The 111,653-nt window shown below is 63.1% G+C and carries 111 protein-coding genes, 5 tRNA genes, 3 rRNA genes and 1 pseudogene (1 of these 120 cut by a window edge); 59 read left to right on the top strand and 61 right to left on the bottom strand.

Going from position 1 to position 111,653, the window contains the following annotated elements:
• The 6 genes from proC to der form a co-directional block, all read right to left on the bottom strand.
• On the bottom strand, positions 1–614 hold the 5' portion of the coding sequence (gene proC / locus MY494_RS10400) for a pyrroline-5-carboxylate reductase (protein ID WP_256463409.1). The gene continues 196 nt to the left of window position 1, outside the view; only the first 614 of its 810 coding nucleotides appear in the window; the start codon lies at positions 612–614; the stop codon falls past the left edge of the window.
• On the bottom strand, positions 611–1,171 hold the full coding sequence (locus MY494_RS10395; protein ID WP_247910180.1) for a cell division protein SepF: 561 nt from the start codon (positions 1,169–1,171) through the stop codon (positions 611–613). The genes proC and MY494_RS10395 overlap by 4 nt, the downstream gene beginning before the upstream one ends.
• A 94-nt stretch (positions 1,172–1,265) precedes the next feature.
• Complete coding sequence (locus MY494_RS10390; RefSeq protein WP_247910179.1) at positions 1,266–1,913, bottom strand: YggS family pyridoxal phosphate-dependent enzyme; 648 nt, start codon at positions 1,911–1,913, stop codon at positions 1,266–1,268.
• A 3-nt stretch (positions 1,914–1,916) separates the two neighbouring features.
• Positions 1,917–2,183 (bottom strand): PipX family protein, encoded by a 267-nt coding sequence (locus MY494_RS10385; RefSeq protein WP_247910178.1) that lies wholly within the window; start codon positions 2,181–2,183, stop codon positions 1,917–1,919.
• A gap of 24 nt (positions 2,184–2,207) precedes the next feature.
• Entirely contained in the window at positions 2,208–3,116 is a 909-nt protein-coding gene (locus MY494_RS10380; RefSeq protein ID WP_247910177.1) for an energy-coupling factor transporter transmembrane protein EcfT, read from the bottom strand.
• 24 nt (positions 3,117–3,140) lie between these two features.
• Positions 3,141–4,505 (bottom strand): ribosome biogenesis GTPase Der, encoded by a 1,365-nt coding sequence (gene der / locus MY494_RS10375; protein WP_247910176.1) that lies wholly within the window; start codon positions 4,503–4,505, stop codon positions 3,141–3,143.
• A gap of 140 nt (positions 4,506–4,645) precedes the next feature.
• Here der and MY494_RS10370 point away from each other — a divergent pair, with 140 nt between their 5' ends.
• Positions 4,646–5,029 (top strand): L,D-transpeptidase, encoded by a 384-nt coding sequence (locus MY494_RS10370; protein WP_247910175.1) that lies wholly within the window; start codon positions 4,646–4,648, stop codon positions 5,027–5,029.
• A gap of 114 nt (positions 5,030–5,143) precedes the next feature.
• Here the strand turns inward: MY494_RS10370 and MY494_RS10365 are convergent, their stop codons facing one another.
• Complete coding sequence (locus MY494_RS10365) at positions 5,144–5,599, bottom strand: DUF1823 family protein (RefSeq protein WP_247910174.1); 456 nt, start codon at positions 5,597–5,599, stop codon at positions 5,144–5,146.
• Positions 5,600–5,627: 28 nt separating this feature from the next.
• Here MY494_RS10365 and dusB point away from each other — a divergent pair, with 28 nt between their 5' ends.
• Complete coding sequence (dusB, locus tag MY494_RS10360; protein WP_247910173.1) at positions 5,628–6,635, top strand: tRNA dihydrouridine synthase DusB; 1,008 nt, start codon at positions 5,628–5,630, stop codon at positions 6,633–6,635.
• On the opposite strand, the gene MY494_RS10355 is transcribed toward dusB, so the two are convergent.
• Positions 6,632–7,273 (bottom strand): DUF4079 domain-containing protein, encoded by a 642-nt coding sequence (locus MY494_RS10355; RefSeq protein WP_247910172.1) that lies wholly within the window; start codon positions 7,271–7,273, stop codon positions 6,632–6,634. The genes dusB and MY494_RS10355 overlap by 4 nt on opposite strands.
• A 13-nt stretch (positions 7,274–7,286) precedes the next feature.
• Positions 7,287–8,057: a precorrin-2 C(20)-methyltransferase gene (locus tag MY494_RS10350; protein ID WP_247910171.1), complete on the bottom strand. Its 771-nt coding sequence runs from the start codon at positions 8,055–8,057 to the stop codon at positions 7,287–7,289.
• Positions 8,058–8,113: 56 nt separating this feature from the next.
• Between MY494_RS10350 and MY494_RS10345 the strand changes: the two genes are divergently transcribed.
• Positions 8,114–8,662: an acireductone dioxygenase gene (locus MY494_RS10345; protein ID WP_247910170.1), complete on the top strand. Its 549-nt coding sequence runs from the start codon at positions 8,114–8,116 to the stop codon at positions 8,660–8,662.
• Here MY494_RS10345 and MY494_RS10340 read toward each other — a convergent pair.
• The gene (locus MY494_RS10340; RefSeq protein WP_247910169.1) at positions 8,659–9,291 is read right to left on the bottom strand and encodes a tRNA-(ms[2]io[6]A)-hydroxylase; all 633 of its coding nucleotides are present in this window, start codon (positions 9,289–9,291) and stop codon (positions 8,659–8,661) included. The two genes, MY494_RS10345 and MY494_RS10340, sit on opposite strands and share 4 nt — an antisense overlap.
• Positions 9,288–9,728, bottom strand: a complete 441-nt coding sequence (gene aroQ / locus MY494_RS10335) for a type II 3-dehydroquinate dehydratase (protein WP_247910168.1) — start codon at positions 9,726–9,728, stop codon at positions 9,288–9,290. Before aroQ ends, MY494_RS10340 begins: the two co-directional genes overlap by 4 nt.
• A 92-nt stretch (positions 9,729–9,820) precedes the next feature.
• Here aroQ and MY494_RS10330 point away from each other — a divergent pair.
• From MY494_RS10330 to MY494_RS10310, 5 genes are all read left to right on the top strand, one after another.
• Positions 9,821–9,902 (top strand) — tRNA-Tyr (locus MY494_RS10330).
• A 10-nt stretch (positions 9,903–9,912) separates the two neighbouring features.
• A tRNA-Thr gene (locus tag MY494_RS10325) sits at positions 9,913–9,984 on the top strand.
• 350 nt (positions 9,985–10,334) lie between these two features.
• The gene (locus MY494_RS10320; RefSeq protein ID WP_247910167.1) at positions 10,335–10,583 is read left to right on the top strand and encodes a hypothetical protein; all 249 of its coding nucleotides are present in this window, start codon (positions 10,335–10,337) and stop codon (positions 10,581–10,583) included.
• 85 nt (positions 10,584–10,668) lie between these two features.
• Entirely contained in the window at positions 10,669–12,018 is a 1,350-nt protein-coding gene (locus tag MY494_RS10315; protein WP_247912023.1) for an aldehyde dehydrogenase family protein, read from the top strand.
• 85 nt (positions 12,019–12,103) lie between these two features.
• Entirely contained in the window at positions 12,104–13,246 is a 1,143-nt protein-coding gene (locus tag MY494_RS10310; RefSeq protein WP_247910166.1) for a LysM peptidoglycan-binding domain-containing protein, read from the top strand.
• On the opposite strand, the gene MY494_RS10305 is transcribed toward MY494_RS10310, so the two are convergent.
• Positions 13,247–14,731: an ATP-dependent DNA helicase RecQ gene (locus MY494_RS10305; protein WP_247910165.1), complete on the bottom strand. Its 1,485-nt coding sequence runs from the start codon at positions 14,729–14,731 to the stop codon at positions 13,247–13,249.
• Between the two features lie 10 nt (positions 14,732–14,741).
• Positions 14,742–15,785 (bottom strand): hypothetical protein, encoded by a 1,044-nt coding sequence (locus tag MY494_RS10300; RefSeq protein WP_247910164.1) that lies wholly within the window; start codon positions 15,783–15,785, stop codon positions 14,742–14,744.
• Positions 15,786–15,895: 110 nt separating this feature from the next.
• Between MY494_RS10300 and MY494_RS10295 the strand changes: the two genes are divergently transcribed.
• The 5 genes from MY494_RS10295 to MY494_RS10275 all read left to right on the top strand — a co-directional run bounded on the left by MY494_RS10295 (position 15,896) and on the right by MY494_RS10275 (position 18,866).
• Complete coding sequence (locus tag MY494_RS10295; protein WP_010315087.1) at positions 15,896–16,105, top strand: photosystem I reaction center subunit IV; 210 nt, start codon at positions 15,896–15,898, stop codon at positions 16,103–16,105.
• A 110-nt stretch (positions 16,106–16,215) separates the two neighbouring features.
• Entirely contained in the window at positions 16,216–17,073 is an 858-nt protein-coding gene (locus tag MY494_RS10290) for a DNA-formamidopyrimidine glycosylase (protein WP_247910163.1), read from the top strand.
• A 13-nt stretch (positions 17,074–17,086) separates the two neighbouring features.
• The gene (mtnB, locus tag MY494_RS10285; protein ID WP_247912022.1) at positions 17,087–17,734 is read left to right on the top strand and encodes a methylthioribulose 1-phosphate dehydratase; all 648 of its coding nucleotides are present in this window, start codon (positions 17,087–17,089) and stop codon (positions 17,732–17,734) included.
• A gap of 3 nt (positions 17,735–17,737) precedes the next feature.
• Positions 17,738–18,481, top strand: coding sequence for an acireductone synthase (mtnC, locus tag MY494_RS10280; RefSeq protein WP_247910162.1), 744 nt, complete (start codon positions 17,738–17,740; stop codon positions 18,479–18,481).
• Entirely contained in the window at positions 18,471–18,866 is a 396-nt protein-coding gene (locus MY494_RS10275) for a nuclear transport factor 2 family protein (RefSeq protein ID WP_247910161.1), read from the top strand. Before mtnC ends, MY494_RS10275 begins: the two co-directional genes overlap by 11 nt.
• A gap of 233 nt (positions 18,867–19,099) precedes the next feature.
• Here MY494_RS10275 and rrf read toward each other — a convergent pair.
• From rrf to MY494_RS10225, 10 genes are all read right to left on the bottom strand, one after another.
• A 5S ribosomal RNA gene (gene rrf, locus MY494_RS10270) occupies positions 19,100–19,216 on the bottom strand.
• A gap of 146 nt (positions 19,217–19,362) precedes the next feature.
• Positions 19,363–22,238 (bottom strand): 23S ribosomal RNA (locus MY494_RS10265).
• A 421-nt stretch (positions 22,239–22,659) separates the two neighbouring features.
• A tRNA-Ala gene (locus MY494_RS10260) sits at positions 22,660–22,732 on the bottom strand.
• 25 nt (positions 22,733–22,757) lie between these two features.
• Positions 22,758–22,831, bottom strand: a tRNA-Ile gene (locus MY494_RS10255).
• Between the two features lie 174 nt (positions 22,832–23,005).
• Positions 23,006–24,490: ribosomal RNA gene (locus tag MY494_RS10250) — 16S ribosomal RNA — on the bottom strand.
• Together the 16S, 23S and 5S rRNA genes with 2 tRNA genes alongside form the textbook arrangement of a ribosomal RNA operon.
• 611 nt (positions 24,491–25,101) lie before the next feature.
• Positions 25,102–25,905 carry an inositol monophosphatase family protein gene (locus MY494_RS10245; RefSeq protein ID WP_247910160.1) on the bottom strand — a complete coding sequence of 268 codons (804 nt, stop codon included), beginning with the start codon at positions 25,903–25,905 and terminating at the stop codon, positions 25,102–25,104.
• 2 nt (positions 25,906–25,907) lie between these two features.
• Positions 25,908–27,248 (bottom strand): BCD family MFS transporter, encoded by a 1,341-nt coding sequence (locus tag MY494_RS10240; RefSeq protein WP_371820596.1) that lies wholly within the window; start codon positions 27,246–27,248, stop codon positions 25,908–25,910.
• An 81-nt stretch (positions 27,249–27,329) separates the two neighbouring features.
• Positions 27,330–29,030 carry a TolC family protein gene (locus MY494_RS10235; RefSeq protein WP_247910159.1) on the bottom strand — a complete coding sequence of 567 codons (1,701 nt, stop codon included), beginning with the start codon at positions 29,028–29,030 and terminating at the stop codon, positions 27,330–27,332.
• A 31-nt stretch (positions 29,031–29,061) separates the two neighbouring features.
• On the bottom strand, positions 29,062–30,453 hold the full coding sequence (locus MY494_RS10230; protein ID WP_247910158.1) for a TIGR03279 family radical SAM protein: 1,392 nt from the start codon (positions 30,451–30,453) through the stop codon (positions 29,062–29,064).
• Between the two features lie 44 nt (positions 30,454–30,497).
• Positions 30,498–31,361, bottom strand: coding sequence for an undecaprenyl-diphosphate phosphatase (locus MY494_RS10225; protein ID WP_247910157.1), 864 nt, complete (start codon positions 31,359–31,361; stop codon positions 30,498–30,500).
• Positions 31,362–31,490: 129 nt separating this feature from the next.
• On the opposite strand from MY494_RS10225, the gene MY494_RS10220 reads away from it, so the two are divergent.
• From MY494_RS10220 to nadB, 3 genes are all read left to right on the top strand, one after another.
• Positions 31,491–32,183 (top strand): DUF3120 domain-containing protein, encoded by a 693-nt coding sequence (locus MY494_RS10220; protein ID WP_247910156.1) that lies wholly within the window; start codon positions 31,491–31,493, stop codon positions 32,181–32,183.
• Between the two features lie 116 nt (positions 32,184–32,299).
• Positions 32,300–32,677 (top strand): photosystem II complex extrinsic protein PsbU, encoded by a 378-nt coding sequence (gene psbU, locus MY494_RS10215; protein WP_247910155.1) that lies wholly within the window; start codon positions 32,300–32,302, stop codon positions 32,675–32,677.
• 106 nt (positions 32,678–32,783) lie between these two features.
• On the top strand, positions 32,784–34,421 hold the full coding sequence (gene nadB / locus MY494_RS10210) for an L-aspartate oxidase (RefSeq protein WP_247910154.1): 1,638 nt from the start codon (positions 32,784–32,786) through the stop codon (positions 34,419–34,421).
• Positions 34,422–34,424: 3 nt separating this feature from the next.
• Here nadB and MY494_RS10205 read toward each other — a convergent pair whose 3' ends face one another.
• The gene (locus MY494_RS10205) at positions 34,425–35,366 is read right to left on the bottom strand and encodes a vitamin K epoxide reductase family protein (RefSeq protein WP_247910153.1); all 942 of its coding nucleotides are present in this window, start codon (positions 35,364–35,366) and stop codon (positions 34,425–34,427) included.
• Between the two features lie 97 nt (positions 35,367–35,463).
• Between MY494_RS10205 and rimO the strand changes: the two genes are divergently transcribed.
• Both rimO and MY494_RS10195 read left to right on the top strand, forming a co-directional pair.
• Positions 35,464–36,861 carry a 30S ribosomal protein S12 methylthiotransferase RimO gene (rimO, locus tag MY494_RS10200; RefSeq protein ID WP_247910152.1) on the top strand — a complete coding sequence of 466 codons (1,398 nt, stop codon included), beginning with the start codon at positions 35,464–35,466 and terminating at the stop codon, positions 36,859–36,861.
• Positions 36,858–38,096, top strand: coding sequence for an MFS transporter (locus tag MY494_RS10195; RefSeq protein WP_247910151.1), 1,239 nt, complete (start codon positions 36,858–36,860; stop codon positions 38,094–38,096). Before rimO ends, MY494_RS10195 begins: the two co-directional genes overlap by 4 nt.
• Before the next feature lie 4 nt (positions 38,097–38,100).
• Here MY494_RS10195 and MY494_RS10190 read toward each other — a convergent pair whose 3' ends face one another.
• On the bottom strand, positions 38,101–38,193 hold the full coding sequence (locus MY494_RS10190) for a cytochrome b6-f complex subunit 6 (protein ID WP_247910150.1): 93 nt from the start codon (positions 38,191–38,193) through the stop codon (positions 38,101–38,103).
• Between the two features lie 142 nt (positions 38,194–38,335).
• Between MY494_RS10190 and MY494_RS10185 the strand changes: the two genes are divergently transcribed.
• The gene (locus tag MY494_RS10185) at positions 38,336–39,931 is read left to right on the top strand and encodes a B12-binding domain-containing radical SAM protein (protein ID WP_247910149.1); all 1,596 of its coding nucleotides are present in this window, start codon (positions 38,336–38,338) and stop codon (positions 39,929–39,931) included.
• On the opposite strand, the gene MY494_RS10180 is transcribed toward MY494_RS10185, so the two are convergent.
• Together MY494_RS10180 and MY494_RS10175 are read right to left on the bottom strand one after the other, a co-directional pair.
• Positions 39,928–40,314, bottom strand: coding sequence for a DUF4346 domain-containing protein (locus tag MY494_RS10180; protein ID WP_247910148.1), 387 nt, complete (start codon positions 40,312–40,314; stop codon positions 39,928–39,930). The two genes, MY494_RS10185 and MY494_RS10180, sit on opposite strands and share 4 nt — an antisense overlap.
• Before the next feature lie 9 nt (positions 40,315–40,323).
• Positions 40,324–41,508 carry a GNAT family N-acetyltransferase gene (locus tag MY494_RS10175; protein ID WP_247910147.1) on the bottom strand — a complete coding sequence of 395 codons (1,185 nt, stop codon included), beginning with the start codon at positions 41,506–41,508 and terminating at the stop codon, positions 40,324–40,326.
• 114 nt (positions 41,509–41,622) lie between these two features.
• On the opposite strand from MY494_RS10175, the gene MY494_RS10170 reads away from it, so the two are divergent.
• The gene (locus MY494_RS10170) at positions 41,623–41,952 is read left to right on the top strand and encodes a hypothetical protein (RefSeq protein WP_247910145.1); all 330 of its coding nucleotides are present in this window, start codon (positions 41,623–41,625) and stop codon (positions 41,950–41,952) included.
• On the opposite strand, the gene MY494_RS10165 is transcribed toward MY494_RS10170, so the two are convergent.
• On the bottom strand, positions 41,937–42,569 hold the full coding sequence (locus MY494_RS10165; RefSeq protein ID WP_247910144.1) for a RibD family protein: 633 nt from the start codon (positions 42,567–42,569) through the stop codon (positions 41,937–41,939). The two genes, MY494_RS10170 and MY494_RS10165, sit on opposite strands and share 16 nt — an antisense overlap.
• Complete coding sequence (locus MY494_RS10160; RefSeq protein WP_371820594.1) at positions 42,556–43,512, bottom strand: 6-carboxytetrahydropterin synthase; 957 nt, start codon at positions 43,510–43,512, stop codon at positions 42,556–42,558. Before MY494_RS10160 ends, MY494_RS10165 begins: the two co-directional genes overlap by 14 nt.
• 58 nt (positions 43,513–43,570) lie before the next feature.
• Here MY494_RS10160 and MY494_RS10155 point away from each other — a divergent pair, with 58 nt between their 5' ends.
• The gene (locus tag MY494_RS10155; RefSeq protein ID WP_247910143.1) at positions 43,571–44,194 is read left to right on the top strand and encodes a shikimate kinase; all 624 of its coding nucleotides are present in this window, start codon (positions 43,571–43,573) and stop codon (positions 44,192–44,194) included.
• On the opposite strand, the gene MY494_RS10150 is transcribed toward MY494_RS10155, so the two are convergent.
• Positions 44,187–44,456: a chlororespiratory reduction protein 7 gene (locus MY494_RS10150; protein ID WP_247910142.1), complete on the bottom strand. Its 270-nt coding sequence runs from the start codon at positions 44,454–44,456 to the stop codon at positions 44,187–44,189. The two genes, MY494_RS10155 and MY494_RS10150, sit on opposite strands and share 8 nt — an antisense overlap.
• 49 nt (positions 44,457–44,505) lie before the next feature.
• Here MY494_RS10150 and MY494_RS10145 point away from each other — a divergent pair, with 49 nt between their 5' ends.
• Entirely contained in the window at positions 44,506–45,174 is a 669-nt protein-coding gene (locus tag MY494_RS10145) for a DUF6816 family protein (RefSeq protein ID WP_247910140.1), read from the top strand.
• On the opposite strand, the gene MY494_RS10140 is transcribed toward MY494_RS10145, so the two are convergent.
• On the bottom strand, positions 45,171–45,881 hold the full coding sequence (locus MY494_RS10140; RefSeq protein WP_247910139.1) for a glutathione S-transferase family protein: 711 nt from the start codon (positions 45,879–45,881) through the stop codon (positions 45,171–45,173). The genes MY494_RS10145 and MY494_RS10140 overlap by 4 nt on opposite strands.
• A 79-nt stretch (positions 45,882–45,960) precedes the next feature.
• On the opposite strand from MY494_RS10140, the gene MY494_RS10135 reads away from it, so the two are divergent.
• From MY494_RS10135 to MY494_RS10115, 5 genes are read left to right on the top strand one after another with little or no spacing between them, the layout of a single operon-like run.
• Positions 45,961–46,167 (top strand): DUF751 family protein, encoded by a 207-nt coding sequence (locus MY494_RS10135; protein ID WP_247910138.1) that lies wholly within the window; start codon positions 45,961–45,963, stop codon positions 46,165–46,167.
• Positions 46,168–46,169: 2 nt separating this feature from the next.
• On the top strand, positions 46,170–46,580 hold the full coding sequence (gene rbfA / locus MY494_RS10130; protein ID WP_247910136.1) for a 30S ribosome-binding factor RbfA: 411 nt from the start codon (positions 46,170–46,172) through the stop codon (positions 46,578–46,580).
• Positions 46,567–48,159 (top strand): glycoside hydrolase family 3 N-terminal domain-containing protein, encoded by a 1,593-nt coding sequence (locus tag MY494_RS10125; RefSeq protein WP_247910135.1) that lies wholly within the window; start codon positions 46,567–46,569, stop codon positions 48,157–48,159. The genes rbfA and MY494_RS10125 overlap by 14 nt, the downstream gene beginning before the upstream one ends.
• Before the next feature lie 53 nt (positions 48,160–48,212).
• Complete coding sequence (locus tag MY494_RS10120; RefSeq protein WP_247910133.1) at positions 48,213–49,406, top strand: glycosyltransferase family 2 protein; 1,194 nt, start codon at positions 48,213–48,215, stop codon at positions 49,404–49,406.
• A 3-nt stretch (positions 49,407–49,409) separates the two neighbouring features.
• The gene (locus MY494_RS10115) at positions 49,410–50,195 is read left to right on the top strand and encodes a uroporphyrinogen-III synthase (RefSeq protein ID WP_247910131.1); all 786 of its coding nucleotides are present in this window, start codon (positions 49,410–49,412) and stop codon (positions 50,193–50,195) included.
• Here the strand turns inward: MY494_RS10115 and MY494_RS10110 are convergent.
• The 3 genes from MY494_RS10110 to zds form a co-directional block, all read right to left on the bottom strand.
• Positions 50,185–50,589 (bottom strand): hypothetical protein, encoded by a 405-nt coding sequence (locus MY494_RS10110; RefSeq protein WP_247910130.1) that lies wholly within the window; start codon positions 50,587–50,589, stop codon positions 50,185–50,187. The genes MY494_RS10115 and MY494_RS10110 overlap by 11 nt on opposite strands.
• 76 nt (positions 50,590–50,665) lie before the next feature.
• A complete protein-coding gene (locus tag MY494_RS10105) occupies positions 50,666–51,121 on the bottom strand; it encodes an SRPBCC family protein (RefSeq protein WP_247910128.1) in 456 nt (151 codons plus the stop codon).
• 5 nt (positions 51,122–51,126) lie between these two features.
• A complete protein-coding gene (gene zds, locus MY494_RS10100) occupies positions 51,127–52,602 on the bottom strand; it encodes a 9,9'-di-cis-zeta-carotene desaturase (RefSeq protein WP_247910127.1) in 1,476 nt (491 codons plus the stop codon).
• A 96-nt stretch (positions 52,603–52,698) separates the two neighbouring features.
• Between zds and MY494_RS10095 the strand changes: the two genes are divergently transcribed.
• The 4 genes from MY494_RS10095 to MY494_RS10080 are packed head-to-tail and all read left to right on the top strand — an operon-like array spanning position 52,699 to position 55,056.
• Positions 52,699–53,094 (top strand): iron-sulfur cluster assembly accessory protein, encoded by a 396-nt coding sequence (locus MY494_RS10095; RefSeq protein WP_247910126.1) that lies wholly within the window; start codon positions 52,699–52,701, stop codon positions 53,092–53,094.
• Positions 53,095–53,142: 48 nt separating this feature from the next.
• A complete protein-coding gene (locus MY494_RS10090) occupies positions 53,143–53,565 on the top strand; it encodes a hypothetical protein (protein WP_247910125.1) in 423 nt (140 codons plus the stop codon).
• Positions 53,565–54,788: a lipid-A-disaccharide synthase-related protein gene (locus tag MY494_RS10085; protein WP_247910124.1), complete on the top strand. Its 1,224-nt coding sequence runs from the start codon at positions 53,565–53,567 to the stop codon at positions 54,786–54,788. The genes MY494_RS10090 and MY494_RS10085 overlap by 1 nt, the downstream gene beginning before the upstream one ends.
• Positions 54,781–55,056 (top strand): hypothetical protein, encoded by a 276-nt coding sequence (locus MY494_RS10080; protein WP_247910123.1) that lies wholly within the window; start codon positions 54,781–54,783, stop codon positions 55,054–55,056. The genes MY494_RS10085 and MY494_RS10080 overlap by 8 nt, the downstream gene beginning before the upstream one ends.
• Here MY494_RS10080 and MY494_RS10075 read toward each other — a convergent pair.
• Entirely contained in the window at positions 55,025–55,954 is a 930-nt protein-coding gene (locus tag MY494_RS10075) for a TIGR01777 family oxidoreductase (protein WP_247910121.1), read from the bottom strand. The two genes, MY494_RS10080 and MY494_RS10075, sit on opposite strands and share 32 nt — an antisense overlap.
• A gap of 90 nt (positions 55,955–56,044) precedes the next feature.
• Here MY494_RS10075 and ndhO point away from each other — a divergent pair, with 90 nt between their 5' ends.
• The gene (ndhO, locus tag MY494_RS10070) at positions 56,045–56,290 is read left to right on the top strand and encodes an NAD(P)H-quinone oxidoreductase subunit O (RefSeq protein ID WP_247910119.1); all 246 of its coding nucleotides are present in this window, start codon (positions 56,045–56,047) and stop codon (positions 56,288–56,290) included.
• Here the strand turns inward: ndhO and MY494_RS10065 are convergent.
• The 4 genes from MY494_RS10065 to MY494_RS10050 all read right to left on the bottom strand — a co-directional run bounded on the left by MY494_RS10065 (position 56,287) and on the right by MY494_RS10050 (position 62,548).
• Complete coding sequence (locus tag MY494_RS10065) at positions 56,287–56,973, bottom strand: J domain-containing protein (protein ID WP_247910118.1); 687 nt, start codon at positions 56,971–56,973, stop codon at positions 56,287–56,289. The two genes, ndhO and MY494_RS10065, sit on opposite strands and share 4 nt — an antisense overlap.
• A gap of 94 nt (positions 56,974–57,067) precedes the next feature.
• Entirely contained in the window at positions 57,068–58,720 is a 1,653-nt protein-coding gene (locus MY494_RS10060; protein ID WP_247910117.1) for an iron uptake porin, read from the bottom strand.
• A 242-nt stretch (positions 58,721–58,962) separates the two neighbouring features.
• On the bottom strand, positions 58,963–60,714 hold the full coding sequence (locus tag MY494_RS10055) for an iron uptake porin (RefSeq protein ID WP_247910116.1): 1,752 nt from the start codon (positions 60,712–60,714) through the stop codon (positions 58,963–58,965).
• Between the two features lie 244 nt (positions 60,715–60,958).
• On the bottom strand, positions 60,959–62,548 hold the full coding sequence (locus MY494_RS10050) for an iron uptake porin (protein WP_247910115.1): 1,590 nt from the start codon (positions 62,546–62,548) through the stop codon (positions 60,959–60,961).
• A 186-nt stretch (positions 62,549–62,734) separates the two neighbouring features.
• Between MY494_RS10050 and MY494_RS10045 the strand changes: the two genes are divergently transcribed.
• The 4 genes from MY494_RS10045 to MY494_RS10030 are packed head-to-tail and all read left to right on the top strand — an operon-like array spanning position 62,735 to position 68,935.
• On the top strand, positions 62,735–64,246 hold the full coding sequence (locus tag MY494_RS10045) for a glycosyltransferase family 39 protein (RefSeq protein ID WP_247910113.1): 1,512 nt from the start codon (positions 62,735–62,737) through the stop codon (positions 64,244–64,246).
• Entirely contained in the window at positions 64,213–66,600 is a 2,388-nt protein-coding gene (locus MY494_RS10040; RefSeq protein ID WP_247910112.1) for a glycosyltransferase family 39 protein, read from the top strand. The genes MY494_RS10045 and MY494_RS10040 overlap by 34 nt, the downstream gene beginning before the upstream one ends.
• Entirely contained in the window at positions 66,597–67,991 is a 1,395-nt protein-coding gene (locus MY494_RS10035; RefSeq protein ID WP_247910111.1) for a glycosyltransferase, read from the top strand. Before MY494_RS10040 ends, MY494_RS10035 begins: the two co-directional genes overlap by 4 nt.
• A complete protein-coding gene (locus MY494_RS10030) occupies positions 67,991–68,935 on the top strand; it encodes a lysylphosphatidylglycerol synthase transmembrane domain-containing protein (RefSeq protein ID WP_247910110.1) in 945 nt (314 codons plus the stop codon). The genes MY494_RS10035 and MY494_RS10030 overlap by 1 nt, the downstream gene beginning before the upstream one ends.
• On the opposite strand, the gene MY494_RS10025 is transcribed toward MY494_RS10030, so the two are convergent.
• Positions 68,913–70,148, bottom strand: coding sequence for a hypothetical protein (locus MY494_RS10025; RefSeq protein ID WP_247910109.1), 1,236 nt, complete (start codon positions 70,146–70,148; stop codon positions 68,913–68,915). The genes MY494_RS10030 and MY494_RS10025 overlap by 23 nt on opposite strands.
• A gap of 367 nt (positions 70,149–70,515) precedes the next feature.
• Here MY494_RS10025 and MY494_RS10020 point away from each other — a divergent pair, with 367 nt between their 5' ends.
• Entirely contained in the window at positions 70,516–72,126 is a 1,611-nt protein-coding gene (locus MY494_RS10020; RefSeq protein WP_247910108.1) for a multicopper oxidase family protein, read from the top strand.
• A gap of 71 nt (positions 72,127–72,197) precedes the next feature.
• Here the strand turns inward: MY494_RS10020 and psbD are convergent, their stop codons facing one another.
• Entirely contained in the window at positions 72,198–73,253 is a 1,056-nt protein-coding gene (gene psbD / locus MY494_RS10015; RefSeq protein ID WP_185186856.1) for a photosystem II D2 protein (photosystem q(a) protein), read from the bottom strand.
• A gap of 208 nt (positions 73,254–73,461) precedes the next feature.
• On the opposite strand from psbD, the gene MY494_RS10010 reads away from it, so the two are divergent.
• From MY494_RS10010 to MY494_RS09995, 4 genes are all read left to right on the top strand, one after another.
• Positions 73,462–73,689 (top strand): hypothetical protein, encoded by a 228-nt coding sequence (locus tag MY494_RS10010; protein WP_247910107.1) that lies wholly within the window; start codon positions 73,462–73,464, stop codon positions 73,687–73,689.
• Positions 73,682–74,377, top strand: coding sequence for an ABC transporter ATP-binding protein (locus MY494_RS10005; RefSeq protein WP_247910106.1), 696 nt, complete (start codon positions 73,682–73,684; stop codon positions 74,375–74,377). Before MY494_RS10010 ends, MY494_RS10005 begins: the two co-directional genes overlap by 8 nt.
• 33 nt (positions 74,378–74,410) lie before the next feature.
• Positions 74,411–74,482, top strand: a tRNA-Asn gene (locus MY494_RS10000).
• Positions 74,483–74,787: 305 nt separating this feature from the next.
• On the top strand, positions 74,788–75,558 hold the full coding sequence (locus tag MY494_RS09995) for a response regulator transcription factor (RefSeq protein WP_247910105.1): 771 nt from the start codon (positions 74,788–74,790) through the stop codon (positions 75,556–75,558).
• On the opposite strand, the gene MY494_RS09990 is transcribed toward MY494_RS09995, so the two are convergent.
• From MY494_RS09990 to MY494_RS09980, 3 genes are read right to left on the bottom strand one after another with little or no spacing between them, the layout of a single operon-like run.
• Positions 75,555–76,535, bottom strand: coding sequence for a DNA polymerase III subunit delta' (locus tag MY494_RS09990; protein ID WP_247910104.1), 981 nt, complete (start codon positions 76,533–76,535; stop codon positions 75,555–75,557). The two genes, MY494_RS09995 and MY494_RS09990, sit on opposite strands and share 4 nt — an antisense overlap.
• Positions 76,528–77,172, bottom strand: a complete 645-nt coding sequence (gene tmk / locus MY494_RS09985) for a dTMP kinase (protein WP_247910102.1) — start codon at positions 77,170–77,172, stop codon at positions 76,528–76,530. Before tmk ends, MY494_RS09990 begins: the two co-directional genes overlap by 8 nt.
• A complete protein-coding gene (locus MY494_RS09980) occupies positions 77,165–79,477 on the bottom strand; it encodes a cation-translocating P-type ATPase (protein ID WP_247912019.1) in 2,313 nt (770 codons plus the stop codon). Before MY494_RS09980 ends, tmk begins: the two co-directional genes overlap by 8 nt.
• Positions 79,478–79,640: 163 nt before the next feature.
• Here MY494_RS09980 and MY494_RS09975 point away from each other — a divergent pair, with 163 nt between their 5' ends.
• A complete protein-coding gene (locus tag MY494_RS09975; RefSeq protein ID WP_247910101.1) occupies positions 79,641–80,162 on the top strand; it encodes a photosystem I assembly protein Ycf3 in 522 nt (173 codons plus the stop codon).
• A gap of 12 nt (positions 80,163–80,174) precedes the next feature.
• Here the strand turns inward: MY494_RS09975 and radA are convergent, their stop codons facing one another.
• The gene (gene radA / locus MY494_RS09970; RefSeq protein ID WP_247910100.1) at positions 80,175–81,617 is read right to left on the bottom strand and encodes a DNA repair protein RadA; all 1,443 of its coding nucleotides are present in this window, start codon (positions 81,615–81,617) and stop codon (positions 80,175–80,177) included.
• Positions 81,618–81,741: 124 nt separating this feature from the next.
• On the opposite strand from radA, the gene rpaB reads away from it, so the two are divergent.
• From rpaB to MY494_RS09945, 5 genes are read left to right on the top strand one after another with little or no spacing between them, the layout of a single operon-like run.
• Positions 81,742–82,491, top strand: coding sequence for a response regulator transcription factor RpaB (gene rpaB / locus MY494_RS09965; RefSeq protein ID WP_247910099.1), 750 nt, complete (start codon positions 81,742–81,744; stop codon positions 82,489–82,491).
• Positions 82,472–83,824 carry a phosphate acyltransferase PlsX gene (gene plsX / locus MY494_RS09960; RefSeq protein ID WP_247910098.1) on the top strand — a complete coding sequence of 451 codons (1,353 nt, stop codon included), beginning with the start codon at positions 82,472–82,474 and terminating at the stop codon, positions 83,822–83,824. Before rpaB ends, plsX begins: the two co-directional genes overlap by 20 nt.
• Before the next feature lie 31 nt (positions 83,825–83,855).
• Positions 83,856–84,890, top strand: coding sequence for a beta-ketoacyl-ACP synthase III (locus MY494_RS09955; protein WP_247910096.1), 1,035 nt, complete (start codon positions 83,856–83,858; stop codon positions 84,888–84,890).
• 28 nt (positions 84,891–84,918) lie between these two features.
• Entirely contained in the window at positions 84,919–85,809 is an 891-nt protein-coding gene (fabD, locus tag MY494_RS09950) for an ACP S-malonyltransferase (protein WP_247910095.1), read from the top strand.
• Complete coding sequence (locus MY494_RS09945; protein WP_247910094.1) at positions 85,806–86,558, top strand: 1-acyl-sn-glycerol-3-phosphate acyltransferase; 753 nt, start codon at positions 85,806–85,808, stop codon at positions 86,556–86,558. Before fabD ends, MY494_RS09945 begins: the two co-directional genes overlap by 4 nt.
• On the opposite strand, the gene MY494_RS09940 is transcribed toward MY494_RS09945, so the two are convergent.
• Genes MY494_RS09940 through MY494_RS09930 form a run of 3 tightly spaced genes read right to left on the bottom strand, consistent with a single transcriptional unit; the run spans position 86,500 to position 88,039 of the window.
• Positions 86,500–87,141, bottom strand: coding sequence for a YdcF family protein (locus tag MY494_RS09940; protein WP_247910093.1), 642 nt, complete (start codon positions 87,139–87,141; stop codon positions 86,500–86,502). The genes MY494_RS09945 and MY494_RS09940 overlap by 59 nt on opposite strands.
• Positions 87,138–87,791, bottom strand: a complete 654-nt coding sequence (gene tsaB / locus MY494_RS09935; protein WP_247910092.1) for a tRNA (adenosine(37)-N6)-threonylcarbamoyltransferase complex dimerization subunit type 1 TsaB — start codon at positions 87,789–87,791, stop codon at positions 87,138–87,140. The genes MY494_RS09940 and tsaB overlap by 4 nt, the downstream gene beginning before the upstream one ends.
• The gene (locus MY494_RS09930) at positions 87,788–88,039 is read right to left on the bottom strand and encodes a Ycf34 family protein (protein ID WP_247910090.1); all 252 of its coding nucleotides are present in this window, start codon (positions 88,037–88,039) and stop codon (positions 87,788–87,790) included. Before MY494_RS09930 ends, tsaB begins: the two co-directional genes overlap by 4 nt.
• Between MY494_RS09930 and MY494_RS09925 the strand changes: the two genes are divergently transcribed.
• From MY494_RS09925 to MY494_RS09915, 3 genes are all read left to right on the top strand, one after another.
• Positions 88,032–89,315: a CCA tRNA nucleotidyltransferase gene (locus tag MY494_RS09925; RefSeq protein ID WP_247910089.1), complete on the top strand. Its 1,284-nt coding sequence runs from the start codon at positions 88,032–88,034 to the stop codon at positions 89,313–89,315. The genes MY494_RS09930 and MY494_RS09925 overlap by 8 nt on opposite strands.
• Positions 89,316–89,484: 169 nt before the next feature.
• Positions 89,485–89,916, top strand: coding sequence for an RNA-binding protein (locus tag MY494_RS09920; protein ID WP_247910087.1), 432 nt, complete (start codon positions 89,485–89,487; stop codon positions 89,914–89,916).
• Between the two features lie 17 nt (positions 89,917–89,933).
• On the top strand, positions 89,934–90,884 hold the full coding sequence (locus MY494_RS09915; protein ID WP_247910084.1) for an alpha/beta fold hydrolase: 951 nt from the start codon (positions 89,934–89,936) through the stop codon (positions 90,882–90,884).
• Here MY494_RS09915 and MY494_RS09910 read toward each other — a convergent pair.
• Both MY494_RS09910 and pds read right to left on the bottom strand, forming a co-directional pair.
• The gene (locus MY494_RS09910; protein ID WP_247910083.1) at positions 90,872–91,804 is read right to left on the bottom strand and encodes a phytoene synthase; all 933 of its coding nucleotides are present in this window, start codon (positions 91,802–91,804) and stop codon (positions 90,872–90,874) included. The genes MY494_RS09915 and MY494_RS09910 overlap by 13 nt on opposite strands.
• On the bottom strand, positions 91,804–93,192 hold the full coding sequence (gene pds / locus MY494_RS09905; protein WP_247910082.1) for a 15-cis-phytoene desaturase: 1,389 nt from the start codon (positions 93,190–93,192) through the stop codon (positions 91,804–91,806). The genes MY494_RS09910 and pds overlap by 1 nt, the downstream gene beginning before the upstream one ends.
• Before the next feature lie 149 nt (positions 93,193–93,341).
• Between pds and ndhM the strand changes: the two genes are divergently transcribed.
• Positions 93,342–93,689 (top strand): NAD(P)H-quinone oxidoreductase subunit M, encoded by a 348-nt coding sequence (gene ndhM, locus MY494_RS09900; RefSeq protein ID WP_247910081.1) that lies wholly within the window; start codon positions 93,342–93,344, stop codon positions 93,687–93,689.
• Positions 93,686–94,306 (top strand): DUF3172 domain-containing protein, encoded by a 621-nt coding sequence (locus tag MY494_RS09895; protein WP_247910080.1) that lies wholly within the window; start codon positions 93,686–93,688, stop codon positions 94,304–94,306. The genes ndhM and MY494_RS09895 overlap by 4 nt, the downstream gene beginning before the upstream one ends.
• Positions 94,307–94,326: 20 nt before the next feature.
• Here MY494_RS09895 and MY494_RS09890 read toward each other — a convergent pair whose 3' ends face one another.
• A complete protein-coding gene (locus tag MY494_RS09890) occupies positions 94,327–95,313 on the bottom strand; it encodes a LysR family transcriptional regulator (RefSeq protein WP_247910079.1) in 987 nt (328 codons plus the stop codon).
• Between the two features lie 141 nt (positions 95,314–95,454).
• Here MY494_RS09890 and MY494_RS09885 point away from each other — a divergent pair, with 141 nt between their 5' ends.
• From MY494_RS09885 to MY494_RS09860, 6 genes and pseudogenes are all read left to right on the top strand, one after another.
• Positions 95,455–96,156 (top strand): NnrU family protein, encoded by a 702-nt coding sequence (locus tag MY494_RS09885; protein ID WP_247912018.1) that lies wholly within the window; start codon positions 95,455–95,457, stop codon positions 96,154–96,156.
• 46 nt (positions 96,157–96,202) lie between these two features.
• Positions 96,203–98,221 (top strand): NAD(P)H-quinone oxidoreductase subunit 5, encoded by a 2,019-nt coding sequence (locus MY494_RS09880; RefSeq protein WP_247910078.1) that lies wholly within the window; start codon positions 96,203–96,205, stop codon positions 98,219–98,221.
• Between the two features lie 124 nt (positions 98,222–98,345).
• Positions 98,346–99,946: pseudogene (locus tag MY494_RS09875) on the top strand (NAD(P)H-quinone oxidoreductase subunit 4).
• Between the two features lie 105 nt (positions 99,947–100,051).
• Complete coding sequence (locus tag MY494_RS09870) at positions 100,052–100,411, top strand: LapA family protein (RefSeq protein ID WP_247910077.1); 360 nt, start codon at positions 100,052–100,054, stop codon at positions 100,409–100,411.
• Between the two features lie 122 nt (positions 100,412–100,533).
• On the top strand, positions 100,534–101,421 hold the full coding sequence (locus tag MY494_RS09865; RefSeq protein ID WP_247910076.1) for a segregation/condensation protein A: 888 nt from the start codon (positions 100,534–100,536) through the stop codon (positions 101,419–101,421).
• Positions 101,422–101,443: 22 nt separating this feature from the next.
• On the top strand, positions 101,444–102,625 hold the full coding sequence (locus MY494_RS09860; protein WP_247910075.1) for an NDP-sugar synthase: 1,182 nt from the start codon (positions 101,444–101,446) through the stop codon (positions 102,623–102,625).
• On the opposite strand, the gene MY494_RS09855 is transcribed toward MY494_RS09860, so the two are convergent.
• Complete coding sequence (locus tag MY494_RS09855; RefSeq protein ID WP_247910074.1) at positions 102,609–103,493, bottom strand: methylenetetrahydrofolate reductase; 885 nt, start codon at positions 103,491–103,493, stop codon at positions 102,609–102,611. The genes MY494_RS09860 and MY494_RS09855 overlap by 17 nt on opposite strands.
• Before the next feature lie 93 nt (positions 103,494–103,586).
• Between MY494_RS09855 and MY494_RS09850 the strand changes: the two genes are divergently transcribed.
• On the top strand, positions 103,587–103,856 hold the full coding sequence (locus tag MY494_RS09850; RefSeq protein ID WP_247910073.1) for a response regulator transcription factor: 270 nt from the start codon (positions 103,587–103,589) through the stop codon (positions 103,854–103,856).
• Between the two features lie 182 nt (positions 103,857–104,038).
• Here MY494_RS09850 and MY494_RS09845 read toward each other — a convergent pair whose 3' ends face one another.
• The 9 genes from MY494_RS09845 to MY494_RS09805 all read right to left on the bottom strand — a co-directional run bounded on the left by MY494_RS09845 (position 104,039) and on the right by MY494_RS09805 (position 111,634).
• Entirely contained in the window at positions 104,039–104,551 is a 513-nt protein-coding gene (locus tag MY494_RS09845; RefSeq protein ID WP_247910072.1) for a CYTH domain-containing protein, read from the bottom strand.
• Positions 104,552–104,560: 9 nt separating this feature from the next.
• Entirely contained in the window at positions 104,561–105,472 is a 912-nt protein-coding gene (locus MY494_RS09840) for an NAD(+) kinase (RefSeq protein WP_247910071.1), read from the bottom strand.
• Positions 105,473–105,500: 28 nt separating this feature from the next.
• Positions 105,501–105,830, bottom strand: coding sequence for an NADH-quinone oxidoreductase subunit NuoK (gene nuoK, locus MY494_RS09835; protein WP_247910070.1), 330 nt, complete (start codon positions 105,828–105,830; stop codon positions 105,501–105,503).
• Positions 105,830–106,429 (bottom strand): NADH-quinone oxidoreductase subunit J, encoded by a 600-nt coding sequence (locus tag MY494_RS09830; RefSeq protein ID WP_247910069.1) that lies wholly within the window; start codon positions 106,427–106,429, stop codon positions 105,830–105,832. Before MY494_RS09830 ends, nuoK begins: the two co-directional genes overlap by 1 nt.
• Positions 106,429–107,025, bottom strand: a complete 597-nt coding sequence (ndhI, locus tag MY494_RS09825; RefSeq protein ID WP_247910068.1) for an NAD(P)H-quinone oxidoreductase subunit I — start codon at positions 107,023–107,025, stop codon at positions 106,429–106,431. Before ndhI ends, MY494_RS09830 begins: the two co-directional genes overlap by 1 nt.
• Before the next feature lie 76 nt (positions 107,026–107,101).
• Positions 107,102–108,220, bottom strand: a complete 1,119-nt coding sequence (gene nuoH, locus MY494_RS09820; RefSeq protein ID WP_247912017.1) for an NADH-quinone oxidoreductase subunit NuoH — start codon at positions 108,218–108,220, stop codon at positions 107,102–107,104.
• Between the two features lie 65 nt (positions 108,221–108,285).
• Positions 108,286–109,446 (bottom strand): citrate synthase, encoded by a 1,161-nt coding sequence (locus MY494_RS09815; RefSeq protein ID WP_247910067.1) that lies wholly within the window; start codon positions 109,444–109,446, stop codon positions 108,286–108,288.
• 26 nt (positions 109,447–109,472) lie between these two features.
• Positions 109,473–110,033 carry a phosphohistidine phosphatase SixA gene (gene sixA / locus MY494_RS09810; RefSeq protein ID WP_247910066.1) on the bottom strand — a complete coding sequence of 187 codons (561 nt, stop codon included), beginning with the start codon at positions 110,031–110,033 and terminating at the stop codon, positions 109,473–109,475.
• A gap of 2 nt (positions 110,034–110,035) precedes the next feature.
• Complete coding sequence (locus MY494_RS09805; protein ID WP_247910065.1) at positions 110,036–111,634, bottom strand: DUF3352 domain-containing protein; 1,599 nt, start codon at positions 111,632–111,634, stop codon at positions 110,036–110,038.
• Between the last annotated feature and the right edge of the window lie 19 nt (positions 111,635–111,653).

Raw genomic sequence — 111,653 nt, 5'->3', positions numbered from 1 at the left:
AGATGCAAGGCCTGAACCCGGGGCAATCCCGAGGCCACCGCCCCATCGGCCATGGCTTCAGCCACCAGAGCCACAAAGGCGGGTCCTGAGGAGGTCAGAGCGAGGAATGCATCCAGCTGGGTTTCGGGCAGCTCCAGCACCTCCCCGACCTGGGCGAACAACTCCAGCAACCAGCGCTTCTGCTCGGCCTCAACACCCTCCCCCCAGGCCAATGCCGTGAGACCAGCGCGCACCAAACAGGGGGTATTGGGCACCGAGCGCACCACTCGCCAGCCAGGGAAGAGCCGCTGCAGGCGCTCGAGCTTCACCCCCGCCAACACAGAAATCAATAGAGGCGATGTGCCCGGAGCGGGAGCCGGTGCTGCGGCTGCCACGGCTTCGAGCTGCTGGGGCTTGACCGCCAGCAGAACCACCGGAGCCGCCCAGGCCTCTTGGCCATCGACACTCACGCGCAGGTTCTCGTTCTGCAGACGCTGAGCCGAGGCCTGGGAGGCAACGACTGCTCGCACCGCTGTGCGCGGCACCAGTCCGCTCTCCAGCCATGGAAACAGCAAAGCCTGGGCCATACGGCCCAGGCCAATCACCCCGAAGGATGTGGGGGAGGTGCTGCTCAACCGACGTTCGCGCCGTACTCGCGGCCCCAAGCGGGGGTGGGGGCGATGTCCTGCTGAGGCTCGTCCACGCTGTCGCGGGAGACAACCGTGGGAGCCGAGGCTTCTTCGCTGCCGGCGCTGGTGACGGTGACACAGCTGGGAGCGAACAAGAAGATGCTCTCGCCAACGCGCTCTTGATGGCCATCGATGGCGAAGGTGCCGCCGGCAACGAAGTCCACAGCGCGCTGAGCCTGGTCGGGCTCCATCATCGTGAGGTTCAGGATCACGGTCTTGCGCTCGCGCAGGGCCTGAATCGCGCGAGGCATCTCATCAAAGCTGCGGGGCTCCATCAGGGTGACCTCCGCCGCCGAGGTAGAGATACCGGGCATGCCAATCACATTGCTCCCAGCGAAGGGATCAACGGCATCGAAATCGCTGGTCAGCGCGAGTGCACCAGAGGGGGTCGAGCCACTGGTTTCCGGCATCTCGCCCTGGTCGTAATCCAGATCGTCGTCGTCGTAACCGTCGAGGTAATCGTCTCCGGAGACAACTGCACGCAGGCGGGAGAACAACGACACCGTGAAACCTCGGATTTGGCTTTTAACCTAGATAGCGTCCCACGCGGGTGCTGACAAGGGATTCAGCGGATCATTGTTGGCTTTTATGCCGGTTTCAACGCTTCGGACCAAAGAGGGCTGAACCCACCCGGACCCAGGTGCTTCCGGCGGCGGCCGCCTCGGGCCAATCGCCGCTCATTCCCATCGACAATTCCGCCAGTCCGATGCGCTGGGCGAGAGCCGAACAGTCCGCAAAAAGCTCCTGCCGCTGCTCCGCCTCCAGACCGAGGGGAGCCATGGTCATCAGCCCCACAATCCGCAGGTTGGGCAGCTGCTGAAGCCGTGGCCATTCCCGCTCCAATTCATCAGCCGTGAGCCCCCCTTTGTTGGGGTCTGGCCGAAGTTTGACCTGCAGAAAAACAGATGGATTGAGGCCTTCCTCTCCTGCAATCCGCGAGATCCGCTCGGCCAAAGCCGGGGAGTCCACGGAGTGAATCGAGCTGAATTGCTTCAGCACTGGCCGCACCTTGTTGGCCTGAAGACGCCCGATGAAGTGCCAATCGAGCCCCTCAAGATCGGCCAGCTCCTGCTGTTTTGCTGTGGCTTCTTGCAGGCGGCTTTCTCCAAAACTCCGCTGCCCGGCTTCCGCCAATTCGCGAATACTGCTGGAGGGGTGCCCCTTGCTCACCGCCAGCAGGCGGGTGTGGGAGGGCAAGTGCTCGTTCAGAGCCTGAAGACGGGCTGCAGCAGAGGAAAGGCCCAACAGCTAGATGAAGGTCTTGTCGAACAATTCTCTCCAGCCGGCATGCACTTCGGGACCTTCCCTTCGCGCGCGGTTGAGATTTTGCTCGGCCAGATGGCGGGCATCCATCAACGGGATGACCTCAAATTCCACGCTGCGGCCCTGCACCGTGACCAGGAAAAACATCCTCTGGGCATAGAGGGTGGCGTAGAGCTCACGGCCTTCACCCGTCTCAGCGACCCGATACAGCAGGCCAAAAGTGGGGTGATTGAGATAGCGCTCGTTACTCACACGCCTAGGTCGGCCAACCGTCTATCAAAGCGCACCAAAGCGCCAGCGCAGAACGAGAACAGCCAGCAAACCAAGCCAACCCAGGGCTTGAAGAAGCGGAGCCCGCAGCCGGGAGCGCAGGAGTTGCGAGGGCGCGATCCACTGACCGCCCCGGGCCAAGAGGGCTTCAGCCCCCTGTTCAGCCCTCAATAAAACGTTAGCCAGCAGGCGCTCACCCAAGGCCAAGACCAGAGCGACCGAGGCCTGGAAGCCGAGCCGCCGCAGGTTGACCGAACGGGTGGCCAGGGAGCGCAAAAGGTTCTGGAATTCCTCTTGGACCAGCGGCAGAAATCGAAGGGACAACAGCAAGGTGAAGCCCAGGCGCTCCACCGGGACCCCCAGGCGAGCCAGGGGGGCCATGCACCAGCTCAAGCCCCAGACCAACTCCTCGGGCGGCGTCGTCAGGAGCAGCAGGTTGGCGCTATGAATCACCGTGAAGAGCAGCGTGGCGCTGTTAATCCCGAGCTCCGCCGAGCGGCGGGTCACCACGAAGGGACCCAGTGGCAGCGGCCCCAATTGCACCGGCCCGAGCCGCAAGAGCTCCCAACGCATCCCTTGCTGATCAGCTCCCAGTGCCAACTCCTGGGGAGGCCGGTTTAAGGACGCGGGTGCCAGCGATCCCGTCGGCAGGGTGGTGGCCAGCGCCCCCACCAAAACCGAGAGAGCGAGCAACAGGGGCAGAGTGCGGCGCCAGAGGCGCCAGGGCAAACCACTCAAGGCTGTAAAGACGAGCAAGAGACCCACCAGGGACAAGCGCCACCAGGGCCCAGCCAGGATCGGGGTGAGCAAAAACACCACCGTCCAGCCCAGCTTCAAGCGGGCATCCAGGAGACGTAGCCAGCTACCGGTCCCATCGACGTATTGACCGATGGGAATTTGCCGCAACCAATCCATCAGGGTTGAAGCTGAATCAGAAGCTCAGCGTCCCTTGGCCTGCTGCCGGGCCAGATCACGCTCCGCATCGCGCTGCTGCTTGCCGCGCCAGAACAATTTGAGCGGCGACCCCTCAAAGCCCAGACCCTCACGGATTTGCCGTTCGACGTAGCGACGGTAGGTGTCCCCAAACAACTTCGGGTCGTTCACAAACAGCGTGAAGCTTGGGGGACGAACAGCCACCTGGGTGCCGTAATAGATGCGGCCCTGGCGACCACCGCGGCTGGTGGGCGGAGAACGCCAGCTGACCGCTTCCCGCAGCACCTCATTCACCACCGAGGTGCTGACCCGGCGGCGGTGCTGCTCCACCGCAACGGCCGCAATCGCGAAGATGCTTTCCACCCGTTGACCGGTCAATGCGGAGGTAAAGAGCATCGGGGCCCAATCCAGGAAATAGAGCTTGGCCCGCAGCTCTTTTTCCATGGCCGGCATGGTGTGGCTGTCTTTTTCGATGGCGTCCCATTTGTTGACCACCACCACGCAGGCCCGGCCCTCTTCTTCGATGCGGCCAGCGAGACGCTGATCCTGTTCAGTCACGCCATCGAGGGCATCGATCACCAACACGCAGACGTCGGAGCGCTCAATCGCCTTGAAGCTGCGGTTAATGCCGAAGTACTCCGGCCCGTAGCTGACCGAACGGCGGCGACGAATGCCCGCGGTATCAAGCAGTTTCCAAGCTTTCCCTTCCCGCTCGATCGAGGTGTCAATGGTGTCGCGGGTGGTACCGCGAATCGGACTGACGATCGCCCGCTTCTCACCACAGACCGCGTTTAGAAGGCTGGACTTCCCGACGTTGGGACGGCCAACGATGGCCATCTGAATGGGCTCTTCCCCCTCCAGCTCCTCGGCGGCAGGCAGGTGGTCCACCATCTGATCCAGCAGGTCCCCCGTGCCGGCCCCGTGGATGGCCGAAATCGGGTAGGGCTCACCCAGACCCAGGCTCCAGAACTCAGCCGCCATGGCGAGACCCGCCTCGGGCGACTCGCATTTATTAACCGCAAGCAGCACCGGAACGTTGTGCCCACGAAGCCACTCAGCGATGGACTGGTCCGCCGCCGTTAACCCCTGCTGACCATCAGCGATGACCACCGCCACCGAGGCTTCAGAGAGGGCCAAGTTGGCCTGCTCCCGAATTTCCGGCAGAAATTCGCTGTCGTCGTCGAAGACCAGACCACCGGTGTCGACCACCTTGAAGTGGCGATCCCGCCAATACCCCTGTTGATAGGTGCGGTCGCGGGTCACACCCGGTTCGTCGTGAACGATGGCCTCGCGACTGCGGCAGAGGCGGTTCACAAGGGTGGATTTGCCCACGTTGGGGCGGCCAATGATGGCAACGACTGGCAACGCCAAAGAGTTATCGCAACAACTGCCTTACCTCGACCCTACAGGCCGGCAGAAGCGAAAATCTTTCCGCCAGTCTCAAAACAAGACTGCACGAGTCTCGCTAGAGGAAGGGTGTTCTGTCCCCCGCCCGACGGCGGTCTCCCGCGATGGTGGAACTGATTGCCTCGATCGTGGTCGATCTCTCCGACCAGAAGCTCTACGTCTACAACCAACAACAGGAGCTCGTTCGCACGGTGCTAGTGAGCACTGGCAAGGGCGCCACGCCCACGCCGATGGGGCTCGGCCAGGTCTACGACAAGTACCGCAGCGTCACCATGCGCGGCCGGGACTACGTGGCCCCCAACGTCCCCTGGGCCATGTGCATCACCCAGAACGGGATGATCTGCATGCATGGGGCCCCCTGGCAAGAGCAGGCCAACGAAGCGTTTGGCGTCCCCCGCAGCCACGGCTGCATCCGGATCCCCAGCCCCCATGCCCGCTGGCTGTTTGAGAACACCCCGAAGGGAACTCCCGTCAGCATCCAGGCCTGACCATGCGGGGAGGGTCGACCAGTCGGATCCTGCAGCTCCTGAGCCTGGAGCTGTTAATCGTGGGCCTGTGGGTCCTGGCCCTCCCTGCCCATCAAGCTCCCGCCAGCCCTGGGATCAGGCAATCGGCAGATCGCCTGGATGCCCCTGGACCGGATCAGCCGGCTGATCCAACAGCGGAGGCATTGGCCCGCTAGCTGGCAGGGGCTCCCCCCGCTCCGCCAAATCAGCCAGCAACCAGTTCACGGCGGTGGCCCTGCGGGTCCGGCGGGGGTAGAGGCCGCCAATCTTGTAACCGCCAAAACCCAATTGCTCCTTGAGCAATTGCTTGTAGGGCTTGGCGACCGATCGGGTCAGCGCCACGCTTGCGGGGCGCTCGGCGATGAACTGGGGCTCGATCGGGAAGGACTCCCGCCAGTTGGCCTCCGTCCCTGGGCCGGCGCTCCAGATCCCCTCGCCGTTTTGCTCGTATCCCAAGCGCGGCCAGATCAACTCACAAACGAAACGGTCGCTGGTGCGGTCCTCCAGGACCGCCTCCAAGAGCTCCCGGCTGAGGGGGTAGGGGACGGGCATCGACCTGGAGTCCGAGAATCGGATCACCATGATCACGCCCGCCCGCTCCTGCGAACCGCTCCAGCTCCCCGGCCGGGGGACAGAACGCCTGCTGCGCTGCCGCGTCCTGCAGTCACCCCTCGCCGGGGTGAGCGATCGCATCTTCCGCGGTCTGGTGCGGCGCTGGGCCCCCGACGCCCTGCTGTTCACCGAGATGGTCAACGCGACCAGCCTGGAGCTGGGCCATGGCCTGCAAAAGGTGGAGGAACTCGCCCTCGAGCAGGGCCCCATCGGCGTGCAGCTCTTTGATCACCGGCCCCAGTCCATGGCCGATGCGGCCCGCAGGGCGGAAGCCGCAGGAGCGTTCCTGATCGACATCAACATGGGCTGCCCGGTCAAGAAGATCGCCAAGAAGGGCGGCGGAAGCGGTCTCATTCGCGAACCCGATCTGGCCAGCCGCATCGTGGAGACCGTCTCAGCGGCGGTCTCGATTCCTGTCACCGTGAAAACCCGACTGGGCTGGTGCGGAAGCGACCTGAACCCCGTGGCTTGGTGCCAGCAACTCGAGAGCGCCGGCGCCCAGCTGCTGACCCTCCATGGCCGCACCCGCGAACAGGCCTTCAAAGGCAGCGCCGATTGGGACGCCATCGCCGCGGTCAAAGGGGCCCTCGCCATCCCGGTGATTGCCAATGGCGACGTCAACTCCTCCGCCGATGCCCTGCGCTGCCTGGAGCAGACCGGTGCCGATGGGGTCATGGTGGGCCGGGGCAGCATGGGGGCCCCCTGGCTGGTGGGCCAGATCGATGCGGCCCTCAGCGGCCGACCGATTCCAGAGGAACCCACGCCCCTCGAGCGGGTCCTATTGGCCAAAGAACAGCTGCAGGCCCTGGTGGCATCCAAGGGCGACCACGGGCTGCTGATCGCCCGCAAGCACATGAGCTGGACCTGCAACGGCTTTACCGGAGCGCCCCAGTTGCGGCACGCCCTGATGCGGGCGCCCACGCCCGCCGAAGCGGTGGCCCTGTTGGATCAAACCGCCGCGGCCCTCTCGGCCTAGTTGCCGCCAATCTGCAGGAGGTCGCGGGTGCCGCTGACCCCTTGGACTGCAAACAACAGCAGGATCAGCACATTGGCGCTGATGTGCAGCCGCCTCAGCCGAGGATTTCGCTTGATCTCAGGCCGGGCCGAGAGAGTGAAGAGCAGCAAGCCGCTCAGCAGAACTCCAGCCCAGTAGTGGGAACTCCAGAACCCAGCGCTGAAGGGGTTATCCGAGAGCCGCCAGATCTCGGCCTGACTGCCCAGACCCAGGACTCCGGCCCAGCAGAGCAGGGCAAAGCTCGCTCGCCAGACCGCCCGGCGGACCCGCATGAGCGCTGCCAGGGCCACCAGGGAACCGGCCGAGACCAAGAGCAACAACCCATAGCGACTGGCACCGCCGCTGAAGTCCGCTCCAGCCTCAACAAAGGCCTTGCTGAAGGAATAGACCAGGGCAATCAGCACCGCCAGGATCACACCGGCGGTCAGCCAAAGGCCATGGTCCGCGTGTTCTTGGGGCACAGGTTCCGGCTGCTTGGTAATACCCAAGCGCTTCTCGCGCACCAGCAATCCCAGCCGCACCGTCGCCCCCATCAAGGGGTAGACGAACAGGATCACCAGCACCGGGTGCAGCAGGGCGAACCAGTCGATGGTGCTCATGGCAGCAGCTCCTTCAGGGCAGAACCTTGGGCCAACCCTGACGGATCAGCAGAAGTGAAAAGTAGGGCTGCTCATCGGCTGGGATCGAATCAGCAGGGGCCAAGAGCTGATCAGGCCAGCCCACCCGTTGGGCAAAGAGGCTGCGGCTGAGCAGGCCGCGACGTTCCAAGAGCGGCTGTACCCAGCGCCAGCGGCGGCCCAACTTGAGCAGCGCCAGCACCACCTGTTGGCCCTGGGCCCAATCCAGCAACGCCTCCAGGTCCTCGGGGGTCTCTGGGGTGGGGCGAATCATCAGCCCCTCCTGCTGCAGGGCCAAGGGCCAGGGCATGCCCTGGGCTGAAGCCGCCGCGGCGGCCGCAGCTGCCGCTGTGATCCCAGGAATCACAGCGACAGGTGTCGAGGGATGGCGATCGGCCAGCGCCAGCAGGGCATAGGAGCAGCTGGCGAAGAGGGAGGCATCCCCCTCGCAGAGCAAGACCACCGCGAGCCCCTGCTCCACCTCCGCCGCCAAGGCATCAGCGGCCTCGCGCCAGGCCTGCTGCCGAGGCTCGGCCTCGGCCACCATCGGAAACAGCAACGGCAGGCGTCGCTGCTCGGCCGCAATCCAAGGCGCGGCGATCTGTGCCGCCATGCCCTCGGCATCCGGGCGAGCCACCGGGTAGGCCACAACGGCCGCAGAGGCAACGGCCTGGACCGCCGCCACGGTCAAAAGATTGGGATCACCTGGACCGACTCCCACCAGGGTGACCCCAGGCTTGGCTGCCACGACAGGGCTGGAGCGCATGGGCGGGGGGCTCAGTCGGCCCCTTTCTAGGCTGAGGCCACTCAGCGGGCAGAGCGATGAGCGACCTGCAGGTGTTCGAGGCCACGGGCGAGGCCGCTCAGCTGCCCAATCTGACCACGAACGATCCGGCGGTGATTGCCGCTGAACTCGCCGCGCGCGGCATCGGCTTTGAGCGCTGGCCAGCCCGCGCGGAGCTTCCAGCGGGTGCTGGCCCCGAGGCCGTACTGGCCGCCTATGCCCAGGAGATCCAGGCGGTGCAGACGCGGGGCCGTTATCCGACCGTCGATGCCATTCGGATGACACCGGATCACCCCGATCGCGAGGCGCTGCGACAGAAGTTCCTCTCGGAGCACACCCACGCCGAAGACGAGGTGCGTTTTTTTGTCGAAGGCCGCGGGCTGTTCTGCCTGCACATCGGCCAGGAGGTGCTGCAGGTGCTCTGCGAAACCGACGACTGGATCAGCGTTCCCGCCGGCACCAAGCACTGGTTCGACATGGGGGCAGAGCCGTCCTTCTGCGCCATTCGCTTCTTCGACAACCCAGAGGGTTGGGTGGCGCAATTCAGCGGCGACCCGATCGCCGATCGCTTCCCCCGCTTGAGTTAGTCCCGAATACCAACTGAATGCATTCGGACCAACTCCGGTCGCTCCAAGCTGCCGCTGAGGGCTTGGGCTTCCAGTTGAGCCAGCTCCTGGAGCCGCTCCACCGTGACCTCCCGGCCAAAGCGCTGCTCGCAGAGCACCCAATAGAGGCCGAAGTGGCGCGCCTCACTCGCCAGAAGCTCGCCGTAAAGCTCCTTCAATTCAGGGTCGGGGCTATGGGCCGCCAGCAGGGCCATGCGCTCGTGGCTGCGGGCCTCGATCAAGCCAGCCACCAAAAAAGTGTCCAGCATCCGCTGGGGTTCAGCCTTGCGGACCTGGGCCGTCAGGCTGGAGCCGTAGGCCGGAGCCGGCAGCTGCTTCAAAGGAATCCCACGGCGCTGCAGCAGGGCCAGGACCTGCTCAAAGTGCTCCAACTCTTCGCGAGCCAGGCCACTGAGCTGCTCACCCAGTTGCTCATCGGAGGGGTAGCGGAACATCAACTGCAGGGCCACCCCCGCCGCCTTCCGCTCGCAGTGGGCATGGTCAATCAGCACCAGATCCGAGCGATTGATGGCCTGCTCCAGCCAGGCCTCTGAGCTGGGGGCCGTCAACCACTTGACCCGAGCCACCTGGCTCTCCAAGACCACCGTCATGCCTGGCCCCGCAGCTTGGCCACCAAGCCCTGAAGCGCCAAGGAATAGCTGGCGGGACCAAAACCGCTGATCACCCCCAGCGCCTGATCCGCCAGATAGGAGTGTTGGCGGAAGTCCTCGCGGGCATGGACATTGCTCAGGTGAAGCTCCACATAAGGAATCGCCACCCCGAGCAGCGCATCCCTTAGGGCAATCGAGGTGTGGGTGAAGGCCCCAGCATTGATCAAGATCCCGTCCACCTGACCGCGGGACTGATGGATCCGATCCACCAGAGCCCCTTCATGGTTGCTCTGAAAACAGCTGAGCTCGGAGCCGAGTGCAGCGGCTTCAGCGCTCAGGCGCTGCTCGATGGCCTCCAGGGTGTCGGCGCCGTAGAGCCCCGGCTCACGCTGCCCCAACAGATTGAGGTTGGGGCCGTTCAGCAACAACAGGTGCATCGGAGCCGGCCAAGGTCAAGGTCCACTGCGGCGATCGTAGGGAGCGTGCCAAGAGAGGCCCCACCGGCTGGTAAATTCTTCGGGTGTGGTTCGGGTCGGTGCCCGAGTGGTTAATGGGGGCGGACTGTAAATCCGCTGGCTCTGCCTACGTTGGTTCAAATCCAACCCGGCCCACCTTCCACATGCCCTTGTAGCTCAGCGGTAGAGCACTCCCTTGGTAAGGGAGAGGTCACGAGTTCAAGTCTCGTCAAGGGCTTCCAAAACACCGACAAGTCAAGTGGCACCAGACTTGTCAACCCGCGGGCGCTTGAGCCGGTTTTTTTTTGCGCCTGTCAATGCGGGCTCAGGATTGCGCGCAGCTGATGTACACAATCAGGCCTCAAGCCGTGATGAAGCACTGTCAGCTTGATGGCAGTCTTGAGGCCAAGGCATGGTCATTTGCCCAGACCAATCCGACGTCTTTCTTGAGCGGAACCCCTCCACAATCTCTGAGCTGCTTGATCGTGGGAGACAAGCAACCGCATCGCCAACAAGGCGATGCTGATCGGCAGATTGAGAGCAAGCCAGAGCGCGTGAAATGCTGAACGTCGAAGGGACCCTCAACGGATGCTGAAGTCAATCGCTCTGCGCCGGGTCTTGATCTACTTCGCCCTGAGCAGCGCTGGTGTCGCCGTGGTGAGCCAGCTGGACTTGGATCAACGCAGCGCCGGTGTGATCTATGTGCCGATGTTCGTCGGCATCTATGTCCTCTCCCGTTGGATCGAAGCCAAACTCTCAGGCCCCCCAGCCACCACCGCCACCGCCGCAGCAGAGCCTCCCAGCAAGGGCTTCATGGCGAAGTCATCCAAGCCCTAACCACGGGGTTTCGGCTGCTTTCCATAGGGTGATCTGGCGACCCGCCCGCTGATCTGTGCTCCAGCTGACTGCCCCCATCGCCGCAATGCGTCAGCTGGTCAGCGATGGGACCACCCGCCCACTGCCCTGGCGCCTCGAGCAGCTCGATCGCCTCGATGCCGCCCTCAGCGCCAACAGCGATGCCGTGCTGGCCGCCCTGGCTAGTGACTTGGGCAAACCCGATGTGGAGGCCTACTTCGAGGTCGTCGCGGTTCGCCAGGAGATCAACCTCTGCCGCCGCCAACTGCGGCGCTGGATTGCCCCCAAAAAGGTCAGCGTTCCGGTGAGCCAACGGCCAGGACAAGCCGAGGTCATCGCCGAGCCCTTGGGCTGTGTCCTGATCATTGGACCCTGGAATTACCCGTTCCACCTGGCACTTCAGCCCCTTGTCAGTGCCCTGGCAGCCGGCAACACCGCCATCCTCAAGCCCTCTGAGCACGCCCCTGCCACCGCGCAACTCATCAGCGCGTTAATTGAGCAGGCCTTCCCGCCTGAGATCGTCCAGGTGGTCCAAGGGGACGGGAGCACCGCCCAGGCCCTACTGGCTGAACGGTTTGATCACATCTTTTTCACCGGCGGCGAGCGCATCGGGAAGATCGTGATGGGCGCCGCAGCTCAACACCTGACCCCGGTCACTCTGGAGCTCGGCGGCAAGAGCCCGGCGGTGGTCCTCAGCGATGCGGACCTGGAGGTCACCAGTCGCAGGCTGGTCTGGGGCAAGTGCCTGAATGCGGGTCAAACCTGCATCGCCCCTGACTACCTCCTAGTCGAGAGCGGTATCCGCGAGGCATTGATCCAGGCCCTAGGCGAACGCATCACGGCTTGCTTTGGCGAAGAGCCGCTGCACTCCAGCGACCTGGCCTCGATCGTCAATGCCGCCCAGTACCAGCGACTGAGTGGGCTGCTGGAGCGCGCCCGAGAGCAGGGCCAGATCCTGCTGGGGGGCACCTGCGACCCAGAACGGAAGCGCATCGCCCCCACCGTGGTTGCGGTGCGTGATCGCGAGGATCCACTGATGCAGGAAGAGCTCTTCGGACCTCTGCTGCCGGTGCTGGAGGTGGATGGATTGGGACAAGCGATCCAGTGGATTAACCAACGCCCCAAGCCCCTCGCTCTTTATCTCTTCAGCCGCTCGAAGCAGCACCAGGAGACCGTGCTTCGGCACACCAGCTCCGGCGGGGTCTGTTTCAACGATGTGGTGATGCAGGTCGGGGTTCCCGAACTCCCCTTTGGCGGCGTGGGCGCCAGCGGGATGGGGGCCTATCACGGCAAAGCTGGTTTCGACGCATTTTCCCACCGCCGCAGCGTTCTGCGCCGGCCCTTTGCCCTCGATCTCCCCTTCCGCTACCCCCCCTACGCCGGACGTCTCCCCTTGATTCGACGACTCCTGGGGTGAAGCCATTTCCATGCCTTATGGAAGGGGGACTAGCGCCCGCCTCCAGGCCCCGTATGGTGCGCCCAGTCGACCGTTGTTAGACCCGATGCGCCGCCGCTCTGCCGCCGCTTTAGCCCTGGCCCTTCTGCTTCCCCTCCCGGGGTTGGCCGGCGAGGTGGTGGTCAAGCGCGGTGAGACCCTCTCTGAAATTGCCGACCGCTACGGGACCTCGGTCAATCGGCTGATGGAGATGAACGGCCTGCGGGATGCCAACGACCTCTGGGCCGGCAGCCGCATCAAGGTTCCCGGCAACGTCTACAGCGGTGGTGGCTCGGGCAACTACACCGTCAAGGCAGGCGAGACCCTCTCAGAGATCGCCGATCGCTACGGCACCAGCGTCGATCGCCTGGTCCGACTCAATGGCCTGCGGGATGCGAATGACCTCTGGGCCGGTAGCCGCATCCAGGTGCCTGGCGCCAGCGCCCGTCCTCGGGTGGCCGTGAATAAAAACGCCAAAACCCACCAGGTTCAGCCTGGGGAAAGCCTCTCATCGATCGCCGATCGCTATGGCGTCTCGATGCAGCGATTGATCGCCATCAACGGCATCAGCAACCCCAACCAGGTGATGGCGGGCAGCACCCTGACCCTGCGCAGCGCCAGCAAGCCCAAGCCGAAGCCTCGTCCAGCGGCTGCCCCCGTGGCAGCGAAACCCAAGCCCAAGCCAGCGGTGGCGGCAGCATCCAAGCCGGTCAAAAAAGCTGAGCCCGCGAAGGTCGAGGCGGCCAAGCCCGCAGTCGCCAAAGCCGAACCCATGAAGGTCAAGCCCTCGGTGGCCACCACCGTCGCGGCAATGACCACCACCACAGCCGTTGTGGCTCAGCCCGAGAAGAAGGCAGAACCGGCGAAAGCGGAGACCCCCAAACCTGCAATCGCCAAGGCAACGGTGACCAAGCCAACCGCAACCACGGCCAAGGCTGAGCCCTCGAGCAAAACCGCTGCAGGGAGCTCGCCCGATTGGCGGAGCTACGGCCCCCTTCAGGTGGATTGGGCCAACTGGCAGGCCATGGGCGGCAGCTACGTGGCGCCAAGCCTCAACAGCGACGGGCAGCCCCTTTACCTGGCGATCAACTGCAACGCCAAGCGCCTGAATGCCACCGGCCAATCGGGAGCCTGGAAAACCTGGGATGCCCCCCAGAGCGACTTTGAGCAGAAGCTGATCACAGATCTCTGCAGGGCCAAGCCCGGCTGATCAGGCCGCCAATTTCAGCGTCCAGGGCTGCCGCAGGAAGCGTCGACCCGCCGGCCTAAGCCAGAGGCGCTGACTGCCGTCATTGCTTTCGCTGATCAGGTCTTCCTGAACCAGGCGCCGTGCCAACCAGCGCCATTGGTCCACCTCGTCCCCCTCGGCCTTGGCCAGGTCGTCACCGAGGCTGCGCAGGTCCACGCCGCTGCGCTGATCCAGTTGTTCGAGTACCTGGGATGCCTGATCGGACCAGTCCTTCCAACGGGGTGTCTGGCTGCAGCGATCGCAGCGACCGCAGGGGGAGACCAACTCACCAACCGAGAGCAGCAGGGCCTGCTCCCGGCATCCTGAGCCCTCGGCGACCGCCTCCATCCGCCGAAGCTGCTGCTGGGAAAGCTCCGCCCGTGTCCGGTCCTGGGGATCGCCTGATTCCTCAGCGGAGGAGCGAATAGCCCAGGCCAGGCTGGAGCGGTCATCGGGATCAAAGAGAACGATGCAGCGAGCCGGGAGACCATCACGACCAGCGCGGCCCGACTCCTGGAGATAACCCTCGGTGCTGGCGGGGAGATCCAGATGCAAGACCAGGCCGACATCCGGCCGATCCACCCCCATCCCAAACGCCACTGTGGCCACCAGGACTGGCATGTCGTGGTCCTGGAAATGGGTCAAAGCCAGGGCGCGGCTCTCCGGATCCATGCCGGCGTGATAAGCGATGGCCTCGACTCCGTTCTCGCTGAGGCGCTTGGCCCAGCTCTCCACGGAGCGCCGGGTGCGGGCGTAGATCAAGACCGCACCACGGGCCTCCTCCACCGCCTTGAGGACCTCTGGCAGGGGATCAGCCGGACGACGGCGCATCACATAGGAGAGGTTCTCCCGCCGGGCAGAGCGCACCTGAATCAGCGGACGCCGAAGCTCCAGCAGACGGATCAGGTCCGCGCGGACTCTGGGAGCGGCCGTGGCGCTCAGGGCCACCACCGGAACACCGGGACAGAGCCGGCGCAACTGCCCCAAGCGCCGATAGTCAGGGCGGAAGTCATGGCCCCAGGCGCTGATGCAGTGGGCCTCATCGATGGCCAGCCCCACCAATTTCCCCTCCTCGTGGATCTCCTCGAGCAACCGCCGGGTGGCCTCCACCTGAAGACGTTCAGGGGCCAGATACAGGAGGCGCAGCCGGTTGCTGCGCACCCGCTGCAACAGATCCCGCCGGCGCATCGGGTCCAGGCCTCGGTGCAGACAAGCGGCAGGAATCCCGCGTCGCTGCATGTGCTGAACCTGGTCCTCCATCAAGGCCACCAGCGGGGAGATGACTAAAACCAGGCCCTCTCGGACTAGGGCCGGCAGTTGATAACAGAGGGACTTCCCCGCCCCGGTGGGGAGCACCGCCAGGCAATCCTGCCCAGCGAGCATCGCTTCAATCACAGGACGCTGGCCGGGACGAAAGGCCGACCAGCCGAAGTGTTCCTGAAGGGCCGACTCAAGGGGATCGCTCATCAACCGGATCTCAGCCGGCCTGGGCCATCACCGCAATGGTCGGAGCCTCGAGCTGATCAGGCGATTCCTCTACCAGCTGCAGCCGCACCCTCTTGCCCCCTGCAAGTTCCCCAAGCGAGACACGCATGGTGTTGCCACTAAGCGTTTGCAGGGCCGTCAGGAGCTCACGCAGGTGGGGGGTGCTGCTTCCGCTCTCCACCCAGAGGCGCTCCTGCAATCCATTGAGTCGACGCCAGCTGGTGTGGAGTTTGAGGACGGCCGACTCCAACGCTTGGGCTTGGCCCACCGCATCGGAGAGCAGTCCCAAGGCATCGAGGCGAAGGGCTTCCTGCATGGCCTTATCCAGATCGAGCTCCCCCTGCTGGAAGGCGCGAACGGCCAGTCCAGCTTCCGAGGCTTTGCTCAGCCACCGGGCTGTGCTGGTGACATCTTTCACCCGCTCGAGTTCGGGCTCATCCCGCAGGACCTTGCGGAGATCCTCCTGCTGCTCGTCGGGGAGCTTGGCCAGCTCCTTGACCAAGGGCGCAACGGCCTTGGGCGGGAGCAAGTTCTCAGCCGTGCGCTGACGAATTTCCTCCGGCAGAAGGGGGCTGGTGGCTGCCGTGAACTCGTCGGTCAGCTGGCGAACCTGTTTGCGGGTGATCTGCTGGCCGTCATTGGCGGCCTCTCCGATCATCAGTTGGACTTCGGGATCCGACTGGGCCGTCTCCATGAAGGCACGCTTCGAGAAGTTGTTGACACTGGTCTCCTCGAGCACCCCCTCACCCAGCATCTGATCGGCGGATTCCGCCAACTGAATCAGGGCATAGGCCCTGGTTTTGCTGATCTCCTGCTCACGGAGCCACTGCAGGAAGCCACCTCCGCGGGCATCACCGCCGCGGCGCTCCCGGTCCCGAACGCTGCGAAGAATCCGGCCCCGCCAGATCTCAGTCTGCAGATCAAAGCGGTCACAAATCGCCCAGGCCTCCTCGATCCGAGCCATGAACTCCATCGAGCTGATGCTTTCGCTCTCGGGATCAGGCAATTCGAGGCTGAAGGAGGGGGCCTCGGCCATGGGGAAACGCTCGTGAGAGATCGATGGTGCCACGTTTCGTGACGGGCCAGCTTTCAGGACTCCCGCTACGGGTAAATTCCCAATGACAGCCACCCCTTTACAGCGCAGCGATGGCCATCTCCCGCGGTGACAAGGTGCGCATCAAGCGTCCTGAGTCCTACTGGTTCAACGATGTGGGCACCGTTGCCTCCATTGACACCTCCGGCATCCGTTACCCCGTCGTGGTGCGCTTCGAGAAGGTGAACTACAACGGCGTTAGCGGCTCCGAAGGCGGCATCAACACCAACAACTTCGCCGAGAGCGAACTCGAGAAGGCCTGATCCACAGAATCAAAGCCACGTATCAAACCCCGGCCTGGGTTCAGGTCGGGGTTTTTTGCTGTTGGAGCCTCCGTGGCAGTCTGTGGCCCTGATCTCTCCTGTGCAGACGGGTGCCAGAGCTCCCTGAAGTGGAAACGGTGCGGCGCGGCCTGGAGCGCCAGACCCACGGCTTCACGATTGAGCGGGTCGAGGTCTTGCGGGCCCGAGCCATCGCATCACCACCCGTTCCAGAGCAGTTCTGCTCGGCCCTGGAAGGGTGCAGCGTGGATCAGTGGATGCGGCGCGGCAAATATTTGATGGCAAGCCTCAGACGATCCGGCGCGGATGCTGGGCATTGGGGTGTGCACCTGCGGATGACTGGACAGTTCCTTTGGATGGAGACGGACAAGGAACCCTGCAGCCACACGCGAGTGCGGTTCTGGAATCCACAAGGCCAGGAGCTGCGGTTTGTGGATCTGCGCAGTTTTGGAGAGATGTGGTGGGTGCCTCCCGGTGAGCCACTGGAGTCGGTGATGACCGGACTCAGGCGCCTGGGACCGGAGCCCTTTAGCCCTGACTTCACGCCCAGCTACCTGCGCGAGAAGCTCCAGGGATCAAACCGCGCCATCAAGACCGCCCTACTGGATCAGTCACTGGTGGCCGGGGTCGGGAACATCTACGCCGATGAGTCCCTATTCATGAGCCGCATTGCCCCGGAGGAGCGGGCAGGCGCACTGAAGCCAAGGCAGCTCGAGCGCCTGCATGCCGCCCTCGTGGAGGTCCTGACCACCAGCATTGGGGCAGGCGGCACCACCTTCAGTGACTTCCGGGATCTGACCGGAACGAATGGAAACTACGGCAATGCCGCTTGGGTGTACCGGCGCACCGGTGAACCCTGCCGGGTCTGCGGAACGCCAATCCGGCGTGACAAGTTGGGCGGGCGCAGTAGCCACTGGTGCCCCTCCTGCCAGGGTGGAGAAACCGCCTGAGTTGGACGTGCCGATGCCCGATGCCAACACCACCGCCTTGGCCAAGGCCCTATGCGGAGCGATGGGCGAGATCCATCGGCGCGGTTGGTGTGACGGGACCGGAGGCAATTTCAGCTGCGTGCTCGAGGCCGACCCCATACGACTACTGATGGCCCCAAGCGGAGTCCACAAAGGATCAGTCGCTCCGATTGATCTGATTCAGGTGAACCGGGAAGGCCATGTGGTCTTGGGCAACGGCAAAGCCAGTGCCGAGACAGCCCTGCATCTCGAAATCGTGAAAACCTGCGCAGCTGGGGCTGTGTTGCATACCCATTCGCAGGCCGGAACACTCCTCTCCCAATGGGCCCTACGGCTTGGGAACCGCATGCAAGCGAGTCTTGAGCTCAGTGGCCTCGAGATGCTGAAAGGCCTCGATGGCATCAAGACCCACGACTGCACTGTGGATCTGCCAGTCCTGGCGAACAATCAAAACCTCTCAGAACTATCAGCCCTCGCCAGATCGGTCTTAGGCGATGCACCCCATGGGCTACTCATTGGCGGCCATGGGCTCTACGCCTGGGGGCGGAATCTGGGAAGCGCGATGAGGCACTTAGAGATTCTCGAGTTCCTCTTGGAGCAGCGCTGGCGGCAACTTCTACTGGACTCGATTCTGGCGAAGTAAGCAATGAGTATCAGCCACATTCTCTTAGATATCGAAGGAACGACTTGCCCGGTGAGCTTTGTCTCCGAGGTGCTCTTCCCCTATGCGAGCGCATCAATGGAGCGCTATCTCGAAGAGCACCGGGAAGACGCCGAAATCGAAGGTCTAAAACGCGAAGTAGAGGCCGCCTGGAAAGAAGATACCCACCTTGAGGCCAAAGCCCTGCTGGAGCGACAGGAGAGCGCATCGCCCCTCTCGAGCGAAGCCATTAGCGCGTACTTGAGGCAACTGATTAAACGCGATATCAAGTTGACTCCACTCAAAGATCTCCAAGGACAAATCTGGCGATCCGGATACGCGTCAGGCGACCTGGTAGCACCTCTCTTTAACGATGTCCCAGAATCCCTGAAACGCTGGCACCGCGATGGATTCACCCTGGCTGTGTATTCATCCGGGTCGGTTCCGGCCCAACAGCTGCTCTATGGCCATTGCCTAGCCGGAGATCTGACGGAGCTCTTTAGCTACTGGTTTGACACCAAGACTGGAGCCAAACAAGCGAAGGAAAGCTACATCGCTATCGCCAGGGCAATGCAAACAGATCCATCCAATGTGCTCTTCATTAGTGACTCCACTCAGGAACTTGAGGCAGCGGATGCATCGGGAATGAAGACGCTCTTTAGCGATCGAGAAGGAAACCCAGCCCGCCAGGCCGGACGCTTTGCGAAGATTAGTGATTACAGCAGCCTGAATCCTGGAGATGGCTTTTAGCGAGCGCGATCAAGAGATCCTGGAACTGAATCAATCCATGCTCAATAGCGTGGCTTCCGGGGATTGGCAGGCTTACTCGAACTTCTGCGCAGAAGACGTCAGTTGCTTCGAAGCTGAGAGTGAAGGGCACCTGGTTGAAGGCCTTCCCTTCCATCGCTATTACTTTGAACTTCCCGGGGATTCATCCCAACCCGCCCCTGCAGTCAACGTGACCATGGCCCGCCCGCATCTGCGCTGGCTGAGCGATGAGTCAGTGGTGTTGAGCTACACCCGGCTGACGCAGAAGTTGGTGAATGGAGATCCGCTGACGGCGCGCTGCTGCGAGACGCGAATCTGGCAGAAGCTTGGCGGGAGCTGGAAACAGGTGCACGTGCACCGCTCCTGAGTTGGGTTAGCGACTGCTTTGACTGCAAAAGCCGCCAGGGCATAGCTCAGGCGGCTTTCTTTTTAATGCACTAGAGCTTCAGAGGAGGCTCAAGCTCAGCCCCACAGGCCCCAGCTGCTGCTGTCGTGTAGACACAAAAAAGCCACCCTTGTGGGGTGGCTTTCTCGTCTCAACCCATGGCTTAACCGTTCAAGGACAAGCAGCATGAGTTGAGTGATTGGAGCGAATGTTTTACCTGGCATCGACCTATTTTCTCAGGGGGCTACCCCCCAAATATCGTCGGCGCTACAGCGTTTCACAGCCGAGTTCGAGATGGATCGGAGTGGTTCCACTGCGCCATGGACACCAGGATAGGTATTCGCTCTCAGGTGAACCCTGAGAACTGCATAGGTTACGAGTCTGCCCTTGGCTTGCTTTCGCAGGCTTCCGGCAGTCGCTCTGGAAGTCAAAGCTCTCCACAGTGACCTGACGGACACTGTGTTTTGAGAGATGAGATTTGGTCAAGCCCTCGGTCTATTAGTACTCCTCTGCTTCACGCATTACTGCGCTTCCACATAGAGCCTATCAACGGGTGTTCTTCCCGTGACCTTACTGGCTTAAGCCATGGGAATACTCATCTTGAGGTGGGCTTCCCACTTAGATGCTTTCAGCGGTTATCCACTCCGCACATGGCTACCCAGCGTTTACCGTTGGCACGATAACTGGTACACCAGAGGTGCGTTCCTCCCGGTCCTCTCGTACTAGGGAGAAATCCTCTCAATATTCCTGCGCATGCACCGGATATGGACCGAACTGTCTCACGACGTTCTGAACCCAGCTCGCGTACCGCTTTAATGGGCGAACAGCCCAACCCTTGGGACCGACTTCAGCCCCAGGTTGCGATGAGCCGACATCGAGGTGCCAAACCTCCCCGTCGATGTGAACTCTTGGGGGAGATCAGCCTGTTATCCCTAGAGTAACTTTTATCCGTTGAGCGACGGCCCTTCCACTCAGAACCGTCGGATCACTAAAGCCTACTTTCGTACCTGTTCGACTTGTAGGTCTCACAGTCAAGCTCCCTTCTGCTTTTGCACTCGTCGGCTGATTTCCAACCAGCCTGAGGGAACCTTTGCGCGCCTCCGTTACCTTTTAGGAGGCGACCGCCCCAGTCAAACTGCCCACCAGATACTGTCCGGTTCCCGGATAACGGGTAACCGTTAGAACCCTAGCTCGCAAAGAGTGGTATCTCACCAGTGGCTCACCATCACCCACAAGCAATGGATCAAAGCCTCCCACCTATCCTGCGCATTGCGAGCCCGAGCACAATACCAAGCTACAGTAAAGCTTCATAGGGTCTTTCTGTCCGGGTGCACGTAGTCCGCATCTTCACAGACAATTCTATTTCGCCGAGCCTCTCTCCGAGACAGCGCCCAGATCGTTACGCCTTTCGTGCGGGTCGGAACTTACCCGACAAGGAATTTCGCTACCTTAGGACCGTTATAGTTACGGCCGCCGTTCACCGGGGCTTCAGTCGTTAGCTTCGCTTGCGCTGACCAACTTCTTTAACCTTCCGGCACTGGGCAGGCGTCAGCCCCCATACATCGTCTTGCGACTTAGCGGAGACCTGTGTTTTTGGTAAACAGTCGCCTGGGCCTATTCACTGCGACCAGCTCTCGCTGGCACCCCTTCTCCCGAAGTTACGGGGTCATTTTGCCGAGTTCCTTAGAGAGAGTTACCTCGCGCCCCTCGGTATTCTCTACCACCCCACCTGTGTCGGTTTCGGGTACAGGTAATCATGCCTTAACGGGTATAGGGCTTTTCTTGGAAGCTTGACGTCACCAACTTCGCTGCCGTAGCAGCTCGCACTCACGCCTCAGCTCAAGCTGTTTTCGCCAGCTCTCAACGCCTCGAACGCTTGGACCGGTAACCAACATCCGGATTGGCTAGCCTTCTCCGTCCTCCTTCCCAAAACATGATCAGTACAGGAATGTTGACCTGTTATCCATCGACTACGCCTTTCGGCCTCGCCTTAGGTCCTGACTAACCCTCCGCGGACGAGCCTGCCGGAGGAACCCTTAGGGTTTCGGGGAATGGGATTCTCACCCATTTTTTCGCTACTCAAGCCGACATTCTCACTTCTATGCAGTCCACGCCCGCTTACGCTAACGCTTCACCCCACATAGAACGCTCCCCTACCATTAAACAAGTTTAATCCGCAGCTTCGGTACAACACTTAGCCCCGTTCATTTTCGGCGCAGGATCGCTCGACCAGTGAGCTATTACGCACTCCTTTGAGGATGGCTGCTTCTAGGCAAACCTCCTGGTTGTCTCGGCAATCCCACCTCCTTTATCACTTAGTGTTGATTTGGGGACCTTAGCTGGCGGTCTGGGCTGTTTCCCTTTCGACCATGGAGCTTATCCCCCACAGTCTGACTGCCTAGTTACACACAGGGTATTCAGAGTTCGTCTCGATTTGGTACCGCTCTCGCAGCCCGCACCGAAACGGTGGCTTTACCCCCCTGCTGGAGCACTAGACGCTACGCCTCAACGTATTTCGGGGAGAACCAGCTAGCTCCGGGTTCGATTGGCATTTCACCCCTAACCACAGCTCATCCGCTGATTTTTCAACATCAGTCGGTTCGGACCTCCACTTGGTATCACCCAAGCTTCATCCTGGCCATGGTTAGATCACCCGGGTTCGGGTCTATAAACACCGACAATCGCCCTATTCAGACTCGCTTTCGCTATGGCTCCACCATTTCCGGTTTAACCTGCCAGTGCCTATAAGTCGCCGGCTCATTCTTCAACAGGCACACGGTCACCCTATGAGTAGGGCTCCCATTGCTTGTAAGCTCACGGTTTCATGTTCTATTTCACTCCCCTCCCGGGGTTCTTTTCACCTTTCCCTCGCGGTACTGTTGCGCTATCGGTCACACAGGAGTACTTAGCCTTACGAGGTGGTCCTCGCTGATTCACACGGAATTCCACGTGCTCCGTGCTACTCGGGATACAGCTAGCTCAGTTCAGTTTTCGAATACGGGGCTTTCACCCTCTGTGGCGCGCCATTCAAACGCTTCTTCTAACATCCCTGATACACGTTGCTGTCCCACAACCCCGATAGTCGAAACTATCGGTTTAGGCTCTTCCCCGTTCGCTCGCCGCTACTTAGGGAGTCGTTTTTACTTTCCTTTCCTCCAGCTACTAAGATGTTTCAGTTCGCTGGGTTGGCTCGCGCCAGCCTATAGATTCAGCTGGCCGTTCTAGGGGTTGCCCCATTCGGAAATTCCCGGATCAAAGCGTTTTTCCAGCTCCCCGAGACTTATCGCAGGTAAACACGTCCTTCATCGCCTCTGTGTGCCAAGGTATCCACCGTGAGCCCTTTGTAGCTTGACCAATTTATCCTCCTAACGCTTCAGGCTGTTGAGGCCCATTCTCTCGACTTTCTCTTAATCAATCAACAGATTGCTCTGCTCACTCATCAGTTAGAAAGAAGGATCAAACTCCCCGCTCCTCGGCGGATTGGGAAGAACGCTAGAAGGTCTCGGCTCTCAAAAAATAGAATCACTAGCTCTTTCGAACTAGCCTCTATGAGATGCTTTGTCTTTCCAGACTCACCTATGCAGTTGTCAAGGTTCTGCTAAATCCCCTCCCTTTCAGGAGTGAACTCAGCATCAGCTCAACCAAATCAACACAACCGTGTCAATCGAATGAGCTGAGGCTGAATACGACTGGCTATCCAGTGGAATCATTCAGCGAACAACGTCTAGTCACCAACCAAGAAGCTCTTCCTGGCTTTGGAGTTCAGATATGTTAGTGGAGGTTAGCGGACTCGAACCGCTGACATCCTGCTTGCAAAGCAGGCGCTCTACCAACTGAGCTAAACCCCCAAAGGATCCAAAATGGAGTTTGGAATGGGCCATCCTGGACTTGAACCAGGGACCTCACCCTTATCAGGGGTGCGCTCTAACCACCTGAGCTAATGGCCCAGGAAGTGAACCCTCTATGGGGTGACCTAGACAACGTTTAGGAACTAAAAATCAATCGTTGTGCAGTCTTGCGACTCACAGGATTGAAGTTGAGGTACCGATCGACCTAAGGTGACAGGATTTCGGCCTAAGAATAAAAGTACTCAGGCATCAAAATCGTTGTTTGTCTCCCTGTTAGGAGGTGATCCAGCCGCACCTTCCGGTACGGCTACCTTGTTACGACTTCACCCCAGTCATCAGCCCCACCTTCGACGTCCTCCTCCACAAGGGTTGGAGTAACGGCTTCGGGCGTGGCCAACTTCCATGGTGTGACGGGCGGTGTGTACAAGGCCCGGGAACGTATTCACCGCAGTATGCTGACCTGCGATTACTAGCGATTCCTCCTTCACGTAGGCGAGTTGCAGCCTACGATCTGAACTGAGCCACGGTTTATGGGATTTGCTAGCTCTCGCGAGTTTGCTGCCCTTTGTCCGTAGCATTGTAGTACGTGTGTAGCCCAGGATGTAAGGGGCATGATGACTTGACGTCATCCACACCTTCCTCCGGTTTATCACCGGCGGTCTCGCTAGAGTGCCCAACTAAATGCTGGCAACTAACGACGTGGGTTGCGCTCGTTGCGGGACTTAACCCAACATCTCACGACACGAGCTGACGACAGCCATGCACCACCTGTCACTGCGTTCCCGAAGGCACTCTCTCGTTTCCAAGAGATTCGCAGGATGTCAAACCCTGGTAAGGTTCTTCGCGTTGCATCGAATTAAACCACATACTCCACCGCTTGTGCGGGCCCCCGTCAATTCCTTTGAGTTTCACACTTGCGTGCGTACTCCCCAGGCGGAACACTTAACGCGTTGGCTACGACACCGAGGGGGTCGATTCCCCCGACACCTAGTGTTCATCGTTTACGGCCAGGACTACAGGGGTATCTAATCCCTTTCGCTCCCCTGGCTTTCGTCCATGAGCGTCAGTTATGGCCCAGCAGAGCGCCTTCGCCACTGGTGTTCTTCCCGATATCTACGCATTTCACCGCTACACCGGGAATTCCCTCTGCCCCTACCACACTCTAGTCTGTCAGTTTCCACTGCCGAAATGGAGTTAAGCTCCACGCTTTAACAGCAGACTTGACAGACCGCCTGCGGACGCTTTACGCCCAATAATTCCGGATAACGCTTGCCACTCCCGTATTACCGCGGCTGCTGGCACGGAATTAGCCGTGGCTTATTCATCAAGTACCGTCAGATCTTCTTCCTTGATAAAAGAGGTTTACAGCCCAGAGGCCTTCATCCCTCACGCGGCGTTGCTCCGTCAGGCTTTCGCCCATTGCGGAAAATTCCCCACTGCTGCCTCCCGTAGGAGTCTGGGCCGTGTCTCAGTCCCAGTGTGGCTGATCATCCTCTCAGACCAGCTACTGATCGATGTCTTGGTAGGCCTTTACCCCACCAACTAACTAATCAGACGCGAGCTCATCCTCAGGCGAAATTCATTTCACCTCGCGGCATATGGGGTATTAGCGGTCGTTTCCAACCGTTATCCCCCTCCTGAGGGCAGATTCTCACGCGTTACTCACCCGTCCGCCACTAACCCGAAGGTTCGTTCGACTTGCATGTGTTAAGCACGCCGCCAGCGTTCATCCTGAGCCAGGATCAAACTCTCCGTTGTAGATCAAATCCTATTGACTGCTTTCACAGTCTCAATTTGATTTGCTTCACCCACAGTCAGCACTGGCGCACTGCTGCAGTTGATGCCACTTCCTCTGACAGAAGCGTTCAAAGAGTGCAAAACAAAATCTCTTTCGTTCAGACTTTCCAGGATCTCAGATCCGGTCGTTGCTCCACTCACTGCACACCGACACAACCGTCAACCGTGAGAGTCGACAATCATGCAAGCAGTAAGCTTACACAACTAAATAATTTTTGACGGGACCTCACACCCTCACTGCATCTTCGTTAACCACTCGCTTCAGCCTCTCAGCCTCAGCTCGCGACTAACGCAGTGAAAGCGTCAGTTCCTAAACGTTCAGTTGTCCAGGTGCTCCAACAACCACACGCTTCTCAGCTCGACCCTCTCAGGTCTCTCGGGTTATCGGTCCGCGGCCTCTCGACCGCTTGTTGAACTTACATCACCGGGTAAACCCAGTTTTCAGCTCAGAGCGGCATCACTGCCGCCGATCGAACCTACATCACCAGGTCACCCCAGCTTTCAGTTCGCTGCTCGCTCGCCTTTCGGTTTGCTCGCAGCACACAAACATAACACCACCCACCCCCCTGGGGTCAACCTCGGCCCACCAGTGCATCGGCCCACGGCTTAAAGCGCGCCAGGGTTTCGTCGTTTCGCGCCGCCAGCACTGGGAAATTCGCCTCACTCAGGTCTTCCCCCGGCTCCAGCTGGCCCGGATCGCGAACCAACCAGTCCATCGGGCAATTCAGTTCCTGCAGCACCAACCAGGCTGCCGCCAGATCCCAAATCTTCGGCGTGGCCTCCAATGCCGAGATGGTCTGACCCATTCCCACACTCACCAGGTTCAAGCTGGCCACCCCCAGCAAACGAATCTTCCCAGGGAAGCGCTGATTCGGAAGCTTCTGCAGCACCCCGATTGAACGGCTGCACAGGGACGCGCAACCCGCCACTTGGTTGCGCGCCGAAGGAGCTCCCAACTTTTTGTCCTTGCGCCAGGCACCGCCTCCACGAATCGCCACGATCCGTTGACGCAGGGGGGGCACATCCAACACCCCCAACACCGGGACGCCGTTTTCAAAGCGAGCCAGAGAAATCGCCCAATAGGGAATCCCCGCAGCGAAGTTGGTCGTCCCATCCAGTGGATCCACCACCCAATAGGCATCGGAAGTCGGAACCCTCTGGCTCCCCTCTTCACTCAGAACACCTTCTCCGGGATAAAGCTCCGCCAGGCCCTTGACCAAGGTGGCATCGCTCCAACGGTCGCAAGCGGTAATCAAGCTCCCGTCTGCCTTGGCTTCGGAATCAAGCTGGCCAAAATCCTGGCGCTGTCGCTCGGCCACCTGATCCAGCAGCCCCCCGAGCTGCTCTAACCCCTCTGGCATCGCAAGAGAAAGCATCGTCACCCCAACTCCGCGGCGAGAACACGATCGAGATTGCTGGCGGTATCCGCCCGGAACTGCGTCACGCTGACCCGGCTCAAGAGCACCAAAGCCAAGACAGCGATAGCTGCCTCAAGCAGCAGCACTAGCCCATAGGCCGCGTGCGCTGGCGCGTCGGGCAGAAACCAGCGCGCGGCATCGAGCAACCCACCACCCATGACCTTGCCCAACGCCCGTGAGTAGGCCTGGGCGAGCCCCCACACACCGACGAAGGTGCCAGCAACAGCAGGAAGGGTGAGATCCAGCATCAAAACCAAGGTGGCATTGGTTCCAATCCCTGTCGCCAGTCCAAACAGAAACAGCACGATCCGCAATGCATTGGGGTCAGCCAACACCCCGACACCGGCCAAGAGCAGCAGCGACAACAGAATCAGCTGACAGCCCAGGCGAGCTGCCACGAACTTCCCAAGCTTGGGAACCAGCCAAAGCCCTGCGAGAAGTAAGCCCAGCAGTGTTCCCACCCCCCAAACGGCACTCAGCGAGGCCGTCGCCGCAATCGGCAGACCGAACACCTCGGCGCCATAGCTCTCGAGGATCGGGTCCTGCAGGAACACCGCCAAGGTGAACGCCAGCAGGAAACAGAAAAAGACCAGCACCTGACGGCTGCAGGTGATCAAGCGCCAGGCATCCCCAAGCGTGATCGCATCTTCGCGGTCTTCTGAGCGGCTAATCGCTCTCTGGCTGGCGTGGGGCTCAACCCCCCAGGTGGCAAAGACCGTCAGCGCGAAGACGACCACGGCCACGCGAGCCAAAAATTGGAACAGGACTGGTTCAAGCAACGCTGGATCGCTCACCCCATCGAGCCCCTTCAAGCAGATGCTGGTGGCAATCGCACCCACCACAATCCCCACCGTGAGCAGGCACCAAATCAAGCCGACTGCTCGGGGACGCTCCTCTTCACTCGTCAGATCAATGACCAGCGCCAGGTAGGGGGTCGTCGCTAGGGACACCGCCAGGCCATAGCAGGCCACCACGGCACAGATCGCAGCAATCCCCGCCGCAATCGCACCGGCTTCGCCCGAGCCGAAGGCCGCATGCAGGCGAAAGATCAACGGGATCAGCAGGACAGCCAAGCTGCAAAACAAGGCCGAGCCCAGCCAGATGTATGGGGTTCGGTGTCGCCCCGCCCAGGGCCGGCTATCGGAGATCTGACCAAACAGGATCCTGGCCGGCGCCACAACCTGCTCCAAAGCCAGCGCCCCACCGACAAGCAGACCCGGGAAACCCAACTCCGTGAGCATCACGCGGTTGAGCATCCCGACAAAGATCACCGCCAGGCAGCCCAGGCAGCCCTGGAACAAACCCAGACGGATCAGACGAGGAAGAGGAAGAGACAGCTGCAGTCGCTCAGCTGGTCACTGACGTTAATCGGGGAAATCTCTCTAGGAGCCCTTCGCTGACGGATACGCGGCTTGGCAAGCCGGAGGCAAAGGCTCAGGCGGCACAGGGACGCTGTAGGTGTCGTCCTCCAGCGGTTTGATAGCGCTCAGTTTCGGCGGCTGGCAGATCGTGATCTGATCGAGACCCGTCCGGCGCCGCAACTCCGATAGACCGCTGTTGTAGCTAGCCAGGGCTCTGGCGTAGCGAAGCTGCGCCTGGGTCAAGTCCCGCTGGTTGTCCACCACCTCCCGCTGAGTAGTCACACCGGCCTGAAAGCGAAGGCGCGCCAAGCGAAGTGATTCACGGGCGGAGAGCACCTCGCGCGAGGTCGTCTGGATCGTGCGTGTATTGGCCCGCAGATTATTGAAGCTCTGCTCCACCTGAAAGCGCACCTGATCACGGGTGTCGGCGAAACGGAAGGCGTTTTCCTGGGCCTGTTGCTTGGACTGGCGATATTGAGCCCGGGCCCGGCCGCCATCAAAGATCGACCAGCGCAGATTCAAACCCACCGTGTTGTCAGTGGCCCAGGTTTGACCAGCATCCAGACCACGATCAGGATTCAGACCGGCGAAGCCAAAGGTCCGGCCCGTCACAAAGTTGTTGATGATGCTCAAGAACGGCTGAACCGCACCCAAGGACGCATTGGCGTTGCTGTTCGAAACTGAGATGTCGAGCAGCGCGTTATCCAGCTCTTCTCGGAAGGCGTAAGCGCCGATGATGCTCTCCTGCAGCGAAGGCATCCACACCCCCAATGGTCGGAGGGGCTGCTTGGCTGTCGGGGTGATGTTTTGCGGAAGATCCAACAGACGAGCCAAATCCCGTCGTGCATTCGCCTGTTCTGCCAATGCCTCCGTCAGGATGTTCTGATCACGTGCAAGCTGGGTTTCAGCCTCCAGCACTTCCAACTTGGTGGCTACACCGGCCTGAAAACGGGCCCTGGCGTCCCGCAGGCTGACCACCGAGGCTTGAACGGAGGTCTGACCAATCCGGACATTGTCATCGCTGAGCTGGAGCTCGAAATAAGCCTGCGACGCCTGAAGACGCAAATCTCGCAGGGCAATCAAATACGTGTTCTTGGCCTGTTCAAACGCATCCCGGGCCGCACTGACCTGGGGGACTCGCTGGGGATTGATCAGATCCCAGTTGAAGCCAAGGTTGGCGGTCGCCGCCCAGCGGTTGGTCTGGGTGTTGCCGCCTTCGGTGGCTGAACCGATGGCGTTCGACAAATAGTTGTATTGACGGCCATAGGTCCAAGACGGGAACTGGTTACCAGTCGTGAAGTCAAAGCTGGGGTACCAGGCTGCAATTGTCGCCCTCAGGTTGCTCTGGGCTTGATCCGCCCGACTGGCAACGGCTTTGAGGTTGGGGTTATTGACTTCGGCGAGGTTCTCGACATCCAGCAAGGACAGCGGACGGAGTTCAACGATCTTGACCTGATCGGTCTTGTCTGGCAGAGCCAAGGTCGCCGGAGCCGCCAACCTCTGCAGGGACGGATCAAGCTTCGTGGCGGCAGGCGGCAGCACGGTCGGATCGGACTTCGGGCGCTGCCCTTTCGTGCTGAACGCCGAAGGCAGCGGGACGGCCGGAGGATCGATCAGCTCAAGCTTGGTCGCTGGCTCCGGTTCAGCAGCCAGAACGACGGCGGGAAGTCCAGAGAGCGCAACACCTGTGGCCGCAACAACTGCGTTTACAAGGCGACCCACTGAGCTCTCTAGAAATAAATATGACCGGATCTTAATGATCAGCTTCTGATTCGCCGAGGCAGGCATCCACGATGTCATCCGCCCCATGAACGAGGCGCACTGGCGTCTTCAACTGCGTCGCAACGGCATCGAAGGGTTGATCATCTAAAAAAACGGGTTCTCCCTGCCGCAGCATCACAGCAGGTAGCAGCACTTCATCTCCCAGCTCAGCGCCCGCCAGGCCCTCGAGGAGATCCGATCCCGTCAGCAAACCGGTCACCACCTGGTCTTGCCCCCAGTAAGGGCTCGGCAGCCCATGCAGCAGAACCTCAAGGCCTTCGACTTGATTCAAGCGATCCACCGCCGGCCGCAGGGCTTCTGCCACCAACAGCCCCACCACCCAACTCACCCGACGAGGGGCGTCCAGCGAACGAGGGAGATCCATCGTCGCCTCATCCATCGCCTCCAGAAACGAACGGATGCTCCCCACCCCATTCCCCTCTTGGGGCAGATCCTCGTAGTCGGCCCGATCCGGCAGGGCATAGCCCGCCATCAGGTACCACTCATCCGATAACCAAGCGAAACGGCTGCCGAACTGCTCGCGGAAGCCCTCTTGTAGGCCTTCCACCTGAGCGATCACGCGCTGGGCGCAGGCCCGATCCACCGGGACCAAGCCATCCCCATCGGGCCGGTAGCGGGTCAAGCCCACCGGGACGACCGCAGCAGACAGCACCGCTGGCCAGTCCCCACCCGCAAAGCCAGAGAGGTCCTTCAGGGTCTGCTCAAGGGCCTCGCCGTCATTCAGCCCAGGGCAAACCACGACCTGGGCATGGATCTGCAGCTGGCGCTTCTGGAACCAAGCCAACTGGTCCAGCAGCAACGCCGCCCGGGGGTTCACCAACAACCGGGAACGCAGCTCTGGATGGGTGGCATGGACCGAGACAAACAGCGGAGAGAGGCGCTGCTGCTCAATCCGCTCCCAGTCCGCTGCAGAGAGATTGGTCAGGGTGAGATAAGAGCCATACAAAAAGCTCAGGCGGTAGTCGTCGTCTTTGACGTAAAGACTGCGGCGATGCCCCGGTGGCTGCTGATCGATAAAGCAGAAGGGACAGTGGTTATTGCACTGCTTCAGGCCATCGAATAGCGCCTCGGTGAAGGCCAGCCCGAGGCCCTCATCGGCATCCTTCTCCAGCTCAACCTGATGGACCGTGCCATCGGGGTCCTGCACCTCAAGGCAGAGCTCCTCCTCCCCGACCAAAAACTGAAGGTCGATCAGATCCCTCGGGCGCACCCCGTTGATGCTCAGCAGGCGATCACCCGGCTGGATTCCCAGCTCGTCACCAATCGAATCGGCTTCCACCCGATCGACCACCGCCGGTGCAGGCAGCCTGATCTCTCCTTCTGTCTCGGCGAGGACGACCCCGACCGAAGGCTCATTCCACACCGACCGCTACGGCTCTACTTCCTCCAGTTTGAGACGCAGGCGGTTCAGGCCACGCTTCGGGCAGCCCAAAGGATCACCCCCAGGCCAAAAAAGACCCGGTAGCCCACGAACCACCAGGTGCTGTGGTTCTGCAGAAAGCGCAGCAACCACGCGATGGCCAGCCAGGACACCACGGCCGAGGAGCCAATCCCCACCAGCAAGGGCAAGGCGCCACCGGCAGCCGGCTCCGAAAACGCGTCCTTGAGCTCCACCAACCCGGCCAGGCTGATGGCCGGGATCCCGAGCAAAAACGAAAAGCGGGCTGCTTCCGAGCGCTTCCAGCCATCAAACAAAGCAGCCGTCAAGGTGCTTCCGGATCGAGAGACTCCAGGAATGAGGGCCAGAGTTTGAGCCAGACCCACCAGCCAGCCGTCGCGCACCACCACATCAGAGAGCACACGGCGCCGGCTGCCGCAACGTTCGGCCAGTCCCAGTAGCAAACCCATCACGATCGACACGATTCCGATCGAAGTCAGGCTGCGGAGGGGGGACTGATCAAAGTCGGAGACAAACACCTTGATGCCCAGACCCGCCACCAGAATCGGCAAGGTCCCCCAAAGAATCGCCTGACCCAAGCGAGCCTCTGGGGTGTCCCAGCGCTGGCTGAGCCAGGCCTGCCAGGAGGCCTTGATCACCTGCCTGAGGTCCTCGCGGAAAAAACCGATCACCGCGGCAATGCTTCCCAGCTGAATCACAGCGGTCACCGCCACACCCGGATCGCCCCAGCCGAGCAAGACAGGCACCACCTTCAGGTGTGCCGTACTGCTGATGGGCAAGAACTCCGTCAACCCCTGGACCACCCCGAGCACCAAGAAGCGCCAACAGGCCTCCAGGACCCCCAACGACTCAGTGGGGGTCAGGGTGGTCACGGCAGAGCGACAAGGTTCAGGCAGACCTTATGCGCTCGGGCAGGGATTGAGAAGCCGCATACCCTTTAAGGTTGGACACCTTTCGTTACAAGCGTTGTGCTCGGGGTGCAGCCCAGCCTCACCACAGGGATGCTGACCCCAGCACCGCAGAGCCGCGTCTCCGGCGCCAAGGGCTGGGGCCTCTGGCTTTCGGGTTGCCTCTTGGTGGCACTACCGGTTTTCCTGCAAGCGCCCTGGGTGCGCCTGGCGCCCTTCAGCGCTGCCCTCTTCACCGCCCCCCTGCTCTTCCTGGGGATCGCCCTCTCCGGACACCCCCAGCAGCGTTGGAGCACCACCGGCACCTTGCTGGTGGGCTTCAGCGGCAGCTGGCTGGGTGGCTGCCTGTTTTGGGGCTGGTGCCGCCTCCACCCCCTCTGGCACCTGCCGATTGAGGCCTTTGCCCTACCCCTGGCCCTCGGGGGCCTTCGCACCCGCTGGCGATTAGCGGCCAGCTTCTATCTCGCCTCTTTGGTTGGAACCGCCGTCACCGACGGGGTGATGGCGATCACCGGTGTGATGCGCCACTGGACCGAGGTCCTCAACGCACCGATCGATCAAGCCACCGCTCTGCTCCATCAGGCCGCCCTCGGCGTTCTGGAGCCCATGCCCCTCGGGGTCACCCTGCTGGCGGGCGCTGTGCTTCTGAACCTTTGCCGCCGCTACTGGCACCACCCAGATGGGGCCTGGAGAGTCGCCGCGTCAGCTATGGCCACAACCCTTGCGGTGGATGGACTTTTTCTGGCCGCCTCCCTCTGGTCGCCCCACTGGAGTGGGCTCATCTGAAGAACTGCAAAAGCCTCCGGTGATGCCCGCGGCTCGAAGGACCGCTCCCTGTAGGTTTGCAGGGCTGGCTGCAAGGCAGCCCTCTCCCTGTGGTTCCCGTTCAGACGGAGTTATCAATGAAACGGCTGGTTTCGTGGCTCATGAGTGGAGTGCTGATGGCCGGCCTGCTCCTCAGCCTGATCATCGCTCCCGCAGCTCAGGCCGACTCACTGCGCAACGTCGCGGACGACAAGATCACTGAGCGCGGCGACAAGATTGACCTGAACAACTGCTCGGTCCGCCGCTTCCAGGCCTTCCCTGGGATGTACCCCACCCTGGCCGGAAAGATTGTGTTGGGTGGCCCTTACAACAGCGTTGACGACCTCCTCAACCTCGACCTGACCGATCGTCAGAAGGAATTGGTTGAGAAGTACAAGGGCAACTTCACCGTGACCCCGCCGTCCATCGCCCTCAATGAAGGCTTCGATCGCATTAACGACGGCCAATACCGTTGATTGCTTAGGCGTTTCAAGCGCACAGCTGAGGTCTAGATTCCGCAGCCGGTGACCGCCGTCGGGCCATCCCGACGGCTTTTTTGTTGCCTCAGTCAGTCCAAGCCTGATGCCGTCCATCCCCTCCAATTGGGACGTAATCGTGGTGGGCGGGGGCGCCGCAGGCTTAATGGCCGCCCTCGAATTACCCGAGGGACTCAGCGTGCTGCTGCTGAGCAAAGACCGCGCTCCACGTTCGGCCAGCCGCTGGGCCCAGGGTGGAATCGCAGCGGTGACCAGACCCGAGGACAGCTTCGAAAGCCATCTGGAGGACACCCTCAGGGCCGGGGCTGATCTCTGCGACCGCCCTGCGGTGGAACTGCTCGTGCGCGAGGCCCCGGCCTGCGTCGAGCGGCTGCTGGAGCTGGGGATGGACTTCGACCGCCAGGACGGAGGCCTGAGCACCACCCTGGAGGCCGCCCACAGCCACCGCCGAGTCCTGCACGCGCAAGACCGCACGGGCGGAGCACTGGTCGACGCCCTGGAGCGCAAGGTGCTGCAGCGTCCTGGGTTGCAACGCATCCAGGGAGGACTGGCCCTTCAGCTCTGGATCAGCGAGGGCCAGTGCCGCGGCCTTCAGGTCCTGGTGGAGGGGACGGTCCAATGGCTCCAATCCCGCGCGGTGGTGCTGGCCACCGGCGGCGGCGGTCATCTCTTTGCCAACACCACCAACCCCAAACAGGCCAGTGGCGATGGCATCGCCATGGCCTGGCGAGCCGGCGCTGCGGTTCGGGATCTGGAGTTCATCCAGTTCCACCCCACAGCCTTGATGCTGCCGGAAGCCCCCCACTTCCTGATTTCTGAGGCGGTGCGCGGTGAAGGTGCCCGGTTGATTGACGACCAAGGGGAGAGCCCCGTCAGCCAGCTCAGCGGTGCCGATCTCGCTCCGCGCGATGCCGTCAGTCGAGCCTTGGTCCAGCGCATGCGTGAGCGGCAGACCCCTCACCTCTGGCTCGACCTCAGGCCCGTCGGGACCAGCAAGCTGGAGCGGCAATTCCCGACGATCCTGGGGCGCTGCCGTGAACTGGGTCTCGAGCCCACCCAAGCCCCAATCCCGGTGGCACCCGCAGCCCACTACTGCATGGGAGGCATCCGCGTCGATGCCCGCTCAGCCACAACCATCCCTGGGCTCTACGCCGTGGGGGAAGTGGCCAGCAGCGGGGTCCATGGCGCCAACCGTCTGGCCAGCAACTCACTCATGGAATGCCTCGTCTACGCCCGCCAACTGCGCGAGATCGAGCTCTCCCCAGCCGCGCCAGCCACCCTCGAGCCTCTGGTCAAGGCCTCCAGAACAGACCACCCGGCCAACAGCCTCGAAGCCATCGAGCGGCAAACCGAGCAACTGCGCAGCCTTTGTTGGCAGGTGGCCGGCGTGGAGCGCAATGGTCACGCACTGCTGGAGGGCTACCGCGCCTGCCAGCAGCTCGAAGGCCAACTCAGCGCTCAGCCACTGCTCCAGGCCCTCCAGGCTCTGGGGAAAGAACAGGAACTGCAACTGCCTCAGGGGCAGGTCCGTTGGATCAGCAAAGCCCACGACCTGCAGCAGCGGGCCACCGTGGCCGCCCTCCTCATGGAGTCAGCGCTATTTAGAACCGAGAGTCGTGGAGGACACTTCCGCGTCGATGCCCCCGCACGCCAGCCCTTCTGGCGGAGACACAGCCTTCAGCGCCAGGGCCTCAGCATCAGCACAGAGGCCTTAGCGGAATAACCGCTACTTCAGATCCGGACCGCTGTAGCCACTGGACTCGGCCAATTTCGCCAACGGTTTGACGCCGGAATCGAGCTGGCCATTGATCTCCCAGGTGGGATACCCCTCGATCTTCTTCGCCTCACAAAGCTCCCGCTGGTTATCGCGGCCATCGGGAGCGCACTCGATCACGGTCAGTTTTTCGCTGGCCTGCCGACCAAACAGCTCCTTCTGGTCGTGGCAATGGGGGCACCAGTAAGCGGTATAGAGCTTGGCGCCAGTGGCCGTGAGATGTTCAGCCAGGGCGATCTGGCCCACTCCGCTTTCGCTGCGAACCGGAGGCGACACTCCCGGTGCGCTGTCAACGACAGGGCGGCCGACTGATGCGGCCCAGCCCAAGCCAATGACCCCAACCAACAGTGCCGTAATCACACCGCTGAAGATCAGCTGACCCCGATCCTCCCAATCACCGCCAATCAGGCTGAGGACAAATAACGCTGTGCTCAGACCCGCCGAGAGGATGCAGAAAGGGCAGCAATCGCGGATGCCAAAGGCCATCACCCCCAGCAGAACACCGCTAAACACGGCCATCGCCGTGCTCAAGAGGAACAGCCCCCACCAGCTCTTCTGACCGAAGCTGACCCTCAGATCGCCCTGCAGCACGAGCGGGACGACGGCCATGAACAGGACCGCGCCGTAGCCCAACAGGCCGAACAGAGCCAGGGGCTGGCCAAAGAGAGACCCCCAAGCACTGGAGAGCACTTTCTCGCAGCCATTGCAGCCAAACAGCCCCGTCGAACTGCAGCTCAGAACCTCGATCCAGCCCCACTTGCTCAGGGTGATCGAGCCGGTGTCAATCACGCCGATGGTGGCCAAAACGGCCATCACCACCCGAACCCACCGCCGGCCGCCATCGCCGCGTCGGCGCTGGCTTCCAAGACGCTCACTCAGGCGTGATGAGCTCACGGCGTAGGTCCCTTAAGGCTGTGGGGATTGTGGCAGGGATCCTGATCAGTAGGGTTAGGGATTGGCCAGCGCGCGGCCCTACCACTTGAGTTCATCCATGACCGATAGCGCCCGCAAGAGCACTGGCAAAACCGTTGCGTTCGCACATCTGGGCTGCGAGAAAAACCGCGTCGATACCGAGCACATGCTCGGACTGCTAGCGGAGGCGGGCTACGGGGTCAGCGCCGATGAAGCCGACGCCAACGTCGTCGTGGTCAATACCTGCAGCTTTATCCAGGACGCCCGGGAGGAGTCGGTTCGCACCCTGGTGGAGCTCGCCGAGCAGGGAAAGGAGCTGATCATTGCGGGCTGCCTGGCCCAGCACTTCCAGGAGGAACTGCTCGAAAGCCTGCCGGAGGCCAAGGCCATCGTCGGGACGGGTGATTACCAACACATCGTCAGCGTCCTCGAGCGGGTGGAAGCGGGCGAGAGGGTGAACCAGGTCAGCGAGAACCCCACCTTCGTGGGCGACGAGAACCTGCCCCGCTACCGCACCACCAGCGAAGCGGTGGCCTACCTCAAGGTGGCGGAGGGCTGCGACTACCGCTGCGCGTTCTGCATCATTCCCCACCTGCGCGGCGACCAACGCTCCCGCACGATCGAGAGCATCGTGGCCGAGGCGCGGCAGCTGGCCGCCCAGGGCGTGCAGGAGCTGGTGCTAATCAGCCAGATCACCACCAACTACGGTCTCGATCTGGCCGGCAAGCCGCAGTTAGCCGAGCTGCTGCGGGCCCTTGGAGAGGTGGAGATCCCCTGGATTCGCGTCCACTACGCCTACCCAACAGGATTGACGCCTGAGGTGCTGGCGGCCTATCGGGACGTGGCCAACGTGCTGCCCTACCTGGATCTGCCGCTGCAGCACAGCCATCCGGATGTCCTTCGGGCGATGAATCGCCCCTGGCAGGCCGATGTCACCAACGGCGTCCTGGCGCGGATTCGCGAACAACTCCCCGACGCCGTGCTGCGAACGACGTTCATCGTCGGCTACCCCGGCGAAACAGAAGAACAGTTCCAACACCTGCTGGACTTCGTCTCCGAGCAGCGCTTCGACCACGTGGGGGTCTTCACCTTCTCGCCCGAGGAGGGGACCCCGGCCGCTGAGTTACCCAACCAAGTTCCAGCGGAGATCGCTGCGGAGCGCAAGGACCGCCTGATGGCCCTGCAACAGCCAATTGCCGCCGAGCGCAATGGCGCTTGGGTGGGACGAATCGTCGATGTCCTGATCGAACAGGAGAACCCCAGCAGTGGGGAAATGATTGGTCGCTGCGCTCGCTTTGCCCCCGAAGTGGATGGCGAAGTGCGGGTGATGCCTGGAGAAGGCGGGCTCTGCGCTGCGCCAGGAACGATGGTTCCGGTTCGCATCACGGCCGCTGACACCTACGACCTGATTGGCGAGGTGGTGGGAGCCAAGGCCATGGTCAAAGACGCCCTCTCTGTGAAACGGGCCCAGTCTTGATCCAGCGGGGACTGAAGCGCCTACAAGGGCGCCTCACGCGTCATCAACGCACCACCTTTCTGCTGGCCTCTGGCATTAGCACCGCTGGATCCTTTGCCGGACTGACCGCCAAGGGCTGGCTGCTGATGGAGGGGGCCGAAAACCCCTTTTTGCTGGCGCTCAACTTCGCCATGCTGACCCTGCCGACGCTGGTCATCAGCGGGCCGGCCGGGGTAATGACCGACCGGCTGGGTAGTGAGAGGGTCCTCATTCGCGCCCAATGGGGGCTCCTGATCGCCGCTGTTCTCGGGGCCATCGCCATTCCCTTGACAGTCGGGCCAGAGCAGGACGTCCTGCTGCTGCTCAGCACCTTGGGCATTGGGATCGCCAGCACCTACGAACTGACGGCACGCAACAAATACGTCGCCTTGCTGGTGGATGAGCCCGAGCAGCTCGGCCCTTACCTGGCCAGCTTCTCGGTGATCTTCAACGTCGGCAAATTGGTGGGCCCTCCCCTGGGGGGACTCCTGCTGGCGACCACCGGGCCCACCCTGGCCCTCAGCTTGGATGCCGCCACCTATCTCTTCCCGATCCTCACCCTGCTCTGGCTGATGGCTCCCCATCGCGAGCGCGAACGCAGAAGCCAGAAAGGCCAGGCCGCCAACCTCTTGACCGCCTGGCGGGATTGCGGCGCGCGCCTGCGGCACGTCCTGAGTTTCACCGCCGCGGCCTGCCTGGTGGGCTTCTTCCACCCAGGGCTAGCCCCGCTCATGGCCCTGGAACTCCTAGGCCCAAGCCCCATGGCCCTGGGGCTCTTCACCAGTGTTCTGGCCTGCGGCAGCATCTGCGGCGGAGTCCTTCTGCAGCGTCATGCCGCTGCCATCAGCCGCCGTCCCGGCTGGCTGCTCGGCAGCACGACGCTCCTGACAGCCCTGGCCCAACTGGGTTTATCGAACCAAGCCGGCCTCGCCTGGGGATTGGCGATGGCTTTCCTGATCGGCGCCGGCACCGCAAGCCTGTTGGCGGGCACCAATCTGATCATCCAAGTGCATGCACCCCAGGTTCTCCGGGGACGGATGGCAGGCCTTGGTCAGATCGCCTTCTTGGGAGGAGGTGGACTAAGCGGCCTTGCGGCAGCCTTTCTGACTGAAACGCTGCCTGGTGGCCTCTGGGGCTGCCTAGCCGTGCTTGGCAGCCTCGGAGCAGTCCTCGGTGTCTGGGAGCTGTTGAACAACCGCAAACTGCGGCTCAACTAACGGCTCAGATGAGCTTGATTCCGCGCAGCACGAACGAGATGGCTGCAGCGGCCACCAAACCGCCACCGACCATTGCCAGATAGATCACGGGGCCCATGGACCTGAGGTTGCAACTGAGCGCTATTACAGCAGAAACCAGCCCGCCCCCCGGCCACTCGGCCTAGGCTGGACGCCATCAACTCGGATGTCCCTGTTGGGGACAGCCGTTCCACGCATCTCACTGGAGACCACCGAACGGCATGAACACCCTGTTCATCTACCCCGAGTTTCCAAAGACCTTCTGGAGCTACGAGAAAATTCTCGAGCTCGTGAACCGCAAGGTTCTCCTCCCTCCCTTGGGGATGGTGACGGTGGCCGCACTGCTGCCGCAGCACTGGCCGATGAAGCTGGTGGACCGCAATGTTGAAGAGGTCAGCGAAGCCGACTGGGATTGGGCTGAGCTAGTGGTCATCTCCGGGATGATCGTGCAGAAGGCCGACATGGCCGCGCAAATTGCCAAGGCCAAGGAACGGGGTCTGCCCGTTGCCGTTGGAGGCCCCTTCGCCAGCTCCACACCCGATGCCCCTGAATTGGGCTTGGCGGACTTCAAAGTGCTCGATGAGGGTGAAATCACCCTGCCGATGTTCATCGAGGCCATTGAAAAGGGTGAAGCCGGCGGCCGTTTCAGCGCAAACGGCGAAAAACCGGACGTGACCAACACGCCGGTGCCGCGCTTTGACCTGCTGAAACTCGATGCCTACGACTCCATGAGCGTGCAGTTCTCCAGGGGCTGCCCGTTCCAGTGCGAGTTCTGCGACATCATCGTTCTCTACGGCCGCAAACCCAGGACCAAGACGCCTGAGCAGCTGATCGCCGAACTCCAATACCTCTACGACTTGGGCTGGCGGCGCTCGATCTTCCTGGTCGATGACAACTTCATCGGCAACAAGCGCAACGCCAAGCTGCTGCTGCCGGCCTTGAAGCAGTGGCAAATCGAACGGGGCTATCCCTTCAGCTTCGCGACTGAGGCCTCGGTCGATCTGGCTGCCGATGAGGAGCTGATGCTGATGATGGCCGAAGCCCGCTTCGACTCGGTCTTCCTCGGCATTGAGACCCCCGATGAGGCGAGCCTCTCGGTGGCAGGAAAACACCAGAACACCCGCAGCTCCCTGGAAGAAGCTGTGGACCGAATCAACTCCTATGGCCTGCGGGTCATGGCCGGATTCATCATCGGTTTCGATGGTGAGAAAGCCGGAGCCGGCGATCGGATCGTCGAGTTCGTCACTCGCACCGGGATCCCCGCCGCAATGATGGGGATGCTTCAGGCCCTACCCAACACCGGCCTCTGGCACCGGCTTGAGAAGGAAGGCCGGCTGATTCAAGAGAAGGCCGACGCCAAGGGGGTCAACCAGACCAACCTGCTCAACTTCGTGCCCACCCGGCCGATTCGCGACATCGCCAACGAATACGTCGACGCCTTCTGCCGGCTTTACGAACCCAACGCCTACATCGATCGGGTCAAGCACTACTACCTGAAGATGGGCAAGCCGCGCTGGCAGGAATTCGTGCCGGCAACCTTCGGCAAGGCCTCCCTACCCGCCTGGACTGATGTGCGGGCCTTGCTGATCGTGCTCTGGCGTCAGGGCTTCAAGCGCAACACCCGTGTTCGCTTCTGGCTCTCCCTGCTGGAAGTCGCACGGAAGAACCCCGCTGTTCTGGAGCAGTTCCTTGTGGTGCTCGCCCACAACGAACACTTCATGGAATACCGCTCCGTGGTGACCGAAGAAATCCAAGATCAGCTCGCAGCACTCCCCCCCGAGCCCCCGACGCCAACCCGCGAACTGCAGCCGGCTTAGTCCTGGATGTAGGTAACCCCGGTCTCCAGGGCTAGCTCCGCTTTCTGCAGTTCACGGCCCAGATAGAGGGCGTGATCAAGGCAACTCAGGGGATGGGGTCCGTCCCCCTCAGTCAGGGCCATGCCCAACTCCTTGGCACTGCGTCCGCGGTAGATCGCCACCGGAGCACGGGGCCCCGCCCCCTTGCAGCTGATCACTTCACCGGTCTCCGGATCCGTGGCCAGACCACGGTCATCAATCGCATTGCTGTAGTGCTCCGCGATCAGCTCCCCAGCCTCGGGATCCAACTTGATCAGGAAATAGCCAGCGGGATCCAAGGCGATGAAGCGCTGCGAGAGCCCCTCATCAAGGCTGCGGCGCTGCTCTAGAGAAAACGGGCTCATGGGCGGATGCTACGCAGCCGAATCGCTCAGAGATCGCGTCGTGCCCGTGAAGGGAAGCTCTGCATTGACCGCCTCAATCTGACTGAGCTGCTCGCGATTGGCCTCCGGCAACCAGCGCCGAGCGATGGCATCAAAGGGCTCGTAGTACCACCGGTGCAAGGAGGCATGGGAGCGGGCGACAAAACCGCGGCGGCGCTTGTGGCTTCCCCCCGCACCGGGGTCAAAACGCTGGATGCCACGGTCAATGGCCCACTCGATCGGGGCGTAGTAGCAGACCTCGAAGTGGAGGTTGTCGATCTCCTCGTCGCTGCCCCAGTAACGGCCCCAGAGTTGATCCCCTGCGTGCACGCACAGCGACATCGCCACCGGATCGAGGGGATCGCCGCGATGGGCACTGAAGAGCACCAGGTGTTCCCGCAACTCCGCCGCCGCCTCATCAAAGAAGGCTTCCGTGAGGTACTTGCTCCCCCAGGGCCCCCAACGGGCGCAATGCTGGGCATAGAAGTGGTGCATCCGCTCCAGCATCTCGCCGGGAAGGTCAGCTCCCGCCAGGGGCGTCACCGTGATCCCCGCGCGCTCCACCGCCTTGCGCTCGCGCTTGATGTTGCGCCTCTGGTTGGCGTTGAAGCTCGCGAGGTAGTCATCGAAGCAGCCATAGCTCTGGTTGCTCCAGAGGCTCTGCTGGTTCAGCCAGGTGGCGCATCCCGACGCCTCAGCAAGGGCCTGCCACTGGGGATCGGCGTAGAGGAAGTTGCAGCTAAAGATCTGATGTTCGGCGCAGAAGCGGTCAATGCACTGCATCAGCACTGCGGTGATCTGCTGGGCGTCCTCGCCACCTGCAGTGAAGAAGCGGTAGCCCACGACTGGACTCAAGGGGCTCATGCCCAGCAGCTTGGGGTAGTAGCGCTGCCCAAGCTGGGCGGCCAGCTCCGCAAAGGACTGGTCGAAGACGAACTCGCCGTAGCTGTGCCCTTTCAGGTAGAGCGGAGCGACAGCTATCAGGCGATCATCACGCCAGAGACTCAGGTGACAGGGCTGCCAACCCTGCCGAGGGGCAACACTTCCGGATCGCTCCAGGCCAGCCAGCCAACGCCAGGAGTAGAAGGGGAGCCCAGCCGCCTCCGTCAGGGCCTGCCAATGCGCCTCGGGGATCTCTTCAATCGAACGGTGCCAGCGAACAGTGAGCTCGGCCATCAGCTCAAAACCAGGGGGCAGGCAGCGGGCAGAACGCTAACGGCTACAGCCCTCGTCATCGGAGCGCTGACGGCGCCAAGCCAAGCCGGATTACTGAGCCCAGTGCTCAAACTGATGCGGCCGCAGGTCGAAGCCAAGGTCAGCGAGGCCTGTCTGCGTTGGAGCGCCATGGGCAACAGCAGCCTGATCCAGCGGCTCACGCCCGCCTGCCAAGCCCTGGCTGCCCCCACCAGCCGCTGCCTCGTGGCCGAGACCCAAACCAGCGGCCGCAGCCTCGGGGTCATCACCGAGTTACTTGCCGGACGCTTTGGCGATGATCTGGAGGTGGTGGTCAGGCGCTGCGCCGGACGGATGCTGGGGCTGCCACCGGAGACCTTTGGCCGGCTGCCGCTGCGGGACCTGGCCGAACGGTTCAGCAGCCTGAAGTCTCAGATGCGGCGGTAGCGCACGAGCAACTCATCGGCGCCCAAGGGTCGATGCTCCTTGAGCCCCCAGACACTGGACTCCAGGGCCAGATCGGACCGCAGCCAGCTATGGGGACCACCCAGCAGTTGAGGCACCAAGGTGAGTTGCAGCTCATCCACGAGCCCCAGTGCCAGCAGTTGCGACGCCAGCTGAGCACCACCAAGTAAGAGCACGTGCTCGAAACCCAAGGCCGCCAAGTCCGCCAACGTATGCCGCCAATCCTGGAGGCCTAAGACCCGATCAAAACCAGCCGGAACAGCTTCCAGAGGTCCTAGAAGCCAACGCTGCAGAGGCTGCTGAAACAGACGAAGGCGCTGATCCCAATGGGCCTGGCGACTCACGACCAGGGCTGCCGGTTGAGGCGGACGCCCCTGCTGCTGACGCTGCGCCGACAAGTCGGCATCGCGGATCAAGCAGGTGCAGCCGTGCTGACGGATGGTGTTGCCACCAACCAGGGCTCCATCGGCCCAAGCCAGAGCCTCCTCAAGAACGCGGCGATCACCGGTCCCTCCGAGTTGGGCGGCACCCCCTGTGGCGGGGGCGAGGCGGCCGTCCAGGCTGACGGCCAGGACCAGCCGAACCTCAGGCGCCGGCAAGGGCTTCGAGGGCCTGGGGGTTCATGCCCAGTTGAGGCACTTCAGCGAACACCTCAGCGGCGTTGTTTGGACTCTCCTGCAGCCGGACCTTGTGGAGCGAAGCCCCCAATGCCGCGACGGGGGCTTGCAGCAGATCAGCGATGTGCAGAGCGATGTTCTCCGCCGTGGGCACGGTGCTGGAGAAGTGCTCGACATCCTTGTTCAAGAAGGTGTGATCGAACGGTTCCACCACCAGCTCATCCACCGCTGATTGGAGAGCAGACAAATCACAGACCATCCCGGTGCGGGGATCGATCCCGCCGCGGACGGTGATGTCCAGCAGGTAGTTGTGGCCATGGCCATGGGGCCGGGCGCACTTGCCATAGATGGCGGTGTTCTCCTCAAAGCTCAGCTCAGGACGGGCCAAGCGATGGGCCGCCGCGAAGTGGGTGCGGATCGTCAGGAAGGCTTCCATGGAATCGCCGAGCACATCGGCCCAGAGCTTGTCGGTTTCGTAAAGACGCAGCCCCATCAGGGGCAGGTGAGGCGTCAGACGCCTCCAGATGGCCTGAACCAAGGCCTCGGTGGTGGGCAAAACCCCCTCCGGGCGGCTCAGATCGAATTCCGGCCAGGCCTCGTTCAGGCTGCGGAAATCGAGCTGGGCCGTGACCTGCTCGCGGATGGCGTGCTTCACATCCGAGAGGTTGAGCACCATGCCATTGGCATCGAGCCCGCCGCCCATGGCGACGATCAACTCGTAGTTATGCCCGTGCCCCGGGGACACGCTGCAGGCCCCGAACTGAGCTGCGTTCTGCTCAGGGCTCAGCTCAGGCAGCCAGTAACGATGACTGGAGCTGAAGGTGGCCCGGCGCGTGATCACGCAGGGGCGACCCTGGCCATGGGGGGCTTGGGAGGCGACGGACACCGGACTCACCGGAGGCGCCGCCATCACTGGCGGAGTCATGACAGCGAGTAACGGTTGGTCGCATCTTAAGAATGTTGGTGCTTGCGATGACGAACCGATGGAGGACACCCGAGTCCAGCTGCGGCAGCGACTGGAGGGATTGAACCTCTATTTGGTGGGAATGATGGGCAGCGGCAAAAGCAGCGTTGGCCGGCATCTCGCCGCGGCTCTCAACTACCGCTTTCTTGATGCCGACACCAGCCTCGAGCAGGTGGCCGGTCGTTCCATTCCCGAGATTTTTGCCAGCGAAGGGGAGAGCGGCTTTCGCGAGCTGGAATCGGCGGTGCTCAACCAAATTGCCTCGTGGCACTCTCTGGTGGTGGCCACCGGGGGCGGCGTCGTCACCCAACCGGCCAACTGGGGAGAGCTGCATCAAGGGGTCGTGATCTGGCTCGATGCCCCCGACGAACTCCTGCTGCAGCGCCTGGAAGCCGATCCCACCCCCAGGCCGCTGATGGAAGCGGAGGACCGCGCCGAACGTCTGGCGACCTTGATGGCCGAACGCCGGCCGCTCTATGCCCAAGCGGACCTACAGATCATTCAGGACGGGCGCGCACCCGAGCAGGTCGCCCAGCAAATCCTCGAGGCGCTGCCCTCGATCATCAAAGAGCGCACCGCTCCGCCCCTGGGGCAACTGCAAGTCACCAGCGACGCCGGTGAGGTGGGGACCTCGATCAACTAGCAGCGCCGGGCGGCTCGAGGCGAATCGCAAACCACTGCACCGTCACCCCGGGCTGCACCTCCAACTCACAGGCCGTCTCCAGGAGCCGTTGAGCCTGATCCGCCGTCGAGGCCAACGTCGAAAGGTCCTCGGGAACGGCATCCAAAGACCTCAGTTGTCGCTCTAACCAACCCAGGGTGTCCGCCGCCGAGAGCAGTTGCTGGGGGGCACCGGGCTCCAGCACCACGTAGTGATCCAGCTCACGAATCAGGGGATCGGACATGGGGCCGTCCAGGCGGCAGGATCACAGGCAGCCTGCCACGCGCATTGCCATGCCGCCTGCCCGTCGACCGCTGCTGGCACCGCTTCTCGCCCTGGTGGTTCTGCTGAGCGACAGCCTGCCTGCGGTGGCGGCTTCAACCCTGGAACAACGCCTGGGAAGCTGGCCGCAGTGGCACCTGCCGGCGCCGCTACCGCGGCCGGGACAGCGGGATCTGATTTACCCCAGCTGGTTTGAGGGGGAATGGAGAGCCACCAGTCAGGACCTCAGTGGCGTGGAACCGGAGATCCAGTACGCAGTGCGCTTTGTCGAAGACCGCTCAGGGCGGATCGTGGGCGATCGAGCCTTCAACGCGCAATCGGTTGGACGGGCCCTGCTGGGGGATCAGCTGCAGAGGGTCCGCAATGACCCGCAGAACCCCAACCGTCAATTGGCTGATCTGAACGGGGATCGCTACTTGGAATCCACCGTCGTTGGACGCCGCAGCGAACAGCGGCCGCAGGATCAATTTCTGGCGGACGAACTCAGCCTGCAGGTGCTGCATGGTCCCGGGGATCCCCGCGTCAGCCAAGTGGAAACCCTCAGCCGTTACGCCCGCATCGATGCCGATCGCATCGAAGCCCGTCAATGGCAGGTGAGTTACGGCTCTCCCGCGGACGGCCTGATGGCTGACGCCCAGCGGAGCTGGAGTGGAATCTTGGTGCTCGAGCGGCAATCCTAAGGACGCCCCAGCTGTAGACCGAGACGATCCCGCCAGAGCCAGAGGGATTCCAAACGCGGATCATCGGCCAAGCCAGCCACCCCACGCCCCGCCAGGGGACTGCCCGCAGAGCTCGGGAATTTGATCAAGGACAGCTGGGCCATCACGGCCAAGTCGGCCAAGGTGAGTTGATCACCCACCAGGTAGGGCTGGGCCTGCACCAAGGCGGTCAGCTGCTCGAGGCTGCTGCGCAGTTGCTGCAGCACCTGTTGATCCAGAACTTGACCGACTCCGCTCAGCACCCCGCCGGGCAAGGCGCCCACCAGGGAGCGCAGCGGAGAGGGAGTCGCCTCCGGCAGCAACCCATCACGCAGTACTGGATCGCTGACGGCTGCCTGCACCAAAGCCATCCGGGCACCGGCCGCTAACGCGGTATCAGCCCAGTCCTCCAGCAGCAACACCTGGGCCCGCAGGGCGGGATCACTGGGCAGGAGCGCGGGATCGGGATGCTTCTGCTCCAAGTGCAAGGCGATCGCCGTGGAGTCGGCGATGACCTCGCTGCCATCCACAAGGACCGGCACCTGCCGCTGGCCTGAGAGGCGGTAGAGCTCCACCTGACCCACGCCAGGGGTGACCTCAACGGGAGTGAAGCTGAGTTGTTTCAAGGCCAACACCAAGCGGACCTTCTCGCAGAAGGCCGAATGGCGGAACTGATGGAGCTCCAGCATCAACGGATCGGATCGCGCGGCACCGGGTGCCCTTTGGCGGCAGAGTAGCCAGCACTGTTTGATCAGCGCTCCAGCCCCCATGCGGGACTTTTTTCTGAACGTCACGCGCTATCCGCGCTATCTGATCGCGTTCGGGCTTGGCGTCGCCAACTCCGTCCTTGAACCCCTAGCCCAGCGCCGCAGCAACCCGGTCACCGCCGTGGCCCTGATCGGAGCCCTGGTGAGCGGCCTGTTGAGCCTGGCCCTGATCCTGCGTGCCATGGTGACTCCAGAGGTCATCGCATAGCCATGGCGCAAGGTCGTCGCGTTGAGCGCGTGGCCGCTCTGATCCGGCGAGAGGTCAGCGAACTGCTGGTCACTGGGATCAAGGACGAGCGGGTCAGCTTGGGGATGGTGAGCGTCACCAATGTCGATGTGGCCGGCGATCTCCAGCACTGCAAGATCTTTGTCAGCGTGTACGGAAGCCCCGAGGTGCAACAGCAAGCCCTCGAGGGCCTGCGCTCGGCGTCCAACTACGTCAAAGGTGAGCTCAGTCGCCGCCTGAACATGCGCCGAACCCCGGAGGTGATCTTCCAACTGGATCGCGGCATCGAGAAGGGGACCTCTGTTTTGGGCCTGCTCAACCAGCTCGAAGAGCAGCGGCAAGAGCGTGGTGAGGTTCCTGAAGGCACCGGCGAACAGGAGGATGGAGGCTTCTGAGCTCCGGCGGAAGCTCGCCAGCCTGCTGGTGGTGCGTGGCAGCGGCCATGCCCGGGACCATCAGCGCCGCTACCCCCGCTGGGAGCTGAGCAACGCGGACTTGCGCGAGCTCCTCGATGAGGGCGTTGGCGGGGTGATCCTGCTGGGGGGAAGTGCCGAAGAACTCCGCCTGCGCTGCGACCAACTCCAACGCTGGGCTAGCCAGCCCCTGCTGCTCTGCGCCGATGTGGAAGAGGGGGTCGGGCAACGCTTTGAAGGGGCCAGCTGGCTAGCGCCTCCGCTCGCATTGGGGGCCCTCCATCAGAGCGATCCCGAGCAGGCCGAGGCCCTGGCCGAGCGCTACGGACGCTGCACCGGCCGGCAGGCGCGACTGCTGGGGCTGAACTGGGTTCTCGGGCCGGTCTGCGACGTCAATAACAACCCAGCCAATCCAGTTATCAACGTGCGGGCCTGGGGGGAGACGCCAGCCACAGCCGGAGCCCTGGCGGCAGCTTTTGTGCGGGGCTGCCAGGGCGAAGGGGTGCTGGCCTGCGCCAAGCACTTCCCGGGCCATGGCGACACCAGCTGCGATTCGCATCTGGAATTGCCAGAGCTGCCCCACGACCTGGGGCGTCTGGGAGCAATCGAGCTGCCGCCGTTTCAGCAGGCGATTGCTGCCGGTGTGGCCTCGGTGATGACCGCCCACCTCCGTCTTCCGGCCCTGGACCCCAAGCAGCCGGCCACCCTGTCTGGGGCGGTCTTGACCCAACTACTGCGCCAGGAACTGCAGTTCTGCGGCCTGGTCGTGACCGACGCCCTCGTGATGGAGGCCATCAGCCAGCACCACGGCAGCGCTGAGGCCGCCGTACTGGCCTTTGAAGCCGGGGCTGATTTGATCCTGATGCCCGCCGATGCCCGTGAAGCACTTGATGGCCTGGTGGAGGCTGTTCAGAGCGGTCGCATCAGCGAGCAGCGGCTGGACGCCAGCCTGGAGAGACGACGGAGCGCCCTAGCCCAATGCGCTGAATCGCGAGAAACGGCTCTCGATGAACTGGTGACCCCAAGCGAGCGGCAACTCAGCGGCGAACTGCTCACGCTCAGCCTGGTGCTGCACGGCGGCCAAGGTCTGCCCCCCGGACCGGGGTTGAACCTGATCAGGCTCGACAACCAACTCAATGCGCCGCAGCTGCCGCTGGTGGCCCCAGCCCTACTGCGGCCCTCCGCCCTGGGCTACGAGGCGCGGCTCATCGATGCCCGCAGCCCCAGCCCCTGGGGCCAGGACCCGAAAGCGCCCCTCGCCTTGGATCGCCTCCCGGATGGTCCGGTCCTGCTACAGCTGTTGGTTCGGGGCAATCCCTTCCGGGGCAGCGCTGGGGGCGATGAACCCTGGCCCCAGGTGGTGCGGCAACTGCTGGCTGCGCAGCGCCTGGCTGGCCTCGCGGTCTACGGAAGCCCCTACCTCTGGCAAGCCCTGCAACCCCTGCTCCCGCCGGAGCTGCCAGCGGCCTACAGCCCAGCCCAGATGCCCCAGGCACAAGCGCTGGTGCTGCAGGCGCTGGGGTTGCCAGAGGCTGCGCTGGAGGGCGGCTTTACCGACTAAGCGGGCTGCTGCCACTAGCCTCGGGCCGTCTTCTGCGGCCGCCGGCACCCACCATGCTCAGCCTCTCGATGATCGTTCGGGATGAAGCCGGGCAGATCGAGGACTGCCTGCGGTCCGTTCAAGGCTTTGTCGACGAGATGGTGGTCGTCGACACCGGCTCCAAGGACAACACCGTCGCCCTAGCCCAGGCCGCCGGCGCCCGGGTCGAGCAGATCGAATGGCCGGGGGACTTCGCTCCCGCCCGCAACCAGGCCCTCGAGAGCGTGCAAGGGGACTGGGTGCTGGTGCTCGATGCCGATGAACGCCTCAAGCCGGAGGCCTGGAAACCGCTGCGGGCGCTGATGGCCCAACCGGACGTCCTGGTCATCAACCTGCTGCGCCATGAGCGCGGCGCGATCCAATCGCCCTACTCCAACGTCAGTCGCCTGTTCAGGCGCCATCCGCGCATCCAGTGGAGCCGCGCTTACCACTCGATGATTGACGACAGCGTCGCGGCGTTGCTGAAGGACGAGCCGAAGTGGCGCATCGCTGACTGTTCCGAACCCGCCATCGATCACGACGGCTACCGGCCCGAGCTCTTGGCCCAAGGCAATAAGCCCGAGCGGCTTCGTCAAGCGATGGAGGAGGAGCTGCAAGCCCGCCCAGGCGACCCCTATGCCTGCGCGAAGCTGGGAAGCCTGGAGGTGGCCGAAGGGAACCTGGAGCGGGGGCTGGAGCTGCTGCAACAGGGGCTGAAGAACTGCCCCGGCGGGGCTCACCCCGAGCGCTACGAGCTGCTCCTGCACCTAGCCCTGGCGGAGGCCGGCCGGGACCCCCAGCAAGCCGAGCAGTACTACCGCCAAGCCCTGGCGATTCCACTGGCCCCGCGACTGAACCTGGCGGCCCAACTCAACCTGGCGGCGCTGTTGCTGCAGCTGGGCCAACTGGAGGAAGCAGAAAGCTTGAGCGCCCGGGCCACCCGCGTCGCCCCTGAGATCGGCCTGGGCTGGTACAACCTCGGATTGATCCGCCGCAAGCAGGGCAATCTCGCCGGAGCCCTGGAGGCCTACCGCGAAGCCAAACGCGTCAACCCCGGCCACGCCGAAACCCACCAAAACCTCGCCGTTGCGCTGCTGTTGGGCGGCGACATCGATGGATCGCGCGGCAGCTTCCGGGAGGCGATCCAGCTGCTCATCGACCAAGGCCGCACCCAGGAGGCCCAACGCCTGCACAAGCAGGCCGGAGAACTGGTCAAGCTCGAGGGCTGAGGGATGGAACTGCAAGGGCGCACCATCGCGGTGACCCGGGCGGAACAGCAACTCGGGGCCTCACGCCAGCTGTTCGAGCAAGCCGGCGCCCATGTCCTCGATCTGCCTGCCCTGGTGATTGGTCCCCCCGATGAATGGGGTCCGCTGGATGACGCCCTGGCAGAGCTGGAGGAGTTTCACTGGTTGATCGTCTCCAGCAGCAACGGGGTCGATGCGGTGGAGCAGCGGCTGAGGCTCCAGGGCAGCAACCTGGCCCAGCGGCCCAGCAGCCTGAAGATCGCGGCGGTGGGCCGCAAAACAGCAGCCCGCCTCGAAGAACTCGGCGCCGCGGCCGATTTCGTGCCCCCGGCCTTCGTGGCCGACAGCCTGATTGAGCATTTCCCTGTGTCGGGCTGGGGCCTGCGGCTGCTGCTGCCGCGGGTACAAAGCGGTGGACGCACCCTGCTGGCTGAAGCCTTTGGCGAGGCCGGAGCCCGTGTGGTGGAAGTGGCGGCCTACGAATCCCGCTGCCCCGAAACCCTGCCAGAGGCCACCGCCTCAGCCCTGGCCGCTGGGCAGGTGGATGCGATCACCTTCAGCAGCGGCAAGACGGTGCAACACACGGCCCAACTGCTGGAGCAGCAGTTCGGCGCCAGCTGGCGAGAGCCACTGGAGCGGGTGCGCCTGATCTCCATCGGACCGCAAACCTCAAAAACCCTTCGGGCTGTGCTGGGCCGGGTGGATGGTGAGGCCGACCCCCATGACCTCGACGGGCTTGTGGCCGCCTGTGCGCTGAGCCTTAAAGGCTGAACACGCGCTGCTGACCAGCCTGGTTCAAGCGCAGCTCGCCCCGCCCCAGATCAATGCCGGTCACGGTCCAGCCCGGGGGCAGAAGGGCCGGGAGGCCGGACCCCGGGCAGAGGCCCTGAGGGCCGATGCACACCGCTCCGCTCTGACCGCCCAGGGAGATCAAGGCCTGGGCACTGCGGCCACTACCGATCAAACCGGTGAGCTGCAGCTCGGAGGCATTGCTCTCGTCTTTGGCGTCCGCTGCTGCCGTCGCCACCGGTGCAAAGGGATCGACCCGGCCATGGGGTTGGGCCTGAACCACCTGCTGCGGGCTCGGCATGGCAATGAAGCCCGGTGATGGGCTGAGCGGGGCGGGTTCCGGGGCCCCAGATGGCGGTAGGGCTGCAGCCGCCAAGGGAGTAGTGCTACTCGTCTTGTCTGTCCCGCAAGCCGCCAAGACCAGCAGAACAGGCAGAGCCCAAATCGGATTGTCAGCTCGCCTCTTGGCCATAACCGCTCTGGACGAGATCGCGGAAGCGATCCAGGTTGGCCTGGAGCTCCTTGGTCACGATCCCCCCCAGGATGGAGGCATCCATCAGCGGTGCCAACACCCCCGGCAGCTCGTAGCTCACGCTCAGCTTCACCGCCGTGTTCCCGGCGCCCTGGGGATAGAAGCGGACGGCCCCTTTGGTGGGCAGTCCACCCACCGATTCCCAATGGAGCTGCTGGGCCTCCACGCGCTCGGTAATGCGCGCCTTCCAGTGGAAGCGGAAACCCTGGGCCGCCAGGGTCCAGTCCGTCAGATCGGGATCACCGGCTTCTGTGGTGACGGACTCAATCCAGTTCATCCAGCGGGGCATCGCCTCGAGATCACTCCAGACGGCCCAGACCCGATCAGCAGGGGCCTTCACCTCAGTGGTGACGCTGTGTTCAAGCCAACGGCCCATGGTCTCTAGGCAACGGATGCATTGGTGGCCAGCTCAGCCTTACGACCCAGGATCGCGGCAGCAGCAAGACGCCCACTCATGGTGGCGCCTTCCATCGAATCGATGTAGTCCTGCTTGGTGTAGCTACCGGCCATGAAGAAGTTGGTGACCGGCGTTGCCTGATCGGGGCGATAGGGCTCCATCCCAGGGGCCTCGCGGTAAAGAGACTGGGCCAATTTGACGACGTTGCTCCAGACCAAATTCAGGTTCTTGGCCGAGGGGAACAGGCGACGCACCTGGGCATCGGTGGCAGCGACGATCTCCTCGGTTTTTTTGGGGATCCAGGGATCGCCAGGGGTGAGAACGCACTGCAGCAGGGAGCCCACACCCTCTTTGCGGTAATCCACCGGACTGGCCAGGGCTAGGTCGGCGAAACAGCTGAAGTCCGCATCCGCGGTGTAGAGCAGGTTGTCAAGACCGGCGGGACGGGTCACATCGCGACGGGCAGCCTCAGCCATGGGGGAGTCGCTCAGCTCCGTCACCCAACCGTCGTAGCGGAGTTGAACCGTGGCCACGGGCACCGCCTCCAGCTTGTAGAGGTTGTCGAACAGGGGCCAGCGGCGCCAGGCCTCAGGCACCATCCGCTGGATCCCTGGAACATCACAGGCCGCCAGATAGACATCAGCCTCCACCTTCAGATCCCCATCGGGGGTCCCGAGGGTCAGCCCCGTCACGCGGGTTTCATCAGCGACCTCGTCGAACTGGACCTCGGTCACCCGATGACGCAGATGGAGCTTTGCCCCGCGCTCTTGGATGTACTCCAGGATCGGTCCTGTGAGCCAGCGGTGAGGTGAGCCCTTCAGCAGGTTGAGCTTGGAGGCCTCAGTTTTCGACGCGAACATCATGAAGATGGTCAGCATGCAGCGGGCTGAGATCGCCTCGCAATCAATGAAGCCGAGGGCATAGGCAATCGGGTTCCACATGCGGCGGATGCTCTGCTCACTGCCGCCGTGGCCCAGGAACCACTCTTGGAAGCTGATGCGATCGAGATTGCGGATCACCTTCATCGCCCCCTCGTAGTCCAGCAAGCCACGCACGATCGGGCTGGTGCCCAGGGCCAGGGCATTGCGCAACTTATCGAGCCAATCGAGCTGCGGCGTGGTGAAAAAGGCCTTCAGGCCATTGAAGGGAGCGCCCAGGGCAAAGCGGAAATCCAGCTCCCGCAGATCCCCACCCGCATTCACAAACAGGTGGGTGTGATCTTTAGGCAGAAGGTTGTCGATCGCTCCGACCTTGCGAAGCAGGGCGAAGAGATTGGCGTAGTTAAAGAAGAAGACGTGCAGGCCCATCTCGATGTGGTTCCCGCCGTCATCCACCCAGCTACCGACCTTGCCGCCCATAAATGGGCGCGCCTCATAGAGGTCGACTTGGTGGCCGGCATCCACCAGATCCACCGCCGCCGCCAATCCGGCCAGACCCGCACCCACGATGGCGACCCGCACCCTTGTTCTCCCGCGAATGGGGTGACTCTATGGAGAAGGGCGACACGGCAGGGGGCGAAGGGTCTCCATACAGTGGGGATACAGGCCATGGCCCCGATGACCAGCGAGACCGTCACTCCAGTCGCGACCCACACCGGCAGGGACGGCAAGGGGATCCAGATCACCGAGCCAGCCATGAAGCAGCTGGCCACCCTGCTGCCGGCCCAAGGGGAGGGAAAGGTCCTGCGGGTGGGTGTGCGCTCCGGCGGCTGCAGCGGCATGAGCTACACGATGGACTTCATCGATGGCAGCGAGATCCGCGAGGACGATGAGCGCTACATCTACGAGCCCAGCGGCGCCCCCAGCTTCACCGTGGTGAGCGACCCCAAGAGCCTCCTCTACATCTACGGGATGCAGCTGGACTTCTCTTCGGCCCTGATCGGCGGCGGTTTCAACTTCACGAACCCCAACGCCACCCAAACCTGCGGCTGCGGCAGCTCCTTCGCCGTCTGATCCCCCTCGGGTGCGAATCTGAGCTGACGAAACGGCACGCCCTCCGCCATGACCGCCACTGACGCGCCCTCGCAATTTGAGCAGGCCCTGAAGAGCTACAACGAGGGCGCTCCGCTGTCTGAGGTGATTGCCAGCTTCCTGCAGATCACCCAACAGGATCCCCGGCTTTCGGCGGGCTGGACCTGTCTGGCCTGGCTCCAACTGCTGGACAACCAAGCGCAGACAGCCCTGCGCTCAGCGCGGATGGCCGTCAAGCTCAACCCCCAGGACCCCCAGGCCCGGATCAACCTGAGCCTGGCGATGCTCGAGAACAACGTGAAAGGCGTGCGGGAGCACATTGAGCTGGTGCAGCGCATGCGCGTGATGGCGCCTGAGATCGGCGAAGAACTGGACTCCTCCATCGCTGACGGGCTCGCACGACGCCCCGACTGGCAGGCCCTGCAAAAGGTCAAAGCTTGGCTGCACGGTTGATGGCACAGCAGGGCCAGCGACGCATCCTGTTGCTGAGCAACGGCCACGGTGAAGACCTCAGCGGCTCCCTGATCGGAACGGCGCTCCAGCAGCAGGGCTGCAGCGTTGAAGCCCTGCCCTTGGTGGGGCACGGCCAGGCCTATGAGCAGGCCGGAATCACCACACGGGGCAAGACCCGCGAGTACAGCACCGGCGGCCTGGGCTACACCAGCCTGATCGGACGGATCACCGAGGTCGTGCAGGGCCAGGTGCTCTACCTGCTCAGCCGGCTGCTGCTCTTGCTGCGAATCGGCCATCGCTACGACCTGATCCTCGTGGTGGGCGATGTCATCCCAGTGGTGGCAGCCTGGTTGAGCCGCAGGCCGATGGCCACCTACCTGGTGGCCTACTCCAGCCACTACGAAGGACGCCTGCAGCTGCCCTGGCCCTGCGGTGGCTGCCTGAAATCGAAGCGATCTCTGGCCATCTACAGCCGCGATCAACTCACCGCCAGCGACCTCAGCGAGCAGCTGCAGCGGCCCGTTCAGTTTTTTGGAAACCCCTTCTTCGACGGGGCCGTAGGCAACAGCGATCAGCTGGCGGGAGCCCCGCGCCAACGCCTCGGTCTCCTCCCCGGCAGCCGACTGCCGGAGGCCCTGCACAACCTGGAGCTCATGCTGCGGGTGCTGGAGCGCTTGCCCGAAACCCTGCGTCCTCCCCAACGGCTTGGACTGCATGCGGCCCTGGTGGGAAAACTGACGCCCCAGGAAGTTGCGCCCCTAGCCAGCCGGCTGGGCTGGCGCCTGGAGCTCGAGAGCAGCAGCCGCTGCAGCCTGCAGCGCGGCCCCCTGCATCTGCAGCTGGAGTGGGGGCGCTTCGCCGCCGTCATCCAACAGTGCGACCTGCTGCTCTCGATGACCGGCACCGCGGCCGAGCAGTGCGTGGGACTGGGCAAACCGGTGTTGCAGCTCGTCGGAGAGGGCCCGCAGTTCACCGACAACTTCGCTGAAGCGCAGCGTCGGCTGCTGGGACCTGGCTTGTTCTGTGCCACGGGGAGTGCAGGTAGTGAGGAGCAGCTGCGGGGCAGCGCGGAGCTGCTGGAGCAACTCCTCAACCGGCTCCTGGTGGATCGGCGCTGGCATGAGGAACTGGAGCAGCTTGGGGAAGAGCGGATCGGCAGCGGCGGCGGCGGCGCCAAGATGAGCGCTGATTTGTTGGAGCGTCTGGCGCAGCGCCATGGCTGAAGCGAACCCACCCAGCACCGGCCAACGCCTCAAGGGCTACCTGGATGCCGTGCTGGTGGCCGACGTCTTCGTGGTCATCGCCGGAGCCATCTGGTTTGGCGTGGCCGTGCTCTGCCACAGCCGGGGCATTGAGGCTCCCTTGAACCTCTTTCAGAGCCTCTGGGAGCCGCTCTTCACTCCGGCCATCGGCCTGCTGATGGGAGCAGCGATCCTCAGCGGAATACTGGGGTGGGCGCTCAAGTGGTGGCGCGGGCGAGAGCAGCGCTGAGCTCCGGGTCTTCAAAGACAAAGCCCTGCTGCTGCAGGCGCTCCGACAGCACCTGCTGGCCTTCCAAGACCACCTTGGCGCCATCGCCGAGCAGAAGCTGAAGGATGGGTGCGGGAACCGGCAACAGGCTGGGGCGCCCCAGAACCTGACCGAGGGCCGACGCAAACGTGGCCATGCTGCAGGGGGCCGGGGCCACCGCGTTGTAGGTGCCCTGGTAGGCCGGGTTGGCGAGGGCCTCGGCAATCAGGCGGCAGAGGTCGTGGCGGGTAATCCAGCTCATCCACTGCTGGCCATTCCCAATCGGGCCACCGAAGCCCATCCGGAAGACCGGCAGCATCTTTCCCAGGGCTCCGCCATCGGGACCGAGGACAATCCCGATCCGCAGAATCACCACCCGAGCGAAAGCCGAGGCCGTCTGGGCCTCCTGCTCCCAGGCCTGACAGAGACCGGCAAGGAAATCACCGCCAGCGCCACTGGCTTCGCGGAAGCGCTCTGAGCTGCTGGTGCCGTAGTAGCCAATGGCCGAGCCGCTGATCAACGTCTTGGGGCGCTGGGCTTCCGGGAGTGCCTGCATGGCGGCCACCAGAGCGCGGGTGGTGTTGATACGGCTGCTGCTGAGCAGTTGACGATGGGCATCGCTCCAACGCTTCTCAGCGATGGGCTCACCGGCCAGGTTGATCACCGCCTCGCTGGAGGCCAGGGCCTCCTGAACCGCAGGGACTTGCCAGGTGGCAGCCACAGCGGGATCGGCCTGAAGCCGCTGGAGTTGAGGAGACTGCACCGAGGCCAACGGGGTGCTGGAGCGGCTGAGCAGCACCAACTGATGACCGCCCTCCAGCAGCAGGGGCACCAAAGCCCGGCCGACAAAACCACTGCACCCCACCAGCAGAATCCGCACGCGCCCTGAGCCCTTGAACTGGTTGGAAGGCTAGGGACCCTCTGGATCACCGAGCGGGAACTAGCCTGGCGGCAACCCGTCCTTGATGCCATGGCCGAAGCGCCCGCCAGCAAACCCGCGGCCGCCGCCATCAAAAAAGGCGCCCTGGTGAAGGTGAATCGCGCGGCCTACAGCGGCAGCCTGGAATCCCAAGCCAGCGACACCACCGCTCCGGATTACCTGTTCGAGGGCCCAGCCGAGGTGCTGCTGGTGAAAGGGGATTACGCCCAACTGCGCTATCGCCGGCCGGTGCCCGACATCTGGCTGCGGCTGGATCAACTGGAAGCCTTGAGCTAGAGGTCCAGACGACGGCGCTCCGCTTGAAGCCGAGTGCGCCGTTGCTTGGCTTCCCGCAACATCTCCCGGCCGTCGTGGAGGTAGTTATCGACGTAGCCCATGGTGTAGCGCTCCAGTTCCACCACGGCGTCCTTGACCTGGGAGAGGCAGTGGTAGACGCTGAGGCTGAAGCCCTTGGCTGAGGCCGGGGCGGCCATGGAGCGATAAAGCGTTTCCACCTTCTCGAGCTTGGCCTGACTCTGCTCGAGGTAACTGCAGAATGCCTCCATCAGCTGGTCGTCGTAGGGGTCGGCCGAGAGCGCCTTGAATTCAGCCGGGAAGGGGTTGATGACCTGACCCAGCAGACGATCAATCGGCGCATAGACCGTCTGCAGCCAGATCAGCAGCGCTTCATCGCCGCGGGCTGATTCGGCTGTGGCCTTGCGGGCCGCCCGACCGGCTGCAGCGGAGCGCACCGTGGATTGATGACTGCTAACGGCGCGATGGCGGTCGTGTTCAGCGCGGCGCTCCCGATCCCGCAGTACCTCCCAGGCCGCATTGATCGCCAGAATCGCCTCTTCATCTCCCCCGGCATCGGGGTGATGCTGCTTCACCAGGGCCCGGTAGGCCGCCTTGATCTCTGCGCCACTGGCCGAAGCCACCACACCGAGCACCACATAGGGATCGCGGGCGGACTGGGGCATGCACGGCAGAGAGGGGCTGCACCCATCCTTAAACAGCAAAAAGCCCCCCGCCAAAGGCGGAGGGCTAGGGGTGAAAGGGGTGCCCTGAGGGGAATCAGAAGCGGAAGGTGGTCATCACCAGGCCGCCAAAGACGTTGTCCTTGGCGTTGTAAGCACCGGTGCTGGTGTTGTATTTGCCGTACTGACCATCGAGGTTGTTGATGTAGTAGAGGGCAGGCTTCACCGAGATGTTGTCGGAGATCTGGTACTCGTACCACCACTCCCACATGGTGTTGGAGTCCATCGGGGAGCTCGCGCCAGCGACAGTGCCGACCGAACCGCCACCGTTGGTACTCACGTAGGGAGCCTGACCAACGGCCATGCCGGCCTTGTTGCCATTACGCAGGGCATCGTTCCACTGCAGACCCACCATCCAGGACTGGGTCTTGGCCCAGTTATCCGTGCGATAGGGAATGCCGCGGAAGGCGGCGTTCTCGGACTTGGTGGAACCCCAGCCAAGGCTCACGGTCGGAATCCAACCGCTGTTCTCTGGGATCCAGTAGCCACTGACGCCGTAGCTGTTGTTGCTGCCGGTGCGGCCCACGTCAAAGCCATAGGGCGTAGCGCGGTGCAGCTTGGAGTTTTGCGCGTAGGTGTAGGCCGCCGCGATGGCGTAGTTGCCACCAATCAGCGGGGTGTTCTGACCGGTGTAGCCCAACTGCGTGACCGAGACGCTGTTAGAGCCGCCGGTCATGATTCCGCCGGTGCTGGGGTTGCCGTCGGAACCATCAGCGGAGACGTAGTTGCTGCTGATGGCCAGTCCTTTGATGCCAAGCAGTTGCTTGTAAGTGCCACCAAAACCGGCACCGAAACCGCTCTTGTTGTAGACGCCAGGGGAACCAGCACGGGAGAAGAAATCAAGCAGACCCGGCTTGTAAACCGAGGGCACACCGATGGCGAGCATGCCGGGGTCGTCGATACGCACCCGAGCGCCAACGTTGAACTTGAGCTTCTCGCCCGCAGGGAAGGCATAGAAGAGGCGGTTCACACCAACGACGTTGGCACCAGCCGGCTCCTGGAAAGCAGGATCAAGCTTCAGCAGGCCGTAGTTGTAGGCACTCTCTTGAAAGTTGCCGGCACGCAGCAGGGTGCGAAGCAGGTCTTTGCCGGTGAAGCTGGTGTCAAGATAAAGGCGTTGGTCGTAGTTAAACGTGGTCGCGGCACGATTCGCTTTTTTGAAAGCCGTTGTGTATGGAACAGACTGATCAGTATCGGCCGTATTTGTGCCGGTAAAGCTATTCGCACCGACCACAAAACGGGTAAACCCGCGCAGCTTGGTGGTGGTGGAGAACTGGGTCGCTTGCAGTTCACCAACCTTGGCCTCAAGGCCGTCCACGCGGCCGCGGGTGATGGCCAGCTCACGCTCGAACTCCTTCATCAGGCGCTTCAGCTCGTCGGTCACCTCAGTGATCCGGTCGAGGCAAGCGTTCAGCAGTGCGGCCGCTTCATAGCGGGTCATCGCACGGTTGCCGCGGTAGGTGCCGTTGGGGTAGCCAGCGACGCAGCCGTAGCGCTCGATCAGGTTGCTCAGTGCCTGATAAGCCCAGTCGGTGGGCTGCACGTCAGAGAACTGGGTGATCGAAGTCACCTGCTCTTCGGTGCCGTACTGGCTCAGGCCAGCGATGTTGACATCAGCGGCGTTTGCAGCGACAGGAGCCAGAAGGCCCAGAGCTGCAGGCGCCAGAAGAAGCTTCTGGAACAGTTTCATTGGTCCTCACACCAAACGAGGAGCCCCAAAGAGGGGAGCAGCCACCCTATTGGGTCACCTCCTTGGGGCCGGAGCTATTGGCACCGGACCGCGTATCAAATGAGACTTTCGGCCTCTTTTGTGATCACAAAGCGCCTCAGATCTGCGAACGCTGAACAATAAAAAACCCCGGCCAAAGCCGGGGTTAAACGAGGTCGAAGAAAGGGCTCTATGTGTGAGGAGAGAGCCCCAACTGTTCTGGATCAGAACTTGAAGGTGGTCTTCAGCAGGCCGCCGAACACGTTGTCGGTGGCGTTGAACGCACCGGTGCTCAGATTGGCCTTACCCAGCATGCCGTCGTAGTTCTGGATGTAGTACAGGGCCGGGGTGACGGTGATGTTGTCGGTCACCTGGAACTTGTACCACCACTCCCAGGCGTAGTTGGAATCCATAGGCTTGCTGACACCCAGGGTGTCGGCAACGGCACCACCACCAGTCTTGGTGAGGAAGGGAGCCTGGCCAACGGCCATGCCCAGATCGTTGCCCTTCACGAAGGTGTCAGGCCACTGCAGACCGACGTACCAGGAGTTGGCCTGGGGGTTGGTGTCGGTGCGGTAGTAGCTGGTTGTGAAGCTGCTGATGCCCCAACCGGTGCTGACGGAAGGAATCCAGCCGGTTTTCTCGGGAACCCAGTAGCCGCTCAGACCAAAGTTGTTGGAGCTGGTGTTGAGACCGTAACCAGACCCTTCATGCCGAGAGATGCCATTGGAGACGGCGAGAGCAAGAGGAGTGCCGCTCGCAAGCCCCATGTTCTGGCTGTAGGCGTAAGCCGCTGCAATACCCCAGGCGCTGCCGCCCACAACGGGGAACTTGCCGCCGACGTAACCCAGCTGGGTCACAGAAGTGCTGCTGGAACCATCGGTTGCAACACCACCAAAGACGGGATCACCGTTGTTGGCGCTAGCCGAGACGTAGTTGGTCGACAAGGTCCAACCGTCAGCGCCAAGCACGTCGTTGTAGACGATGCCGGCACCAGCGCCCAGGCCGTTGGTGGTGTTGTAAGCGCCAGGTGCACCGGCGTAGGTGAAGACGTCGAGGACGCTGTCAGCGGGGTAGACGCTGGGCCACATGCCGAGCATGCCGGCGTCGTCCATACGGACGCGGGCACCAACGTTGACGCTGAAGCTCTTGCCGAGGGGGAAGTTGTAGAAGAGGCGGTTGACCTCAACAACGTTGTCCTGGGTGGGAGCGTTGGTGGCCACTTCCAGGAAAGTCAAGCCGTAGCCGTAAGGGCTGGCATTTCCCCAGGCGCTGTCACCGTCAAAGAAGTTGTCAGCACGCAGGGTGGTGCGCAGCAGATCCTTACCGGTGAAGCTGGTGTCGAAGTTCAGGCGAACGTCGTAGTTGAAGACGGTCGCGCCGAAGTTGCGCTTGTTGTATTTGTTGTTGAACGGAACGTTCGCGGGGTTCACCGCAACGCCGGTGTTGCCAAGAGCGGGAGCGACCAGGGTCGTCGGGGTGGCGTAGTTGGTGCCGGAGAAGCTGTTACCGCCCACAACGAAGGTGGCCTGACCACGCAGCTTGGTGGTGGTGGAGAACTGGGTGGCTTCCAGCTCGCCCACGCGGGCCTCGAGGCCGTCCACGCGGCCGCGGAGCACAGCCAGCTCACGCTCAAATTCCTTCATCAGGCGCTTGAGCTCGTCGGTCACTTCAGTGATCCGGTCGAGGCAAGCGTTCAGCAGTGCGGCCGCTTCATAGCGGGTCATCGCACGGTTGCCGCGGTAGGTGCCGTTGGGGTAGCCAGCGACGCAGCCGTAGCGCTCGATCAGGTTGCTCAGTGCCTGATAAGCCCAGTCGGTGGGCTGCACGTCAGAGAACTGGGTGATCGAAGTCACCTGCTCTTCGGTGCCGTACTGGCTCAGGCCAGCGATGTTGACGTCAGCGGCGTTTGCAGCGACAGGAGCCAGAAGGCCCAGAGCTGCAGGCGCCAGAAGAAGCTTCTGGAACAGTTTCATTGGTCCTCACACCAAAACGAGGAATACGACCAAATGTGATCGCTGACACAAAATGACCGACCAAACGACAACCACGAACACCTGATGTGCCAGTCGGCTCACCGCCTGGTAGCGAGCGGCACCCCCGAAGAGCCGTCCATGTGCATCTCCTAGTTGAATCAGGCCATGAAAAAACCCCGGCCGAAACCGGGGTTGAACGAGGCCAAGGGCTGCTGTCCGAGGAGAGAGCCCCAGTTGCTCTGGATCAGAACTTGAAGGTGGTCTTCAGCAGGCCGCCGAAGACATTGTCGGTGGCGTTGTAAGCACCGGTGGTGCTGACCTTGCCGAGCTGACCGTCGTAGTTCTGGATGTAGTACAGAGCAGGGGTGACGGTGATGTTGTCGGTCACCTGGAACTTGTACCACCACTCCCACATGTAGTTGGAGTCCATGGGGGTTGCCGGAGCAGAAGCGCCGTAGCCGGTGCTGGTGATGAACGGAGCCTGGCCGACGGCCATGCCCAGGTCATTGCCCTTCACGAAGGTGTCAGGCCACTGCAGACCCACGTACCAGGACTGAGCCTTGCCCCAGGTATCGGTACGGACAGGGCCGTTCTCGAAGGAGCTGGTACCCCAGCCAGTGCTGACGGAAGGAATCCAACCAGTGTTCTCGGGAACCCAGTAGCCGCTCAGGCCAAAGCTGTTGGTGGAACCAACGCCGCCGTACTGCTGAGCGAACGGAGTGCTGATGAACAGAGCGTTGTTCTGGCTGTAGGTGTAAGCCGCAGCTGCACCCCAAGCGCTACCACCGATGATGGGGAACTTGCCGCCGGTGTAACCCAGCTGGGTCACGCTCACGGAGCTGGACGCATCGGTCATCAGACCGGCATCGCCTTCACCGCCGTTGATGGAGACGTAGTTGCTGGAGAGGGTCACGCCCTCGAAGCCCAGAACGTTGTTGTAGGTGGCACCGAAACCAGCACCCAGACCATCAAGGTCATAGGCACCAGGAGCACCGGCGTAGGTGAAGAAGTCGAGGACGGTGTCAGCGGGGTAGACGCTGGGCCACATGCCAAGCATGCCGGCGTCATCCACACGGACGGTTGCACCAGCGGTAACGCTGAAGTCTTTGCCGACGGGGAAGTTGTAGAAGAGGCGCTTGATGGCGACGACGTCGTCAGCAGCGGGGGACTGGAAGGCCACTTCCAGGGCAGTCAGGCCATTGAAGTAGGCACTGCCGTTGAAGTCGCCAGCACGCAGCACGGTGCGGAGCAGGTCCTTACCGGTGAAGCTGCTGTCCAGGATCAGACGCAGGTCGTAGTTGAAGGTGGTGGCGCCGTAGGCCGACTTGTTGGCATCCACCTTGGGGCTGGTGCCGGTGAAGCTGTTTGCGCCCACAACGAAGGTGGCCAGACCACGCAGCTTGGTGGTGGTGGAGAACTGGGTCGCTTCCAGTTCGCCCACGCGGGCCTCGAGGCCGTCCACGCGACCGCGGAGCACAGCCAGCTCACGCTCGAATTCCTTCATCAGGCGCTTGAGCTCGTCGGTCACTTCAGTGATCCGGTCGAGGCAAGCGTTCAGCAGTGCGGCCGCTTCATAGCGGGTCATCGCACGGTTGCCGCGGTAGGTGCCGTTGGGGTAGCCAGCGACGCAGCCGTAGCGCTCGATCAGGTTGCTCAGTGCCTGATAAGCCCAGTCGGTGGGCTGCACGTCAGAGAACTGGGTGATCGAAGTCACCTGCTCTTCGGTGCCGTACTGGCTCAGGCCAGCGATGTTGACGTCAGCGGCGTTTGCAGCGACAGGAGCCAGAAGGCCCAGAGCTGCAGGCGCCAGAAGAAGCTTCTGGAACAGTTTCATTGGTCCTCACACCAAAACGAGGAGTTGGGCAATCGCCCCCAGCGATGATGCGGAAGCACCTGATAGCCGCAAATCCAGCGTGTGCCACAACCTGCAATGACTGGTAACAAAGGAGACAAAGTGGGTCTCCATTCGTATAAACGAAAACCCTTTTGTTGGTGGCCAGCGCTGCCCTTCCTGCCGCTGTTGATCAGCGTCGCGCCCCGCAGTTACCTCGCCCACGACGAGGGCTACTACGCCCTTCAGGCCCGCTGGATCCAAGAGAGTGGCCAGTGGCTGGCGCCCCTCTGGTGGGATCAACCCCTGTTTGATCGCACCATTGGCGTCCAGTGGCTGATCGCCACTGCCCAGAGCCTCTTCGGGCCCAGCAGCTGGGCGGCGCATCTGCCCTCACTGCTGGCGGCAGCGCTCGCGCTCTGGCTCACCGCACGCCTGGCCTCACGGCTGCTCGGCCCGGGCCTGGGTTGGCTGAGTGCAGCCCTTCTGGCGCTCACGCCTCTCTTTATTAACTACGCCCACCTCGCCAGCCAGGACATGCCCCTGCTGGCCCTCGAGCTGCTCGGGGTATGGGCACTACTGCAGGCCCAGCCCCAAACCTCGCGCGGTTGGCAGATCGCCGCAGGGCTCTGGCTGGGGCCAGCCTTCTTGATTAAGGGCTTCATGACCGCCCTGACGGTCCTCGCCCTGCTGCCCTTCCTCCTACTCAGACGACGGTTCCTGCTGCGCGCGCCTGCCTTCTGGTCCGGACTGCTGCTGGGTTGGCTTCCCGTGGCGCTCTGGCTGGGTTTGAGCCTGCAGCACTACGGCGCCGGCGTGGTCGGCGGACTACTGGACAAGTTGCTCTTCCTCTCCGAAAGCGACGTCTACAGCGCCGGGCCCTTCTATTACTTCTGGAACATTCCGGCCAACTGCGCGCCCTGGAGCCTGGTGGCCATCGCCGGACTGGTGTGGGGGCTGAAGCGCTGGCGCTCCGAGCAGGGGCTGCTTCTGCTGGTCTATCCGCTCAGCCTGCTGCTGCTGCTGAGTTGCTTCCGCACCAAGACCCCGTACTACGGCCTACAGCTCACGCCATTTCTGGCGATCTGGGCCGCCAGCGGCCTGCGTCTCTTCGCGCAATCCGGGATCGCCCGGCCGCGGGCCATCGCCTGGTGCCTGGCGGGCCTCGGCGTTCTGCTGAGCCTCGCCGGCGTGCTCCTGCTGGTCCCCGGCAACCTGCTCAACCTCGAGATCCCGCCCCTCGCTCCCGCGCTGGTGGGACTCGCGGCCCTCGCGCTCGGCCTGAGCTGGGCCCTGCTGCCCCAACAACAGACCCCAAAACGCGTCCTCGCCGCCGTCTTGATCGGTCCTTGGCTGGCCCTCAGCCTGCTCGTGCAGGGCGGACTTTTTAGTGATCGCTCCCCCGCCGTGCGCCAAGCCCTGAGCGCTGGTGAGCTGCCTGGGCTGCTGGCCGCCGAACCGGTGGCGGTGATCAGCCAGGGCTCCTTGAGCGGCCAGGCCCATGCCCAATTGATCCTCGTCGCCCTGGGCACACCACAGCTCGGTCCCAAGCTTGAGAACGCCAAAGACCTCGCCCCCGGCGCTCTGGCCTGGATCGAGTCAGCCGCGCTGCAGGATTCGGCCAATCGGGACCTCATTCCCCTGGCCTCGGGCGATGATCTGGCCCCATGGACCTTGGTACGCAGCCCCAGCGGCAACTGAACCGGCGTGATGGCCTGCTGCTGCTGGCCCTCTGGCTGATCTGTCTGCTGCTGGATGGCCTCTGGATTCAGCAACACCAGGCCCCGCCGGCCTGGGACCAAGGGGATCACCTCAGCCGCGCCCTGGGTGTTTGGCAGGTGCTCAGCCAGCCCGCCCCCTGGAGCGGCGGCTGGTGGCACACCCTCTGGGCTCAAGCCCCCAGCTACCGCGGCCCGCTGACCTACATGCTGAGCGCCCCCGTTCTGCAGCTGCTCGGGCCGAGCTTCAGCAGTGCGATGGCCTCCGGCGCGGTCTTCAACGGGATCCTGCTGCTGAGCTGCTACGGCCTGGGGCGCCAACTGCACAGCCGCCGCGCCGGGCTCTGGGCGGCGCTGTTTGTTGCAGCCGCTCCGGCGTTGCTCAACCAACGCACCGACTACCTGATTGATCTGAGCCTGACCGCGCTGATGACGGCCGGCTGGTGGGTCCTCAGCCAGCGGCGCTGGTTCGCCCGCCAACGGCGCTGGCTCTGGTCCGTGCTCAGCGGCATCGGCCTGGGGCTCGTCGCCCTGACCCGGCCGACGGGGCTCGTCCTGCTCTGGCTGCCTCTGGTGCTGCTGCTGCTCGGGGGCTTTCGCGAGGCCCGCCGCGGCCACTGGCAGCCCCTGGCCCAGGAAGCGACCGGGGGACTGATCGCCTGGCTGCTGGTCTGGCCCTGGTTCAGCCAGAACTGGCTGACGATCCTGAGCACCATCAACAAGGCCCGCCAATGGGGGGTCGCCTACCAAGACGGCTTGGAGGCCAACAGCCTGGAGGGCTGGCTCTACTACTTGAAGTTGCTGCCGGCGATGTTGGGCAGCAGCCTGACGGCGCTGGTGCTGGTGGGCGGGGTCATCGCCCTGGTCCAGCGCAGACCCCCGCTCAAGGCCGACAAGGCCTGGCTGCTCTGGTGGTTGAGCTTTCCGCTGGGGGGCCTGCTGGTGTGCATCCTGATGACCAGCAAGGACTTTCGTTTTGTCCTGCCCCTGCTGCCGCAGCTAGCCGTGGGGCTGGGCCTGGTGGTGGCCAGCGTCGAGCGCCGCTGGGCCCCCGTTTGGCAGGCCGCACTGGTGCTCGTCGCCCTGCTCGGAGCGCTCTGGAGCCAATTCGGCTGGGGACCGAAGCTGAGCAGCTTTCCGCCCCATCGCCCGAACCCCCAGGGGGGCTGGCCCCTCGAGGCGATCGTGGCGACGGTCCGCGAGACCAGCCCCAACCAGCTCTCCACCCTGGCGGTGCTGCCCGACAGCGAAGGGCTCAACGCCTTCAACCTCGAGGCCGAGGGGCGGCGCCAGCAGTTCCGCATGGCCGCCCGCCAGACCGTGGCCCCGAAGGAGCGACTCGAAGAGGAACTCAGCAACTTCGATTGGTTCCTCAGCAAAGGCGGAGACCAGGGGGTCATGAGCGATGAGCGGCAGGCGCGCCAAGCCGAACTGCTGGAGGGCTCCCCGTCTTTCGAGCCGATCAACAGCTGGAGCCTCCCCGATGGCAGCGAGGCCCAGCTGCTGCGACGCAAGACCCTCAGCGTCAGTGCCAACCAGGTCAACTGCCCCACCCAGATCAGCGGATCGATCAACGCGATTCCAGGCGGATTGGACGTCAAGGTCTCCGGCCCAAGCCAAGTCCTGCAGGGCTCCCGCCTGCTGCTCACCCTTGAGCAGCCCGGGCAACGGCTCGAAGCCGACCAGGCCCTGGGCCAGGGCCTGCTGCGTTTGCCGCGAGGCTGCACCGAAGTCCAGCAGCAGCTCGCCTTCACAAGCAGCGGCGGGACCTGGAGTCCCCAACTGCAACTGCTCGAGGCCAACGGCAAGCGGAGGACCATCAAGCTGCCGCGGGGCACCACGCTTGACCTGCAGGCAGGGACGCAGGAGCCCGGCGCCCTGGCCGCCAACCGTGTCGCCCTGCTGCGCGGCCTGGGGGGCCAACTGCGCCGCGGGGAACTGGACAGCCTCTTCTCCAAGGTCGGTCAGCTCAACCAGAGCGACCCGGAGCAGATCTATCTGAGCGACGCCGAAGCCATCCTGCGGGCCCGACTCCAGGACAATCCCGGTGACCTGAACGACCTCTACAGCCTGGCCCTCGCCCAGGCGCTGCAACGGCATGCCAGCGATGCAGCGCAGACCTTGACCCAGATCAAGAGCCTGGATCCCTCCAATCCGAATGCCCTGCTGGGGCTTGGAGTCGTAGAGCTTTATCGCTTTCGGCCCGGCCAAGCCCAGGTGGAGCTCGATCAAGCAGCGAAGATGAGCCCCAACAACTCCACCTTGCGCACGCTGCGCATCGTGGCCAGCGCCCTGCGCCTGGATCTGCCCCAGACCTTCAGCCTGCTTCGTTCATGACCGCCCCGAGCCAGCAGATCCACTTCCGCCAGCGCAACCGCACCTATTACGCGGATCTCGAGCGTCTGCATCAACTGCTGGTCCCGCCGGGGCTGCGGGTGCTGGAAGTGGGTTGCGGCACCGGTGATCTGCTGGCCCAGCTGAAACCCGCCCACGGGGTGGGGATTGAGCTTGACCCGGAGGTGGCGGCGGTCGCCCGGGAGCGGCATCCCGAACTGCGGATCCTGGCGACCAACGCCGAGACGATGACCCCAGAGGCCATCGGCGAAACCCAGCCCTTTGACGTCATCCTGCTGCCCAACACCCTGAACACGCTTCAGGACGTGCAGGGGGTTCTGGAGCGCCTCGAGGCGTTTTGTCACCCGCGGACTCGTCTGGTGGTGAGTTTCCACAATTGGCTCTGGCAACCACTGCTGAAGGCCGCCGAACGTCTCGGCCAACGGCAACCGCAACCCCCAGAGAGCTGGTTGACCCCCAACGACGTCAACAACCTGCTGGATCTGGCGGGCTGGGAGGTACTGAAACAGGGCCAGCGCTGCTTAATCCCGCGCCAGATTCCCCTGGTTACGCCACTGGCGAACCGTTGGCTGAGCCAACTGCCGCTGATCGACAACCTGGGGTTGACCCACTGGATGGTGGCCAGGCCGGCCCGTCAACAGCGGCAGAACCCCAGCGTGAGCGTCGTCATCCCCGCGCGCAACGAAGCCGGCAATATCGCCCCGGCGATTGAACGGCTGCCGGAACTGGGCCGCTTCACCGAAGTGATTTTTGTTGAGGGGCATTCCTCCGATAACACCTGGGAGGAGATCGAGCGGATCTGCGCGAGCTATCAGGGCCCGATGCGCCTGAAGAAATTCCGGCAGACCGGCAAGGGCAAGGCCGATGCGGTCTGGCTGGGTTTCGATCAGGCGGAGGGGGATGTGCTGATGATCCTCGACGCCGACCTAACCGTCAGACCGGAGGATTTGCCGCGCTTCGCCCAGGCCATGGCTGATGGGCGCGGTGAGTTCGTCAATGGCTGCCGCCTGGTCTACCCCCGCAGCTGGGAAGCGATGCCGCCGCTGAACACCGCGGCCAACCGCTTCTTTGCCGCCGCCTTCTCCTGGTTGCTGCGCCAACGGCTGAAGGACACCCTCTGCGGCACCAAGGTGATCTGGAAGGACGACTACGAACGTCTCAAAGCCGGTCGCAGTTACTTCGGGGACTTCGACCCGTTTGGAGACTTTGACCTGCTCTTTGGCGCCAGCAAGTTGAACTTGAAGATCGTGGAGGTCCCGGTTCGCTATCAAGAGCGCAGCTACGGCAGCTCCAACATCGCCCACGTCAAAGAGGGTCTGATCCTGGGTCAGATGTGCCTCTATGCCGCCCGCAAGTTGAGGTTCATTCCCTGATGCGGCGCCGTTGGCTGTTCGGGCTGGTCGCAGCCCTCGCGATTTACCTGGGACTGACCACCGCCTTTGGCATCCAGGACGTGAGCGCCACCCTGGGGGAACTGCCCTGGCGCTGGTGGATCCTGGCTCCGGCCATATGCCTGGGGAGTCACCTGGTGCTGATTGGGCGCTGGTCTTATTACCTGCGCCAACTGGGCTTCCCACTACCCCTAAAACCCGCCGCCAAGATCTACGCGGCTGGCTTGGCCTTGATCGCTGCCCCGGGTCGCAGCGGAGAGGCGGTCCGGGGCCTCTGGCTGCAGCGGCGCCACGGCTTTCCATTGACCGTGGGCGTCGGCATCACCCTGGCGGAACGGCTGGCTGATCTGGCCAGTGCCCTGCTGGTGCTGAGCTGGGGTCTAGGGGAGCAGGTCTGGATCGCCATGCTGATCGGCCTGGCGGTATTGGGCGTGGGTGGCTGGGTGCTGACCCACCCGCGAGTGCTGCGCCGACTGGAGCATTGGCTCGAGCGTCTGCCCCTGCATCAGCGCTGGAGCGGCCTGATCCGCCTGCTGCGCGAGGCCCTGCTGGCCATGGGCCGCATGCGGCAGCTGATGAAACCCAAGCCACTGATTGTCGGCACCCTGTTGGCCTGCATCTGCTGGATGATCGAGGCAGGACTGCTGGTGGCGCTCTACCAGGCCCTCGGTGTTGACCTGAGCCTGCATCAAACCGCCGTGATTCGAACGGCGACCGGATTGGGTGGTGTGATTTCGCTGCTGCCCGCCGGATTGGGCACCAGTGAAGCCACCTCGATTGGCCTGGCAATGCTTTACGGGGCCGACCGCTCCCAGGCCCTAGCCGTCACACTGCTGCTACGGCTCTGCACCCTGGCGATTCCCTGCTTGGTCGGTGTTCTCGCCTTGGTCCGGCAACCCGATCTCAGCCGTTCTGCTGAAGCTTGAGCCGTCGCTGTTCGATCAACAGCACCACGACCGCCACCAGCAGCATCAAGAGGGAGGCGTGGAAATAGTTGTGGGGAAGAAACTTACGGACATCACCTGTCGCAGGCCCCACGCCAGCCGCCATGGCGATTAGGCCGATCGAGAGCCACTCGGGGCGAGCAATGGGGCTGCATTCCAGCGAGCGAGCCGGGCACTGAGCCGCTGTCACCAGCATCGCTAGAAACAGCAGGATCACGCCGTAGCGAAGCCAGTCATGGGTGATCAAGACAAAGGGCAGCGCCACCGGCACCCAGGAGAGCCAAACGCGAAAAGCCAGGGTGCGTTCCCTCGGCCTGCGCTCCCCCATCGCCGTTAATACAGCAATGCCATAAACCAACACCGCACCCAAGGATCGAGAGACGCGCGCGAAGGTATCTCTTGGCGAATCGGAGAGATAGCGGCTGAACTCCTGCTTCACGTTGAAACTGAAACCCACTGATGCCGCGAGGCCACCGCCGTCTTGGTAACGCAGCTGCTCCCCAGTGAAGGGATTGATTGCCACTAAGGCCTCTCGCGCCGCCTGCCCCACACTCGGAGAATCGGGTTGCTGGAACACCAGCAGAAGAGCCGCCGCCATCGCCACTGGGAGCCAACGCCAGGGGGTGGCTCGCATCAACCAGAAACCAACCGGCAAGAGCAACAGCGCGCAGCCCTCATAGATCAGTGATGCGAGTCCATATGAGAGCAGAACAACGACATCCCGAGCTCGGCTCTGGGCTGGGGTCAGCAGCACCGACGCCATCAGTAAGAGACAGAGCTGCAGCGGATCCAAGACCGTCTCCGCCAGGGACTTGCCGAATGGAGCGAGCAACAGCAACAGGCTGATCAGCAGCGGGGGCCAACCGGAGCGGGCCAGCAGGATTCGCACGACGGCATACAGCAACAGCGCCAGTGCCATGAACAGCAGCAAGGCGAAAACGTTGAGCCAAACCAAGTCCAATCCCGACGGGAAGAGATGCCTCAGCAGCTCACCGGTGAACCCCCGCTTGGTGAATCCACCGGCGTAGTTCTTGAGCAGCTGATTAATCCAATAGGGATCAACGCAAAGGGTGAGCGAAGCCTCCTGGCTCCAGCACGCGGCCCCAGCCCAGCCTCCGCGAAAAAACTGAACCGTGGCCAGCAACAGCACCAAAACCGAGCCGGGCCAATCCAGCGCTTGCCTTGTGCTCTGCATCGGCGGGCCACAGGGAGAGGCCCCAGTCAAAACGATGCCCCCGATTCCTCAAGAGGAACCGGGGGCTCTCGCCGGGTCCGCTCTGGCGCGGAACCGTTTGATCTAGGAACGAGGCGCCGAAATCAGGCGGCGTTCTCCGCGATCAGCAGACCCTGCTTCTTACAACTGTGGGGCACGGACACCTCCTCCTGTGGGGATTGGTGTTAGCCGGCGATGCATCCGGCAACGCTTCCGCCCGAAGGGTTCTGCGCCGCCACATCACTGCTAACGGAACGCGCCAATCCTATCGAGGCTGACCAGGGGGCGGCGTTGTGAATGCGACAACGCCACGCGCTTTGCCTAGACAGCGGACAGAAGGGGTCCTTGGATGCGTCGCCGATCGTTGCTTCGACTCGGGCTGCTGGCCACGATCTTGGGGGGCTCAACCCGGTCCTGGCTGAGCGCAGCTCAGGCCAAAGCCAAACGGAGCTGGCAGCAGTTCATCAGCCAGGCCACCTTCCAGCGTCCCCTGAACCGCAACACCAGGGTGCTCGAGATCACCACGGCACCGATCACTGTGCTCGGCAAAACCGTTGAGAGGGGGTGCATCCGAGCGAGCGATGGTCAGCGGGGCTACACCACCCGGCGGGAGCAGGGCGTGGATCTGGAGTTGGTCAACAAGCTGCCGGTTCCAACCACCGTTCACTGGCATGGCCTCATTCTTCCCAATCCGATGGATGGGGTGCCCTATGTGACCCAACCCCCCATCCCCCCGGGGGAGAGGCAACGCATTCACTACCCGCTCCAGCAGGACGGCACCTTCTGGATGCACTCCCACTACGGGCTGCAAACCCAAAGCTTCGTGGCCGAACCCTTTCTGATCCTCAGCCAGGAGCAAGAGGACTGGGCAGACCAGACGCTCACGGTGACGCTGAGGGATTTCAGCTTCACGCCTGCCAACACCATCCTCAGCAACATCGTCGCGGGCAAACGCGGAGGAGATACCGCCATGGCTCGCGCCCTGGAGACATTCGATTGGCAGGCCGAAAGGCCACTGCTCACACAACAGTGGGATGCAACCAGCGAACGGTTCTGTTGGCGACGCCAGACAGGCAGCTTGATGCTGCCCGATGTCGTCTACGACGCACTCCTGGCCAATGAAAGGAGCCTGGACGCACCTCAAATCATCGATGTAAGGCCTGGAGACACCGTGGCGATTCGCTGGATCGCCGCGAGCGCCTTCATGAATTTCTTTCTCGACCTGGGGGAGCTGGAAGGCGAGCTCCTGCGCACGGATGCCAACCCAGTGGAACCGATCCGGGGATCGGTGTTTCAGCTCGCCGTTGCCCAACGCCTCAGCCTCAGGATCCGACTTCCGGACACACCTGGCGTCTTTCCGCTACTGGCCCTGGGAGAGCGGAGCAACCTGCGCTGCGGGGTGGTGCTCCGCAGCGCCCCTGAACAGCCCATCCCGGCACTGGCGCCGCAAACGGAGCAGTGGACCGGGCCTCTCGACTTCACCCAGGACCAACAACTCAGGGCCCAGCGCCCCCTCTCCAGCAAACCCACGGACAACACCATTCCCGTGGCCCTGACTGGTCCCGCCCCTGCGTACCGCTGGGGGCTGAACAATCGCTTCTATCCCTACCGAGACCCCTATTGGGTGGAGGAGGGTCAACGGGTCGAGATGGTCTTCAGCAATCCCACCCCGATGGGCCATCCGATGCACCTCCATGGCCACGAATTTCAGATCATCGAAATCGATGGCCAACCGCTCTCAGGTCCCATGCGAGACACCGTCCTGGTGCCCAAGGGGAGCAGCTGCCGGATCGCCTTCGACGCGCTCCACCCTGGAATTTGGGCCTTCCATTGCCACATCAGCTATCACCACGCCCGCGGCATGTTCAACGTGCTGGCCTATCGCTCAGCCGACCTGAGCTGGTGGGACCCCAGCGGGTTTACCCATGAACAGCTGACCTTCGACCAGGTCGATCCATAGGTCAAAAAAAAGCGCCCCGTTGGGGGCGCAAGGTGTCCACATCAAGCGTGGGCAGAACGAAGACGTCTCAATCAGAGAGCGTTGCCGCGGGGCAGAACCTCTTCAGGGAAGACGAAGTTTTCGTGCGGTTGGTCCGCGGGGGCCATCCAGGCGCGCAGGCCTTCGTTCAGAAGAATGTTCTTCGTGTAGAAGGTCTCGAACTCGGGGTCCTCAGCAGCGCGGATTTCCTGCGACACGAAGTCGTAGGCACGCAGGTTGAGGGCCAGGCCAATGATGCCGATGGAGCTGGTCCAGAGGCCCATGACGGGCACGAACAGCATGAAGAAGTGCAGCCAACGCTTGTTGGAGAACGCGATCCCGAAGATCTGGCTCCAGAAGCGGTTGGCGGTGACCATCGAATAGGTCTCTTCTTCCTGAGTGGGCTCGAACGCCTTAAAGGTGTTGGCCTGCTCGCTGTCCTCAAACAGGGTGTTCTCCACGGTGGCGCCGTGGATGGCACACAGCAGTGCGCCGCCGAGGATGCCGGCCACGCCCATCATGTGGAAGGGGTTCAGGGTCCAGTTGTGGAAGCCCTGGAGGAACAGCAGGAAGCGGAAGATCGCTGCCACGCCGAAGCTCGGAGCGAAGAACCAGCTGCTCTGGCCGAGGGGGTACATCAGGAAAACACTGACGAACACCGCAATCGGGCCGGAGAAGGCGATGGCGTTGTAAGGACGGATGCCGACCAGGCGAGCAATCTCGAACTGACGCAGCATGAAGCCGATCAGGGAGAAGGCGCCGTGCAGGGCTACGAAGGTCCACAGGCCGCCGAGCTGGCACCAGCGCACGAAGTCGCCCTGGGCTTCTGGGCCCCAGAGAAGAAGAAGGGAGTGGCCCATGGCATCAGCCGGGCTGCTCACCGCAGCGGTGAGGAAATTGCAGCCCTCCAGATAGGAGCTGGCAATGCCGTGGGTGTACCAGGAAGTGACAAAGGTGGTGCCGGTCAGCCAGCCACCCAGTGCCAGATAGGCAGTGGGGAACAGGAGCAGACCCGACCACCCGACAAAAACGAAGCGGTCGCGCTTGAGCCAGTCATCGAGGACGTCAAACCATCCCCGCTGCGGCGCGCGCCCTACAGCGATCGTCATGAGAGCGGCTTCATGAAGCTTTACAAGCGCACTGTACGGGCAACCAGACGTTGGCGGCGAGCCTTGGGACGATTTCCAGCACGAATGCGCAGCCGTTAAGTACTTGTACTCAGGCCGACGGCAGCCGGCGCCGCAGTTCGCCAGAGTGGGGACTGCTTGAAATCCCTCTCCAGTGTTTGTAATTGAGCTCTCGTTGAAGCTGAGCCCGATGCCCATCGCGGTCCAGCGCAAAGAGCAAAGCGCTGCGCAGGATCTCTACAACCAGATCAAACAGGCCATGGAGTCCGGGCACCCTCGCCTTCTCGAGCTTCAGTGCGAGAAAGAAGAGAGCAAGCGCATCAGCCTGCTGACCAGCGAGGTCGTGGCGGTCCAGACCTACGAAAAATCAAGCCTCGGCGGCGGCAGTAAGCGCCCCGGCTTCAGCTTCGATGGCTGAGGCTGGCGAGGGGCAACCTTCCCTTGTTGCCAATCGCCTGGGTTTCACCTGGCCGACTGGTCATCGCGCCCTAGATCACTGCAGCTTCTCCATTCCCCGCCCTGGCCTTTGGATGCTCGTGGGCGGCAATGGCTGTGGCAAGAGCACCCTGCTGCGCTTGATCGCCGGCCTGCTGGAGCCGAGCCAAGGCCAACTGGAGCGCCCCCTGAAGCCGGCCCTGGTGTTCCAAAACCCTGATCACCAGCTGCTGCTTCCCAGCTGCGGAAGCGACATCGAGCTCTCGCTACCCAACCAGCTCGAGGAAAGGGAGCGACTCGGACGCGTCACCAACACACTTCAGCAAGTCGGTCTCGAGGGCTTTCGCCAACGCCCCATCCACAGCCTCAGCGGCGGCCAAAAGCAACGCCTCGCCATCGCCGGAGCCTTGGCAAGCGAAGCGCAACTGCTCCTGCTCGATGAACCAACCGCGCTCCTGGATGAGACCAGCCAACAGGAGGTCATCAGCCTGATTCACCAGCTCTGCCACCGGCAGGAGGCACCGATCACGGCCCTCTGGATCACCCATCGCCTGGAGGAATTGAGCTGGTGCGATGGAGCCGCCCTCATGGAGCGTGGCAGCGTCGGCCCTTGGCAAGTCGGCAAGACGCTGCAGAGGCAGCTCAGGCCCCTTGCGACGAGGAAGGGCTGAAAGGTATGTTCTCTGGGTCCCGACAGGGAACATTCCTCGGTAGCTCAGCGGTAGAGCGGTCGACTGTTAATCGATTGGTCGCAGGTTCGAATCCCGCCCGGGGAGTTTTTTTGAGAGACCCAGTCCGCGTGGCTGGGTCTTTTTGTTGGTGGCCAGCAGCAACCGAACGAGGCTTCACAACAAACGCCCCGGAATCGCAACCCAGAAGACGAAAGAAAAGCTGAAGATTCACCGAACTGGGGTCTGGAGTGATTCGAGCAAATCCCTGATCAGCACTGAAGTCAGACCGTCCTTAGCCGAAAGACAAGAACAAGCGTTGTTGTGCAGAAGCACAAAAAGCCGCCGAGAATGCCTGCGGTGAACTTCGGCCCTTCACTGAAACCGCGACCCCGTCAACCCAGGAGCCAGTCATGAAGCCATGCATCCTGCTGATTGAAGACGACGGCGACATGCGCGAGCTTGTGGCCGGACACCTTGAGCACAGCGGCTTCGACGTGCAACGGGCCGAAGACGGCATCAAAGGCCAGGCCTTGGCACTGCAGTACACCCCGGACCTGGTCCTGCTGGACCTGATGCTCCCCAAGGTTGACGGGCTGACCCTCTGCCAACGGTTGAGGCGAGACGAGCGCACCTCCCGCATCCCGGTGCTGATGCTCACGGCGCTGGGCAGCACCAAAGACAAGGTCAGCGGCTTTAATTCCGGAGCGGACGACTACCTCGCGAAGCCTTTCGATCTTGAAGAGCTCCTGGTGCGCATCAAGGCGCTCCTACGCCGCTCCGATCGCGCCCCGCTCTCGACCAAGCACAACGAAATCCTGAGCTACGGCTGCCTCACCCTGGTCCCCGAGCGCTTCGAGGCGATCTGGTTCGACGAACCCGTACGGCTGACGCACCTGGAGTTCGAACTGCTCCACTGCCTGCTCCAGCGCCACGGCCAAACCGTTGCGCCCTCGTTGATCCTGAAAGAGGTCTGGGGTTACGAGCCGGACGACGACATCGAGACCATCCGAGTGCATGTGCGTCACCTGCGCACCAAGCTTGAGCCCGATCCCCGCAAGCCCCGCTTCATTAAGACCGTCTACGGCGCCGGCTATTGCCTGGAACTCCCTAGTGGGGCCAATCAAGAGGAGCTCGCCCAACTGGTCCAGCAGGCCCGAGACAATCGCCGGACCGCCGCCTAATGGGTTCGGGGTCCAACCCCTGAAAGAGCCAGTAACGCCACCTCCCAGGCCAAGCGCGGCTGTACATAGCTGCGCAGTTGGGCCCTGAGCTGCTCTAGCCGCTGCAGGGGTCGCGGATCCTGATGTTGACGCCAGAGATGAAGCTGCCACCAATCGAGCAGCCAGAGCTGCTGCTCCACATCCAGCACCTCACAGAGGTCACGGGCCAGCGAGAGGGCCAGCAGCGGTGTCTGCACGCCGTCGGGAGCAGAAAACGCACTGCAGCGCTCGGTTAAGCCCTCCGGCAAGGCCTGCCATTGGGCCCGTTGCTCCAGTAAGGCACCGGGGGAGCCGGCCGCCAGTTCAAGCAATTCAGGCGGATCTCCGGCCTGCTCGGTTCCCCCATGGCCGTGGCGCTGGAGCACCTCCTCAAGTAGCTGCGGCTCAAGACGCGCAAATGGAATCGACTGACAGCGCGATCGAATCGTGCTGAGTAACCGATCCGGGAAAGCCGTCAGCAGGATCAGCATCCCGTCCCCGGGCTCCTCCAGGGTTTTCAACAGCGCATTGGCCGCACCCTCAGCCATGGCCTCCACGGTCTCCATCACCACCAGGCAACGGGAGGACTCCACGGGCCTGCGCGCCAAAAACTGTGAGACGGCCCGGACCTGCTCGAGGCGCAGCTGCGGAGGTGCCTTGCGGCTGACTCCAGCGGCCTCGGCCTGGGAAGCGGGTACCAGCTGCCCCTTGTCGGAGTAGCTGGGCTCCACCCAAAGCAAATCGGGATGGTTGCCGTCCTGCAGCCGACGCCTCACGGAAAGGGAGCCATCCAGACCTGCAATCACTCCCTCCAGGAAGCGCAACGCCGCCAAACGGCGACCGACCCCGTCGGGACCGCAAAACAAGTAGGCCGGTGCCAGGCGCTGTTGCTGCAGACCAGCCCGAAGCAAGGCCACCGCTTGGGATTGCCCCAGCAGATCCTCGAAGAGTTCAGCCATCGCGTGTGCAGGCGTCGTGGATGGCGGCCTGCAGGGCCCGGCTGACCGCCTCGGGGGATTGACTGGCCTCGATGCAGCACCAGCTGTGTTGCTGGGCCAGGGCACTGAAGCCAGCACAGACCCGCGCGAGGAAGGCCTCGCCACTGGCTTCGATGCGATCAGCCTGGCGATGGCCTCGGCGCCGCAGGGACTCCGCCAATGGGATCTCCAGCAGGGCGGTGAGATCGGGCTGCACCCCGGCGGTCGCAATCCCAGCGAGCTGATCAATCAACTCCAGGGACAAGCCGCGGCCATAGCCCTGGTAAGCCGCCGTCGATCCGACAAAACGATCACTGAGCACCCAATGCCCCGCCGCCAGGGCCGGGGCGATGCGCTGCTGCACATGCTGGGCGCGATCGGCCGCATAGAGCAACAACTCCGCTGTGGACTCCGGTGCCGCTTCTCCAGGGGGATGCAGAAGCAGTTGACGCAGGGCCCGCCCGAGAGCTGTTCCCCCCGGCTCTCGGGTGACCAGCAATTGAGCCCCCTCAGGCATCAAGCCGCTACTCGGCAACCACTGTTTGAGGGAGTCGATCTGAGTGGTCTTCCCGCAGCCATCAATGCCCTCCAGCACCAGAAAGCGTCCCCGCTTAGTCATGGCGCCCCAAGAGCAACGCGTTCACAACAACAGTGATTGAGCTCATCGCCATCAACAGAGCTGCCAGCGGTGGTGACAGCACGACGCCAAAGCCTGGCAGGAGCACCCCAGCTGCGATCGGCAACACCACCAGGTTGTAGCCGAAGGCCCAGATCAGGTTTTGGCGCACCTTGGCCATGGTGCGGCGGGCGAGGCGCAGCGCCATTGGAATCGCCTCCAACCGATCCCCCAGCACCACCAGATCGGCGGTGTCGATGGCGATCTGCGTTCCGGTGCCAACCGCAATCCCCAAATCCGCCGCGGCCAATGCCGGAGCGTCGTTGATGCCATCTCCCACCATTCCGACGGGGTCGCTGGAGGCCTGGCGCGCCTGATCGATCCGCTCGAGCTTCTGCTGAGGGAGGAGTTCCCAGGCCAACTCCCGCAGCGGCAAGCCCAGTTGGAGCGCCAGGTGCCGCACCGGCGCCTGGCGGTCCCCGCTCAACAACCCCAACTGCACCCCCATTGCCCGCAACTGAACCAGGGCCTTTGGGGCATCCGCTCGCGGCTCATCATCCAGGGCAATCAGTCCCTGGAGCTGGCTGGATCCCGAGGCATCGGTCAGGGCCACCGCCACCACGGTCGCGCCCTGCTCTTCCTGCGCGTTCCACCAGCGCCTCTGGTCCTCCGCTATCTCCACTCCGTCCTTCAGCAACCAGGCCGGACGCCCCACTCGACAGAGGCCATGGCCCTGCACCTGAGCGCGGACCCCATCACCCGCCAAGGTGCAGGCCTCACTGACCTCCAGCAGCGGGAGCTCCAACTGCTGCGCCCGCTGCAGCAGGGCATGGGCCAAGGGGTGGCGGGTCTGGGCCTCCAGGCTGGCCGCCAGCTGAATCAAGCTCGATTCGCTGCCCTCCAGGCCAGAGCGCTCCACGGCCCGCACCGTGGGGCGGCCGACCGTGAGGGTCCCGGTCTTATCAAAAAAGAGGGTGCGCAGATGGGACGCCGCCTCGATGACATCACCACCACGAAAGAGCACCCCGGAGCGGGCCGCCAAACCACTGCCCACCGTGATCGCTGTTGGCGTCGCCAAGCCCAAGGCGCAGGGACAGGCCACCACCAGCACGGCGATGCTGAGTTGCAGGCCCAAGACGAAGGGAGTTTCAGCACCCAAGCCCAAGCTTCGGTGGCCGCCGTGCTGGTGGATGGAGGGCGCAGCGCTCAAGACGTGGGGCCAGAGCTGAGCACCGATCAACCACCAGAACAACAAGGTGACCAAGGCCAGCAGCATCACAACGACGCTGAAGCGCCCCGCCACCCGATCGGTCAGGGTCTGAATCGGAGCCTTCCGTGCTTGCGCACTTTCCACCAAGGCAATAATCCGCGCCACGGCGCTCTCGCGGCCGGGGCGCAGCACCTCCAGCTCGAGACTCGACTGCAGGTTCAAGGAACCCGCTGCGAGCTCCTGACCAACAGCAGCCACCAATGGCAGGGGTTCCCCGGTGAGGCTGGAGACATCCAAGCTCGAATACCCCTCGAGCACTCGGCTGTCCACGGGGATCCGATCCCCAGGCAGGACCCGTAGCCGATCCCCCGGACGCAGGGCACCCACGCGGACCGACTCGACCCGCGCCTGAGCGCCACTGCCCAACAGCAGCAGCGCCTCATCGGGTTGCAAACGGGCCAACTCCTGAAGTGCGCGTCCTGTGCGGAACCGCGCCCTTTCCTCCAGGAAACGCCCCATCAAGACGAAGCCCAGCAGCATCACCGGCTCGTTGAAGAAGCACTGCCAACCCACGGCCGGCCAGAACAAGGCCACCAAGCTGGCCAGGTAGGCGCTGCCCATCCCCAACCCCACCAGGGTGTCCATCCCCGGGGCACCGGCCCAGGCCGAACGCCAGCCCTGAACCAAAATCGGACGACCCGGCAGCAACAGGGCGATGGTCGCCACCAACGCATGCAGGCGGATGTCCGCCAAGGGGGGCAAAGGCAGCTGACCAGCTTCCGCCAGGTGTCCGGAGACGGAGAAGACAAGGAGCAGCAGCGCCACCATCAACTGGCGCCAGCGCTGCCACCAACTCTGCTGCTGCTGCCGCTCCGCCAGGCTCAGAGGGCGATCCTCGTCATCGAGGTTGCGCACCGCAGCCCTGTAGCCCATCGCGGCCAGGGACTCAATCAAGGGCTGGGCCGGCTCCGGCATCGCGGTCTCGGGGTCCAGACCGACCCAGGCCGTCCGATTCAGCAAATTGACACTGGCCTGACGCACCCCGGGTTGGGCCAGCAAGCGCTGTTCCACCGCGCGGACACAGCCGCCGCATTTCATACCCTCCACATCCAGCAAGAGCGGCGCCACCGGCTGGGCTGCTGGCTCAAGGTCAGGAGACACGCAGGCAGAGAAGGGATACCCAAGCTAGGGAGTTCTCACGGTTAGCCCCTGATCCGCGGGGCGCAAGTCAGGATGGGGCCACGAAGCTCAGGTGCCTGCCGTGCCCCGCTCCCAGCGCAACGACAACTTCATCGACAAGAGCTTCACGGTGATGGCAGACCTGATCCTCAAGGTCCTGCCGACCAACCAACGGGCCAAGGAAGCGTTTGCCTATTACCGCGATGGCATGAGCGCCCAGGCCGACGGGGAATACGCCGAAGCGCTGGACAACTACGCCGAAGCCCTGAAGCTCGAGGAAGACCCCAACGACAAGGCCTTCATCCTCTACAACATGGCGCTGGTGTTTGCCAGCAACGGTGAGCACGAAAAGGCTCTGGTGCACTACGGCCAAGCCCTGGATCTCAACAGCAAGATGCCCCAGGCGCTGAACAACATGGCGGTGATTCACCATCACCTGGGCTCGATTGCCGAGGAGCAGGGCGAGACCGATGAGGCTGATCGCCGCTTTGATCTGGCGGCGGACTTCTGGGGCAAGGCCATCCGCCTGGCGCCCAACAACTACATCGAAGCTCAGAACTGGCTCAAGACCAGCGGTCGCGGCAGCATCGACGTCTACTTCTGAGTCGACATCAAGCTAGGCCCTGTCATCGGCGGGGTTCACCCCAAGGGCGGCCACCAGGGCTTCAGCGACGCTTCCCGCCTCATGGAGCTGCAGATCCAAGCCAGCCGCAAGCCGTCCCAAGCCTGAGCCCTTGGGGACCACGGCTCGGCTGAAGCCCAGACGGGCCGCTTCCTGCAGTCGTTGCTCCAGCTGTCCCACGGGCCGCAACTGCCCCCCCAGGCCGAGTTCTCCGACCAGGACGGTCCCTGGCGGCAGGGTCAGATCGCGATAGCTCGCCACGACAGCGGCCGCAACCCCCAAGTCCGCGGCGGGCTCCTCCACGTCCAATCCGCCGGCCACGGCCAAATAGCAATCGAAGCGGGACAGGGGAAGACCCAGGTGTTTCTCAAGCACCGCGAGGATCTGGTGCAGGCGATTGGTGCCAATCCCAGTGGCGGTGCGCCGGGGACTGGCATAGCTCGTGGTGCTGACCAAGGACTGGAGCTCCACCACCAGCGGACGGGTGCCTTCGCAGGCGACGATCGTCGCCGTTCCAGCGCTGGGCTCATCACTGCCCAAAAAGAGCTCGCTGGGATTGAGGACCTGAGCCAGACCCTGGCCGCGCATCTCAAACACGCCCAATTCATGGGTTGCCCCAAAGCGGTTTTTCACCGCCCGCAGCAAGCGATGACTGGCGAAGCGATCCCCCTCAAAGGTCAGGACCGCATCCACCAGGTGCTCGAGCACCTTGGGCCCCGCCAACATTCCTTCCTTGGTGACATGGCCCACCAAAAGCAGGGCCGTGTTCTGACGCTTGGCGATCCGCGCCAAGGCGGCCGCACATTCCCGCACTTGGGCCACTGAACCCGGGGCACTACCCAATTCCCCGTCATGCAGAGCCTGGATGCTGTCGATCACGGCGACGGCGGGCCGCAGCGCCTCCAGCTCCTGAAGCACCAACTCCAGATCCGTCTCCGCCAAGAGCTGCAGACCGGAGGCACTCTCCTGCTGCGGCGGGAGCTCCCCTTGCTCCTCCGCCAGCCGACGCCAGCGCAGCTTCACCTGCTGGGCCGATTCTTCAGCACTGACATAGAGAACGGAGTGACGGGCCGCCATCGCCTGGGCGCTCTGCAATAGCAACGTGCTCTTGCCAATCCCGGGATCCCCCCCCAGCAGGACCAGCGAGCCAGGCACCAGACCACCACCAAGCACCCGGTCAAACTCGCTGTAGCCACTGGCGAGGCGCTGAAGGGGGCGATCACCAACAGCCGCGATCGGTTCGGAGCGGCGGGGTGCAGCCGGAATCGGCGCATCTGCATCGGCCACCGGGACCGGACGGCGGCGGCGGTTATCGCTCGAAGGGGTGGACTGCTCCACCAGGCTGTTCCAACTGCCGCAGCTGGAGCAGCGCCCAAAAAACTGGCGGGTTTGGGCTCCGCAGCTCTGGCAGACGTAGGTGCTGGTGGTGCGAGCCAAGGCGCTGTGGAGGGCGGATGGATGAAGAAGGTGTATGACGAAAGGTGGGTTTCGTCGAACACGAACCACGAATGACCCCTTCAGTAGGTCTAATCACTTAGTAATGGCCACCCAGACTGGCGCAATGACGGCCTCTTCCGCTCCAGCCAAGGAAACAATTCTGGTCGTGGATGACGAGGCCAGCATCCGCCGCATCCTGGAAACGCGCCTCTCAATGATTGGCTACCAGGTGGTCACGGCCTGCGATGGCCAGGAAGCACTCGAAGCGTTTCGAAACACCAACCCCGACTTGGTGGTGCTCGACGTGATGATGCCCAAGCTCGATGGCTACGGCGTCTGCCAAGAACTCCGCAAGGAGTCCGACGTGCCCATCGTGATGCTCACGGCCCTCGGCGATGTCGCCGACCGGATCACGGGACTGGAGCTTGGCGCGGACGACTACGTGGTCAAGCCCTTCAGCCCGAAGGAACTCGAAGCCCGCATCCGCTGCGTGCTTCGCCGGATCGACAAGGAGGGCGCCGCCGGAATCCCCAATTCAGGCGTGATCCAGATCAACGCGATCCGCATCGACACCAACAAACGCCAGGTCTTCCGCGGTGATGAGCGGATTCGCCTGACCGGGATGGAATTCAGCCTGCTGGAGCTGCTGGTGGGCCGCAGCGGCGAACCCTTCAGCCGCGGCGAAATCCTCAAGGAGGTCTGGGGCTATACCCCCGAACGCCATGTGGATACCCGGGTAGTGGATGTTCATATTTCCCGGCTGCGCTCCAAACTGGAAGACGATCCGACCAACCCCGAGCTGATCCTCACGGCTCGAGGCACCGGTTATCTGTTCCAACGCATCGTTGAAGCCGTTGCCCCAGAATCCAACTGACGCGACTGGCCAAGGCTCATCGAGCCGCCGGAGCCGCCCGAAGGCCATTCGGCGTCTGGTGATTTGGTATCGGCGTAATACGGCCGTTACCAGCCTGGTGGGTTCAGCCTCAGCCGCCGGCACAGCCGCGGGCTCGATGGCTGGCTCCGTCGTCAACACAGCAGGAACAGCAGCTGGAGCAGCCGGTGCAGCGGCCAACACCGTGTTGCAGCCCTTGGTGTTTGACCCCCTGCGGCGACTCCAGCAGGGGGTCGGCGGTGTCGATGGCGAAGCCATCAACGACGCCGACCGTCTCTGGGTCGCGGTCGATGGCATGGGCGGCGACTACGCTCCAGGCCCCATCCTCGAAGGCTGCCTGCGGGCCGTACGCCTGCTGCCGGTTCGGGTGAAGTTCGTGGCCGAAACAGCGGCCATCGAGGCGGCCGTTGCCGAACTCGAACTGGGCGAAGACCTCCGTGAGGCGCAGCAACAGGGACTGATTGATCTGGTTCCCAGTGGCCCGTCGGTGGGCATGAACGAAGAGGCCACGGTGGTGCGCAAGAAGCGCGACGCCAGCATCAACATGGCCATGGATCTGGTGAAGGCCGGAGAGGCCACAGCCGTCTACTCCGCCGGGAACTCCGGGGCAGTCATGGCCTCCGCCATCTTCCGGTTGGGCCGACTCAAAGGGATTGATCGCCCTGCCATCGGTGCCCTCTTCCCCACCAAAGATCCAGCCCAGCAGGTCCTTGTGCTCGATGTCGGCGCCAACATGGACGCCAAGCCCAGTTATCTGCACCAGTGGGCTCTGCTGGGGAACATCTACAGCCGGGACGTTCTGCAGGTCCAAGAGCCCCGCATCGGCCTGCTCAACATCGGCGAGGAGGAGTGCAAGGGCAACGATCAGGCCCTCAAGACCTATCCCCTGATGGCGGCTGAAACCCGCTTCCGTTTTGCCGGCAACTGCGAGGGACGTGATGTCCTCTCCGGCGACTTCGATGTGGTGGTCTGCGACGGCTTCACCGGCAACGTGCTGCTGAAGTTCCTTGAGAGCGTCGGCAGCGTCCTGTTGGATGTCCTCAAGGCTGAGCTGCCCCGCGGCCGCCGCGGCAAGGTGGGCTCCGCCTTCTTGATGAGCAACCTCCGGCGGATCAAGAAGCGCCTGGACCATGCCGAACATGGCGGCGCCCTGCTGCTGGGGGTCAATGGCGTCTGCGTCATCGGCCACGGCAGCAGCAAAGCCCTCTCCGTCGTCAGCGCTCTACGCATCGCCCATTCCGCCGCAAACCACGGTGTGATGGACGACCTGCACCGGCTCAGCGAAGCCCAAAATGAGACCGTCGCCTGTGGTTGACTGAGCCCCACTGTCTCGGGCTAGTCCACACATGACCAGCGCTGCCAAAGCCGGGACCCCTCAGGGCCCCTTGGGCATGGCCCTGGTGGGTTGTGGCAGTGCTGTGCCGGTGAACCAAGTCAGCAACGAGCAGCTCAGTACCCGGGTCGACACCAGCGACGAGTGGATTCGAACCCGCACCGGCATCGGTGCCCGGCGGATCTGCAATGCCGATGAACCCCTCACCGTGATCGCCACCAGAGCGGCCGAGGCCGCTCTGGAGCACGCGGGCTGGCAACCGGAGGATCTGGACTTGATCCTGATGGCCACCTCAAGCCCCGATGACCTTTTTGGAACAGCTCCCAGGGTTCAAGGCGCCCTAGGGGCCCGCAACGCCGTTGCCTTTGACCTCACCGCCGCCTGCAGCGGCTTCCTGTTTGCCCTGATCACGGCCGGCCAATACCTGCGTAGCGGCGCCATGCGCCGAGCCCTGGTGATCGGCGCCGATCAGCTCAGCCGTTGGGTGGACTGGGACGATCGCACCACCTGTGTGCTGTTTGGCGATGCTGCAGCTGCGGTCGCGGTCGAAGCCTGCCCCGGCGAACAGGACGGTCTCCTGGGCTTCCGGATGCGCTCCGACGGCAGTCGCAATGGCTGCCTGACCTTGGCCCAGACCGAGACCCACCACCCGGTGCTCGACGGGGTCAGCGCCCAGCGGGGGGGCTTTGCGCCCCTGCGCATGAATGGCCAGGAGGTCTACAAGTTCGCAGTTCGCGAAGTCCCCGCCGTCCTCAAAGAGCTGCTGGAGACCACTGAGACCGAAGCCGACCAGCTCAATTGGCTGCTGCTGCACCAAGCCAACCAACGCATCCTGGATGCGGTGGCGGATCGCTTCAAGATTCCCCACGAGCGCGTGCTCAGCAATTTGAGCAACTACGGCAACACCTCGGCCGCCACCATTCCCTTGATGCTGGATGAAGCGGTGAAGGACGGCCGGATTCAACCCGGAGACCTGATCGCCAGCAGTGGATTTGGTGCCGGACTGAGCTGGGGCGGAGCACTGCTGCGCTGGAAGGGCCCCGCGTAGGCTCCCCCCGTCACTTCAACGCGCGGCCATGGGTAACGCCTGGGTTTTCCCTGGACAGGGCTCTCAGAAAGTGGGCATGGCCGCAGGGGTACTGGAACTCCCTGGTGCCAAGGCGCGTTTCGAGGCCGCCTCCAACCTGCTGGGCCGCGACCTACTGGCGATCTGCAACGGCGAGGCCGATGGCGAGCTCAGCGAACTCAACGACACCCGCAATACCCAGCCTGCCCTGTTTGTGGTGGAAAGCCTGCTGGTGGATGGCCTGAAGGCCCAGGGCCGCAGCGCCAATCTGGTGGCTGGCCACAGCCTCGGGGAACTGGTGGCCCTCTACGCCGCCGGCGTGTTCGATGCCGAGACGGGCATCCAGCTGATGAAAACCCGAAGCGAACTGATGGCCGCCGCCGGAGGCGGAGCCATGACCGCTGTCATGGGGTTTGATCGCGGCGAACTCGAAACGCTGGTCAAGGCCACCGAAGGGGTCGTGATCGCCAATGACAACAGCAGTGCCCAGGTGGTCCTCTCGGGTAGCCCTGAAGCCGTGGGCAGCGTGAGCAGCCAGCTCAAATGCAAGCGGGCCATTCCTCTGGCGGTGAGCGGAGCCTTCCATTCCCCCTTCATGGCGGAGGCCGCCGCCGCCTTCGCTACCACCCTGGAGGGCATGAACTTCGCCGACGCCTCGATCCCGGTGCTGAGCAACACCGACCCCACCCCTGAGACCAGCGGCGCAGCCCTCAAAGAACGCCTGCGCAGCCAGATGACCACGGGTGTGCGCTGGCGCGAAACCATGGAAGCCATGACCGCCGCGGGCATCAGCACCGCCGTGGAGATCGGCCCTGGCAACGTCCTAAGTGGCTTGATCAAGCGCAGCACCGAAGGCATCAACAACGCGCAAATCGCCACCGCCGCCGATCTGGGGCTGTGAATCGCCCTGTCAAAGCGGTCAAACGTGTCCTGCGCCGCCGCAAACCCGCCGAACCGCCGGCCCTGATCCGCACCCCGCGGCCCAGCCTCACCTACCGCCTGGTGAGCTACATGCTGGTGTTCCCGATCTACCGGCTGCTGTTCCGTGGCCGCACCGCCGGCAACGGAAACGTGCCCATGGAAGGCGCCCTGGTGGTGGTGGCCAACCACGGCTCTCACCTGGATCCGCCCCTATTGGGCCACGCCCTGGGACGCCCCGTGGCGTTCATGGCCAAAGCGGAACTCTTCAAAATTCCCCTACTCGGACCGATCATCCGCGCCTGCGGGGCGTATCCGGTCTCCCGCGGCGCCAGTGACCGCGAAGCGATCCGCACCGCCACCGATCGACTCGATCAGGGCTGGGCCACCGGAGTCTTCATCGACGGCACCCGTCAAAGCGATGGACGGGTGAACAACCCCCAGGCCGGAGCAGCCCTGCTGGCCGCCCGCGCCGGCGTGCCTCTGCTGCCCGTGGCGATCATCAATAGCCACCGAGCCCTGGGCACCGGCTCACGCAGCGCCCGCCTCGTACCCGTCCACATCCGGATTGGTACGCCGATCCCGCCACCGGCTTCGCGCAAACGGGCGGATCTCGATCAAGCCACCGCTGCCTGCCAGGCCCAGATCAATGCCCTGCTCGATCAAGGCCTGATCAGCGGCCCCGCACTTCCTCCAGCAGCGGACCAAAACGCTCTGCCGCCCAGTCCCTAAGGTCCCGGCCGCTCACCACCCAGAGGGCGGCCCGAACCCCATCCCCCCAGACCTTGCGCCAGTCCTCGGGGAAACAGCGGTTTCCGCAGGGCACCGCCAACGGCGTCAGACCAATCCCGCGGCTTCCCGCGATCACACGACCCACCATCAGCGCCCGGTCCATGTGATCACTACTGGTCACCAGGAGCACGTGGCGGATCCGTGCGCGCTTGAGGTCATCCACCACGGAGGTGAAGTTGCTCAGGGTGTCCGTCGCCCGGTAGTCCAGCAGCACCCGGCTGTCGTCGAGGCCGCGACCGCGGAACAGCCAGTTGGCGTACTCCGGGTTACTGCCGCCGCTGACGATCACGGGGAGGCCATCACGCTTGGCGACTTCAGCGCCGACCCGCTCACGCTCCACATCGCCGCCCAGCACCAGCACCAACTCCGGCGGCGGCAGGGACGGGAACCAAAGGCCTCTGCTGCTCCAACCAACAGTCAGCAGAGCCACCAGAAGCAACAGGCGGCGGGTTCTGCCGCGGCGTCGCGGGCGGCGGCGCCTCGTGCGTGGCCGGGATCCAGTTGGACGCTGGGCTTGGGTCATCCCAGATCCACCGGGCTGGTCGGATAGAGCGGAAGAACGGTGTCCCAGGGCCCCGGCAAGACCGCGGCATGGGCCAATCGCCCCAGGGCCAGCAGCTGCAGAACGTCCTGCTCCGCCTCGACCACCGCAGCAGCTGCTGGCTCGCCGCCACTGGCGGAACCGGGCCACTGCTCCTCGGGACGGAACAAGCGGGGCTCCACGGCCTCACTGATCCCACCCAGGACCGAGTCATCCAAGCGGTAGGCCCCCGCCACGATCCCCCGGCGGGGCAGGGTTTGCTGCAGCCAATAACGGGACTGATCCGGACGCAGGGCCCCCGCCGCCGCCAGGCGCCGGGCCATCAACAAAAAGCTGCTGAAACCGTGCAGAGGAATCTGCAGCTGCTGGGCCAAGGTGCGCGCCAGGACGACGGTGAGGCGGGTTCCTGTGAATCCACCAGGTCCTGTGGCGACAACAATCCGAGCCAACTGGGGCCACCGCTCCGCAGGCAGCAGCTCCTCCACGCAGGGGAGAAGGTCATTGGAGAGCTGACGCCCCAAGGGGAAAGTGGCGCACTGCGGAGCCGCGTCCTCCTCCTGGAGATTGCAGAGACCAACCCCCAGGGTTTCACTTGAGCTGTGGAGCGCCAGCAGTAGGGAGGGTGCGCTCATGTGGGCAGCAACTCCCCCGGGCAGAGCCGCTGCCAGCGCCCACGCTCGAGCTCAAAACTGCCGCAGGCGCGCACGTCCCACTCCACACCGACATCCGCCGGGCCGAGCTCCCGCACCTGCACATGGATCTGGGGCTCGGTGGGGACGAACTGCGGATCGCTGCAGAGGTGCGCCGCCCCGTGCTGACGCTCCACTGCGTGGTAGGCCTGGCACTGGTCGACCCAGCGGCAGTCCACGCAGATGCACATCTCCAGCGTCAGCGCAGATGGGCTCATTGTGCCCGGCTCTGGCGGTTCTGCAGCGGCAGCGGCCTGGGGCGCCTTGCGCGCCGAGGACTGGCCTCTTCCCCTCTCGGCTTTTCCGGCCGATGCCGCCCTGGTGGGTGGTGCCGTCCGCGATGCCCTGCTGAATCGCCTGAGCCCTACCCCCGACCTCGACCTGGTGGTGGCCGGGGACGCGATTGCCCTCTGCCGAACGCTGAGCAAGCGCTACGGCGGCAGTCCTGTGGTGCTGGATGCGGAGCGCGACATTGGCCGGCTGGTGATCCGCGGCTGGAGCGTGGATCTGGCGCGCCGCGAAGGCCAAAGCCTGGTGGAAGACCTGCAGCGGCGGGACTACAGCATCAATGCCATGGCCCTCCCGCTAGCCCAGCGGCATGAGCTGGTGGACCCCCATGGGGGGTTGGGACATCTGCGGGACGGTCAATTGGTGGCCCTCACCGAAAACAACCTGCTGGACGATCCCCTGCGCTTGCTACGGGGCATCCGTCTGGCGAGTGAACTGGGCTTCCAGCTGGAGACCACAACAGCGGAATGGATTCAGCAGCACCGCCACAAGCTCACCGGCGTGGCGGGGGAGCGGATCCTGGCGGAACTCGAGAAGCTGTGCCAGAGCCCTCAGGGCCATCAGGGGCTGCAGCGCTGCCTGGACTGGGACCTGCTGGCCCCTTGGCAAGAGCGCGGCAAACCACCTGTCCCCCTGGAGCCCCTGACGCCCCAACGGGCGCAGGCCCTGGGTTTCAGTGCAGACGAATGGCAAGTGGCCGGGCCACTCGCCCGCATGACCGCCGTCCTCGATGGCCCTGGCCTGCTGCAGCTCAAAAGCAGCCGAAAGCTGCAGCAGCGGGTGCAGCGCCTGCGGCGTTGGCAGCAGCGGCTAGGGCCCGAGGCACCGGGGACTCGCGCCGAGAGCCTTTCGGAAGCGGAGCGGCTGCAACTGCACCGAGACCTCGCCAGCGATCTCCCAGCCTTGCTGCTGCATTGGCCAACCGAAGCGGCCAACACTTGGCTCAGGCGCTGGCGCGACCCAGACGACCGTCTGTTTCACCCCCAACCAGCGATCAATGGCGACCAGCTGCAACGGGAGTTAGGCCTGAAAGCCACACCTCAACTGGGATCACTGCTGCAGTTCTTGATGCTGGAGCAGGCCTTTGGTCGCCTCAGTGGCACGAATGAAGCCCTGGAGCGTGCACGCCAATGGCTGGAGCGTCAGCCATTTCGCCAAGGAGAGGGACCCCCGCCGTGATTAACTTCACTATGAAAGGCGTTATCAACGACCTGAATCCAGCCAGTTAGGGCACAGCATTACGCCGTAGGTCGCCGATTGAACTCCGCTGTCGGGTTCGGTGCTGCCGCTTCGTGATTAACCCCGACCAGCCAGAACCCACACATTTCCGTTCCATCTCTCTCATCCCATGAGCGTTCGTCTTTACGTCGGCAACCTGCCCCTGAGCTTCGATAACAAGGAGCTCGAGGCTCTGTTCGCCAGCGTGGGCGAAGGCATCCGCTTCAAAGCTGTTCAGGACCGTGAGACCGGTGCTGGTCGCGGTTTCGGCTTTGCCAACATCAACGATGAGAAGGTCGCCGACGCTGTGATCGAGCAGCTCAACGGCCGTGACTTCGGCGGCAACAACCTCCGCATCGAGCGCTCTGAGCGCCGCGATGACCGTCGTGGTGGCAACGACCGTCGTGGCCCCGGTGGCAGCACCGGCCCCGCCGTGGCCCGCAAGGCCGTCAACAAAGTGGTCCACAGCGACACCGTGGAAGAGGGTGCTCCGGACCCCCGCTGGGCTGGTGAACTGGCCAAGCTCAAGGGCCTGCTCGACAACCAAAAGGCTGCGGTCTGATTTCCCAAGGACCAACCATGGACGAGCTGATCTGGAGCTGGAAAGGCCATCAGATCAGCTACACCAAAATCCTTCCCCAGGACGGCTCAACCGCATCCGGTCGGGCCGTTCTTTGTGTGCATGGTTTTGGGGCCTCAAAGGGGCATTGGAGGCACAACCTTCATGCTCTCGCCAAAGACCAGTGCGTCTACGCCATCGACCTCTTGGGGTTTGGCCGGAGCAGCAAGCCCGCCTCACGCCTGGACAACGAACCCGAAACCGCTGGGAGCGTGCGCTACGGCTTTGACCTGTGGGCCAAGCAACTGGTTGATTTCTACAGCGAGGTCATCCGTGGGGACCAGCCGGTCACACTGCAGCTGATTGGTAACTCCATCGGCGGAGTGGTGGCCCTCAATACCGCCCGTCTTCTCTCAGAACGCGGACAAGCCCCTGCTCAGGTGGTGCTGATCGACTGCGCTGAACGCGAACTCGATCTCAAACGTCTGCCGGAGCAGCCCTTCATCGCGCAACTCTCCAGACCCCTAGTGATGGCGCTGGTGCGGCAACGTTGGATCGTCGCCAACCTCTTTCGCTTCTTCGCACGGGCCGGTGCGGTGCGTGCGGTGCTGAAGCAGGCCTACCCCAGCGGCGGCAACGTCGATGAGGAACTGGTCCAACTGCTGTTGAAACCGAGCCAGGAGCCTGGAGCAACGGAGAGCTTCAGGGGCTTCGTGAATCTCTTTGATGACTGGCTGGCACCGCAGCTGCTCGAGCAACTCGCCATACCCGTGCGGATGCTCTGGGGCGAGGCAGATCCCTGGGAACCCCTGGAGGAAGCCCGGCGCTGGAAGAACGCGTTCCGCTGCGTGCAGGAGCTTGAGGTCCTACCGGGCCTAGGCCACTGCCCCCACGATGAAGCCCCCGAACAGGTGAATCCAATCCTGGAGCGCTGGCTGCAGCTGGGCTGGGAGGGCGCTCAGCGGGCCTGAGCGATCACAAAGGAGCGGGGCAAGTCAAGAAACTTGCCGGACCTCGGCACATAGGCGCGGTGATTGAAGACGTCGTAATCAAGCTCCTCGATCACATCGAGGATTCCTCGATAGAGGCGAAGTGAGGCCCAGACGGGCCAGCGAGCATCGGGCGCGAGCCAGCGAACACCTGCCTCAGAGCGAGCAAACCACTCCCGGGCCCGATTGACCTGGAAGCGCATGAGCTCACGCCAACTGTCGTTGAGGGTTCCAGCGAGTAACTCCTCCTCGCTGTAGCCAAAACGCTGGAGATCCTCTTGGGGGAGATAGATCCGACCGCGGCCCCGGTCCTCACCAACGTCCCGAAGGATGTTCGTCAGCTGGTTCGCAATGCCCAAAGCCACAGCCGAATCGCTGGTGTCTGGGGGATCACTCCAAGGAGCGGAGGTGTAGGCCGGGTCAATGCCCATCACCTCTTGCGTCATCAGACCCACCGTCCCCGCGACGCGGTAGCAGTAGAGCTGGAGATCGTCGAAACTGGGGTAGCGGGTGGTGGTGAGGTCCATCCGCATCCCCTCGATCATGTCGAGGTAAGGCTGAATTGGCTGGGGATAGCGCTCAAGGGTGTCGACCATGACGCGATCGAGGCCGTCTTGAACCTCGCCCTTAAAGAGGGCGCGGGTGCGCTCTTCCCAGCAGTCGAGGCGTTCGGCCAGCTCTGAGACAGGGCGCGCCATCGCCTCAGGACTATCCATCAGTTCATCGGTGCGCCGGCACCAGACATAAATCGCCCAGATGGCCCGGCGCTTGGCCGGGGGCATCAACAGGGTGCCCAGATAGAAGGTCTTGGCCCACTCCGCCGTTTCCTGCCGGCAGGCTTCAAACGCTTCCTCAAGGGAGGTGTTGGTGGAGAGATCAGCCGTTGCTGTCACCGCCACCATCAAGCAGCCACAGCGGTTTTGGCCTGACTGACCGCCTGGGCGCAAAGCTTGCCGCTCAGCACCGCACCTTCCATCGACGCCAGATAACGCTGCATCGTGTAGTCACCGGCCAAGAAGAAGTTAGGCACTGGAGAGGTTTGATCTGGACGCAGCTTCTGGCAGCCGGGGACCGTCTTGTAAACCGACAGAGGGGTCTTGACCACGATCGACTTGCGCAGCTTGGCCTGGTCGTCCCCGGTGAAGTGACTCGGGAACAGACGCTTCAGCTCCTCCATCGTCGCGGCAACGATCTCCTCGTCACTGCGGCCGATCCAGTCCTTGGCGGGAGCAAAGACCAACTCGAGCATCGAGCGGTTGGGATCCTCGTACTCCTTACAGGTGTTGCTCATGTCGGCGTAGACGCTGAGCAGGGGGCTGCGGCTAAACAGCAGGTGATCGATCTCGGTGAGCTTGCGGTCAAACCACAGATGGATATTGATCACCGGGACGCCATTGAGGCCGTCCAGCTTCTGGAAGTAGGGCATCTGCTTCCAAGGCTCCGGCAGGAGCAGCTTGAAGGGGTCCACAGGCAGCGCACTGACGTAGGCATCGGCCTGGAGGGTGAAGCCCTCCTTGCCCTTGATCCCGCCAATGCGGAAGCCGCTGACACTGCCATCGGCATTCAGCTCGATCTCGCGCAGCGGAGCATCCAGATGCACCTCGCCACCGCGGGCCGTGACGTAATCAACGATCGGCTGGCAGAGGCGTTGGGGGGGGTTGCCATCCAAGAAGGCCATCTTTGAGCCATCGCTTTCCTGCAGGAAGCGGTTCAAAGCAGTCAGAACCACCGTGCTGGAGATCTCGTCGGGATCGATGAAGTTCAACGCCTTGGCCATGGCGATGAACACCTCATCGTTCACCCGTTCAGGGATGTTGTGGATCCGCAGCCATTCAGTCCAGGAGTACTGGTCGCATTCCTCGACGTACTGCTGGCCGCGCAGCATCGCTGGCACCAGACCCATCCCGAAGGAGATCTTCTCAGGCCAGCTCAACATGTCGTTGTTGCCCAAAATCGCGGCAACACCGTTCAGGGGAGCGGGGATATCAGGGAAGTCGAAGCGGCTGTAGGTGCCCGGCGTCTCCTTCTGGTTGAAGATCATTGAGTGGCTCTTCCACTGGAGCCGGTCCTCGATGTTCAGCTCCTTGAAGAGCTGGCGCATGTTCCGGTAGGCACCAAAGAAGATGTGCAGACCGGTTTCATACCAATCCCCTTCGTCGTCCTGCCAAGCGGCCACCTTGCCGCCTAGGACATCGCGAGCTTCCACCACCACAGGGGTGTGACCGGCGTCGCAGAGGTACTTGGCACAGGCCAACCCGGCCAAGCCAGCACCAGCAATGGCGACGCGCATGAAAAACCCTGAATCAGTAGGCAACCTTAAAGGGCCCGAGACCAGCACTGAGTCCCTCCAGTCCCAGGCCGGCTTGACCAGAGCCGCCAGGCACTTCTTAAAGTCGTGACGCCGGCCTTCGGGTTCGCCGGTCAGCAGATTGCCTCGCCATGGCCGACACCCTGATCAAATCCACCACCCGCCACGTGCGCCTGTTCACGGCCCGGGTGGAGAACGGCCAGCTGATCCCTGACGATCAGCAGCTGACTCTGGATCTGGATCCAGACAACGAATTCCTCTGGAACACAGAGTCCCAACAGGTCGTTCAGCAGCGCTTCCAAGAGCTGGTGCAGGCCAACGCCGGCAACGACCTCAACGACTACAACCTTCGCCGGATCGGATCGGAGCTTGAAGGCACCATCCGCACCCTGCTCCAGGCCGGCAAGCTCAGCTACAACCCCGACTGCCGAGTCCTCAACTACTCGATGGGTCTTCCCCAAAGCCCTGAGCATCCATGACCCGCTCCCGCTACGGCCGCAGCAGCTACGACGAGCGTTACGGCTATGGGGAGGAGCGAGGCCGCGGAGGCGACCGTCCCCGGGGACCGGGATCCGGCGGCGGTGGCACCCCAGGTGGGGGCGGCGGTGGTTTTCAGTTCAACATGGGCACGGTCGCCGTGCTCGGTGGGGTCCTGGTGGTGGGGATCGGCATTGGGACCGGCATCTCAAGCAACACACAAGGGGACCAAGGCAACATCGCCAGCTCCCAGCAGCTGGACATGGCCGTTCCTGACCCCGAGTTCTGCCGGCAGTGGGGGGCGAGTGCCTTCGTGATGGACATCGAGCTGTACACGACCATGAACCCCAGCTCAAGCTTTGTCACCCAACCGGCCCTGAGGCCCGGATGCGTGATCAGGCGGGAAAACTGGAGCGTGCTTCAGAAGGAAGGCGCCGTGACCGCTGAGCAGATGCGCCAGTGCAAACAGCGAATGAACACCTTCGCTTACATCGGTTCCGTCAAGGACCAGCCGATCGTGCGCTGCGTCTATCAGACCGACATCAGCGACAACAAATTCATCACCAAGGGCATCGCGGATGACGCCGCCGGCATCACCCCAGAAGCCGGCCAGTTCTGAGGTGGCCTGATCGCGGCCGCTCAGACGTCTGCGCTTTCAGGTTCAGTGCCCGTTGCAGCGGCCATCGGCCGGCGCAACGGGCTGTCGGGGCTGGCAAAGACCGGAAGGATTTCCTTGCGGAAGGCATCCGCAGCCCGCGAGCAGTAGCGCGCTGGGTGAGTAATCAACTTGAGCTGACGGCGGACCGAGAGATCCGCCAGGGCAGGACGGTGCAGACTCCCCGCGGCCAATTCCCGCTCGATTGAAACCACCGGCAAGAATGCAGCGCCCAGTCCGCTTTGCACGGCGTTCTTGATGGCCTCGAAGGAGTTGAGCTCCATCTCAATCTTCAGGCGCGAGACGTCCAATCCAGAACGCGCCAGCAATTGGTCAACCATCTTGCGCGTGGTGGACTGGGCATCCAGGCAAACAAAGCCCAGCCTGTACAGGTCGTCCTTACTGAGCTCCGGCAAGCGAGCTAATGGGTGCTTCGTGGGAAGCACTAACGCCAGCTCATCACTGGCATAGGGAATGACCTGCAGCAGTTCATTGAGCTCGGTGGGCAGCTCACCACCAATGATCGCCAAATCGATTTGGCCGTTGGCCACGCTCCAACCGGTACGGCGGGTGCTGTGAACCTGCAACTGGACCGCGACCTCAGGGTATTTCTGGCGGAACAGGCCGATCATCCGCGGCATCAGATAGGTGCCGGTGGTCTGGCTTGCCCCAACGATCAAGGAGCCACCCTTGAGGTTATGGAGGTCATCGAGGGCGCGGCAGGCCTCCTGGCACTGGCTCAAGATCCGGTCGCAGTAGCTCAGCAGCAGGTGGCCGGCTTCGGTGAGCTGCGCCTTCCGTCCCCCCCGGTCGAACAGGGAGACACTGAGCTGCTTCTCCAGGTTCTGGATCTGCAGAGAGACCGCCGGCTGGGTGACGTAGAGGCTGTCAGCGGCCTTCTTGAAGCTGCCCTCGCTGGCGATCGCCCGCAGGATGCGCAGCTGATCGAGAGTGAACGGCAGATCAGCCATGGAGGGCGCTGCGGTTCAGCGGAGGATCAAAACTCTAGGTCGATTAACCAGCGGGTTCATGCGCTTAGCCAGAATCCGCTGCAACCGAAGCAACTCTGATTCGTGAGCGGCGTCAGCAACCTCCACCACAGCAGCCTGGTGATGCTGGCTCTGCTCCTCGTCTTTGCTGTGATCCATAGCGGTGGCGCCTCCCTGCGCTACTGGGGGGCTGAGCGCATTGGCGAACGGGCCTGGCGGCTGTTGTTTGCCGCCGTCAGCATTCCCTCCGCCGTGGTGGTGATCGGCTACTTCCTGGCCCACCGCTACGACGGGGTCCGGCTCTGGAATCTCCAGGACCAACCCTGGATCGTGCCGCTGGTTTGGCTGGGCACGGCCATCTCCTTTCTCTTCCTCTACCCAGCCACCTACAACCTGCTCGAGATCCCGGCGGTCTTGAAACCCCAGGTGCGGATGTATGCCACCGGCATCATTCGCATCAGCCGCCACCCCCAGGCCATCGGCCAAATCCTTTGGTGTTCCACCCACCTGCTCTGGATTGGCAGCAGCTTCATGGTCGCGACCTGCATCGGCTTAATCGCCCACCATCTCTTTGCCGTTTGGAATGGGGACCGCCGCTTAAGCAACCGCTTTGGCGAGGCCTTTGAGGAGCTCAAAGCCAGCACCTCCATCGTTCCCTTCCGCGCTGTGCTGGATGGTCGTCAGCAACTGGTGGCCTCTGAATTCCTCCGGCCCGCCCAACTGGGAATCGCCATTGCTGTTGGCGTCTTCTGGTGGGCCCACCGCTACATCGGTGTTGCCGCGACAGGCTTCAGTCGATTAGGGCTCGCGCACTGGCTGGGATAAGGGGCCACCGGCCTGCCTAAACTCGCCCTGATTCCCTGAGTGCCGGATGCCGTCGCCCGCCGAACTCGCCTGGCTTATCCCGGTGCTCCCGCTGATTGGGGCCGCATTGGTGGGCCTGGGACTGATCAGCTTTAACCGCACGGTCAACCGCCTGCGCAAACCGGTTGCGCTTCTGTTGATCAGCTGCGTGGGTGCGGCGGCAGTTTTGAGTTACGCCGTCCTCGCCCAACAGCTGGCCGGTGCCGGCACCACCGAAGTCTTATTCGACTGGGCCAGTGCCGGGGCCTTCACCCTGGAAATGGGCTTCCGGGTGGACGCCCTGGGGGCAGTGATGCTCTCGCTGGTGACGACCATCGCCGTTCTGGTGATGATCTACTCCGATGGCTACATGGCCCATGACAAGGGCTATGTGCGCTTTTTCACCTACCTCGCCCTGTTCAGCAGCTCGATGCTGGGTCTGGTGATCAGCCCCAACCTGCTCCAGATCTATGTGTTCTGGGAGCTGGTGGGCATGTGCTCCTACCTGCTCGTTGGCTTCTGGTACGACCGAGACGGCGCTGCCAATGCCGCGCAAAAAGCCTTTGTGGTGAACCGGGTTGGTGACTTCGGCCTGCTGCTGGGGATCCTCGGTCTGTTCTGGGCCACCGGCAGCTTCGGATTCGAAGACATTGGCGTTCGCCTGCAAGAAGCGATCAGCGCCGGCAGCGTCTCCAACGGCATCGCGATCCTGCTCTGCCTACTGGTCTTCATGGGACCGATGGCCAAGTCGGCCCAGTTCCCGCTCCATGTCTGGCTGCCCGATGCGATGGAAGGTCCAACCCCCATCTCAGCCCTGATCCACGCCGCGACCATGGTGGCTGCGGGCGTGTTCCTGGTGGCCCGGCTTCAACCCGTCTACGTGCCGTTCCCTGAGGTTCAGGTGGTGGTGGCGGTGATCGGAACGATCACCCTGTTTCTGGGGGCATCGATCGCCCTCACCCAGATGGATTTAAAGAAGGGCCTGGCGTACAGCACCGTGAGCCAGCTGGGCTACATGATGCTGGCCATGGGTTGTGGCGCTCCGGTGGCGGGCATGTTCCACCTGGTGACCCATGCCTTCTTTAAGGCGATGCTCTTCTTGGGCTCCGGCTCGGTGATCCACGCCATGGAAGAGGTTGTCGGCCACGAAGCGGTCTTGGCGCAGGACATGCGCTTGATGGGTGGCCTCCGCAAATACATGCCTGTCACCAGCAGCACCTTCTTCATTGGCTGCCTGGCCATCAGCGGCATCCCGCCACTCGCCGGTTTCTGGAGCAAGGACGAGATCCTTGGCCAGGCCTTTGGCAGCTTCCCCATCCTCTGGGCCGCGGGCTTTGTGACGGCTGGGATGACTGCCTTCTATATGTTCCGCCTCTACTTCCTGACCTTTGAAGGGGAGTTCCGCGGCAACGACAAGGCGATGCAAGCGGAGCTGATGGCCGCCGCCGGTAAGGGCGCCGATGACCACAGTGACGAGCACGGTGAGCACCATGCCCACGCCGAGCATCCCCACGAATCCGCATGGCAGATGGCGATGCCCTTGGCGGTCCTGGCAGTTCCCTCGGTCCTGATTGGTCTCTTGGGTATGCCCTGGAACAGCCGCTTTGGCACCCTGCTGGATCCACAAGAAGCCGCAGAAGTGGCTGAGCACTTCAGCTGGGGTGAATTCCTTCCGTTAGCCGGCGCCTCAGTGGCGATCTCGGTGATCGGCATCAGCGTGGCGGTCTTGGCTTATGCCCTGCGCAAGCTCGACCTGGCAACGGCGGTGGCGGGACGCTTCCCCAGCATCAATGCCTTCCTCGCGAACAAGTGGTATCTGGACGACATCAACGACAAGCTCTTCGTTCAAGGCAGCCGCAAACTGGCCCGCTCGGTGCTCGAGGTGGACTCCAAGGTGGTGGATGGCGTCGTCAACCTCACCGGTCTGGTCACCCTGGGTAGTGGCGAGGGTCTCAAATACTTCGAAACCGGCCGCGCGCAGTTCTATGCGCTGATCGTTTTCGGGGGTGTGATCGCCTTGGTAGTGCTCTTCGGAGCCCTGGGCTAGCCCCTGGCGCACAACGCTCTGTGTGACATCGACCACTCCTAGGAGCAGGTCGCGATGAGCATTTCTACACTCCGCCTAAAGCGATTCGCTTTCGGTGCTCCTGGACTTCGTTTCAACCCTGGCCGTGGCGACGGAACAGGCGAGCAGCACGGCATTCCCGTGGCTCAGCGCCTCGATTCTGTTCCCGATTGCAGCCGCCCTCTGCATCCCCTTCATCCCTGACAAGGGAGATGGGAAGCAGGTCCGCTGGTTCGCTCTCGGCATTGCCCTGATCACCTTCCTGCTCACCGTGGGCGGGTATCTGACGGGATACGACCCCAGCGATCCGAACCTGCAGCTGGTCGAGCGGGTGAGCTGGCTACCCGAACTGGGGTTGGCCTGGTCGGTCGGGGCCGACGGCATCTCGATGCCGCTCATCCTGCTCACCAGCTTCATCACCGCCCTAGCGGCCCTAGCGGCCTGGCCGGTGAGTTTTAAGCCGAAGCTCTTCTATTTCCTGCTCCTGGCGATGGATGGCGGTCAGATCGCCGTCTTCGCCGTTCAGGACATGCTGCTGTTCTTCCTGGCCTGGGAGCTGGAACTCATCCCGGTCTATCTGTTGATCGCCATCTGGGGCGGGAAAAAACGGCAATACGCCGCAACCAAATTCATCCTCTACACCGCTGGCAGCTCCCTGTTCATCCTCCTAGCTGGCCTGGCCATGGCCTTCTACGGCGACACCACCAGCTTTGAGTACAGCGACTTGATGGCCAAGAGCTTCCCCCTGAAGTTCCAACTCTTGGCCTATGCGGGTTTGCTCATCGCCTTCGGCGTCAAGCTGCCGATCGTGCCTCTGCACACCTGGCTACCCGATGCCCATGGCGAAGCCACAGCACCGGTGCACATGCTGCTGGCCGGGATTCTTTTGAAGATGGGTGGCTATGCCCTGCTGCGCTTCAACTGCCAGATCCTTCCCGATGGGCACGCGGTCTTTGCGCCACTGCTGGTGGTGCTGGGGGTGGTGAACATCATTTACGCCGCCCTGACCTCCTTCGCCCAACGGAACCTGAAACGAAAAATTGCCTACAGCTCCATCAGCCACATGGGCTTTGTGCTGATTGGCATTGGCAGCTTCAGCGCGTTGGGCTCCAGCGGAGCCATGCTTCAGATGATCAGCCACGGGCTGATCGGCGCCTCACTGTTCTTCCTCGTGGGAGCCACCTACGACCGCACCCACACCCTGCAGCTCGATGAGATGGGTGGTGTCGGACAAAAAATGCGCAAGATGTTTGCGCTTTGGACGGTCTGCTCCCTCGCCTCCTTGGCCCTGCCGGGCATGAGCGGCTTCGTCAGCGAACTGATGGTCTTCGTCGGTTTCGCAACGGATGACGCTTACACCCTTCCCTTCCGAGTCGCCATTGACGGCCTGGCCGCCATTGGGGTGGTCCTCTCACCCCGATCTACCTGCTCTCGATGCTGCGGGAGATCTTCTATGGCAAAGAGAAAGCGGAGCTGGTGGACCACACCAACTTGGTCGATGCAGAGCCCCGCGAGATCTACATCATTGGCTGCCTCCTGGTGCCGATCATCGGCATTGGCCTCTATCCACGCTTGATGACCGACAGCTACAAGGCCTCGATGGAAATGCTGGTGGCCAGAAACGAGAGCGCCATGAAGGCCCTGACCGCTCCTGCTGGGTCTGGATTGATTCGCCAGGCACCGCTGCAAGCCCCAGTCCTGAGCTGACGAGCGCTCGGCCATTACGAAGCGCAGCCCCTGGGGAGCTGCGCATGCAGGGCTGGCGTGATCTTCGTAATCTCAACGAAGCACAACCAGCGTCGCCTCGCAGCAATGAAGCAGCTGAACTTCCTGCTGATCTTCAGCTTTGGTTTGGCCACGGTGATGTTCACCCTGGAGAACACGGCCCCCACCACCGTGCGCTTCCTGCCCGGGTTGACCACCACCATGCCACTTGCGGCACTGCTGCTCGTGGTGGGTGGCATTGGAGCGACCGCCGCCTGGGTGTTTGCGGTCTGGACCGGGGTCGTCAAGCGGGTTGAAAGCGAGATGGATCCGGATCAGATCGAAGCCCAACAGGTGCGCATTCGCGAGCTGGAGGAAGACGTCCAGCGCTACCGCGCCACCGTCGATGCCCAGCTGGGCCTCCTCCCAGCTGCTGGGGAAAGTTCCGCCCAGGGAGAAGTGGCTTAATTCCACTTCAGCTGGCCCAAGATTCCTCGCCCAAATCCATCAAAAGAATGGGCTGACATCGCCCTGGAGCACTGGCTTAACCCGCTTCAAGCCGGTACCTTCGGCTCAGTCCGCAAGAAACCGTGGCCGAAGGTGGCGCCAGGCTTGCGATCCGGCTGTTGCAAGACGCCGCCGAGCGGGGTGATCTCGACCCCTGGGACGTCGATGTGATCGCTGTCGTCGACGGCTTTCTTGATCAACTGCGGCAACGCATTGAAGTCCCCAAACTGGTCGCTGCGCTGAACAAAGGGCGCGGTGGTAGCTACGAGCAGGATCTCGCCGAAACCAGCGAAGCGTTTTTGGCCGCCTCAGTGCTGGTGAGCCTGAAGGCAGAGGTCCTCGAAGCCCAAACCTTCCCTCCTGAACCCGAACTCGACGAAAGCTTCGACTTTGATTTCGATGCTGAAGGGCAGGGCTGGCTGTTGACCCCAGGTCTGGAGCTGCCCCGCAAACCAGAGCGTCACTTGCTGCGTCGCCCGGTCGCTCCACCTCCGCTGCAGCGCCCGGTGACCCTGGGCGAATTGATTCGGCAACTCGAAGACATTGCCGAGCGCTTGGAGCAGGAGGAGGGGCAAGTCCGCAACCGCCAGCGCAGCCGCCGCTACAGCGACCGAGCCGCCATTGAGCAGGTCGCCGCCCTGGCCCACCGCGAAAAGCTGCCGGAGACCACCGCGGCCCTCAGCCAGTTCCTGCTGCAGTGGCCTCAATCACTGGATTGGACAGGATTTGAAGGCCTGGTAGAGGCCTGGGCTGAAGTGGCACCGGAAGACCTCGACAGCGATCGGGTGGGGGTGTTTTGGGCGCTGCTGTTCCTCTGCTCCCAGGGAAAGGTGGAGCTGGAACAGGAGGGCGGATTGTTCGGTCCGCTGCAACTCAAGCGCCTACTCGATGAGCGGGAATCCGTGCAACTCCCGCTGCCATCTGAACTGGGGTCAGCTCGGGGGCCGGCTCGTGAACCCATTGCGGCCTAAGTCTTTTGCGTAGGGTGACGCCATGAAGGCGATGATCCTGGCTGCCGGCAAGGGAACCCGTGTGAGACCCATCACTCACACGATCCCGAAGCCGATGATCCCGATCCTTCAGAAACCCGTGATGGAGTTTCTGCTGGAGCTTCTGCGGGAGCATGGGTTCACCGAGATCATGGTGAATGTCTCCCACCTGGCAGAGGAGATCGAGAACTACTTCCGTGATGGCCAGCGCTTTGGCGTTGAAATTGCCTACAGCTTCGAAGGCCGAATCGAAGACGGCGAACTGATCGGCGATGCCGTTGGTTCAGCTGGCGGCTTGAAAAAAATCCAGACCTTCCAACACTTCTTCGATGACACCTTCGTGGTGCTCTGTGGAGATGCCCTGATCGACCTCGATCTCAGCGAAGCCGTCAAGCGCCACAAAGCCAAGGGTGCGATGGCGAGCTTGATCACCAAGCGCGTCCCCCGCGATCAGGTCAGTAGCTACGGCGTTGTTGTCACTGACGATGACGGTCGGGTGAAGTCCTTCCAAGAGAAACCCTCTGTGGAAGACGCCGCTAGCGACATGATCAACACCGGTATCTATATTTTTGAGCCGGAAGTTCTGGATTTTGTCCCCGAAGGTGTCCCCTTCGACATCGGCTCGGACCTCTTCCCCCAGTTGGTTGCCAATGGGGCGCCCTTCTACGCGCTCCCGATGGACTTCGAGTGGGTCGACATCGGCAAAGTGCCGGATTACTGGCAGGCCATTCGTAGCGTTCTTCAGGGCCAAGTCCGCCAAGTGCAGATCCCTGGCAAGGAGATCAAGCCCGGCATCTTTGCGGGTCTCAATGTGGCAGCCAATTGGGACAAGATCCACGTCGAAGGTCCGATCTACGTCGGCGGGATGACCAAGATCGAAGACGGCGCCACGATTATTGGCCCCGCCATGATTGGACCGAGTTGCCACATCTGCGAAGGCGCCACGATCGACAACTCGATCATCTTTGACTACTCCCGCATCGGCCCCGGCGTTCGTCTCGTAGAGAAGCTGGTTTTTGGCCGCTACTGCGTCGACCGCAACGGCGACCACTTTGACCTTCAAGAAGCAGCTCTGGATTGGCTGATCACCGACGCTCGGCGCCAGGACTACGCCAAGCCTTCGCCGCAGCAAAAAGCGATGGCCGATCTACTCGGCACTGAGCTCACCATCAGCAACGCGAGCTAAATCCCGCCCGTTCCAGGATCAGAGGAATGCGCTCCTCAGCCTTCACCGCCATCAGGTGAACCCCCTGGCAGGTCTTGGCGTAGCGACGGACTTGCTCTGCTGCAATCGTGATCCCCTCATCGGCGGGATTGCTCGCGGCGGCGAGACGATCAATGATCGCTTGAGGGATACAAGCGCCGGGAACAACGCGGTTGATGAAGGCCGCATTTTTAGCCGACTTCAGCAGAAACACGCCCGCCAACACAGGTAATCCCAAGGGCGCCGTGATCTCATCAACGAAGCGCTTCAGACAGTCCTCATCCATCACCATCTGGGTTTGGACGAAACGCGCCCCGGCTTGATGCTTGCGACGGATCCTGCTGTTCAGGCCGCTCCAGCTTGGGCTCTGCGGATCAGCGGCCGCACCGGCAAAGAGCTCCGTAGGGCCATCGGGCAGCGGACCATCCACCGGATCCTCACCGCGATTAAACGCCGCCACCTGCTGCAACAGGCGCACCGACTCCAACTCATTGACCGGCCTTGCCTGGGGTTGATCCCCTGCGCGCACCGGATCCCCAGTCAGACAAAGAATGTTTTTGATGCCTAGGGCATGGGCTCCGAGCAGATCAGCCTGTAGGCCAATGCGGTTGCGGTCACGGCAGGCTTGCTGCCAGACCGGCTCCACGCCGGCATCGAGCAAGAGCCGGCAGACCGCCAAGCTGCTCATGCGCATCACAGCGCGGCTGCCATCGGTGACATTCACCGCGTGCACCCAATCCTTCAACAGCTCAGCGTGCTCAAGGGTCCGCTTGATCTCTCCGCCACGCGGGGGCATCACCTCTGCCGTCAGGGCAAATTGGCCCGCCTCAAGCGCCTGCTGTAGCCGCAAAACAACCTTGCTTAACAGGGCCCATCATTAACCACCGCAGTCATGCCCAGACGGCAACTGCTGCCTACAGTGACGAGGCGTCTCGGGGCAAGGATGACTGATCGAAGCAGCCTCGGCCATTCCCCCATGGACCTCTCCGAGCGCGAACTTGAGATCATCCAACTGGTAGCCCAAGGACTAACCAATCAAGAGATTGGTGAGCACCTGATGATCAGCAAACGCACCGTGGACAACCACGTCAGCAACGTCTTCACCAAAACGGGCGCCAAGAACCGGGTGGCGCTCCTGAATTGGGCGATGGATCACGGCAAGATCTGCCGGGATGGCTTCAATTGCTGCAACCTGCCTGGGGACGAGGAGTAGAGCCCAATTCCACAGCAGCAAACAACGGCTCGATGCTGAAAGCCCCCTCAGCCAGGGCAAACAGCTCGGCGTAAGCAAGGCACTCGGCCTGATCCAGCCCGGAGCAACGGAACACTCCGTCTTGGTCGTAGAGGCCGAGCAAAGAAAAGCCAAATGAAATCTTGAGACAATCTTAAGGCAGCTCAGCCCTGACCTAATGCTCCCTGCCAGGGCGCCTGCTCTGTCTCGCTCCAGCGGGCAAAGGGATGACTCGCCAGAGCCGCATTGCTGAAGGTCCCAAGACCCGTGATCTCCCGCTGGCACCAATGGGGGATCTCCACAGCTTGATCGGCCTGCTCAAGCTCCACTTCGGCGATCACCAACGGCGCATTCTCCCCTTCAAAGACATCCAGAACCCAATCCCCGCCGGGTAGATCCAAGCCAAAGCGGCGCTTGATCAACTTGGCCTCGCAGCGCTCCAGCAATGCCAGGGCATCGGCACCAGGAATCGGGTACTCAAACTCCTGACGGGCGATCCCACCGGCGGGGAATTTGAGGGTCAGCCACGCCTCCTCCGTGCCAGCGAGGCGCACCCGCGAGGTCATCGCCGCCGAGGAATTCGGGAAATAGCCCTGGGCGAAATCCCGTTGCCAAGACACCACATCACGCCACTGCTGGCCTGACACCAGGAAGCGACGTTCAATCTCGAGGGCCATGGGCTCGATCTAATTCGGAGAAGGCTCAGCAGCCGTCAAACTGCCGGCCCAGTGCAACTTATGGGTCAAGGTTCGGTAATAGGAAGGGCTCTGCTCAAGCAGCACCATCAAGGCGTGATGGGGCGAACGCCGCACATCACAGCGATCCCCAGGCTCGAGCACCGCGGCAAAGGCACCGTCCTTCCAGAGGCGTACACGGCTGTTGGAGGGACCCAGCGGCCAGACCGCCAATTGCGCCCGTGGCGGGACCACCAACGGACGACTGGAAAGGCTCATCGGACAGATGGGGTTGACCACGATCGCCTCCACACCGGGATGCAAGATCGGGCCACCCGCCGCCATCGAATACCCCGTCGAACCGGTCGCGGTCGACATGATCAGGCCATCCCCTCGGAACTGATCCACGACCTCCCCGTCAATCTCTAACTCCAACACGCAGGTGGGGGTGACCTCATCGATCCCAGGCCTCAGATAGAGGTCATTCAGGGCCGTATGGACCGTGTCGCTGCTGTCGGTCCGGGCCTCGAGCATCATTCGGCGCTCGAGGGCGAAGCGATCATCCCGAAGTCGCTGCCAGAGGTCGAGAGCCCCTTCCGCTTCCTGACCATGGCCCAGAAGCTTGCGCTCCTGGGTCAAAAAGCCAAAGTGCCCGCCGACGTTGAACGAGAGGATTGGAACCCCAAGGGGTGCCAGGTGACGCGCGGCCCCAAGCACCGTTCCATCTCCGCCCAGCACCACAGCCAAATCGGGGTGGGTCCCCTCATCCGCGAGCAAACCAGGGAAGGGGTTCGCACTGGCGCCACTCATGGCCACAGCGACCTTCACACCCTGGTCCCGCAGAGTTTGGGCGCAACGCCGGGCTTGGCGCAGAGCAGCCTGGCTGGCGGCTCGATGGATCAACCAAACGGTCTCAAGGCGCATAAGCCAGCTGTGCTTGAGCCCAGCCTGCCTACCAGCGCAGCAAGTTGAAACGCTCCATATCAACCGTTTCACGGTTCCGATACAGAGACAGAAGGATCGCCAAGCCGACGGCAGCCTCAGCAGCGGCCACGGTGATCACAAAAATCGCGAAGACCTGACCGCGAATCAGCTGACCATCGAGGTAGTTGGAGAACGCCATCAGATTGATGTTCACCGCATTGAGCATCAGCTCAATGCTCATCAGCACCCGCACGGCGTTGCGGCTGTTGATCAGTCCCCAAACACCTGTGCAAAACAGGATCGCGGCCAGTGCGAGGTAGCCCTGGAGGGGAACGGTGGTGGGCAGCTCGATGGTCATCAGTTGGTTTTCTCCAGGAGCAGGGGCGTGCGGGATTTCTCGATCAGACCTTGGTCGGCCGGTTCACCGGTGACCACATCGGTGGTGAAGACATCCCGGCGTGCCAAAACAATGGCGCCGATCATCGCCATCAACAGCAGAACCGAAGCCAGCTCAAACGGCAGCAGGTAGTCGCTGAAGAGGTGTTCGCCAATGCGAATCGTGGCCTCCTCACCGATGGGCGTCGGACCAGGCAGGGCCCAGGGGGTGGTGAAGGCAACCCGGAGGAGCAAAACGAACAAGCCCCCGCAGACGGCTCCGGAGAGCAGACGACGCACTGCCAGGCCAGGGATCGCTGCTAGATCCTCCTGTTTGTTCACGAGCATGATCGCGAACAGGATCAGGACGTTGACCGCGCCGACATAGACCAGCACCTGCGCTGCCGCCACGAAGCTGGCATTCAGCAGGAGATAAAGGCCGGCCACCGAGAGGAAGACACCGCCCAGCAGGAAGGCTGAGTAGACGATGCTCGGGAGCAACACGACGCCCAGGGCTCCGATCGCGACCGCGGCCGAGAGCAGGACAAAGCAGATGAACTGCGTAGAGGAAGCGATCGTCATTAGTCGTTCTCCTCTTTCGGCAAGGTCTCGAGGACATCTGCGGGAAGTTTGCCGGCCCGCGGGCGATTGGGGTCAACGCCATGGGGATCCATTTCCCCTTTCGGCAGATAGGCCAGCTCCCGCAGGGGCAAGACCGCTGGATCGCTGGTCACGCTGGTGGGAAGACGCCCTAAGGCGACGTTGTCGTAGTTCAGGCTGTGGCGATCAAAGGCGGCCAACTCGTACTCCTCGGTCATCGAGAGGCAGTTGGTCGGGCAGTACTCCACGCAGTTCCCACAAAAGATGCACACCCCGAAGTCAATGGAGTAGTTGCGGAGCTCCTTCTTCTTCGTGGCCTTGTTCATGACCCAATCCACCACCGGCAGGTTGATCGGGCAGACGCGCACACACACCTCACAGGCAATGCACTTGTCGAACTCGTAGTGGATTCGGCCGCGGTAGCGCTCCGACGGGATCAGTTTTTCGTAGGGGTACTGAACCGTGATCGGCCTGCGGCGCAGGTGGTCAAAGGTGACCGAAAGCCCCTGGGTGAGGTAGTTGGCTGCACCCACCGCGTCGCGGGTGTAGTCACCGACTTTCTTGAGGAACCCGAACATGGAGTGGTGGGAAGAGGCGGTTGCGCCGGCACCATGATGGCCTGGCGCCCTGGCAAAGGGGGTAAGCGGAAGGGAATTAGCCGCCGAAGAAGGCCGGGAAAGCCAGCTTGAGGCCAGCCGTCACCAGCAAATTGACCAGGGCGACCGGCAGCAAGAACTTCCAACCGAGGTCCAGCAGCTGGTCAATGCGCACCCGGGGAACGCTCCAGCGCAGCAGGATTGCGAAGAAGACCAGCAGGTAGGCCTTCAGCACGGTCATCACAATGCCTGTCGTCGCGGTGATCACCTGCACCAGGGGAGCATCGATCGGTTGGCCGGTCAGATTCACCACCCACTCCACCGGGAGAGGGAAGCCCCAGCCACCCAGATAGAGCACCGCCACCAGCAGGGCGGAGAGCACCAGGTTGATGTAGCTGCCCAGGTAGAAGAGGGCAAACTTCATGCCGGCGTACTCCGTCTGGTAGCCGGCGACCAACTCCTCTTCAGCCTCTGGCAAGTCGAAGGGAAGGCGCTCACACTCCGCCAGGGCGCAGATCCAGAAGATCACAAAGCCCACGGGCTGGCGCCAGATATTCCAGCTGAGGATTCCCGCGCCGGTCTGCTGGTTGACGATGTCAACGGTGCTCAGGGAGTTGCTCATCATCACCACGGCCAGCACAGCCAAGGCCAGGGGGATCTCATAGGAGATCGACTGGGCTGCCGCGCGCAGGCCACCCAGGAGGGAGTACTTGTTGTTGGAGGCGTAACCGGCCATCAGCAGACCGATGGGCTGGATGCTGCTGAGGGAGATCCAGAGGAAGATCCCCACCCCAACGTTGCTGATCAGCAGGTGCTGGCCGAAGGGCACCACCAGCCAGCTCAGGATGACCGGCACCAGCACCAGCACCGGGCCCAAGGTGAAGAGCAAGCCATCGGCCCGAGCCGGAATGATGTCTTCTTTGAAAAGGAGCTTCAGGCCATCGGCCAGGGGCTGAAGGATGCCCAGGGCACCGGCATATTCGGGGCCAATGCGCTGCTGGACGGCCGCTGAAATTTTGCGTTCCAGCCAGACGTTCACCAGAACGCCCACGACGGCGGCCACCAAGACCACCAGCATCGGCAGGGGAAGCCAGAGCAGGTGAGCCATCCCCGGCGACAAGCCGAAGCCCTGCAAGACGTCGGTGAAGCTGGCCTCGAGGTCGAGGCCGGCACTCACGACAGCGGGATTGGCGATCACCATGGGTGGTCTCTTGATGGGTGCAACTTAGGCCGCCGCAGCCCTTAACGGCCTTCGATCGGCTGCCAATCGCGACCGGTCGAGCCGGTGTAGATCTGTGTGGGGCGGTAGATGCGGTTGGCCCCCAGCTGTTCTTTCCAGTGGGCCAACCAACCTGCGGTGCGTGCGATCGCGAAGATCGGAGTGAACAGATCCTGGGGGATCCCCAGCTTCCGGTACACCAGCCCGGAATAGAAGTCGACGTTGGGATAGATCCCTTTGGGACCCAGCCGCTCAGCGGCAACAGCCTCCAACTCCCGCGCCAGGTCGTAAAGGGGATCGTGGCCGAACTGATCGAAGAGCTCCTCCGCCTGTTTCTGCAGGATCACGGCCCGGGGGTCCTTGACCTTGTACTCGCGATGGCCGAAACCCATGATCTTGCGCTTCTCCGCAATGGCCTGATCCAGCCAGGGCCGCACCTGGTCAGCTGAGCCAATGGTTTCGAGCATCGCCAGGACGTCTTCGTTGGCACCGCCATGGAGGGGGCCCGCCAGGGTTCCCACGGCCGACGCCACCACGGCGTAGGGGTCGGTCAGGGTGCTGGCCGTCACCCGCGCACTGAAGGTGCTGGCGTTGAGGCTGTGCTCGGCGTGAAGTATCAAGCAGGCATCAAAAATGCGCGCCGCCAGGGGGTCAGGCTCACGCTCGGTGAGCATGTAGAGGAAGTTGGCCGCATAGGGCAGGTCATCCCGGGGCTGAATCGGATCCTGACCTTTGCGGATCAACTGGAACGCCGCCACCATCGTGGGGATCTTGGCGATCAGGCGCACCACCGCTGAATAGATGTATTCAGGGTTGTCGAGGGCGCGGCGCGAATAAAAGAGACCCAGGGAGGCCGCACTGCTCTGCAGCGCATCCATCGGATGGCCACTGGCCGGGAAGCACTTCATCATGTCCCGGATCCGGAAGCTGACCCGGCGGTGCATCTGCACCTCCTGCTCAAAGGCCGCCAGCTGCTCCGCGTCGGGAAGCTCACCCCAGATCAGCAGATAGGTGGTCTCAAGGAACGTGCTCTGCCGGGCCAGCTCATCAACCCGGTAACCGCGATAGGTCAGCAGTCCCTTCTGGCCGTCGATATCGCACACCGCCGATTGCGTCGCAGGCACCCCCTCCAGACCCGGGCGATACACCGGAGTCGCTGCTGTTGGGGTTGCCTCCTCAGCCATGGGATCGGGGTCGCGTCAACGGCAACCTAAGGCGCGCCCTCGCTTCGGGACTGTCGGCGACCAAGCAGCACCCGCGGCGGCAAGACCATCTCCAAACGCGCCGATCCCAGCAACTCCCCCCCCGGCGCGGTGGCCCACTGCAACAGCAATGCCCCCGCTTTCTTCAGCCGGATCGCCTGGGGCGCCCGGGCCATGGGCACGCCAATCAACAGGGCTGCCAAGGTGCTCAGGTCGGGTTCATGGCCCACCAGGGCCAAGCGTTTCCAACCGGGTCTAGGGGACAGGGGACCGAGCCAGCGTTCAAGTAATGGCAAGGGGTCGGCCAGGGGCGCCAAGGCCGCCGCCAGCTCCAATTCAGGCGCCAACCCGGCGCTGACGATCAATTCGGCGGTCTGGCGGGCCCGCACCAGTGGACTGCTGAGCACCAGGTCACAGGGCAACTCCAACTCCAGCAACCGCTCCACCTGATGGCGCGTGCGCTCACGCCCCTCCGGAGTCAGGCTGCGCTGGGCGTCATCCACCCCCTCACTGCGGTCCTCCGCGATGCCGTGCCGGACCAACAGCAGCTCACATTTGCGGCTCGCCATGGTCAGGAGTGCAGTTGCAGCAAAGCCCGCAGCCGAAGGCTTCGTTGGTCGGGGGCATCGGGCTCGAGGCTCAGCGCGGCCCCGTCCACCATCGGGGTGAGCGACGAGCTGGAGAGCGTCCCGATCAGACGCCAGGGCGTCCAGTGGCTCAGCAAGCCCTGGGCCGCCTGGCCATCCATCGACCACTGGAAGGGGGCCTGGGGCGCACCCAAGAGCTCCAGTTGATCAAGGCGCTCCTGGGGGGAACGACGCCCTTCATGCTGCTGATTCAGGATCGCCAGACCTTGTCCCCACCAGGCGATGCCTCCTTGGCTCGCGCGGGCGCCAGCCAACTGGGCTTGGAGCTGGTCGGGATTGCCTTTCACCGGCTTCGACTCCAGCCGGGTCCAGGCCTGGAGGGTTTGCCCCTGGCTCTCTAGCGGGGAAGCGCTGTAGCCATCAGCCTCCAGCGCCGGCTGCAGGTTTTCCGCAGCAGGACGATCAGCGCGGGTGCCCAGCAACCAGCCCTCGTTCTGGTGGGCCCATAGGAGGGGCCCCGAATCCGCCGCGGCCACCAAGGCCGGCAGGGGACCGTTTTCCTTGTTCAGCGCCTGGCTCAGGGCCGGACCCAGCAGGTTGCTCCAGCCATTGGCGGCATCAGCGCCGAGCAACGCAGCAGGGTTTATCAGCAGGGCCAGGCTGTCGGCACCAACCTGCACCTGACGCAGCAGATCACTGTTCACAGGGCCCAGGCTGGGTAGGGCATCCCGCAGCTGGGCCAGGCCATCCACCTGGAGACCGGATCCCTGGGGGGCCAGGGCCAGCACCAACTCCACCGCCGCCGACTGGTCCCCATCAGCGCCAACCGGCAAACCGAGCCACTGCTCCATTGCTTCAGGGCGGGCCGTCAGCAAAGCCACACCCTCTCCCAGCCGTTTGACGGCCTTTTGCAGAGGAGCACTGGCCGCTTGATTCAGTTCATCGATTTGGGAGACATCGAGGGCCTGCTCCAACACACCGCGACCTGAGGCGATCAGCACCAGATCGTCATTGATCAGTGCCGTAGCCAAGGGTTGGGGGTCCTGCCCCAACAGCGCCCCGCGGCCGCTGATCAAGCCCATGCCGCGATAGCTGGTGATCTGCAGATCGGTACCCGCCAGGCTGCGGGTCTGCCAGAACCGCTGCAGGAAACGCCGGGCCCCTTCGTTGTCACGGCTGCGCAGGGCCAACACCCAACCGGGAGACTCCCCGCTTCCGGGAGGGGTGAGCAAGGCAAAGCTGCTCTCATCCCCAAGCCAAGGGGACAGCTCCGAGGCGTAGTCCAGGCCCGCCGCGGCAAAGGCCCCATCGCGCAGGCGATCGGCGGCCGCTGCGGCCTGACGGCGCTGACGGGGTGGGGCGACGGCCCGGGCGTAGGCGGCGGGCTGATCCGGACCCACCAACCAATGCAGGCTCAAGGGCGCCGTACGGGGGACAAAGCGCGCCGCCAGCGGCAAGGACAAGGCCTGCTGTTGTAACGCGAGCGGACTGCGCTGCAGCAGCAACCACCAACCCGCAAAGCCAAAGCTCAGCATCGCCAACGCCACCGCCAGCAGTGCCGCCAAGAAGGGGCGGGCCTTCATGCGTTGCTTACAGGATTGG

It is taken from the genome of Synechococcus sp. A10-1-5-1, assembly GCF_023115425.1.
In the GTDB taxonomy this organism is placed as follows: Bacteria; Cyanobacteriota; Cyanobacteriia; order PCC-6307; family Cyanobiaceae; genus Vulcanococcus.
This window is presented reverse-complemented; position numbering and strand designations above follow the sequence as displayed.

Bases quoted from the DNA above. Each gene is read 5' to 3' on its own strand.
- MY494_RS10380 (WP_247910177.1), bottom strand. From the start codon at position 3,116: ATGGATTGGTTGCGGCAAATTCCCATCGGTCAATACGTCGATGGGACC.
- MY494_RS10370 (WP_247910175.1), top strand. From the start codon at position 4,646: ATGGTGGAACTGATTGCCTCGATCGTGGTCGATCTCTCCGACCAGAAG.
- MY494_RS10365 (WP_247910174.1), bottom strand. From the start codon at position 5,599: ATGCCCGTCCCCTACCCCCTCAGCCGGGAGCTCTTGGAGGCGGTCCTG.
- dusB (WP_247910173.1), top strand. From the start codon at position 5,628: ATGATCACGCCCGCCCGCTCCTGCGAACCGCTCCAGCTCCCCGGCCGG.
- MY494_RS10355 (WP_247910172.1), bottom strand. From the start codon at position 7,273: ATGAGCACCATCGACTGGTTCGCCCTGCTGCACCCGGTGCTGGTGATC.
- MY494_RS10350 (WP_247910171.1), bottom strand. From the start codon at position 8,057: ATGCGCTCCAGCCCTGTCGTGGCAGCCAAGCCTGGGGTCACCCTGGTG.
- MY494_RS10345 (WP_247910170.1), top strand. From the start codon at position 8,114: ATGAGCGACCTGCAGGTGTTCGAGGCCACGGGCGAGGCCGCTCAGCTG.
- MY494_RS10340 (WP_247910169.1), bottom strand. From the start codon at position 9,291: ATGACGGTGGTCTTGGAGAGCCAGGTGGCTCGGGTCAAGTGGTTGACG.
- aroQ (WP_247910168.1), bottom strand. From the start codon at position 9,728: ATGCACCTGTTGTTGCTGAACGGCCCCAACCTCAATCTGTTGGGGCAG.
- MY494_RS10320 (WP_247910167.1), top strand. From the start codon at position 10,335: ATGCTGAAGTCAATCGCTCTGCGCCGGGTCTTGATCTACTTCGCCCTG.
- MY494_RS10315 (WP_247912023.1), top strand. From the start codon at position 10,669: ATGCGTCAGCTGGTCAGCGATGGGACCACCCGCCCACTGCCCTGGCGC.
- MY494_RS10310 (WP_247910166.1), top strand. From the start codon at position 12,104: ATGCGCCGCCGCTCTGCCGCCGCTTTAGCCCTGGCCCTTCTGCTTCCC.
- MY494_RS10305 (WP_247910165.1), bottom strand. From the start codon at position 14,731: ATGAGCGATCCCCTTGAGTCGGCCCTTCAGGAACACTTCGGCTGGTCG.
- MY494_RS10300 (WP_247910164.1), bottom strand. From the start codon at position 15,785: ATGGCCGAGGCCCCCTCCTTCAGCCTCGAATTGCCTGATCCCGAGAGC.
- MY494_RS10295 (WP_010315087.1), top strand. From the start codon at position 15,896: ATGGCCATCTCCCGCGGTGACAAGGTGCGCATCAAGCGTCCTGAGTCC.
- mtnB (WP_247912022.1), top strand. From the start codon at position 17,087: ATGCCCGATGCCAACACCACCGCCTTGGCCAAGGCCCTATGCGGAGCG.
- mtnC (WP_247910162.1), top strand. From the start codon at position 17,738: ATGAGTATCAGCCACATTCTCTTAGATATCGAAGGAACGACTTGCCCG.
- MY494_RS10275 (WP_247910161.1), top strand. From the start codon at position 18,471: ATGGCTTTTAGCGAGCGCGATCAAGAGATCCTGGAACTGAATCAATCC.
- MY494_RS10245 (WP_247910160.1), bottom strand. From the start codon at position 25,905: ATGCTTTCTCTTGCGATGCCAGAGGGGTTAGAGCAGCTCGGGGGGCTG.
- MY494_RS10220 (WP_247910156.1), top strand. From the start codon at position 31,491: ATGCTGACCCCAGCACCGCAGAGCCGCGTCTCCGGCGCCAAGGGCTGG.
- psbU (WP_247910155.1), top strand. From the start codon at position 32,300: ATGAAACGGCTGGTTTCGTGGCTCATGAGTGGAGTGCTGATGGCCGGC.
- nadB (WP_247910154.1), top strand. From the start codon at position 32,784: ATGCCGTCCATCCCCTCCAATTGGGACGTAATCGTGGTGGGCGGGGGC.
- rimO (WP_247910152.1), top strand. From the start codon at position 35,464: ATGACCGATAGCGCCCGCAAGAGCACTGGCAAAACCGTTGCGTTCGCA.
- MY494_RS10190 (WP_247910150.1), bottom strand. From the start codon at position 38,193: ATGGGCCCCGTGATCTATCTGGCAATGGTCGGTGGCGGTTTGGTGGCC.
- MY494_RS10185 (WP_247910149.1), top strand. From the start codon at position 38,336: ATGAACACCCTGTTCATCTACCCCGAGTTTCCAAAGACCTTCTGGAGC.
- MY494_RS10180 (WP_247910148.1), bottom strand. From the start codon at position 40,314: ATGAGCCCGTTTTCTCTAGAGCAGCGCCGCAGCCTTGATGAGGGGCTC.
- MY494_RS10175 (WP_247910147.1), bottom strand. From the start codon at position 41,508: ATGGCCGAGCTCACTGTTCGCTGGCACCGTTCGATTGAAGAGATCCCC.
- MY494_RS10170 (WP_247910145.1), top strand. From the start codon at position 41,623: ATGCGGCCGCAGGTCGAAGCCAAGGTCAGCGAGGCCTGTCTGCGTTGG.
- MY494_RS10160 (WP_371820594.1), bottom strand. From the start codon at position 43,512: ATGACTCCGCCAGTGATGGCGGCGCCTCCGGTGAGTCCGGTGTCCGTC.
- MY494_RS10155 (WP_247910143.1), top strand. From the start codon at position 43,571: ATGGAGGACACCCGAGTCCAGCTGCGGCAGCGACTGGAGGGATTGAAC.
- MY494_RS10150 (WP_247910142.1), bottom strand. From the start codon at position 44,456: ATGTCCGATCCCCTGATTCGTGAGCTGGATCACTACGTGGTGCTGGAG.
- MY494_RS10145 (WP_247910140.1), top strand. From the start codon at position 44,506: ATGCCGCCTGCCCGTCGACCGCTGCTGGCACCGCTTCTCGCCCTGGTG.
- MY494_RS10140 (WP_247910139.1), bottom strand. From the start codon at position 45,881: ATGCTGGAGCTCCATCAGTTCCGCCATTCGGCCTTCTGCGAGAAGGTC.
- MY494_RS10135 (WP_247910138.1), top strand. From the start codon at position 45,961: ATGCGGGACTTTTTTCTGAACGTCACGCGCTATCCGCGCTATCTGATC.
- rbfA (WP_247910136.1), top strand. From the start codon at position 46,170: ATGGCGCAAGGTCGTCGCGTTGAGCGCGTGGCCGCTCTGATCCGGCGA.
- MY494_RS10125 (WP_247910135.1), top strand. From the start codon at position 46,567: ATGGAGGCTTCTGAGCTCCGGCGGAAGCTCGCCAGCCTGCTGGTGGTG.
- MY494_RS10120 (WP_247910133.1), top strand. From the start codon at position 48,213: ATGCTCAGCCTCTCGATGATCGTTCGGGATGAAGCCGGGCAGATCGAG.
- MY494_RS10115 (WP_247910131.1), top strand. From the start codon at position 49,410: ATGGAACTGCAAGGGCGCACCATCGCGGTGACCCGGGCGGAACAGCAA.
- MY494_RS10105 (WP_247910128.1), bottom strand. From the start codon at position 51,121: ATGGGCCGTTGGCTTGAACACAGCGTCACCACTGAGGTGAAGGCCCCT.
- MY494_RS10095 (WP_247910126.1), top strand. From the start codon at position 52,699: ATGACCAGCGAGACCGTCACTCCAGTCGCGACCCACACCGGCAGGGAC.
- MY494_RS10090 (WP_247910125.1), top strand. From the start codon at position 53,143: ATGACCGCCACTGACGCGCCCTCGCAATTTGAGCAGGCCCTGAAGAGC.
- MY494_RS10085 (WP_247910124.1), top strand. From the start codon at position 53,565: ATGGCACAGCAGGGCCAGCGACGCATCCTGTTGCTGAGCAACGGCCAC.
- MY494_RS10080 (WP_247910123.1), top strand. From the start codon at position 54,781: ATGGCTGAAGCGAACCCACCCAGCACCGGCCAACGCCTCAAGGGCTAC.
- ndhO (WP_247910119.1), top strand. From the start codon at position 56,045: ATGGCCGAAGCGCCCGCCAGCAAACCCGCGGCCGCCGCCATCAAAAAA.
- MY494_RS10065 (WP_247910118.1), bottom strand. From the start codon at position 56,973: ATGCCCCAGTCCGCCCGCGATCCCTATGTGGTGCTCGGTGTGGTGGCT.
- MY494_RS10060 (WP_247910117.1), bottom strand. From the start codon at position 58,720: ATGAAACTGTTCCAGAAGCTTCTTCTGGCGCCTGCAGCTCTGGGCCTT.
- MY494_RS10055 (WP_247910116.1), bottom strand. From the start codon at position 60,714: ATGAAACTGTTCCAGAAGCTTCTTCTGGCGCCTGCAGCTCTGGGCCTT.
- MY494_RS10050 (WP_247910115.1), bottom strand. From the start codon at position 62,548: ATGAAACTGTTCCAGAAGCTTCTTCTGGCGCCTGCAGCTCTGGGCCTT.
- MY494_RS10040 (WP_247910112.1), top strand. From the start codon at position 64,213: ATGGACCTTGGTACGCAGCCCCAGCGGCAACTGAACCGGCGTGATGGC.
- MY494_RS10035 (WP_247910111.1), top strand. From the start codon at position 66,597: ATGACCGCCCCGAGCCAGCAGATCCACTTCCGCCAGCGCAACCGCACC.
- MY494_RS10030 (WP_247910110.1), top strand. From the start codon at position 67,991: ATGCGGCGCCGTTGGCTGTTCGGGCTGGTCGCAGCCCTCGCGATTTAC.
- MY494_RS10025 (WP_247910109.1), bottom strand. From the start codon at position 70,148: ATGCAGAGCACAAGGCAAGCGCTGGATTGGCCCGGCTCGGTTTTGGTG.
- MY494_RS10020 (WP_247910108.1), top strand. From the start codon at position 70,516: ATGCGTCGCCGATCGTTGCTTCGACTCGGGCTGCTGGCCACGATCTTG.
- psbD (WP_185186856.1), bottom strand. From the start codon at position 73,253: ATGACGATCGCTGTAGGGCGCGCGCCGCAGCGGGGATGGTTTGACGTC.
- MY494_RS10010 (WP_247910107.1), top strand. From the start codon at position 73,462: ATGCCCATCGCGGTCCAGCGCAAAGAGCAAAGCGCTGCGCAGGATCTC.
- MY494_RS10005 (WP_247910106.1), top strand. From the start codon at position 73,682: ATGGCTGAGGCTGGCGAGGGGCAACCTTCCCTTGTTGCCAATCGCCTG.
- MY494_RS09995 (WP_247910105.1), top strand. From the start codon at position 74,788: ATGAAGCCATGCATCCTGCTGATTGAAGACGACGGCGACATGCGCGAG.
- MY494_RS09990 (WP_247910104.1), bottom strand. From the start codon at position 76,535: ATGGCTGAACTCTTCGAGGATCTGCTGGGGCAATCCCAAGCGGTGGCC.
- tmk (WP_247910102.1), bottom strand. From the start codon at position 77,172: ATGACTAAGCGGGGACGCTTTCTGGTGCTGGAGGGCATTGATGGCTGC.
- MY494_RS09980 (WP_247912019.1), bottom strand. From the start codon at position 79,477: ATGAAATGCGGCGGCTGTGTCCGCGCGGTGGAACAGCGCTTGCTGGCC.
- rpaB (WP_247910099.1), top strand. From the start codon at position 81,742: ATGACGGCCTCTTCCGCTCCAGCCAAGGAAACAATTCTGGTCGTGGAT.
- MY494_RS09955 (WP_247910096.1), top strand. From the start codon at position 83,856: ATGACCAGCGCTGCCAAAGCCGGGACCCCTCAGGGCCCCTTGGGCATG.
- fabD (WP_247910095.1), top strand. From the start codon at position 84,919: ATGGGTAACGCCTGGGTTTTCCCTGGACAGGGCTCTCAGAAAGTGGGC.
- MY494_RS09940 (WP_247910093.1), bottom strand. From the start codon at position 87,141: ATGACCCAAGCCCAGCGTCCAACTGGATCCCGGCCACGCACGAGGCGC.
- tsaB (WP_247910092.1), bottom strand. From the start codon at position 87,791: ATGAGCGCACCCTCCCTACTGCTGGCGCTCCACAGCTCAAGTGAAACC.
- MY494_RS09925 (WP_247910089.1), top strand. From the start codon at position 88,032: ATGCACATCTCCAGCGTCAGCGCAGATGGGCTCATTGTGCCCGGCTCT.
- MY494_RS09930 (WP_247910090.1), bottom strand. From the start codon at position 88,039: ATGTGCATCTGCGTGGACTGCCGCTGGGTCGACCAGTGCCAGGCCTAC.
- MY494_RS09920 (WP_247910087.1), top strand. From the start codon at position 89,485: ATGAGCGTTCGTCTTTACGTCGGCAACCTGCCCCTGAGCTTCGATAAC.
- MY494_RS09915 (WP_247910084.1), top strand. From the start codon at position 89,934: ATGGACGAGCTGATCTGGAGCTGGAAAGGCCATCAGATCAGCTACACC.
- MY494_RS09910 (WP_247910083.1), bottom strand. From the start codon at position 91,804: ATGGTGGCGGTGACAGCAACGGCTGATCTCTCCACCAACACCTCCCTT.
- pds (WP_247910082.1), bottom strand. From the start codon at position 93,192: ATGCGCGTCGCCATTGCTGGTGCTGGCTTGGCCGGGTTGGCCTGTGCC.
- ndhM (WP_247910081.1), top strand. From the start codon at position 93,342: ATGGCCGACACCCTGATCAAATCCACCACCCGCCACGTGCGCCTGTTC.
- MY494_RS09895 (WP_247910080.1), top strand. From the start codon at position 93,686: ATGACCCGCTCCCGCTACGGCCGCAGCAGCTACGACGAGCGTTACGGC.
- MY494_RS09890 (WP_247910079.1), bottom strand. From the start codon at position 95,313: ATGGCTGATCTGCCGTTCACTCTCGATCAGCTGCGCATCCTGCGGGCG.
- MY494_RS09885 (WP_247912018.1), top strand. From the start codon at position 95,455: ATGCTGGCTCTGCTCCTCGTCTTTGCTGTGATCCATAGCGGTGGCGCC.
- MY494_RS09880 (WP_247910078.1), top strand. From the start codon at position 96,203: ATGCCGTCGCCCGCCGAACTCGCCTGGCTTATCCCGGTGCTCCCGCTG.
- MY494_RS09870 (WP_247910077.1), top strand. From the start codon at position 100,052: ATGAAGCAGCTGAACTTCCTGCTGATCTTCAGCTTTGGTTTGGCCACG.
- MY494_RS09860 (WP_247910075.1), top strand. From the start codon at position 101,444: ATGAAGGCGATGATCCTGGCTGCCGGCAAGGGAACCCGTGTGAGACCC.
- MY494_RS09850 (WP_247910073.1), top strand. From the start codon at position 103,587: ATGACTGATCGAAGCAGCCTCGGCCATTCCCCCATGGACCTCTCCGAG.
- MY494_RS09845 (WP_247910072.1), bottom strand. From the start codon at position 104,551: ATGGCCCTCGAGATTGAACGTCGCTTCCTGGTGTCAGGCCAGCAGTGG.
- MY494_RS09840 (WP_247910071.1), bottom strand. From the start codon at position 105,472: ATGCGCCTTGAGACCGTTTGGTTGATCCATCGAGCCGCCAGCCAGGCT.
- nuoK (WP_247910070.1), bottom strand. From the start codon at position 105,830: ATGACCATCGAGCTGCCCACCACCGTTCCCCTCCAGGGCTACCTCGCA.
- MY494_RS09830 (WP_247910069.1), bottom strand. From the start codon at position 106,429: ATGACGATCGCTTCCTCTACGCAGTTCATCTGCTTTGTCCTGCTCTCG.
- ndhI (WP_247910068.1), bottom strand. From the start codon at position 107,025: ATGTTCGGGTTCCTCAAGAAAGTCGGTGACTACACCCGCGACGCGGTG.
- MY494_RS09815 (WP_247910067.1), bottom strand. From the start codon at position 109,446: ATGGCTGAGGAGGCAACCCCAACAGCAGCGACTCCGGTGTATCGCCCG.
- sixA (WP_247910066.1), bottom strand. From the start codon at position 110,033: ATGGCGAGCCGCAAATGTGAGCTGCTGTTGGTCCGGCACGGCATCGCG.
- MY494_RS09805 (WP_247910065.1), bottom strand. From the start codon at position 111,634: ATGAAGGCCCGCCCCTTCTTGGCGGCACTGCTGGCGGTGGCGTTGGCG.